The following is a 112410-nucleotide window of genomic DNA, read 5'->3' as shown; positions in this document are numbered from 1 at the left end:
GGCGCGTTCGTGCTGCCCGATCGCGTCATCGGCACCGGCAAAGAGGCGCTGATCTATCAGGCCGATACGCCGATCCAGAGTCAGTTTAAGGAGCGCGGGACGTTGGACGACTGGCAACGCGAGGTCGCAGCCTACTGCGTCGGCAATAGCCGGCTGCTGTTCTGCGTCGCAACCGCCTTCGCTGGTCCGCTGCTGCACTTCTCCGGGCTTCAGTCGGGCGGCTTTCACCTGCTCGGCACGACGTCCAAGGGCAAGTCGACGGGCGGCGTCATCGCCGCGTCCGTGTTCGGCTCGCCGGACTACGTGCGGAGCTGGAAGGCGACCGACAACGCGCTCGAAGCCGTCGCGACGCAGCATAGCGACGCGCTGCTGATCCTCGACGAAATTGGACAGGTCGAGCCGCGCTTGGTCGGCGATGTGATCTATATGCTCGCGAACGAGTCGGGCAAGGCCCGCGCGTCGCGTAGCGGCTCGGCCAAGCCCGTGCTCACGTGGCGGCTGCTGTTCCTGTCGAACGGCGAAAAGAGCGTGTCCGCGTTGATGGCCGAGGGCAACAAGCCCATGAAAGGCGGTATCGAGGTGCGCTTGCCGGCGATCCCGGCCGAGGTCGGCGAAATGGGGGTGGTGGAGAAGCTGCACGGCTTCCCGACGCCGGCCGCGCTGATCGAGCATCTAGAGCGGCACGCCGGCATGCACTACGGCACGGCCGGCCCCGCGTTCATCGAATGGGCGTCGTCGCAGGCCGGAGAGCTGGCCGAGCATCTGCGTGTGCGCGTCGATGAGCTGGTCGGGCAATGGGTGCCGGACGGCTCGCATTCACAGGTCGCGCGCGTCGCCAAGCGGTTCTGTCTCGTTGCGGTGGCCGGCGAGCTGGCGACGGCGCACGGGCTGACTGGCTGGCCGCAGGGCGAAGCGGTCGAGGCAGCACGTCGCTGCTTCGAAGGCTGGCTCGAACTACGCGGCGGCACGGGCAACTCCGACGAAGCGGAAGCCGTGCGGCAGGTACAGCATTTCCTCGCCGCACACGGCGACAACCGTTTCGTGTGGATGAACCGGGCGCAGGACGACCATCGGCCGAACGTGCCGCATCGAGCGGGCTTCAAGCAGCACGTGAAACGCGACGAGCGGCGCACGCCCATCGCATCCGATCGCGAGTATTACGCCGAGTTCGGCGGCAAGATGAGCGCCGACGATGCCGAAAGCGTCGAAACGGAATACCTGATCGAAGCGGCCGTATTCCGCAAGGACGTGTGCGCCGGCTTCGATCACAAGATCGTCGCCAAGGCACTGATGAAGCGAGGCGTGCTGATGCCGCGTAGCGACGGCTATCCGTACCGGCAGGAATACATCCCCGGTCACGGCAAGTTCATGGTCTACCGTGTGCTGCCGTCGATCTTCACGCTTGAGCTGTGAAAAGCACCGCCGCCGTCCGGGAGGGCGGTGGCGGGCGTTCCTTTGCGCGGCATTTTTCACCCGCGTGTCAAAGTTACTTTGAGCGATCCGCTCCAGATGGAACGGGGCGAGCGCTTGCTGCGAATCTTGCCTCAGCCGTAACAATCCAGCCCGGTTTATCTCCAGTATCTCCAGCGTTCTCCAAATCGTTTGGAGACACGCGAAGCCTTACCCCATAAGGCTTTGAGGCCGATTCAGACGTTTATCTCCAAATCTCCAACTCGTTTTGCACTGAGCGGACAGGCGTCGATCGCCGGTATCGACCACAAAGCCAGACGGGGCACGGCTCTCCGGGATTCGACGGGCGTCGAAAGCACATTTTCGAGGGGGGTGTCCGCGACGCGCACCGATCCGGCATTGTTGCGCCCGTGGCAAGTGTCGGGGTGGCCGGAAAGCGGGGGACCCTGCGTCTAGGCCAAAGACGCGGGGGCTCACACCCGCGTGTTTTCTCTAGTCGCGACACCCCAAGGGGGGTCATATTCATAGTCCGGGACAACTGCTTGTCGCAGCGTCATCCCATCACTGTCACGTGGAAATGTAGAAAGCCAGCTTGAACAGGCAAACCAGCATAGCAACTGCTGAAAGTCCGAACGGAACAGCAACGTCTACCCCTGCACGTGAGGCTCCGGCTGCACGAATCAGACTTGAGGCGATTACTCTAACTCGCTGTCTCCAACTGAGCCGATACTCGGGCATGCGGCCGCCGCTTCGCCCGTAGGAGGCTCGCGATATCCATTCAGCGTACAAGTCGACGCTTGCCCTCCCAGACCACCAACTATCAGGTTTTTCCAGAGCAACCTGGACATCCACTTTGCTCGCCCGCCCAAACTGCTTCATGCGGTCTTCGAGCGTGTCATCCATGAAGTCCTCAAGGTCTTTGAAAATCGTAACCGGTCGAAGCCGCTTCAAATGTCCCGTTACTGCAGCGCCGATATATTCCTCAACTACTTGCGCCCGAATCACAACGAACAGCTCCGAAACGGCGGAAATCTCGTCCACCGTCTCTGTAGCATAGCGATAGCGTAGGAACATATAGATGAGAGTCGCTGTAAGAGCGACCCAAATCTTGAAAGGGCTTACATTTCCGACTTCGGCGAATCCTAGTAGCGTGCCGGTGGGCTTGAACGACAGATGGAAAAACGCGATCGCAAGAATCGCCGCAGAGAGCACCACAACATTGCGGCGCAGTTTGTCGGGCATGTCATCCATGTATTCACCGTCTTTTGTCTTGGATTGCCGGCCAGCAGACTAGGCAAAAGCTAAGGCCGTACATCGACCATCAGGATTCCGCAGTCCTCGCACTCGATTCAGTGCGTCAAAAGGACATTGCGCAACTCGACAACTTTTGCCCCGGCCTGCTGTTCCAAATAGTCGGCCCACCACTGCATCATGCGATGTCGCTCAGACAGATACTCGGCATGGTTGTATGCCGCCCGCACACCGTCCTGCTCTGAGTGGGCGAGCTGGCGCTCGATCCAGTCGGAATTGAATCCCTTCTCGTTCAAGATCGTTGACGCGAGACCACGAAACCCATGCCCGGTCATGCGGCTGCGATAGCCCATACGGTACAGAGCGTAGAGAATCGTGTTTTCGCTCATCTGCTGCAACGGTCTGCGGCTGTTCGGGAACAGCCAGCGCCGGTGGCCCGTAAGCGCGCGCAGCTCGGAAAGCAGCGCGATCGTCTGCTCTGCGAGCGGCACGATATGCACACGGCGCATCTTCATCTTCTCGGCCGGAATGCGCCACTCTCGGCGCTCCAAGGCGATCTCCGTCCACTCCGCCTGCCGCAACTCGATAGTGCGAACGAACGTCAATGCCAGGAATCGCAGAGCGAGCCGAGTCTCCGGCTCGCCCTCATAGGCCGCGATCGAGCGAAGCAGCTCCGGTAGCTCGCTTTCGCCGACTCGCGCCATATGCTTGACTGGCACCGCCTTCAATGCGCCTCGCAGGTCCGGCGACGGATCTCGCTCAGCGCGGCTCGTCGCGACGGCATAGCGAAACACTTGGCCGCATGTCTGCAACGTCTTGCGCGCCGTCTCGAACGCCTCTCGACCTTCGATTCGTCGAATGACCGCGAGCAAATCCGGTGCGCCGATCGAAGAAATCGGACGCTGGCCGATCAGGGGAAACACCTCGCGATCGAGCTGTTTCTTGACTCGGTTCGCGTGCGAAGCGCTCCATGTCGCTTGCTGCGCCTCGTACCACTCCAGCGCGACGGCCTCGAAGGTGTTCTGTGCGGCAATGGCGCGAGTCTGCTTCTCGACGTCACGCTCGAACGCAGGGTTCTTCCCTTCCGCTAACAACCGCTTCGCTTCGTCACGCCTCGAACGCGCATCAGCGAGCGACGTCGCGGGATAGTCGCCGAACGTCAGCAGGTTTTCTTTGCCATTGAACCGGTATTTGAGCCGCCACTTCTTCGAACCGCTGGAGCGCAGATCAAGGAACAGGCCGCCACCGTCGAAGAGTTTGTTTCCCCCGGCCTCATCGAATTTCGCGTTGCGGCACTTGGCGTCGGTAAGAGGTTTGCTTTTCATTGTTCGTCGGGGGTACGGCATACCCCCAAATCCCCGAAGTCATACCCCGAATCTTACCCCCAAATTTCGGGGATGCCCCGGTCTCACTCGGGACTTCCGGAAACAAAAAACCCGCGTCAGCGCTAGGCTGGACGCGGGTTTTGGGACTTCCGGGTACTACTTGAAACTAGTGTTTGGTGCCGGCTGCAGGACTCGAACCCGCCACCTGATGATTACAAATCAACTGCTCTACCAGATGAGCTAAGCCGGCGTAGCGCGAGATTCTACCTCATTTCACGATCTTGAGGCGAGGTCTGCTGCTGCCTTTCGAGCCGTCGCCGTCGGTTTTCGGCGGTTCGTCGGCGCCTTCGGACGGTTCCTCGTTCGCGCCGCTGTCGGCGACGGGCGCCAACGGCGATACGGACTCGTCACGCTGCGCGTCATCAGCTTGCACGGCATCATCGTCGAACGCGCCCGAATCCTCGCCCTCGCCTGCGACCGCATCGACCTGGAACGCCATGCCCTGCCCGTTCTCGCGCGCATAGATCGCGAGCACGTTGGCAACCGGAATCTCGATCTTGTGCGCCTTCCCGGAGAACCGGGCCGTGAACTCGATCCACTCGTTACCCATCTGCAACTGGCTCGTCGCCTCGAAGCTGATGTTGAGCACGATCTCGCCGTCACGCACGAACTGACGCGGCACGCGCGTCGAGTTGTCGACCCTCACCGCGATATGCGGCGTGTAACCGTTATCGGTGCACCACTCGTACAACGCGCGCAGCAGATAAGGCTTCGTTGAAATCTCTTGCATCACAATCCTCGAACCCGGAGCGGGTGCGCGGCACGCCGCCACCCGCTCCGTCATGCCTTCATTGCAACATTAACGACGCATGACCTTTTCGGACGGCGTCAGTGCTTCGATGTAGGCCGGACGGCTGAAGATCCGTTCGGCGTACTTCATCAGCGGCGCGGCGTTCTTCGACAGCTCGATGCCGTAGTGATCCAGGCGCCACAGCAGCGGTGCGATCGCGACGTCGAGCATCGAGAACTCTTCGCCGAGCATGTACTTGTTCTTCACGAAGATCGGCGCGAGCTGCGTCAGGCGATCGCGGATCGCGAGGCGGGCCTTCTCGTGATTCTTCTCCGCCGCCTTGCCCTTCTCGTTCTCGAGCGTGCTGACGTGGACGAACAGTTCCTTCTCGAAGTTGAGCAGGAACAGGCGCGCACGGGCGCGCTGCACCGGATCGGCCGGCATCAGTTGCGGATGCGGGAAGCGCTCGTCGATGTACTCGTTGATGATGTTCGATTCGTACAGGATCAGGTCGCGCTCGACCAGGATCGGCACCTGACCGTACGGGTTCATCACCGAAATGTCTTCCGGCTTGTTGAACAGGTCGACGTCGCGGATTTCGAAGTCCATGCCCTTCTCGAACAGCACCAGCCGGCAACGCTGGGAGAACGGGCAAGTTGTGCCGGAATACAGAACCATCATATTTGCGTTTCCTCAAAAAAGCCGAGGGCCGGCACGCGGCGAAACCCCTTTCACGGGTTCCGCCTTGCGCCGGCCCCACGCCGGTCAGGCGTGTTTACTTGATATCTTTCCAGTACGCGGCATTCAGCCGCCAGGCCAGGAAAGTCAGGACACCGAGAAAGATCAGCACCCACACGCCGAGGCGTTTGCGGGTCTGCTGGGCCGGCTCGGACATCCATGTCATATAGGCCACCAGGTCGGCCACCGCAGCATCGTAGTCGGGCGACGACAGCGTGCCCGGCGTGACCTGCTGGAAGCCGACGAGCACGTGAGCCTTCTCGCCCGTCTCCTCGTCCGTCTTGTCTTCGAATTTGGCAACGCGCTGCCCCTGCAGTTGCCACAACACATGGGGCATGCCGACGTTCTCGAACACCGCGTTGTTCCAGCCGGTCGGCCGCGTATCGTCGCGGTAAAAGCTCCGCAGATACGTGTACAGCCAGTCGCGGCCGCGCGCCCGCTCCTCGACCGACAGGTCGGGCGGCGTGGTGCCGAGCCAGTTCTTCGCGTCGTCGGGCCGCATCGCGACGGACATCGTGTTCCCGACCTTGTCGGTCGTGAACAGGAGATTCGTTTCGATCTCCTTCTGGGATATGCCCAGATCCGTCAGACGGTTGTAGCGCATCAGGTTCGCGCTGTGGCAGTTCAGGCAATAGTTTACAAACAATTGCGCGCCGTGCTGAAGCGAAACGAGATTTTCCGTGTTATCGGGCGCCCGGTCGAGCGGAAAATTACCTTCCGCCCGCACGGCCGGCGCCGCCAGCAGCGCACAGGCGGTCGCCCCGATCAGCGCGAGTGTCGAAAGCAGTTTCTTCATGTCGTTCTCTCCTCGCTCACGTTAATGGGGCTTGAAGCGCACCCGTTCCGGCGGCTGCTTGAACGTGCCAAGCGGCGTCCAGACGGGCATGCCGAGGAAGAACGCGAAGTAGATCAACGCGCAGAACTGCGCAATCAGCGTCGCCGCCGGCGAGGGCGGCCGCGTGCCGAGGAACGCAAGGGTCAGGAACGCCGCGACGAAGATCCCGAGGAACACCTTGTGGAACAGCGGCCGGTAGCGGATCGACTTCACCGGGCTGCGGTCGAGCCAGGGCAGAAAGAACAGCGTGATCACCGCCGAGCCCATCACGACGACGCCCCAGAACTTCGACTCCGTCAGATACATGAACACGACGATCGCGGCGGCCAGCACCGGCAGCCCGATCTTCCACTTGCCGCGCGCGCGGATCAGCGCGAGCACGCCGAGCAGCGCGATCACGATCATCAGCACGATCTTGAACGGGTCGGTGGTCGCGCGCAGCATCGCGTAGAACGCGGTGAAGTACCAGACCGGCGCGATCTCGGGCGGCGTCTGCAGCGGGTTCGCCGGGACGAAGTTGTTCGCCTCGAGGAAGTAGCCGCCCATCTCCGGCGAGAAGAACACGATCAGCGCGAACACCATCAGGAACACGCACACGCCGAGGAAATCGTGCACCGAGTAGTACGGGTGGAACGGGATGCCGTCGAGCGGGATGCCGTTCTCGTCCTTCTTCGCCTTGATTTCGATGCCGTCCGGGTTGTTCGACCCGACTTCGTGCAGCGCGACCAGGTGCGCGACGACGAGGCCGACCAGCACGAGCGGGATCGCGATCACGTGGAAGGCGAAGAAGCGGTTCAGCGTGACGTCGGACACGACGTAGTCGCCGCGAATCCACAGCGACAGGTCCGGGCCGACGAACGGGATCGCCGAGAACAGGTTCACGATCACCTGCGCGCCCCAGAACGACATCTGGCCCCATGGCAGCAGATAGCCGAAGAACGCCTCGGCCATCAGGCACAGGAAGATCGCGCAGCCGAAGATCCAGACGAGCTCGCGCGGCTTGCGGTACGACCCGTACAGCAGCCCGCGGAACATATGCAGGTAGACGACCACGAAGAACATCGATGCACCGGTCGAGTGCATGTAGCGGATCAGCCAGCCCCACGGCACCTCGCGCATGATGTACTCGACCGACGCGAACGCGAGCGTCGAGTCGGGCTTGTAGTTCATCGTCAGGAAGATGCCCGTGACGATCTGGTTGACGAGCACCAGCAGCGCGAGGGAGCCGAAGAAGTACCAGAAGTTGAAGTTCTTCGGCGCGTAGTACTCGGATACGTGCTTCTTCCAGGTGGAGGTGAGCGGGAAGCGCTGGTCGATCCAGCCGGTGAAACCTGTCGTGGAGACTTCCTTGTTGTCGGCGGCCATCACGCTTCTCCTTTCTCGTCCTTGCCGATCACGAGGGTCGTCGCCGACGTGAACATGTAGGGCGGGATGTCGAGATTCTGAGGCGCCGGCTTGTTCTTGAACACGCGGCCGGCGAGGTCGTAGGTCGAACCGTGGCATGGGCACAGGAAACCGCCCGGCCAGTCGTCCGGCAGGTTCGGCTGCGGACCCGGCGTGAAGCGTTGGCTGGGCGTGCAGCCGAGATGCGTACACACGGCCATCACGACGAGAATGTTCTTGCGATCGGCCCGCGACCGATATTCGTTCGCGCAATACGCGGGCAACGGCATCGAATACGGGGATTTCGTGGTCGGATCGGCCACTTCCTTGTCGGCCTTGACCACGTCGGACAGCATCGCATCGGTGCGATTCAGGATCCAGACGGGTTTGCCGCGCCACGGCACGGTGACCATTTCGCCGGGCTTCAGGCCGCTGATATCGACCTCGACCGGTGCACCGGCCGCTTTCGCTTTCGCGGACGGCGCAAGCGACGCCGCGAAAGGTATGACGGTGGCGACGCCTCCTACGCCACCTGCTACGGATGTCGCAATCAGCCAGGTACGGCGGCCGCTGTCGACGCGTTTCTCTTCCTTGTCTCGCATCACACGCCCCACTTCTGAGTTGGATTTTCCGTCACGACTTTCCATTCCGCCGCTAGTTTGCGCGAATGGAGTCGCCATTTACAAGGCCCGGAGATGAAAATCCCTTCGAAGTGTTTGATAGTTAAGGGTTATCCCCCACTATCGGAGCGATTAAATCATTTCGCTTTTAAGTGGATGCTACATAGAGAAATTTCGATGCGCCGCCGCAAATCCGTGGCTCAGACCGGATTATGAATATCGATAAAAAGGTGTTCGAGATCGAATTCCTCGGACAAGTGGCGCCCCAGCGCCTGGATTCCGTAGCGCTCGGTCGCATGGTGCCCCGCCGCAACGAAGGCGACACCGCTCTCGGCCGCCGCGTGCGTGGTCGACTCGGACACCTCGCCGGTCAGGAACACGTCGGCGCCGGCATCGATCGCCGCGTCGAAATAGCTCTGCGCGGCACCCGTGCACCACGCGATGCGGCGCAGCTGCGTGTCGGGATCGCCGAGCACGAGCGGCGTGCGGCCCAGCGTGCGCTCGACCTTCGCGACGAAGTGCTCGAGCGTGACGGGCATCGGCAGCGTCGCCATCCAGCCGAGATCGCCTTCGCCGAAACGCTGCTCGCCGATCAGGCCCAGCTTTTCGCCGAGCTGCGCGTTGTTGCCGAACTGGGGATGCGCGTCGAGCGGCAGGTGAAACGCGAACAGGTTCAGGTCGTTCGCGAGCAGCAGCTTCAGCCGCTGATACTTGCGGCCGGTGATCTGCGGCGCCTCGTTGCGCCAGAAATAGCCGTGATGGACGAGCACGGCATCCGCCCCCCATTCGAGCGCGGCTTCGAGGAACGCGACCGACGCCGTCACGCCGGTGGCGATCTTCTCGATCTTGCGGCGCCCTTCGACCTGGAGGCCGTTCGGGCAATAGTCCTTGAAGCGCGCGGTTTCAAGGGTATTGTTCAAGTACAATTCGAGTTCGATCCGATCCATATAAACCTCTAATCCATTCAGATGCTTAGACGCTTCTGGCTGTTCTTCGCGCAGGCGGTGACCGTACTGCTCGCGCTGATGTTCATCGTCGTGACGCTCAAGCCGCAATGGCTGCAACGGCAAGGACAGCTCGGCAAGCAGCTCGCCACGCCGATCGTCGCGCTGCGCGAAGTCGCGCCCGGTATCGGCGGCGCACCGGCGACCACGTCGTATGCCGAAGCCGCGCAGAAGGCGATGCCGGCCGTCGTCAACGTGTTCTCCAGCAAGGACGGCTCGCTGCCGCCCGACCCGCGCGCGAAGGATCCGCTGTTCCGTTACTTCTTCGGCGACCGCAACGCCCGCAAGCAGCAGGACGAGCCGGCCGCCAACCTCGGCTCGGGCGTTATCGTGAGCCCTGAAGGTTACATTCTAACGAACCAGCACGTCGTCGACGGCGCCGACCAGATCGAAGTCGCGCTCGCCGACGGCCGCACGAGCACCGCGAAAGTGATCGGCAGCGATCCCGAAACCGATCTCGCGGTGCTGAAGATCAACATGACGAACCTGCCGACGATCACGCTCGGCCGCTCCGACCAGTCGCGCGTCGGCGACGTCGTGCTCGCGATCGGCAACCCGTTCGGCGTCGGCCAGACGGTCACGATGGGGATCATCAGCGCGCTCGGCCGCAACCACCTCGGCATCAACACGTTCGAGAACTTCATCCAGACCGACGCGCCGATCAACCCCGGCAACTCCGGCGGCGCGCTGGTCGACGTGAACGGCAACCTGCTCGGCATCAACACGGCGATTTACTCGCGCTCGGGCGGCTCGCTCGGCATCGGTTTCGCGATTCCGGTCTCGACCGCGCGCACGGTGCTCGAAAGCATCATCACGTCGGGGTCGGTCACGCGCGGCTGGATCGGCGTCGAGCCGCAGGACGTCACGCCGGAGATCGCCGAGTCGTTCGGGCTCCAGCAGAAATCGGGCGCGATCGTCGCGGGCGTGCTGCAGGGCGGCCCGGCCGACAAGGCCGGCATCAAGCCGGGCGACATCCTGGTGAGCGTCAACGGCGACGAAATCACCGACACGACCAAGCTGCTGAACACCGTCGCGCAGATCAAGCCGGGCACGCCGACCAAGGTGCACGTCGTACGCAAGGGCAAGCAATTCGACTTGAACGTCGTGATCGGCAAGCGCCCGCCGCCGCCGAAACAGACGCTCGACGAGCAGGACGGCGATAGCGAATGAGGTTCAGCGGGCGGCGCACCGCCTGCCGGTCATGACGCGACGCGGAAACGGAAAAGGGCAGCCGGGGCTGCCCTTTTGCTTTGCTTCAAACGACGACCGGTGCCGGAAGGTCGCTTCGCGATGCGCTGGCTGGCGGCCCAGCGCGGTGCCGGGCCCTTCGGCCGGGCCGGAAAGCCGCCCCGGCGCCGCGCCCGCCGTCAACTCGCGGCTTCGCCGTTGCCCGCCTCGCCCTCTTCTACCGGCTTCTTCGGCACGAAGAACCGCGCGGCCAGGAGCCCGATCTCGAACAGCACGATCAGCGGCAGCGCGAGCATCAGTTGCGAGAACACGTCCGGCGGGGTCACGACCGCCGCGACCACGAATGCGCCGACGATCACGTACGGCCGCATCTCCTTCAGCTTCTTCAGGGACAGCACGCCCATCCGGACGAGCAGCACGACGACGATCGGCACCTCGAACGTGACCCCGAACGCGATGAACATCCCCAGCACGAAGCTCAGGTAGTTGTCGATGTCGGTGGTCATCTCGGCACCGAGCGGCGCGTTGTAGTGCGCCATCACGCGGAAGATCGTCGGGAACACGAGGAAGTACGCGAACGCCATCCCGCACAGGAACAGCACGTAGCTGCTGCCGACGAGCGGCGTGACGAGCTTCTTCTCGTGCTGGTACAGCCCCGGCGCGACGAACGCCCAGATCTGGTACAGCACGACCGGCAGCGCGATCACGAGCGCGACGAGCATCGTGACCTTCATCGGCACGAAGAACGACCCGGTGACGTCGGTGACGATCATCTTGCCGTCTTTCGGCAGGTTCTCCATCAACGGCCGCGCGAGCAGCCTGAAGATGTCCGGCGCCCAGTAGACGAGCCCGACGAACACGACGACCACGGCCAGCCCCGCGCGAATGATGCGATCGCGAAGCTCGACGAGATGGGAAATGAAGGTTTCTTCCGGGGCGTCGCCCGGGTTCTGCTGGGGGTCGCTCACACCGGCCCTCGGTAGGATTGACGAGCGAGCATGCGCTCGGCTCAGAAGAAGCGCGTCGGCCGGCGCAGGCTGGCCGGCTGGTGGCGCGCGACACGCGCGGCGCCCGACTGCACGTGCGTGCGGCGGGTGGTCGCGCGCTTGTACCAGACAGGCGTCGCCGCCTGCTTGACGCGCCAGTTGCGACGCTTCGGCGCAAGCGCGGCCGTGCTGCCGCCACGCCACGACGGCGCCGCGGGCGTGTCGCTACCGTACGTGCCGGCATCGACCGAGCCTTCGTCGACACCGACGACCGCGGAATGCCACGTGTCGTTCAGTGCCTTCTCGTGCTCGCGCAGGTTGTCGTGAATCGTCGTCTCGACATTGCGCGCGGCCGATTCGAAATCGGTCTTCATCGTCCGCAGCGCGTCGAGTTCGATTTCGCGCGAGACCTCGGCCTTCACGTCGTTGATGTACCGCTGCGCGCGGCCGAACAGCGCGCCCGCCGTACGCGCGACGCGCGGCAGGCGCTCGGGGCCGAGCACCACGAGCGCGACGACGCCGATCAGCGCCATCTTCGAAAGACCGAGATCCAGCATCGCGAATGCCTGTCAGCGTGCCGGCGTTACGCCTTGTTCGAATCGGAACGCGTCGTTTCCTTCGCGTTGACGTCGACCGCGCCCGAGCGCGGCAGTTGCTGCGCATCGGCCGGCGTCTCGCCTTCCTTCATGCCGTCCTTGAAACCCTTCACGGCGCTGCCGAGGTCGTTGCCGATGTTGCGCAGCTTCTTCGTACCGAAAACCAGCGCGACGATCAGCAGCACGATCAGCCAGTGCCAAATGCTCAATCCACCCATGATGAAACCTCTCCTCAACCACGCCGCGGTGCGGCGTAAATCGCCGGCGACGCGCCGGCTTCGACTATCGATGCGGGGAAACGCCCCGCTGCGTCAACCCATCCGCTGCCACGGGCGCGGGCCGGCCAGGATATGCGCGTGCAGGTGGTAGACCTCCTGCCCGCCGCCCGGGCCCGTGTTGATCACCGTGCGAAAACCGGTTTCGCCGCCCGTATACGCGACGCCGAGCTGGTCGGCCAGACGCGCGACGAGCAACATCAGCCGGCCGAGCATCGGCGCATCGGCGTCGACCGCCGCGGACAGCGTCGGCAGGTGCCGGCGCGGAATCACGAGCACGTGCGTGTCGGCCGCCGGGCGGATGTCGCGGAACGCGACGAATTCGTCGTCCTCGTGCACCTTCGTGCTCGGGATCTCGCCTGCCGCGATCTTGCAGAACAGGCAATTCGGATCGTGACTCATGTTGCTCCTGCAAACGCCCGCGTGCCGCCGGTCAGAACCACGCCTGCGGATCGAGCGTCTTGTTGTCGTTCAGGTACAGCCAACCCTTGATGATACGGTACAGCGTCCAAATCCACGTGACAAACATGATCACGAATCCCACCACCACGAACATCAGCGCGAACCCGATCACGTAAGCGATCAGCGCGCGCCAGAACGTGCGGATCTGCCACTCGAAGTGATCGGCGTACGGCGTGCCGGCCACGTCGCCGCGCTTCACGTAGTTGATGATGATCGCGATGATGCCCGTGACGCCGCCCGTCAGCCAGTGAATCGCATAGAGGCCGTACAGCACGTGGGTCAGCGTGCGCAAACCGTTCAGGCGTTCGGCATCCGCGGCCCCCGCCACCGCCGGCGTCGGAAACTGATTCGACGTATCGTTCATGATGCTACCCCCGTTAGATGACAATTCTTACAGCTTACCGCACTGTTGCCACCGCGGCGGGCCTGTTCGTCATCCGCCGTTTTCCTCGCGCTCGCGGCGCTTGCGCAGCGCTTTTTCCTCGATGCCCGACAAGCCTTCGCGGCGCTCGAGTTCGGCGATCACGTCCGCCGGGCTCAGGTCGAAATGCGACAGCATCACGAGGCAGTGGAACCACAGGTCGGCCACCTCGCCGACGAGCGCGCTCGGCGCGCCGCCCTGGCGCACGTCCTTCGCGGCCAGCACGACTTCCGTCGCCTCTTCGCCGATCTTCTTCAGCACCGCGTCGTCGCCCTTGTGGAACAGGCGCGATACGTACGATTGATCAGGATCGCCGCCCTTGCGGCTGTCGATCACGGCCGCGAGGCGCAGCAGCGTGTCTTCGGTCGATTGCGTCATTTGTAGATGTGTTCGGGGTCTTTCAGCACCGGCTCGACCGCGACCCAGTCGCCGCTGTCCACCGTACCTTCGAATTTCTGGAAGAAGCACGAATGCCGGCCGGTGTGGCACGCGATGCCCGACACCTGCTCGACCTTCAGCAGCACGACGTCCTCGTCGCAGTCGAGCCGCACCTCGTGCACGTGCTGCACGTGGCCCGACTCCTCGCCCTTGAACCATAGGCGCTTGCGCGAACGCGAATAGTAGACCGCGCGCTGCGTCTCGATCGTCTTGGCAAGCGCCTCGCGGTTCATCCACGCGAACATCAGCACGTCGTTCGTCGACGCTTCCTGCGCGATTACCGGCACGAGGCCGTTGTCGTCCCAGCGGACCTTGTCGAGCCACGCGGGCACGGATTTCGTTTCGGTATTCATCACAGCCTCACCGCGATGCCCTGGTCGGCCATGAAGCGCTTCGCCTCGCCGACCGTGTGCTCGCCGTAGTGGAAGATGCTCGCGGCCAGCACCGCGTCGGCGCGGCCGTCCTTGATGCCGTCCGCGAGATCCTGCAAGCAGCCGACGCCGCCCGATGCGATCACCGGCACCGGCACCGCGTCCGACACGCCGCGCGTGAGCGCGAGGTCGAAGCCCGATTTCGTGCCGTCGCGGTCCATGCTCGTGAGCAGGATCTCGCCCGCGCCGAGCTCGGCCATCTTGCGCGCCCATTCGATCGCGTCGAGGCCCGTGTTCTTGCGGCCGCCGTGCGTGAACACTTCCCAGCGCGGCGTCTCGCCGTCGGCCGACACGCGCTTCGCGTCGATCGCGACGACGATGCACTGCGAGCCGTACTTGTCGGCCGCGTCGCGCACGAGCTGCGGGTTCGCGACCGCCGACGAATTCATGCTGACCTTGTCCGCGCCCGCGTTCAGCAGGCGCCGCACGTCCTCGACGGCGCGCACGCCGCCGCCGACGGTCAGCGGAATGAAGACCTGCGACGCGACGGCTTCGATGATCGGCAGGATCAGGTCGCGCTGGTCGGACGTCGCGGTGATGTCGAGGAAGGTCAGTTCGTCGGCACCCTGGTCGTCGTAGCGGCGGGCGATTTCGACCGGGTCGCCGGCGTCGCGCAGCTCGACGAAATTGACGCCCTTGACGACACGCCCGGCGGTCACGTCCAGGCAGGGGATGATGCGTTTAGCTAGAGCCATGATGTTGCGCCAAATGCCGCGCTGGGACGGCCGGTTGCGGAAGCCTCGCGCGAGGCTTCCGGTCGGGGCCGCCCGCGGGCAGCCCCGGCGAACGGGACGATCGCGGTTACGCGTTGTCGAGTTCGCCGTTCAGTTCGTCCGCGCGCTTTTGCGCGGCCGCGAAATCGAGATCGCCGGAATAGATCGCCCGGCCGCAGATCACGCCTTCGACGCCGTGCTCTTCCACTTCGCACAGGCTCTCGATGTCCGTGAGGTTCGACAGGCCGCCCGACGCGATCACCGGGATGCCGACCGCCTGCGCGAGCTTCACGGTCGCGTCGATGTTGATGCCCTGCAGCATCCCGTCGCGGCCGATGTCCGTATAGACGATCGATTCGACGCCGTAGTCCTCGAACTTCTTCGCGAGATCGATCACCTCGTGGCCGGTCAGCTTGCTCCAGCCGTCGGTCGCGACCTTGCCGTCCTTCGCGTCCAGCCCGACGATGATGCTGCCGGAAAACGCGGTGCACGCGTCCTGCAGGAAGCCCGGGTTCTTCACGGCCGCCGTGCCGATGATCACGTAGGACAGGCCAGCGTCGAGATACTTCTCGATCGTCTCGAGGCTGCGGATGCCGCCGCCGAGCTGGACGGGGATTTCGTCGCCGACTTCGTCGAGGATCGCTTCGATCGCCTCGAGGTTCTTCGGCTTGCCGGCGAATGCGCCGTTCAGGTCGACGAGATGGAGCCGCCGGGCCCCGAGATCGACCCATTTGCGGGCCATCGCCGCCGGGTCCTCGGAGAAAATCGTGGCCTGGTCCATATCGCCCTGTTTGAGGCGCACACACTGACCGTCTTTGAGGTCGATGGCCGGAATCAGCAACATAGCAATCGGGTGTCGTCGTGGAAAATGAAAAGAATCAGGCGCGTACCGGCCAAACCGGTGCCGCGCCGTCTCGCTAGTTTAGTACAACTCTTTCGGTGCTTAAGCTTGTGCGCCATGCGTGACAGGCCGTTCGGCCAGGTCGACTGTGGCTGGCGCACCACGTTTTACGGCTTCCAGTGTACGAAGTTGCGATACAGACGCAACCCGACCTCCGCGCTTTTCTCCGGATGGAATTGGGTCGCGAAGATGTTGTCCCGCGCGACCGCGGACGTAAACGGCGCGCCGTAAGCCGTTTCGCCGACCGTGTGCGCCGGGTTGTCCGGGCTCACGTAATAGCTGTGCACGAAGTAGAAATACGCGTCGTCGGGCACGCCGTCCCACAGCGGGTGCGGCCGCGCCTGGCGTACGCGGTTCCAGCCCATCTGCGGCACCTTGAAGCGCGAGCCGTCGTCCTGCACGCGGCCGTCGAGCTCGAAGCGCACGACCTTGCCAGGCAACAGGCCGAGGCCCTTCGTATCGCCTTCCGCGCTCCAGTCGAACAGCATCTGCTCGCCGACGCACACGCCGAGCAGCGGCTTCGTGCGCGACGCCTCGATCACGGCCTCCTGCAGGCCCGATTCGCCGAGGCAGCGCATGCAGTCGGGCATCGCGCCCTGGCCGGGCAGCACGACGCGATCGGCCGCGCGAATCGCGGCCGGCGTGTCGATGATCGCCACGTCGGCGGCCGGTTCGGCCTTCTTGAGCGCCTGCGCGACCGAGCGCAGGTTGCCCATCCCATAATCCACAATCGCAATCGAAGTTTTCATCTCAGTGCAGGCAGTAGCGCCCTCAGTCCATTGACGATGAATTCCACCGCCAGCGCCGACAGCATCAGACCCATCAGCCGCGTGGCGATGTTGATGCCCGTGCGGCCGATCCAGGTCGCGATCGGCTCGGCGAGCCGCATCGCGACGAAACACAGAAAAGCCAGGACCGCGCCGATCGCGACCAGCCCGGCCCATTCATACCAGTGATGCGCGTTCGCCGCATAGATGATCACCGTGCTGATCGAGCCGGGGCCCGTGAGCAGCGGAATCGCCAGCGGCACGACCGCGATGTTGTCCTTCAGCTCGGCTTCGTGGCGCTCCTCCGGCGTCGATCGCGTGTTGCCGATCTGCGCGTTCAGCATGTTGATCGCCATCAGCAGCATGATGATCCCGCCGCCCACTTCGAGCGACCCGACCGAAATGCCGAAGAAGTTGATGATCTGCTGCCCGAGCAGCGCGGTCACCGTCATCACGCAGAACACCGACACCGATGCGATCCGGATCGTGCGCCGCCGCTCGTCGTCCGTCTGCTGCGCCGTCAGGCTCAGGAAGAACGGCACCGCGCCGACCGGATTGATCAGCGCGAGCAGCGAAATGAACGATTTGAGCAGATCCATCGCAAGCCGGCGCCGCGCGCCGAAGCCGTGAGGTTGTCCTTGACGTCGTCCGTTCGGAAGTTAGAGGCTGCCTTTCGTCGACGGAATCTGCCCCGCCGCGCGCTCGTCGAGCTCCACCGCCGCGCGCAGCGCGCGGCCGAAGGCCTTGAACACCGTCTCGAGCTGATGGTGCGCGTTGATCCCGCGCAGGTTGTCGATGTGCAGCGTGACGCCCGCGTGGTTCACGAACCCGCGGAAGAATTCGATCGACAGGTCCACGTCGAACGTGCCGATCCGCGCGCGCGTGAACGGCACGTGGAATTCGAGGCCCGGCCGGCCGGAGAAGTCGATCACGACGCGCGACAGCGCTTCGTCGAGCGGCACGTACGAATGGCCGTAGCGGCGGATGCCCTTGCGGTCGCCGATCGCCTTCGCGACGGCCTGACCGAGCGTGATGCCGACATCCTCGACCGTGTGGTGATCGTCGATATGCGTGTCGCCGTGCGCTTCGACCTCGAGATCGACCAGACCGTGTCGCGCGATCTGGTCGAGCATATGGTCGAGAAACGGCACGCCGGTGGCCAGCTTCTGCTGGCCGGTGCCGTCGAGATCGAGCTTCACACGGATCTGCGTTTCGCTGGTATTGCGAACGACTTCCGCCACACGCATGGCAATTCCTTGATTGAGTCTGATGTAAATGGGGATTGATCGTCGCGCGCCGCCGCGCCCTGGGCTCAACCGGGCAGCGCGAGTTTCAAGGCGGCCAGCAGGCGGGCGTTTTCGTCGGGAGAACCGACGGTCAGCCGCACGCATTCGGCCAGTAACGGATGCATTTTACTCACGTTTTTGACCAGCACCCGCTCGGTGAGCAGCGCATCGAACACGGCGGCGGCGTCCGGCACGCGCACCAGCAGGAAATTGCCGGCGCTCGGGAACACCGTCGCGCCCGGCAGCGCGGCCACCGCCTGCGCGAGGCGCGCGCGTTCCGCACGCAATTCGGCCGCCTGCGCATCGAGCACGTCGAGGTGATCGAGCAGAAAATCGGCGGTCGCCTGGGTCAGCACGTTGATGTTGTACGGCGGGCGCACCTTGTCGAATTCGTTCAGCCACGCGGGCGTGCCGACGAGATAGCCGAGGCGGATGCCCGCGAGGCCGAGCTTCGACACCGTGCGCATCACGACGACGTTGTCGAACTCGCCGGCGCGCGGCAGCCACGAACGCTCGGCGAACGGCTGGTACGCCTCGTCGATCACGATCAGGCTGTGCCGCGCGGCCGCGACGATGCGCTCGACGTCGGCGTCGTCGTACAGCGTGCCGGTCGGGTTGTTCGGATACGCGAGATAGACGATCGCCGGCTGGTGCTCGGCGATCGCCGCGAGCAGTGCGTCGGCGTCGAGCGTCAGGTCCGCCTTGAGCGGCACGCCGACGAACTCGAGCTGCGCGAACTTCGCCGAGAGCTCGTACATCACGAAGCCCGGCACCGGCGCGAGCACTTTCGCGCCCGGCTTCGCGCACGCGACCGAGATCATGCTGATGATTTCGTCGGAACCGTTGCCGAGCAGCACGTCGCAGCCGGCCGGCACGCGCATCGCGTGGCGCAGCTTGTCGAGCAGCGCGGCCGGGCGCGGCGCCGGGTAGCGGTTCAGCGCGACCTGCGCGAGTCGCTCGCCGAGCGCCGCGGCGAGCGGCGCCGGCAGCGAATACGGGTTCTCCATCGCGTCGAGCTTCACGAACCCGCTCGCGTCGGGAACCGGATAGCTCGTCATCGCGAGCACGTCGCGGCGGATGATGTCTTGTGGCGTCGTCATGATCTCAAGCCGGCGTGCGTCGCGCCGGCGTCAAATGGTCGACAAGGCGGCGGCTGCCGCCCTGCGCTCGTCCCCCTGCCCCGATCCGGGGCGGCCGGCGCCGGCGCCTCGGCGCCCGTCCGGCCCGCGCGCCCTGCGCGGTCAGCCCTTCATCCGGAACTCGGCGCTCCTTGCATGCGCCTGCAGCCCTTCGCCGTAGGCGAGCTCGGACGCGATCTCGCCGAGCGTCTGCGCGCCTTCCGCGCTGACCTCGATCAGACTCGAGCGCTTGATGAAGTCGTACACGCCGAGCGGCGACGAGAAGCGCGCGGTGCGCGACGTCGGCAGCACGTGGTTCGGGCCCGCGCAGTAGTCGCCGAGGCTCTCGCTCGTGTAGCGGCCGAGGAAGATCGCGCCCGCGTGGCGGATCTGCTGGCCCCATTGCTGCGGCTCGAGCGCCGAGATTTCGAGGTGTTCCGGCGCGATGTCGTTCGCGATCCGGCACGCCTCGGCCATGTCGCGCACCTTGATCAGCGCGCCGCGGCCTTCGAGCGACGCGCGGATCACGTCCTGGCGCGGCATCGTCGGCAGCAGTTCGCCGATCGCCTTCTCGACGCGATCGAGGAACGCGCCGTCCGGGCACAGCAGGATCGACTGCGCGAGTTCGTCGTGCTCGGCCTGCGAGAACAGGTCCATCGCGACCCAGTTCGGATCGGTCGTGCCGTCGCACAGCACGAGGATTTCCGACGGCCCGGCGATCATGTCGATGCCGACCGTGCCGAACACGCGGCGCTTCGCCGACGCGACGTACGCGTTGCCGGGGCCGCAGATCTTGTCGACGGCCGGCACCGTGGCCGTACCGTACGCGAGCGCGCCGACCGCCTGCGCACCGCCGATCGTGAACACGCGATCGACGCCGCCGAGCAGCGCCGCGGCGAGCACGAGGTCGTTCTTCACACCGTCCGGCGTCGGCACGACCATCACGATCTCGCCGACCCCCGCGACGCGCGCGGGAATCGCGTTCATCAGCACCGACGACGGATACGCGGCCTTGCCGCCCGGCACGTACAGGCCGACGCGATCGAGCGGCGTGACCTTCTGGCCGAGCACCGTGCCGTCGCTTTCCGTGTACTGCCAGCTATGCGTGCCGCACTCGATCTTCTGCTTCTCGTGGTATGCGCGCACGCGCGCCGCGGCCGCTTCCAGCGCCGCGCGCGCCTTCGGCGCGAGGCCGTCGAGCGCGGTCTGCAGCGCGTCCTGCGGCAGTTCGAGCGCGGCGACGCTGTTCGCGCTCAGCCGGTCGAAGCGGTTCGTGTACTCGAGCACCGCGGCGTCGCCGCGCGACTTCACGTCGGCGAGGATCTTCGCGACCGATTGCTCGATCGCTTCGTCTTCGCTCGCCTCGAACGCGAGCACGGCGCGCAGCGCGGCGCCGAAGCCTTCGTTCGTCGAATCGAGCTTGCGGATGGTGATGGCCATGGGAGTTCCGTTACGGTGATGCGCTCAACCGCCATTCTGCGACGCGCGTTCGAACGCGTCGAGGATCGGCTTGAGCGCCGCGCGCTTCAGCTTGAGCGCGGCCTGGTTCACGACGAGGCGCGACGAGATCGCCATGATCTCCTCGACCTCGACCAGATTGTTCGCCTTCAGCGTGCCGCCCGAGCTGACGAGGTCGACGATCGCGTCGGCCAGCCCGACCAGCGGCGCGAGCTCCATCGAGCCGTACAGCTTGATCAGGTCGACGTGCACGCCCTTCGCGGCAAAGTGTTCGCGCGCCGTTTCGACGTATTTCGTCGCGACCCGCAGGCGCGCGCCCTGGCGCACCGCGTTCGCGTAGTCGAAACCGGCGGACACGGCCACCGACATCCGGCAGCGCGCAATGTTCAGATCGATCGGCTGGTACAGGCCCGAGCCGCCGTGCTCGACCAGCACGTCCTTGCCGGCCACGCCGAAATCGGCCGCGCCGTATTCGACGTAGGTCGGCACGTCGCTCGCGCGCACGATGATCACGCGCAGGTTCGGATCGGTCGTCGGCAGGATCAGCTTGCGCGACGTCTCCGGATCCTCGGCCACCTGCACGCCGGCGGCGGCCAGCAGCGGCAGGGTTTCCTCGAAAATCCGGCCCTTCGACAGGGCGAGGGTCAGCGGCGCGGTCATGCTTGGCTCCCGGAGAGGCGGCGCACGTTCGCGCCGACGGCGGTCAGTTTGGTTTCCATGCGGTCGTAACCGCGGTCCAGGTGATAGATGCGATCGACGAGCGTTTCGCCGTCCGCGCGCAGCCCGGCGATCACGAGGCTCGCCGACGCACGCAGGTCGGTCGCCATCACGTTCGCGCCGGACAGCTTGTCGACGCCGGTCACGAGCGCCGTGTTGCCGTCGATCGTGATGTTCGCGCCGAGGCGGTTCAACTCCTGCACATGCATGAAGCGATTCTCGAAAATGGTTTCGACGACCTGCGCCGTGCCCGTCGCGACCGTATTGAGGGCCATGAACTGCGCCTGCATGTCGGTCGGGAACGCCGGGTATTCCGACGTGCGGATCGTCACCGCCGACGGGCGGCGGTCCATCTTCACGCGCAGCCAGCTGTCGCCTTCCTCGATCGACACGCCGGCTTCGCGCAGCTTGTCGATCACCGCGTCGAGGATGTGCGGACGCACGCCCGTCAGCATCACGTCGCCGCCGGCCGCCGCGACCGCGCACAGGAACGTGCCGGCCTCGATACGGTCGGGGATCACCGAATGACGCGCGCCGTGCAGCCGCTCGACGCCCTGGATCACCAGGCGATCGGTGCCGATGCCGTCGATTTTCGCGCCCATCGCGACCAGCAAGTGTGCGAGATCGCTCACTTCCGGCTCGCGCGCGGCGTTTTCGATCACCGTCTCGCCGTCGGCGAGCGTCGCGGCCATCAGCAGGTTTTCGGTGCCCGTCACCGTGATCATGTCGGTCACGATGCGCGCGCCCTTCAGGCGCTTCGCGCGCGCTTCGATGAAGCCGTGCTCGATGCTGATCTCGGCGCCCATCGCCTGCAGGCCCTTGATGTGCTGATCGACCGGCCGCGCGCCGATCGCGCAGCCGCCCGGCAGCGACACCTTCGCCTCGCCGAAGCGCGCGAGCAGCGGCCCGAGCACGAGGATCGACGCGCGCATCGTCTTCACGAGCTCGTACGGCGCGACGAGGTTGTCGACGCGCGACGCGTCGAGCTGCACGCGGCAGCCGTCGGTCTCGCTCTTCACGCCCATCTGGTTCAGCACCTTCAGCGTGGTGCGCACGTCCTTCAGGTTCGGCACGTTGTCGAGCTCGACCGGCTCGGCGCTGAGCAGCCCCGCGCACAGGATCGGCAGCGCGGCGTTCTTCGCGCCCGACACGACGATCTCGCCCGACAGGCGCTTGCCGCCTTCGATCACGAGCTTGTCCATCCCCTGTCCCTGCGATTCCCCGTTGGCGGCCGGGTGTGCCGTGGCGACGCTCTGGACGGCGTCGCGCTCGTTGACGGTGACTTGCACTCAGTGATTTCCGTTTATGCGTTCTGCCATTCGGCGGGCGTCAGCGTCTTCATGCTGAGCGCGTGAATTTCCTGCTTCATGCGATCGCCGAGCGCCGCATAGACGAGCTGGTGCCGCTGGATCGGCCGCTTGCCTTCGAAGGCCGCCGACACGATCGTCGCGAAGAAATGCTGGCCGTCGCCTTCGACTTCCAGATGCGTGCAGGCGAGACCGCCGGCGATGTATTGCTTGACCTGTTCGGGAGTCGGCAACATGGTGTAAGGCTCCTGTCGGCGCGCGCCGCCCGGGGGCGGCCGCGGCCTGTCGATATCAATGACGCAGTTTGTAGCCGGTCGCGAGCAGCCGCATCGCGATCAGCGCGAGCAGCACGAAGAAACCGGTGACGATCGCGAGGCTCGCGAACGGGTTGATGTCGGACGCGCCGAAGAACCCGAAACGGAAGCCGTCGATCATGTAGAAAAACGGGTTGAGACGCGACACTTCGCGCCACACGGGCGGCAGCGAGTGCGTCGAATAGAACACGCCGGACAGGAACGTGAGCGGCATGATCAGGAAGTTCTGGAACGCGGCGAGCTGGTCGAACTTCTCGGCCCAGATCCCGGCGATCAGGCCGAGCGTGCCGAGGATCGCCGAGCCGAGCAGCGCGAACGCCATGATGAACAACGGCGCCGCGAAGTGCATCGGGATAAACCAGATCGTCACGACGAACACGCCGGTGCCGACCGCGAGCCCGCGAACGACGGACGCGAGCACGTACGCGCCGAAGATGTCGCGGTACGACAGCGGCGGCAGCAGCATGAACACGAGGTTGCCGGTGATCTTCGACTGGATCAGCGACGACGAGCTGTTCGCGAACGCGTTCTGCAGCACGCTCATCATCACGAGGCCCGGCACGAGAAAGCTCACGTACTCGACGCCCGGATACACCTCGACGCGGCCCGACAGCGCATGGCCGAAGATCGTCAGATAGAGCAGCGCGGTGACGATCGGCGCGAGCACCGTCTGAAACGACACCTTCCAGAAACGCAGCAGTTCCTTGTAGAACAGCGTTCGAAACCCGCTTCCCGGCACGCGCCGGGCCGCCCCTTCGAGCGACAGCGAACGCAGTTCGCGTGGAGAGTGTTGATTCATGCCAGACCCTCGATCACCTCGGCCCCGTTCATTATCTGGACGAACACATCCTCGAGGTCGGCCTTGCGGACCTCGATCTCGTCGAACGTGCAGCCGGCCGCGCGGCATTGCGCGAGGATGCGTTCGACTTCGTCATAGCTCGCGAGGCGCAGCAGGTGCTCGCCCGGCGCGCGCGCGGCCGGGTCGGTCTCCAGCCCGCGCAGCTCGGCCGGCAGCGCGCCGGTCGCGAACCGCAGGTACAGCTGCAGGCCCGCGAAGCGGCGCAGCAGCGCGTCGGTGCGGTCGAGCGCGACGACTTCGCCGCGGCGCAGCATCGCGATGCGGTCGCACAGCGACTCGGCTTCCTCGAGGTAATGGGTGGTCAGCACGATCGTGTGACCCTCGCGGTTCAGGCGCGAGATGAACTTCCACAGCGTCTGACGCAATTCGACGTCGACGCCGGCGGTCGGCTCGTCGAGCACGATCACCGGCGGCCGGTGCACGAGCGCCTGCGCGACGAGCACGCGGCGCTTCATCCCGCCCGACAGCGCGCGCATGTTCGCGTCGGCTTTCTCGGTCAGATCGAGATTGGCCATCACTTCGTCGATCCAGTCGTCGTTGCGGCGCAGCCCGAAATAGCCGGACTGGATCCGCAGCGTCTCGCGGACGGTGAAGAACGGGTCGAAAACGAGTTCCTGCGGCACGACGCCGAGCGCGCGCCGCGCGTTGCGGAAGTCCTGGACGACGTCGTGACCGCGCACCGAGATACTGCCTTCGTCGGCCCGGGCGAGCCCGGCGAGGATACTGATGAGCGTGGTCTTGCCTGCGCCGTTGGGGCCGAGCAGACCGAAAAACTCGCCTTCCTCGACCGACAGGCTGACGCCCTTGAGCGCCTGAAGCGACTTGTAGCGCTTCTTGACGTGACGGATTTCTATGGCTGACATGACTGTGCGCGACGCCAGGGCCGCGACGCCTATTCTGTGCTTGCTGCGAAAGAAAATGGGGGCCGGACGCCGATTGGCTGCCCCGCAAAACGCTTGATTATAGGGCAAACCGGCAGGGGGAGCCGGCGCCGACGGCGCGCGGCCCGAAGCGTGCGCGCGCCGGCTGGCGCGGCAGACTTCGATCGGACAGGGTCAATGTCGGCCGGTGCCTTCGATGAGCGCGTCGACGCCGTAGGCGCGCGCGAGGCTGGCGAGCTTCGGAGGGAGATTGAGGATGTCGAGGGCCGCGCCGCGCGCTTGGGCGGCGCGTTGCCATGCGAGCAGCACGGCGAGCGCGGACGAGTCGAACTGCGTGAGCGCCGCGCAATCGACGGCGGTCGCACCCGCGCCGATGCGCGCAAGACCGTCAGCGAGCGCCGACTTCGCGCTCGCGACGGTCAGCGAGGAGCCGGCTTCGAAGCCGCTCACGACGCTTGCTTGCCGGAGGCAAGTTGCTGGTTACGCTGCGTCAGGAACTGGATCAGCCCTTCCACGCCGCTTTGCTGGATCTTCTCGTTGAACTGCTGCTGGTACGTCTGGATCAGCCACGCGCCGAGCACGTTCAGGTCATACACCTTCCAGCCGTTCGCCGTCTTGTACAGGCGGTAATCGATCTGGACCGGCTGGCCGTTGTTCATCGCGACAGTCTTGACCACGACGTCGGTGTCGGCCGGATCGGCGCGGAACGGCGGGTACTGGATCTGCTGGTCCGGCTTCAGCTGCGCGAGTGCGCCCGAATACGTGCGGATCAGCAGCAGCTTGAACTGCTCCTGAACCTGCTGTTGCTGCTCGGCCGTCGCCGTGCGCCAGTTGCGGCCCATCGCGAGCTGCGTGGTGCGACGGAAATCGGTGTACGGCAGGATGTCCTTGTTGACGATCGAGATGATGCGGTTGGTGTCGCCCTGCTTGATCGTCTGCTGCTTGACTTCGTCGAGCACCTGCTGCGTCGCCGTCTTGATCAGCGCCTGCGGGTTCGACTGGTCGACTTGCGCGTGAGCCGCGCCGCCGAACGAGAACAGCGCCGCGAAAACGGGGATCAGGAACAGTTTTTTCATCATAGTGGCCTGCATGAATGAGTCGATGCGAAGGTTGGAGCAGGTAGCTTACGCGCAAGTTCGCCTACGCTACCGACTGAATCGTTTCCGGCTGTAACGAATGTAAATCCGTCAGTGCAGCCGGATGCTCGGGAACCGGAGCCCGCCCGGCGACGGCGGCGCCACCTGCATCGCCGGCACGTTCGTCTCGCTGGCCGGATTCGGCGATTCGGCCGCACCCGAGGCCGGTGCAGCAACCGCCGCGCCCGATGCCGGCGCCGGCGCCGCGCCGCCCACCGCTGCCGCCCCCGCCGTACCGGCCGCGCCGGCTGCCGCCGGTGCCGCGCCGTCTTCCGGCAGGTCGTACTTCGGCAGCGCGTCGTTGCTCGACGTCACGGCAGCCTCGCCGCGCGCGTTGCTGATCAGCATCTGGCGACGCTGCAGGTACGCGTTGCGCACGAACGAATACTTGTCGAGCGCCGCGGCATCGAGCACGTCGCCCGCGCCGAGCAGGTTCGCACGCGTGTTGACCAGGTTCACGCCGAACAGGCCCCAGCTCAGGCCGTCCGGCTTCACGTAGGTGAGCGGGTTGCCGACGTAGTCGACGCCGAGGCCGGCCGTGTCGCGCAGCGTGCTCGGGCCAAGCAGCGGCAGCACGAGATACGGGCCCGACGGCATGCCATAGCGGCCCATCGTGATCCCGAAGTCGGCCGTGTGCTTCGGCAGCTTCGCGATCGTCGCGACGTCGAACAGGCCGCCGACGCCGAACACCGTGTTGATCACGACGCGCATGATGTCGCCGACGCCGTCCGCGATCCGCAGCTGCACGATGTTGTTCGCCGCGATGTAGACGTCGCCGATGTTCGAGAAGAAGTTCGTCACGCTGTCGCGCACCGGCTGCGGCACCACGTACTGGTAGCCCTTCGCGACCGGCTTCAGCGCGTACGTGTCGACGGTATCGTTGAACTTGTACATCGTCCGGTTGAAGCCTTCGAGCGGATCGCCCTTGGTCGGCGTCTGCACGGTCGCGCAGCCGCTCAACGCGGCGACCGCCGCCATCGCCAGCGCGGCGTGCCTGATGCGGATCGTGTGCATGGTCATTCCCTCTTATTTTCTCTCGTGTGGTTATTGGCCGGCCGAACCGGACACCGCCGACGCCGGCACCGCCACCGGCGCCGGTGCGGCGGGCGCGGCGGCCGATGCGGCCGCCGGCTTCGCACCGCCCGCATCGGCGGCCTTGCTGTACAGGAACTGGCCGATCAGGTTCTCGAGCACGATCGCCGATTGCGTCATCGTGATCGTATCGCCCGACTTCAGCATTTCGGTGTCGCCGCCCGGCTCGAGGCCGATATATTGCTCGCCGAGCAGGCCCGACGTCAGGATCTTCGCCGACGAATCCTTCGGGAACGGGTATTGGCCGTCGACGTCGATCGTGACGAGCGCCTGGTACGTGTTGGTATCGAAGCCGATCGACTTCACGCGGCCGACCACGACGCCCGCGCTCTTCACGGCCGCGCGCGGCTTCAACCCGCCGATATTGTCGAATTTCATCCTCACCGAGTAGGTCGGCTGAAACGACAGCGAACTCATGTTGCCGACCTTCAGCGCCAGGAACAGCACCGCAAGGAAGCCCACCACCACGAACAGGCCGACCCAGAAGTCGAGAGCAGTCTTTTTCATCGTCATCCCAAAATTTGGCTTGGCTGAGGCTTAGCTGAACATCAGCGCGGTCAGCAGGAAATCGAGGCCGAGTACGGCGAGCGACGCGAACACGACCGTCTTGGTGGTCGCGCGCGACACGCCTTCGGGCGTGGGCTTCGCTTCATACCCTTGAAACAGTGCAATGAAGGTCACGGCGAACCCGAACACGACGCTCTTGATCACGCCGTTGCCGACGTCGGCCCAGACCTGGACCCCGCCCTGCATCTGCGACCAGAACGCGCCCGGATCGACGCCGATCAGCACGACGCCGACGAAGTACCCGCCGAGCACGCCGACCGCGTTGAAGATCGCGGCCAAGAGCGGCATCGCGATGATGCCCGCCCACATGCGCGGCGCGATCACGTTCTTGATCGGGTCGACCGCCATCATCTCGAGCGCGGTGAGCTGCTCGCCGGCCTTCATCAGGCCGATCTCGGCCGTGAGCGACGTGCCCGCCCGGCCCGCGAACAGCAGCGCGGTGACGACCGGCCCGAGCTCGCGCACGAGCGACAGCGCGACCAGCAGGCCGAGCGCCTGCTCGGAACCGTAGCGGTTCAGCGTGTAGTACCCCTGCAGGCCGAGCACGAAGCCGACGAACAGCCCCGACACGGCGATGATCACGAACGAATAGTTGCCGAGGAAGTGGATCTGCTTCGTGACCAGCCGCGGCCGGCGCAGCAGCGGGAAGAATTCCAGCACGAGGCGCACGAACAGGCGCGTGCCGTAGCCCGCCCGTTCGAGGCCGCCGATGACGTAACGTCCGATCGCGCTGATCATGCGCGCCCTCCGCCGAGCCCGAAATCCGCTGCGAGCGGCGGGCTCGTGTAATGAAATTTGAACGGGCCGTCCGGCGCGCCGTCGATGAATTGCCGCACGCTCGGATCGGTCGACGCGCGCAGCTCGTCGGGCGTGCCCTGCGCGAGCACGCCGCCATTGGCCAGAAAATACACGTAGTCGGCGATCGCGAACGATTCCGGCACGTCGTGCGTGACGAGGATCGACGTCGCGCCGAGCGCCTCGTTCAGCGTGCGGATCAGGTTCGCGGTGATGCCGAGCGAGATCGGATCGAGGCCCGCGAACGGCTCGTCGTACATGATGAGCTGCGGATCGAGCGCGATCGCGCGGGCGAGCGCGATGCGGCGCGCCATCCCGCCCGACACCTCGGACGGCATCAGGTCGCGCGCACCGCGCAGCCCGACCGCGTTCAGCTTCATCAGCACCAGGTCGCGGACCAGGTCGTCGGGGAGGTCGGTATGTTCGCGCAGCGCGAATGCGACGTTCTCGAACACCGACATGTCGGTAAACAACGCGCCGAACTGGAACAGCATGCCCATCTTGCGGCGCAGCGCATACAGGCCGTCGCGCGTTTGCGCGCCGACGTCGGCGCCGTCGAACAGCACCTGGCCGCGATTCGCGCGCACGAGGCCGCCGATCAGGCGCAGCACGGTGGTCTTGCCGCAACCCGAGCCGCCCATGACCGCGACGACCTGCCCGCGCCCGAAGCGCAGGTTCAGGTTGGACAGGACGAGGCGGTCGCCGTAGCCAAAGTCGACGTCGCGAAGTTCCAGCAGGGTCTCGGTAGGAGTGGGGCTCACGGAGCTGACAGTCCTTTTACGCAGAACGCGGAATTATAGGGCCTGCATTGGAATGATGTCGTGACGGCGTTGCGGGCCCTGCGGTCAATGATTGTCAAATTGTCCGGCAAAGCACTGCTGCAGCGCAACAAGCGCCGTCCGATAGTCGGTCGCGCCGGTGACCGCGCTGACCACCGCGACGCTGCCGACGCCCGTCGCCAGCACGGCCGGCAGCGTGTCGAGCCCCACCCCGCCGATCGCGACGAGCGGCGCGCTCGCGCCGGCGACGCGCGCGTAGCGGGCCATCCGCGCGAGGCCCTGCGGCGGCGCGGCGACGGCCTTGGTGGCGGTCGCGTACACGGGGCCGAGTGCGAGATAGCTGGGCCGCTCGTGCAGCGCCCGCACCATCTCGTAATAACCGTGGCTCGAAAGTCCGAGCCGCAGGCCCGCGCGCGCGATCGCGGCCAGATCGGCCGTTTCGAGGTCCTCCTGCCCGAGATGCACGCCGTACGCGCCCTCTTCTGCAGCGATCTGCCAGTGATCGTTGATGAACACGCGCGCATCCGGATAGCGGCGCCCGGCGGCCACCGCGCGCGCGATTTCGTGGCGCAGCGCGTCCGGCGCCGCATCCTTCACGCGCAGTTGCACGGTTCGCGCGCCGCCGTCGAGCACGCGCTCGACCCATTCGGCGCTCGGCACGACCGGATAGAGGCCGAGCCGCGCGGGGCACGGCGCGAACGCGGGCTCCGGCGGGGGCGGCAGCCCGGCGACGCGCGGGAACCGCGCGGCATCGACCGGCCATGCGTCGGCGGCGCGCGTCTCGTCGCCGTCGCGCCACGCCAGCGCGAGCACCAGCGCGTCGACCGGCGCGAAGCCGCAATCGAGGAACGCGGCGAGCGCCGCGATCCAGTCGTCCGCGAGCGGATGCGCTGCGTCCAGTGCGTAACGCACGCCGGCCGCATGCAGCACGGCGCCCTGCTCGTCGAATTCGATCGCCACCGCGTCCGGCGACGCAGGCCGCGACACGGCCGACGCGCGCGCCTGCGCGGCACGATCGCCGGCCGATACGATCAGCACGTCGCCGTCGGCGGGCACGTCGGGCACCGCCACGCAGAGCCGCCACGGCGCCGCGCCATCCGGCCAGTCGCCGAGCCGCGCGCGAATCCGCTCGGCCGCTTCGGCCAGCTCGTCGGCCGGCGGCCAGAACGCGTCGGCGAAGCGCGCGCTCATGCGCCGCCCCCGTCCTGGTGCCAGAACGGCATCCCGACGACCGGCGTGCTCGCGTGCGCGGTTTCGCGCGCATCCATCGGGCCGGCGAGATACGCGGCTCGGCCGGCCTCGACGCCCTGCGCGAACGCGCGCGCCATGATTTCCGGGTGCGTGGCCTGCGACACGGCCGTGTTCAGCAACACGCCGTCGAAACCCCATTCCATCACCTGGCACGCGTGCGACGGCACGCCGAGCCCCGCGTCGACGATCAGCGGCACGTCAGGCAGCCGTTCGCGCAGCACGCGCAGCCCGTACGGGTTCACGACGCCCTTGCCGGTGCCGATTGGGGCGCCCCACGGCATCAGCGCCTCGCAGCCGACGTCGAGCAGGCGCCGGCCGATCACGAGATCCTCGGTGCAGTACGGCAGCACCTTGAAGCCATCCTTGACCAGTTGCGCGGCGGCTTCGATCAGCCCGACCGGATCGGGCTGCAGCGTGTAGTCGTCGCCGATCAGTTCGAGCTTGATCCAGTCGGTGTCGAATACTTCGCGCGCCATGTGCGCGGTGGTCACGGCTTCGGCGACGGTCTGGCAGCCCGCGGTGTTCGGCAGCAGCGGCACCGCGTGGCGCTTGAGCAGGTCGAAGAAGCCGGCTTCGGCCGTGCCGCCCGTCATCTGGCGGCGCAGCGCGACCGTCACCATCCCGGGGCGCGACGCCGCGATCGAATCGGACAGCGACTGCAGCGACGGATAGCGCGACGTGCCGAGCAGCACGCGGCTGGCGAAGGTTACGCCGTACAGCGTCAGCGCGTCGGCGGAGGAGTGGGACGTCATGTCGTTTTCCTGGAAGAGCGGGGACGAACCGGCGGCGCTCAGCCGCCCGCGACGGGATGCACGACGTCGAGCTTGTCGCCCGCCGCGAGCGCGCGCGCCGCATGCTGCGTGCGCGCGACGAAGTTGCCGTTCAGCGCCACCGCGTACGGCGGGCGCGCGCCGTACGCGGCCAGCGCATCGGCCACGGTCGCGCCGTCGGGCAACGTCAGGGTCTGTTGATTGATCTGGATATCCATGAGGCTGGGTCGGATTCGGTCGGCGGCGCGCGTCAGGCCGGCTGGCGCGCGTCGTCGCGGTGATGAAGCAGCGTCGGCCAGCGGGCGGCGTCGCGCCACGCGGCGAACGCGTCGGCGTCGCCGAGCTTGCCGCCGAGCGCGGCTTGCGCGAACGCGACGGCCGCGTGCGCGACTTCCGGCGCGATCATGAAGCCGTGCCGGTACAAACCGTTGACGGCGAGCGTCGATGCGCCGTCCCAGATCACCGCCGGGCGATGATCGGGCAGGGTCGGCCGGCACTGCGCGTTGAGTTCGAGGATGCGCGCCTCGCCGAACGCCGGATGCACGGAGAACGCCGCGCTCAGCAGTTCGAGCGCGGAGCGCACGCTGACGGGCGACATGTCCTCGCCCTCCACCTCGGTCGCGCCGATCACGTAGAGATCGTCCTGCTTCGGCGCGACGTACAGCGGGTAGCGCGGATGCAGCAGCCGCACGGGCCGGGTCAGCCCGATGCCGGGCGCGTGCACGCGCGCGACTTCGCCGCGGATGCCGCGCAGCGCGGGCAGCGCGGGTTTCGCGCCGAGCCCGCGGCAATCGATCGTGAAATGCGCGGCGGGCAGGTTCGCGTCGTCGACCGGCGCGTGCCAGTGCAGCGCGACACCGCGTTCGGCGAGGCCCGCCGCGAGCGCGCGCAGCGCCTGGCGATTGTCGAGCTGCCCTTCGCGCGGCAGCATCAGCCCGCGCGCGAAGCGGCCCGCGAGCGCGGGTTCGGCCGCATCGACCTGCGCGCCGGCGAGCGTCACGAAGCCGCCGTCGAACAGCTCGGCCGGCGCATTCGCGCGCACGCGCCGCTCGAACAGCGGCGCCTCCGCGCGGTCCGCGTGATGCCAGACGACGAGCGTGCCGTGCTGCTGGAAAAAAACGGGTTCGGGCAATTCCGCGAGCCACTGCGGCCAGCGCGCGAGCGACGCGACGCCGAGCTCGGTGATCAGCAGTTCCGCGCTCGCCGCTTCCGCGAGCGGCGCGAGCATCGCGGCCGCGATCCACGCGGCCGACTGCTCGCCGTCCGGGCCGCCGCGCTCGTAGAGCGCGACGCGATGCCCGTCGCCGGCGAGGCGCCACGCGATCAGACGGCCGACGAGGCCGCCGCCGAGCACCGCGAAATCGGGTCGTGCATCTCGGACGTTCATCGCGCGCCCTCCGCGCGGTCACGCGCGACGAACGCCGACGCGCACGCGCCGCCGCATGCGAACGCACGCGGCATCGGGGCGGGAGCCCTGCAAAAGACTGAAGATTGTGCGGCCATCATTCCTTCCGTAACGCGCAATGCGCGTACCCAAAAGGACGAAACCGGCAGCAAAGGCCGGCCGGGCGGGACTCGGGCGCTGACCATGTGGGATGGCGGCCAGCGCGGCCCGGCGGGATCAGAAACTTCCCTCGCCGGTATTACCCGGATCGGGTGCGAAGGGTCTTTCTCAGCCTCGCCGCGCTGCCCGGAACATCCGCCGGCCGCGCCACGAAGCACCCCTGTTTCGTCGTCGGCCATTAGACCATAAAAGCGGAAAGCGCCGCAAACTGTCCCCCTTGCGGCAAATTCGCCGGGCTGCCGCACCGCTCTGGCACAATGCCCGCAGGCCGGCCGCGCGAGCGGCCGGTTGCCGCGTCACCGCCGGTTTTTAAGTGCCGTTTAAGACGCACGGGCGACCATCCGGACGCCCGCCGTCAATCGGCGCCGCGCCCCGGCATGCCGTATCGCGGCGCGCGCCCGGTTTCGCCCGGCCCGCGCGCCGGCTCATCATCAGGAAGCACATGACCCAATCGATCGATCCCGTCCGCTCCGCCTCCGACGCGCCGCAGGACGAGCGCCCGGTATCCGCATGGAGCCTCATCAAGCCCTACTGGGTATCGTCCGAATGGAAAATCGCGTGGGGGTTGCTGGTCACGATCATCGCGATCAACCTCTGCGTGGTCTGGATCAACGTCCGGCTCAACAAATGGAACGCGCAGTTCTACAACGCGCTGCAGTCGAAGGACGTCCACGACTTCCCGAACCTGCTGATGCAATTCTCCGCGCTCGCCTTCGCGTTCATCATCCTCGCCGTGTACGGCCGCTACCTGCGGCAGATGCTCGGCTTCCGCTGGCGCCAGTGGCTCACCGACCGCTTCCTCGGCCAGTGGCTCGGCGATCGCGCGTTCTACCGGATCGAACGTGACCGTCTCGCCGACAACCCCGACCAGCGGATCACCGACGACCTCCAGTCGTTCGCGACCACGACGCTCGCGCTGTCGCTCGACCTGCTGTCGACGGTCGTCACGCTCGTGTCGTTCATCACGATCCTGTGGTCGCTCGCCGGCGCGCTGACGTTCACGCTCGGCGCGACGCCGATCGCGATTCCCGGCTACATGGTGTGGGCCGCCGCGCTGTACGCGGTGGTCGGCTCGCTGATCATCCAGAAGGTCGGCCATCCGCTCGTATCGATCAACTACCAGCAGCAGCGCGTCGAGGCCGATTTCCGCTTCGGGCTGATCCGCGTGCGCGAGAACGCCGAGCAGATCGCGTTCTACGACGGCGAGAAAACCGAGGCCGGCAACGCGCAGACTCTCTTCATGCGCATCCGCGACAACTGGTGGCGCGTGATGAAGTACACGAAGCGGCTCACGTTCGTGCTGAGCTTCTACGGGCAGATCGCGATCATCTTCCCGCTCGTCGTGGCCGCGCCGCGCTACTTTGCCGGCGCGTTCTCGTTCGGCGTGCTGATGCAGATCTCGTCCGCGTTCGGCACCGTCAGCGATTCGTTCTCGTGGTTCATCAACAGCTACTCGACCCTCGTCGAATGGCGCGCCACCGTCAACCGTCTGCGCGAATTCAAGCGCGTGATGGGCACGTCGCACCTGAAGGAAAGCCTGTCGCCCGCGACCGAGCACGGCGGCATCAACCTGCACTACGTCGACGCCGCGAAACTGTCCACGTCGTCGCTCAAGCTCGCGCTGCCGAACGGCAACGCGCTCGCGAACATCGGCGACGTCACGATCGAGCCCGGTTCGCGCTGGCTCGTGATCGGCAAGTCGGGTTCCGGCAAGAGCACGTTCATGCGCGCGCTCGCGGGCCTGTGGCCGTTCGGCGACGGCGCGATCGACGCGCCGGTCGGTGCACGCATGATGTTCGTGCCGCAAACCAGCTATTTGCCGATCGGCACGCTGAAGGCCGCGCTCACCTATCCGGCGACGCCCGACGCGTTCAGCGACGAAGCGTGCCGCGACGCGCTGCGCGCGTGCCGCCTCGAGGATTACGTCGGGCGTCTCGACGAGACCGGCCACTGGACCCGCGTGCTGTCGCCGGGCGAGCAGCAGCGTCTGGCCGGCGCGCGCGTGCTGCTGCACAAGCCGGACTTCCTGTTCCTCGACGAAGCGACCAGCGCGCTCGACGCCGACAACGAAGGGCGCCTCTATCACCTGTTCGCCGAACGGCTGCCGAAGGCCGCGATCGTCAGCATCGCGCACCGCGAATCGCTGGCCGCGTTCCACGTCGGCACGATCAACGTCGAACGCGTGAACGACGACGACAAGGTCGCCGCGTGAACCCACGCGCCGCGCACGTCGCGCGGATCGCGCTGATCACCGGCGCCGGTTCGGGGATCGGCGCGGCGCTCGCGCGGCGGCTCGCGGCGCCCGGCGTCGCGCTGGCGCTGCATGCGCGCGGCGCGGACGACGCGGCACGCGCGCGGCTCGCCGACGTCGCACAAGCGTGCACGGCTGCCGACGCGGAATGCCTGACGCTGACCGGCGATCTCGGCGAACCGGGTATTGCCGCCGAGATCGTCGATGCCGCCGCCGCCCGCTTCGGTGGGCTCGACCAGCTCGTCGCGAACGCCGGCTTCGCCGCGCGGCAATCCTTTTCCGACCTCTGCGCGGATGCGCTCGCATCCGCGTTCGCGGCGATGCCCGGTGCGTTCTCCGCACTCGCGGGCCGCGCGCGGCCGCTGCTCGAAGCATCGGCCGCACCGCGGATCGTCGCGGTCAGTTCGTTCGTCGCGCACCGTTATCGCGCCGATGCGCCGTTCGCGGCGACCGCCGCCGCGAAAGCCGCGCTCGAGTCGCTCGTGCGTAGCGCGGCCGCCGAATTCGCCGCGCACGGCATCACCGTCAACGCGGTCGCGCCGGGCTTCACGCGCAAGGACCACGGGCCGAGCGCCGGCAATGCCGCCGCGTGGGCGCAGGCCGAACAGGCGACGCCGCTCGGCCGGATCGCCGAACCCGACGACGTCGCCGCGCTGATCGCGTTCCTGCTGTCGGACGCGGCGCGGCAGATCACCGGCCAGGTCATCCACGTCGACGGCAGCCTGACGCTCTGATGCGTCTTTCCGCCTGCCTGCTTTCCCGCACGACCCTGCCTCCGCCTTTTTGGCGCGCCGGATCGCGCCCGTAAAATAACCGCGACGCGGCAGCGCGGCACGAGACAAGACGAGAGGGGGCGGCAAGCATGCAGGCATTCCAGTGGTTCAACGAATTGTCGACGCGCGAGCGCCGGACGCTGTACGCCGGCTTCGGCGGCTATGCGGTCGATGCGTTCGACTTCATGATCTATTCGTTCCTGATTCCGACGCTGATCGCCACCTGGGGCATGACGAAGAGCGAGGCCGGGATGATCGCGACCAGTTCGCTGATCTCGTCGGCGATCGGCGGCTGGGTCGCCGGCATCCTCGCCGACCGCTACGGCCGCGTGCGCGTGCTGCAGTGGACGATCGCGACGTTCGCGCTGTTCACGTGCCTGTCCGGCTTCACGCATTCGTTCTGGCAACTCCTGGCGACGCGCACGCTGCAGGGTTTCGGCTTCGGCGGCGAATGGTCGGTCGTGACGATCATGATGGCCGAGACGATCCGCTCGCCCGAGCATCGCGCGAAGGCCGTCGGCACCGTGCAGAGCAGTTGGTCGTTCGGCTGGGGCGCCGCCGCGATCCTCTACTGGGCGTTTTTCGCGCTGCTGCCCGAGCAGGCCGCGTGGCGCGCATGCTTCTGGATCGGCATCGTGCCCGCGCTGTGGATCCTCTACATCCGCCGCAACGTCAGCGATCCCGACATCTACACGGCCACGCGCCGCGCACGCGACGAAGGCCGCCTGTCGGGCCACTTCCTCGAAATCTTCTCGCCGCCGCACCTGCGCGCGACGCTGTTCGGCAGCGCGCTGTGCACCGGCATGCTCGGCGGCTACTACGCGATCACGACGTGGCTGCCCACCTATCTCAAAACCGTGCGCCACCTGTCGGTGTTCAACACGAGCGGTTATCTGGTCGTGCTGATCGTCGGTTCGTTCGTCGGCTACGTGGTCGGCGCGATCCTGTCCGACCGGCTCGGCCGCCGCGCATCCTTCATCCTGTTCGCGATCGGCTCGTTCTCGCTCGGCATGGCGTACACGATGCTGCCGATCACCGATACCGCGATGCTGCTGCTCGGCTTTCCGCTCGGCATCGTCGTGCAAGGGATCTTCGCGGGCGTCGGCGCGTATCTGTCGGAGCTGTATCCGGGTGCGATCCGCGGCTCGGGCCAGGGCTTCTGCTACAACCTCGGCCGCGGGCTCGGCTCGTTCTTCCCGATTCTCGTCGGCGCGCTGTCGCAATCGATGTCGCTCGTGAAGGCGATCGGCCTCGTCGCGGGCGGCGGCTACCTGCTCGTGATCGTCGCGGCGCTCGTGCTGCCGGAAACGCGCGGCAAGTCGCTCGCCGACGATCCGGCCGTCGCGTCGTGAGCCACCGCCTCGTTCCGGACTCCGCATGCACGTGATCGTTCTCGGCGCCGGCGTGATCGGCGTCACCACCGCCTGGCACCTGCGCGAAGCAGGCTGCGACGTCACCGTGATCGAACGCGAGGCCGACGTCGCGCAAGCGACGAGCCTCGGCAACGCGGGCGTGATCGCGCCCGGCTACGTGACGCCGTGGGCCGCGCCCGGGATGCCCGGCAAGATCCTCAAGTACCTGTTCAAGCCCGCGTCGCCGCTGATCTTCCGGCCGACGCTCGATGCCGCGCAGTGGCGCTGGATCGCGCGCTGGCTGCGCGAATGCGAATTCGAGCGGTTCCGCGTGAACAAGCAGCGGATGCAGCGCATCGCGTATTACAGCCGCGCGTGCCTGCATGCGTTTCGCGAGCGTTATCCCTTCGACTACGGCGCGAGCCGCGGCTACCTGCAACTGCTGCGCGGCGCGTTCGACGTCGAGATGGCGCAACCCGCGCTGAAGGTGCTGCGCGACGCCGGCATCGCGTTTCGCGAACTGGACGCGGCCAGCTGCACCGCGATCGAGCCGGGCCTGCGCTGGGCCAGGCAGGCCCCCGTCGGCGGCATCTACCTGCCCGACGACGAAGCCGGCGACTGCGCGCGCTTCACGCGTGAGTTGCGAGCGCTGTGCGAAGCGAACGGCGTGACGTTCCGGTTCCGCACCGCGATTCGGGCGCTCGATGTCGCGGGCGGCAAGGTGCGCGGCGTGCGGGTCGACTCGCTCGACGCAGGCGCGGCCGTTCAACGCGATGCGCGGCTCGCCGCCGACGCGATCGTCGTCGCGCTCGGCGTCGACAGCGCCGGCCTGCTCCGACCGCACGGCATCGACGTGCCGCTGTATCCGGTGAAGGGCTACTCGGCCACGCTCGCGGTCGTCGACGACGAAAAGGCGCCGTGCGCCGCGCTGATGGACGAATCGCTGAAGACCGCGATCACGCGCTTCGGCCCGACGCTGCGCGTCGCGGGCACCGCGGAGCTCGGCAACCGCCGCGCGACGCTGCGGCAACAGGCGCTCGACACGCTGATGAAGGTGCTCGACGACTGGTTCCCGCATGCGGCCGACCGCGCGTCCGCGCGCTTCTGGGTCGGGCGCCGGCCGATGACGCCCGACGGGCCGCCGCTGCTCGGCGCGAGCGGGATCGATGGCTTGTGGCTCAACGTCGGCCACGGCTCGACGGGCTGGGCGATGTCGATGGGGTCGGGAAAGGTGGTCGCGGATCTCGTCACCGGGCGCGTGCCGGAGATCGATCTGGCGGGGCTGACGCTCGCGCGCTACGACGGGTAGTGCAGCCGGCGGATCATACCGTCGATGCGATGCGCGGTCGCGACCGGCGACATGGCGCGCGGCCGTCGGCGCATGTCGCTACCGCGACGTTCGCCGGCCTTCGGTCGCGGCGATCGGCGCCGACACGATCGGCCGATGCGACACGCCCGCCTGCGACAGCCGGCTTTCGAACAGCGTCAGCGCTTCGATGCGCAGCTCGACGGGCCGCCCCGGCGCACCGCCGTGCGCCACGGGCGACCCACAACGCGTGCAGCGCGTCGCGCGACGCCGCATCGGGCATCAGCGCGACGAACGCACGGAGCCGGTCGCCGTTCATGACTCGCGCACCGTCACGCGCACTTCGGCCACCGCATCGGCCGACGCCTGACGCTGCGGCAGCGGACCGTGCTCGCCCCACACGTCGGCCGGCAGCACGCGCGCGAGCTCGGGGATCGTGTTGCGCGTGAACACCGGATCGGCGACGCCCGCCGCGCGCTGGCGGCGATAGTCGGCCCACGCGGCGTGCGCGTACTTGCCGAGCGCGAGAATCGCGATCAGGTTGAGGATCGCCATCAGCCCCATGCTCGTATCGGCCATCGCCCACACGAGCGGCAACTGCCCGACGCTGCCGAACATCACCATGCCGAGCACGGCAATACGGAACAGCGGCAGCACGCCGCGCCGCTTCGTGATGAATTCGACGTTGCCTTCCGCATACGCGTAGTTGCCGATCACCGACGAAAACGCGAGGAAGAAGATCGCGACGGCCATGTAGATGCCGCCCCAGCCGCCGACGTGGCTCGAGATCGCGCGTTGCGTGAGGGCCGCGCCTTCCATCCCGGTGCCGAGCGCGTACTCGCCCGACAGCAGGATCACGAACGCGGTCGCGCTGCAGATCACGATCGTATCGACGAACACGCCAAGCATCTGGATCAGCCCCTGCGTGACGGGGTGGCGCGTACTCGCGGTCGCGGCCGCGTTCGGCGCGCTGCCCATCCCCGCCTCGTTCGAGAACAGCCCGCGCTTCACGCCGATCGCGATCGCCTGGCTGACCGCATAGCCGGTCAGGTCGCCGGCCGCCTGCTCAAAACCGAACGCGCTCTTCACGATCAACGCGATCACGCCGGGCACCAGCGCGATGTGCGTCGCGACCGCGTAGACGGCGAGCGCGAGGTAGCCGATCGCCATCAGCGGCACGATCACCTGCGCGACCGTCGCGATGCGACGGATGCCGCCGAAGATGATCGGCGCGGAGAGCAGCACGAGACCGACACCGACCGTCTCGCGGCGCCAGCCGAACGACGTATGGAACGCGTCGGCGATCGCGTTGGCCTGCACCGCGTTGAACACGAAGCCGAACGCCAGGATCAGCGACAGCGAGAACAACACGCCGAAGCCGCGCGAGCGCAGGCCGGTCTGGATGTAGTACGCGGGGCCGCCGCGATAGCTGCCGTCCGCGTGCGACACCTTGAAGATCTGCGCGAGCGTCGCCTCGACGAACGCGGACGACATCCCGACGAGCGCGGTCATCCACATCCAGAAGATCGCGCCGGGGCCGCCGACCGTCAGCGCGACCGCGACACCGGCGATGTTGCCGGTGCCGACGCGGCTCGCGAGCCCGGTCGCGAACGCCTGGAACGACGAGATGCTGCCCGGTTCACCCTTGCTGCCCACCAGCTTCATGCTGAGGAACAGCGCCTTCAGCTGGATCATCCGGAACCGCAACGTGAACAACGCACCCGCGCCAAGCAGCAGCGCGATCAGCACGTAGTTCCACAATACGCCGTTGACGGCGTCGATCAGCCCATGCGCGAATGCTTCCATCCAGAGTCCTTGTCAATAGCGTCAGTCATGTCCGACGACCGCGAACGCGGCCCGAGGGGCGACATGATATGACAGTTTTCAAGGACTATTACAAAATGAAAGGCTGCGGGATCACGAAAAATCAGTGCCCGATGTGATCAGGTTAGGCGACGCTTGGCGGAATTGCAGGCGTCTGCGGCAACAGGCGGACGCGTCGGGCACAAAAAAACCGGGCGCCCTCTCGGACGCCCGGCTTCCATCGAAACCCGCTCGCGATTCAGCTCAGCGCGGCAGTTCCGAATGCCCCATCAAGTACGCATCGACCGAGCGCGCGCACTGGCGGCCTTCGCGGATCGCCCACACCACGAGCGACTGGCCGCGACGCATGTCGCCTGCCGCGAACACCTTGTCGACCGACGTGTAGTACGAACGATCGCCTTCGGTCGCCGCGCGTGCATTGCCGCGCGCATCCTTCGCGACGCCGAACGCGTCGAGCACCGGCGCGGCCGGCTGCGTGAAGCCCATCGCGAGCAGCACGAGATCGACCTTCATCTCGAACTCGGAACCCGGCACTTCCTGCATCTTGCCGTCCTTCCACTCGACGCGCACCGCAATCAGCTTCTCGACCTTGCCGTTCTTGCCTTCGAGACGCTTCGTCGCGACCGCCCAATCACGCTCGCAGCCTTCGTCGTGCGACGACGACGTGCGCAGCTTGATCGGCCAGTACGGCCACACGAGCGGCTTGTTTTCCTCTTCCGGCGGCTGCGGCAGCAGCTCGAACTGCGTAACCTGCTTCGCGCCATGACGGTTCGACGTGCCGACACAGTCCGAACCCGTATCGCCGCCGCCGATCACGATCACGTGCTTGCCCTTCGCGAGCAGCTGGTCGACGAGCTTGTCGCCCGCGTTCACGCGGTTCTGCTGCGGCAGAAAGTCCATCGCGAAATGAACGCCCGCGAGCTCGCGGCCCGGCACCGGCAGGTCGCGCGGCGTTTCCGAACCGCCGGCGATCACGACCGCGTCGAATTCTTCCTTCAGCGTGTCCGGCGAAATGGTTTCCTTCGCGAGGCTGCCGATCGACTCGGGCAGCGGATCCTTGCCGATGAACACGCTGGTGCGGAACGTCACGCCTTCCGCCTCCATCTGCCGCATGCGGCGATCGATCAGCCACTTCTCGAGCTTGAAGTCGGGAATCCCGTAACGCAGCAGGCCGCCGATGCGGTCGTTCTTCTCGAACACCGTCACGTCGTGGCCCGCACGCGCGAGCTGCTGCGCGGCGGCAAGGCCCGCGGGGCCCGAACCGACGACCGCGACCTTCTTGCCGGTCTTGTGCTCGGCCGGCAGCGGCTTCACCCAGCCTTCCGCCCAGGCCTTGTCGATGATCGCGTGCTCGATCGACTTGATGCCGACCGGGTCGTCGTTGATCCCGAGCGTGCACGCTGCCTCGCACGGCGCCGGGCAGATGCGGCCCGTGAACTCGGGGAAGTTGTTGGTCGAATGCAGGACTTCGATCGCCTGCTGCCAGTCCTGGCGGTAAACGAGATCGTTGAAGTCCGGGATGATGTTGTTGACCGGGCAGCCGTTGTTGCAGAACGGGATGCCGCAATCCATGCAGCGCGCGCCCTGGATCTTCGCGTCCGCGTCGGTCAGTGCCGCGACGAATTCCTTGTAGTGCTTCACGCGCGTGAGCGGTGCTTCGTACGCCTCGTGGCGGCGTTCGAACTCCAGAAAACCGGTTGCCTTGCCCATAAGGTGCTCTTCTGTTCGGTGTATCGGGTGGGGGAGCCGCGCGCGGCCGTCAGGCGCGCGCGGCATTCGCTATGTCGTTCGTCGCTCAGGCGGCCAGCACTTCCTTCGCCGCCTTCTTCGCACCGATCTCGCCCAGCGCGCGCTTGTATTCGTGCGGGAACACCTTCACGAACTGGCGGCGCGCCGCGTCCCAGTTTTCCAGCAGCGACTTCGCGCGCGGCGAACCCGTGAACTGGAAATGACGCTCGACGAGCCCCTTGAGCAGCGCTTCGTCCGTCGTGCCTTCGTGCCAGAGCGCGCGGTCGACCGTGCGCTCCTGCTCGGCCTGCTGCAGCACCGGCTCGAGCGCGACCATCGACTTGTTGCACTTCGCCGCGAACGTGCCTTCCGGATCGTAGATGTACGCGAGACCGCCCGACATGCCGGCCGCGAAGTTGCGCCCGGTCTCGCCGAGCACGACGACCGTGCCGCCCGTCATGTATTCGCAGCCGTGGTCGCCCGTGCCTTCGACGACCGCCGTCGCGCCCGAGTTGCGCACGCAGAAGCGCTCGCCGGCCACGCCGCGGAAGAAGGCCTCGCCTTCGATCGCGCCGTACATCACCGTGTTGCCGCAAATGATGTTTTCCTCGGACTTGCCGCGGAAGTCGTTGGTCGGGCGGATGATGATCCGGCCGCCCGACAGCCCCTTGCCGACGTAGTCGTTGCCGTCGCCGACGAGGTCGAGCGTCACGCCCTTCGCGAGGAACGCGCCGAAGCTCTGGCCGGCCGTGCCCTTCAACTGGATGTGCACCGCGTCGTCGGCCAGGCCGTCGTGGCCATGCTTCTTCGCGATCACGCCCGACAGCATCGCGCCGACCGTCCGGTTCACGTTGCGCACCGGCTGGATGAACGACACATGCTCGCCGTTCTCGATCGCGGCCTTCGCCTTCTCGATCAGCACGTGGTCGAGCGCGCGCTCGAGGCCGTGATCCTGCACGTCGACGTGACGCGGCGCGACGTCCTCGCATTCTTCCGGCTGGTAGAACACGCGCGAGAAGTCGAGACCCTTCGCCTTCCAGTGCTCGATGCCCTTGCGCGTGTCGAGCAGGTCGGCGCGGCCGATCAGGTCGTCGAACTTCGCGATGCCGAGCTGCGCCATGATTTCCCGCACTTCCTCGGCGACGAAGAAGAAGTAGTTCACGACGTGCTCGGGCTGGCCCTTGAACTTCGCACGCAGCACCGGATCCTGCGTCGCGACGCCGACCGGGCACGTGTTCAGGTGGCACTTGCGCATCATGATGCAGCCTTCGACGACGAGCGGCGCCGTCGCGAAGCCGAATTCGTCCGCGCCGAGCAGCGCGCCGATCACGACGTCGCGGCCCGTTTTCATCTGGCCGTCGGCCTGCACGCGGATACGGCCGCGCAGGCGGTTCAGCACCAGCGTCTGCTGCGTTTCGGCGAGGCCCAGCTCCCACGGCGTGCCCGCATGCTTGACCGACGACAGCGGCGACGCGCCCGTACCGCCGTCATGGCCGGCGATCACGACGTGATCGGCCTTCGCCTTCGCGACCCCGGCCGCGACCGTGCCCACGCCCACTTCCGACACGAGCTTCACGGAGATGCTCGCGCTCGGGTTCACGTTCTTCAGGTCGTGGATCAGTTGCGCCAGATCCTCGATCGAGTAGATGTCGTGGTGCGGCGGCGGCGAGATCAGGCCGACGCCCGGCACCGAGTAACGCAGCTTGCCGATGTATTCCGACACCTTGTGGCCCGGCAACTGGCCGCCTTCGCCCGGCTTCGCGCCCTGCGCCATCTTGATCTGGATCTGGTCGGCCGATGCCAGGTACTCGGCGGTGACGCCGAAGCGGCCCGACGCGACCTGCTTGATCTTCGAGCGCAGCGAATCGCCGTCCTTCAGCGGAATGTCGCTGACGATCTCGTCGCCGATCACCGACTTCAACGTCTCGCCCGACTTGATCGGAATGCCGCGCAGCTCGTTGCGGTAACGCTTCTGGTCCTCGCCGCCTTCGCCGGTGTTCGACTTGCCGCCGATCCGGTTCATCGCGACCGCGAGCGTCGCGTGCGCTTCGGTGCTGATCGAGCCGAGCGACATCGCGCCCGTCGCGAAGCGCTTGACGATCTCCTTCGCCGGCTCGACGTCGTCGATCGGGATCGCCTTGGTCGGCTCGACCTTGAACTCGAACAGCCCGCGGAACGTCATGTGACGCTTGGTCTGGTCGTTGATCAGGTGCGCGTATTCCTTGTACGTCTGGTACGAGTTGCTGCGCGTCGCGTGCTGCAGCTTCGCGATCGAATCCGGCGTCCACATGTGGTCCTCGCCGCGCACGCGATACGCGTACTCGCCGCCCGCGTCGAGCATGTCGCGCAGGACCGGGCTGTCGCCGAACGCATCGCGGTGCAGGCGAATCGCCTCTTCCGCGACTTCGAACAGGCCGATGCCGCCGACCTTCGACGCCGTGCCCTTGAAGTACTTCTCGACGAGGTCGCTCGACAGGCCGAGCGCTTCGAAGATCTGCGCGCCCGTGTACGACATGTACGTCGAGATGCCCATCTTCGACATCACCTTCTGCAGGCCCTTGCCGACCGCCTTCGTGAAGTTGTAGATGGCCTTCTCCGGCGACAGGTCGCCCGGCAGGCCTTCGGCCATCTTCGCGAGCGTTTCCATCGCGAGGTACGGGTGCACGGCTTCCGCGCCGTAGCCCGCGAGCAGCGCGAAGTGGTGCGTCTCACGCGCGGAGCCCGTCTCGACGACGAGGCCCGTGCTCGTGCGCAGCCCTTGCTGGACGAGGTGCGTGTGGATCGCCGACGTGGCGAGCAGCGCGGGAATCGCGACGTGCTCGGCGTCCGTCTTGCGATCCGACACGATCAGCATGTTGTAGCCCGACTTCACCGCGTCGACGGCTTCCGCGCACAGCGACGCGAGACGCGCCTCGATGCCTTCCTTGCCCCAGGCGACCGGATAGCAGATGTTCAGCTCGTATGCGCTGAACTTGCCGCCCGTGTACTGGTCGATCGCGCGGATCTTCGCGATGTCCTTGAAGTCGAGCACCGGCTGCGACACTTCGAGACGCATCGGCGGGTTGATGTTGTTCGTGTCGAGCAGGTTCGGCTTCGGGCCGATGAACGACACGAGCGACATCACCATGTTCTCGCGGATCGGGTCGATCGGCGGGTTCGTGACCTGCGCGAACAGCTGCTTGAAGTAGTGATAGAGCGTCTTGTTCTTGTTCGACATCACCGCCAGCGGCGAGTCGTTGCCCATCGAGCCGACGGCTTCCTCGCCCTGCTGCGCCATCGGCGCCATCAGGAACTTCAGGTCTTCCTGCGTATAGCCGAACGCCTGCTGGCGGTCGAGCAGCGCGGCGCCCTGCGTGCGGCCGGCCGCGACTTCCTCGGCCTTCGGCTCGATCTCGTCGAGCTTGATGCGCACCGCGTCGATCCAGCTCTTGTACGGCTTCGCGTTCGCGAGGTTGTCCTTCAGTTCCTTGTCGTCGATGATGCGGCCGTGTTCCATGTCGATCAGGAACATCTTGCCCGGCTGCAGGCGCCACTTCTTGACGATCTTCGATTCGGGAATCGGCAGCGTGCCGGCTTCCGACGCCATGATGACGAGGTCGTCGTCGGTCACGATGTAGCGCGCCGGGCGCAGGCCGTTACGGTCGAGCGTCGCGCCGATCTGGCGGCCGTCGGTGAACGCGATCGCGGCCGGGCCGTCCCACGGCTCCATCATCGCGGCGTGATATTCGTAGAACGCGCGGCGGTTCTCGTCCATCAGCGTGTGCTGCTCCCACGCTTCCGGGATCATCATCATCACCGCGTGCACGAGCGGGTAGCCGGCCATCACCAGCAGTTCGAGACAGTTGTCGAACGATGCGGTATCCGACTGGCCCGGATAGATCAGCGGCCACAGCTTCGGCAGATCGTCGGCGAGCACGTGCGACGCGATCGCGCCGGTACGCGCGTTCAGCCAGTTCACGTTGCCCTTCACGGTGTTGATCTCGCCGTTGTGCGCGATCATCCGGTACGGGTGAGCCAGTTCCCACGCCGGGAACGTGTTGGTCGAGAAGCGCTGGTGCACGAGCGCGAGCGCCGACACGACGCGCGGATCCTGCAGGTCGCGGTAGTACACGCCGACCTGGCCCGCGAGCAGCAGCCCCTTGTAGACGATCGTGCGCGCCGACATCGACGGCACGAAGTATTCCTTGCCGTGCTTGAGCTTCAGCGCCTGGATGCGGTGGCTCGCGGTCTTGCGGATCACGTACAGCTTCCGCTCGAGCGCGTCCGTGACCATGATGTCCTTGCCGCGGCCGATGAAGATCTGGCGGATCAGCGGCTCGCTGGCCTTGACCGTCGGCGAGATCGGCATCGCATGGTCGACCGGCACGTCGCGCCAGCCGAGCACGACCTGGCCTTCGGCCTTCACCGTACGCTCGAGCTCCTGCTCGCACGCGAGACGCGATGCGTTCTCCTTCGGCAGGAAGATCATCCCCACCCCGTATTCGCCGGCCGGCGGCAGGTCCACGCCCTGCTTCGCCATTTCCTCGCGATAGAACGCGTCCGGAATCTGGATCAGGATGCCCGCGCCGTCGCCCATCAGCGGATCGGCGCCCACCGCGCCGCGGTGATCGAGATTCTCGAGGATCTTCAGACCCTGCTGGATGATCTCGTGGCTCTTCTTGCCCTTGATGTGAACGACGAAGCCGACGCCGCAGGCGTCGTGTTCGTTTTGCGGGTCGTACAGACCTTGTGCGGCGGGCACCGCGGCGAGCGGCTGCTGGTGGTCGTTCATGGGGACACCGTCGTAAAGGGGGCCTGGAGGCCGTTGAACCGTTTTCTTGTTGCCATCGATCCCGCTCCCGGCGGGAGACGGCGCGGCCGACCGTGGTTGGGCAAGCTTCGCCCGGGCCACCGGAATTCGGAATATACGCGACGAATCAAGGGAATAGCAACAAAAACCGCTTGATCGAACCCCATTTAAGCGAATGCCTTGATGTAGTGCCTTTTTATTGGGGGTGTATCATTTTGGTGCAAAAAGAAACGGCGCCCGGAGCGCCGCTTCTGGCCCGCCTTTCCGGCGTTACTGCTGGATCGGCGGCGTGTTCTCGCGCACCTTTCTGGGGCGTCCGCGCGGCAACGGCGACACGCGCCGGTTCGCGGTGCGCGCCGCCCACTCGCGGTAATTTTCGCCTCCGAGCACCCAGCCCTTCAGCGTCGCCTGCTGCAGCTGGTCGGCCTGCCGCTCGTCGAGCGGCTGCTCGCACAGCTCCTTGTACGCGCGCTGGCGGTCGAACGGCGTGTTGCCGAGCGCCCAGTAGAGCGGATGGTCGGTGATCAGGCTGTCGACGGTGAGCCCGACGTGATGCCGGTAGCTCGACCAGCGATAGGCCTCGGGCGTCGCGACGAGCTGCGAGCGCACCGGGCTCATCTCGACCACGCGGCTCGCGAGCAGGAAATAACGCTCGCCTTCGATCACCGTCGCGCGATAGCGGCCTTCCCACAGCGTGCCGCGCCGCGAATAGCGCCGGTTGAAATGCGCGACGTAGCGACGACCGACGGCCTGCATCGCCTTCGGCAGGCTGGCCTCGTCGCTCGGCGTCACGAGCAGTTGCACCTGGCGCGGCAGCAGCACGTAGGCATGCACCGACAGGTGGTGATCGCGTGCGGCGGCCTTCAGGCAATCGATGAAGAGTTCGTAGTCCTGGTCGTCGACGAACGCGGGTTGCTGATCCAGGCCGCGCAGTATCACGTGCTGCGGCTGGTCGGGAACGTAGAGTCGTGCTAACCGTGCCATGCTGAATGTCCGTTTGAACGCGTTAGGAAATACCCGGAGGTCCGAAATAGCGCACCTGCGTAGAATGCCTGTCCCTGCGGCGCGCGTATGCGTACGGTCGTGCGAATCCTAGGGAGAAAACTCTAACTTACGAGCTTGTTTGGTTTTAAACGCAGTCGTCATAATGAGCACGCCTTTGATCGGAGGAGACACAATGAAACGAAAACTGGCCATTACGGGGGCCGCAGCGCTCGCATTCGCGTTCGCGGGCGGTACGGCACACGCACAATCCGCAGGTGATTTCTACGTCAGCACCGGCTGGTTCCACCTTTCGCCCCAGGACAGCAGCGACCCGCTGTTCGTCTACGGCGTAGGCGGCACGCCCATCAACCAGTCGATTCCCAACACGGGCGCCGGCATCAGCGACGCCGATACGCTGGGGCTCGCGACGGGTTACTTCATCACCGACCATATCTCCACCGAGCTCGTCATGGGGATACCGCCGAAGTTCGACATCACCGGCAAGGGTCAGTTCGAAAGATTCGGCGTACTCGGCCGTGCGTACCAGTGGAGCCCGGCCGTGTTGCTTCGCTACCACTTCAACGACGCCAACGCGAAATTCCGTCCGTATGTCGGCATCGGCGCCACTTATGTCTGGTTCACCGGCGCGAAGATCACGAACGGCAGCTTCGAGAACGGCGTGCTCGGCGGCCCGACCAGCGCGACCACCAGCAACCAGTGGGCGCCCGTCTTCAACGCCGGCTTCACGTACAACTTCACGAAACACTGGTTCGCGGGCCTGTCGCTCTCGTACATCCCGGTCAGCGTGACCGCGACTTTCACGACGGCCCGCCGGACGCCGGTCGGGACGCTGACGGAAACATCGAAGGCCCACATCTCGCTGAACCCGATCGTCACGTACCTGAACGTCGGCTATCGCTTCTAAGCGTAGTCGAATATTTGGGGAATGGTTAATCCCGCTGCAATTTGTAGCGGAATTTTCCTGGCGTAACGTCTCCACGATGCAAAACGCCCCGGCGGGAATCCCGTCGGGGCGTCGTTTTTTCGCGTCAGGCACGTTCGGTGCACGGGTTTTGCCGGACGCCACCGCTACTCAGAGGCCGTGGCCGGGGGCCATCAGACGATGTCGATGTCGTCCAGTGCATCGGGCGCGATCAGGTCGATGCGGTCCGTGCACACGGCATCGACGCCCCAGCGCGCGAGTTCGCGCGCCCGTTCGAGGTCGTTCACCGTGTAAACCAGGATGCGCAGCCCGGCCGCCTTGATCGCACGCACGAGCGGTTCGTCGAGCCGGCTGTGGTCTGCATGCAACGATACGCAGTCCAGCGCGTCGATCACCTGCGCAGGCCAGTCGTCCGGCACGACTTCGTAGAGCATCCCGCGCGGCAGGCCCGGCACGGTCGCGCGTGCCTGCTGCAATGCGTCGAACGAGAACGACGACAGCAGCGGCGCCACGGCGGCATCGCGCCAGTACGCGGCCGCGTCGGCCGCCACGCGCTGCCCCGTTTCGCGCTCGCGCCCCCGGCACGGCTTGATCTCGACGTTCGCCGCCAGCCCGTGCACGAGGCAGCGTGCCGCGGCCGCCTCCAGCGTCGGCATCCGCTCGCCCGCGAAGCGGGCATCGCGCCACGCGCCGGCATCGAGCGCGGCCAGCGCCGCATAACGCATGTCCGCCGCCGCTCCGTGGCCGTTCGACGTCCGGTCGACCGTGTCGTCGTGCAGCAGGAACGTCACGTCGTCGGCCGACAGCTTCGCGTCGAACTCGACCATCCGGTGACCGCGCCGCGCGCCCTCGTCGAGCGCGGCAAGCGTGTTCTCCGGCGCGAGCGTGCCGCCGCCGCGATGGGCGACGACGCGCGGATAGGGCCAGTCGGGGCGGGTGATCATCGTCGGTCTCTCGGCGAATGCAGCGGTTTCAGCCGGCACGCTTGCCGGTTTCGGGATCGAAGAAATGCAGCCGGTGCGCGGGCAGCGCGGCCGCCAGCGCCGTGCCGCGCGCGGGGCGGTCCGCGTGCGGCAGGCGCACCGCGACGTCGTGATCGCCCCAGCGGCCGTGCGCGAGATTGTCCGCGCCGAGCAGCTCGCACGAATCGACCGGCAGCGTCGCGTGCGCGACGCCCGGCTGCGGCGTCATGTGCTCGGGACGCACGCCGAGCACCCAGTCGCGCCCGGCGGCGATCTCGCGGCCGATACCCGGCGCGCCGGCGACCGGCAGCGCGGGGCCGCCGCCCGCGACCGTGAAGGTCGCGCCGTCCTCCGACAGCCGGCCGTGCATCAGGTTCATCGCGGGCGAGCCGATGAAGCCCGCGACGAACACCGTCGCCGGTTTCTCGTACACGTCGACCGGCGCGCCGATCTGCTCCGCGTAGCCGCGGTTCATCACGATCACCCGCTGCGCGAGCGTCATCGCCTCGATCTGATCGTGCGTCACGTACACGCTCGTCGTCGCGAGCCGCGCGTGCAGCCGCTGGATCTCGAGCCGCATCTGCACGCGCAGCTTCGCATCGAGGTTCGACAACGGCTCGTCGAACAGGAACACCGACGGCTCGCGCACGATCGCGCGCCCCATCGCGACGCGCTGCCGCTGGCCGCCCGACAACTCACGCGGCCGCCGCGCGAGCAGCGGCTCGAGCTCGAGGATCTTCGCGGCCGCGGCCACCCTCGAATCGATCGTCGCGCGCTCGATCCCGCGGATCTTCAGCCCGTAGCCCATGTTCTGCGCGACCGTCATGTGCGGGTACAGCGCATAGTTCTGGAACACCATCGCGATGTCGCGATCCTTCGGCTCCAGCGTGTTGACGACCCGGTCGCCGATCGCGATCTCGCCGTCCGTCACGGTCTCGAGCCCCGCGATCATCCGCAGCAACGTCGACTTGCCGCAGCCCGACGGGCCGACCAGCACGATGAATTCGCCGTCGGCGATCTCCACGTCGATGCCATGCAGCACGTGCTGCTTGCCGTCGTAGGATTTCCTGACGCCCTTCAAGCTCAGCGCAGCCATACCTGGTCCTTCTCCCGGTTGCCGTGGGGTTATTTTTCGGAATCGACGAGGCCGCGCACGAACCAGCGCTGCATCGCCAGCACGACGACGAGCGGCGGAATCATCGCCAGCAGCGTCGCCGCCATCACGTATTGCCATTCGGTCGCGGCGTCGCCGCTCGCGATCATCGTCTTGATGCCCACCACCGCCGTCGACAGCGACGCCTCCGTCGTGATCAGGATCGGCCACAGATACTGGTTCCAGCCGTAGATGAACGTGATCACGAACAGCGCCGCGATGCTCGTCTTCGACAGCGGCAGCACGACGTCCCAGAAAAAGCGCAGCGGCCCCGCGCCGTCGATGCGCGCCGCGTCCATCAGTTCGTCGGGCAGCGTCATGAAGAACTGGCGGAACAGGAACGTCGCGGTGGCCGACGCGATCAGCGGCAGCGAGAGCCCCGCGTAGGTGTTCGTAAGATGCAGCGTCGACACGACCTGCACGGTCGGGAAGATCCGCACTTCCACCGGCAGCATCAGCGTGACGAAGATCAGCCAGAACGCCGTATTGCGGAACGGGAAGCGGAAATAGACGATCGCGTACGCGGACAGGATCGACACCGCGATCTTGCCGACCGCGATGCCGAGCGCCATCGCGAAGCTGTTCACGAGCAGGCGCCCGAACGGCGCCGTCGTGCCGCCGCTGCCGTGCCCCCAGATATACGCGACGTTCTCGAACAGGTGCGTGCTCGGCACGAGCGACAGCGGCACCGTGAACACTTCCTGCGCGTTCATCGTCGCCGCGCAGAACGCGACGTACACGGGAAACACGATCAGCACGACGCCCGCGATCAGCACCGCGTGGCAGAACAGGTCGAAGCCCTTGCGATTCTCGATCATGCGTATTGCACCCTGCGTTCGACGAAGCGGAACTGGATCACCGTGAGCCCGACGACGACGATCATCAGCACGACCGACTGCGCGCCCGAACTGCCGATGTCCAGCCCCTGGAAGCCCTCCGCGAAGATCTTGTAGATCAGCGTCTTGGTGCTCTGCGCCGGGCCGCCGCCGGTGGCCGCGTCGATCACCGGGAAGGTGTCGAAGAACGCGTAGACGAGGTTCACGACCAGCAGGAAGAAACTCGTCGGCGACAGCAGCGGCAGCACGATGTTGAAGAAGCGCCGCACCGGCCCGGCGCCGTCGATCGCCGCCGCCTCGATCAGCGAGCGCGGAATCGCCTGCAGCCCCGCGTAGAAGAACAGGAAGTTGTAGCTCACCTGCTTCCACACCGACGCCAGCACGACGAGGAACATCGCCTGCCCGCCGTTGAGCGCATGGTTCCACACGATGCCGCCCTTCGCGAGCGCATACGTGATCAGGCCGATGCTCGGGTTGAACAGGAACGCCCACAGCACGGCCGCGATCGTCGGTGCGACCGCGTACGGCCAGATCAGCAGCGTGCGGTACACGCGCGCGCCGCGGATCACGCGGTCGGCGCACGCGGCGAGCAGCAGCGACACGACGAGCCCGCTCACCGTGACGAGCGAACTGAACACGAGCGTCGTGCGGAACGAATCGAGATACAGCGGATCGGCGAACAGGTGCGTGAAGTTCGCGAAGCCGACGAATTCGCTCGACGTGCCGAACGCGTCCTGCATCTGCGTGGACTGCCACAGCGCGACGCCGGCCGGCCACAGGAAGAACACGGCGGTAATCGCGAGCTGCGGCGCGATCAGCAGGTACGGCACCGGGCTCGTACCGAAACGGGAACGGGATTGCATCGCGGATATCCGGTCAGGCGAAACGGAAAGGAAACCCTGCCGCCGGACGGCCCGCGCTCGCGCGCGGCGCCGCCGGCGGCACGAAGCGATGCGTGCTCAGCCGCCCGACTTCTCGAAGCGGCGCAGCAGTTCGTCGCCGCGCGACGCAGCCGAGTCGAGCGCATCCTTCGGCGACTTCTTCTGCGCCCAGACCTGTTCGAACTCCTCGTCGACGACCGTGCGGATCTGCGGCATGTTACCCAGGCGCAGCCCCTTCGTGTACGGCAGCGGCGGCTTGTTCAGCATCTGCTTGATCGCGGTTTCGGCGCTCGGGTTCTTCGCGTAGAAACCCTGCTGGCGCGTCAGGTCGTACGCGGCGGTCGTGACCGGCAGGTAACCCGTGTCCTGGTGCCACTTCGCGGCGACGGCGGGTGAAGCCAGGTACGCGAGGAATTTCGCGACGCCCTTGTAGGTCGCCGGATCCTTGCCGGCCAGCACCCACAGGCTCGCGCCGCCGATGATCGCGTTCTGCGGCGCGCCCTTCACGTTCGCGTCGTACGGCATCATGCCCGTGCCGTAGCTGAATTTCGCGAACTTCTGCACGTTCGCGAGCGCGCCCGACGATGTCGTCAGGATCCCGCAGTCGCCGCTGTAGAACTTCGCCGACGCTTCATCCTTGCGGCCCGCGTACGTGAACGTGCCGTCCTTCGCCATCTGCTGGAGGAAGGCGATATGTTCGATCTGCTGCGGCTTGTTGAACTCGAGCACGGCGTCGGTGCCGTCGAAGCCGTTGTTGCGGCTCGCGAACGGCAGCCCGTGCCATGCGCTGTAGTTCTCGAGCTGGATCCAGCCCTGCCAGCCGGTCGTGAAGCCGCACGCCATCCCCGACTTGCGCAGCTTCTCGGCATCGGCCTTCACGTCGGCCCACGTCTTCGGCGGCTGGTTCGGATCGAGGCCGGCCTTCTTGAACGCGTCCTTGTTGTAGTACAGCACCGGCGTCGAACTGTTGAACGGCATCGACACGAGGTGGCCCGTCTTCGCGTCGCTGTAGTAGCTCGCGATGGTCGGCACGAACGCCTTTTCGTCGAGCGTCACGCCGGCCTGCTTGAACACGTCGTAGACCGGCACGACCGCCTTCTTCGCCTGCATCATCGTCGCCGTGCCGACTTCATAGACCTGGAGGATCGCCGGCGCATTGCCGCTGCGATACGCCGCGATGCCGGCCGCGAGCGCCTGGTCGTAGGTGCCCTTGAAGACCGGCACGATCTTGTAGTCGCTTTGCGACGCATTGAACTGGTCGGCGATCGCATTGACCCGCTCGCCGAGCGCGGCCTCCATCGCATGCCAGAACTGGATTTCCGTCGCGGCGAGCGCCACGTGCTGCACCCCGAACATCAGCGCGCCACCGAGCGCGATCGAACGAACCAGTGTCCCCGCAGGCTTCTTCTTCATCGACCTCTCCTATGAAAACGTTACCAACAGCGTGTGCAACATTTCCGTCGCCATTGAACCGGCGAAGTCTAGTGATCGTTTATGACAGTCAGTTGTCGTTGACGACGAACAGGCGCTGATATTCCTTCAGCGCGAAGCGGTCGGTCATGCCGGCGATGTAGTGCGCGACGAGACGCGGCTGCTGCGCCGTATCGTCGGACTGGTACGGCGGCGGCAGCAGGCGCGGATCGTCGATGAACGCGTCGAACAGCCCGGTGACGACGCGTTGTGCCTTGCTCGCCATGCGCATCACCTTGTAGTGGCGATACAGGTTCTTGAAGAGGAAGCGCTTGAGGGCCGCTGCCTGCGCGGCGACCTCGGGGCTGTGCGACACGAGCGGCGGCGCGTCGCGCACGTCGTCGAGCGACGCGGGTGCGGCGCGCACGAGATTGCGCGTCGTTTCGTCGATCAGGTCGACGATCAGCGTGTTGATGATGCGGCGCACCGTCTCGTGCACGAGACGACGGCCTTCGAGATGCGGGAATTCGGCGAGCGCCGCTTCGTAGTGACGCTGCCACAGCTCGACTTCCGCGAGCTGCTCGATCGTGATCAGGCCGGAGCGCAGGCCGTCGTCGACGTCGTGGTTGTTGTAGGCGATCTCGTCGGCGATGTTCGCGAGCTGCGCCTCGAGCGACGGCTGCCGGCCCTGCAGGAAGCGCTCGCCGAGCGCGCCGAGCTTGCGCGCATTCTCGCGCGAGCAGTGCTTCAGGATGCCTTCGCGCGTCTCGAAGCACAGGTTCAGCCCGTTGAACGCGCCGTAGTGCTCCTCGAGCTCGTCGACCACCGCGAGGCTCTGCAGGTTGTGCTCGAAACCGCCGTGCTCGCGCATGCACGCATTCAGCGCGTCCTGCCCGGCATGGCCGAACGGCGTGTGGCCGAGATCGTGCGCGAGCGAGATCGCTTCGACGAGATCCTCGTTCAGTCGCAGGTTGCGCGCGACCGAGCGCGCGATCTGCGCGACTTCGAGGCTGTGCGTGAGGCGCGTGCGGAACAGGTCGCCTTCGTGATTGACGAAGACCTGCGTCTTGTATTCGAGCCGGCGAAACGCGGTGGAATGGACGATGCGGTCGCGATCGCGCTGGAATTCGGTGCGCGCCGCCGGCGGGGTTTCCGGATGGCGGCGCCCGCGCGACTGCGACGCGTGCGCGGCATACGGAGCGAGATGGGCTTCCAGCGCCGCCAGCGTCGGCGGCTCGGCCACCGGCGCGGTGGATGCGCGGCTGGCTTCGGGCAGTGTGCTGCTGGATGTCTCGCTCACGTCTCCTCCATGTCAGGGGCGCCGGCGGATCGGGGCCGCCGTTAGCCGGTCGTCCGCGCCAGTGTAGCGAATACCGCTTCGTCCGGCGCCTGCGTGATCAGCGTATCGCCGAATCGCTTCAGCAGGATGAACTTGATTGCGCCGGCCTCGGCCTTCTTGTCGACGCGCATCAGGTCCATGTAGCGCGCATCGCCGAGCGCGGGCCCGCGGGTCGGCAGGTGCGCGGCCGCGATCACCGCATCGAGGCGCTGCCGCGACGCTTCGTCGAAGAGGCCGAGCCGCACCGACAGGTCGCCGGCCATCACCATCCCGCAGCCGACCGCCTCGCCGTGCAGCCATTCGCCGTAGCCGAGCCCGGCCTCGATCGCATGGCCGAACGTGTGGCCGAAGTTCAGGATCGCGCGCAGGCCGCCTTCGCGCTCGTCGGCCGCGACGACGCTCGCCTTGATCTCGCACGAACGCTTCACCGCGTGCGCCAGTGCAGCGGGCTCGCGACGGTTCAGCGCATCGACGTTCGCCTCGATCCAGTCGAAGAACTCGGCGTCGGCGATCGCGCCCGTCTTGATGACTTCGGCGACGCCGGCCGCCAGTTCGCGATCGGGCAGCGTCGTCAGCGCGCCGATGTCCGCGATCACGGCCTGCGGCTGGTAGAACGCACCGATCATGTTCTTGCCGAGCGGGTGGTTGATGCCCGTCTTGCCGCCGACCGACGAATCGACCTGCGACAGCAGCGTCGTCGGCACCTGGATGAACGGCACGCCGCGCATGTAACACGCGGCGGCAAAGCCCGTCATGTCGCCGACCACGCCGCCGCCGAGCGCGACGAGCGTCGTCTTGCGATCGGCGTGATCCGTCAGCAGGCCGTCGAAGATCAGGTTCAGCGTTTCCCAGTTCTTGCACGCCTCGCCGTCCGGCAGCACGACCGTCGACACGCGCTTGCCGAGCGGTGCGAGCGCCGCGCGCAGCGCGTCGCCGTACAGCGGATCGACCGTCGTGTTCGTGACGACCGTGACCGACGAACCCTTGATGTGGGGCGAGAACAGCTCGGTGCGGCCGATCAGGCCGGCGCCAATATGAATCGGATAGGCGCGGTCGCCCAGATCGACGTTGACAGTAATCATGCTTGTAGCGGCTTGGCGATGACGCCGGCCAGTTCGAGTTGCATCAGCACCATGTTGACGAGACCGTTGACCGACGGACGGCCGGTCTCGATGACGAAATCCGCGCATTCGCGGTACAGCGGGTCGCGCACTTCATAGAGGGATTCGAGACGCCCCTTCGGATCTTCCGTCTGCAACAGCGGGCGGTTCTTGTCCTTGCGCGTGCGCAGCCACAGATCGTGCGGGTTGGCGCGCAGATAGACGACGATGCCGTGGCTTTTCAGGCTGTCGCGATTTTCCGCGCGCAGCACCGCGCCACCGCCCGTCGCGAGCACGATGTTCTCGCGCTGCGCGAGCTCGGCGATCACCTGCGTTTCGCGATCGCGAAACCCGGCCTCGCCCTCCAGCTCGAAGATCACCGGAATGCGCGCGCCCGTACGGGCCTCGATTTCGTGGTCGGAGTCGAAGAACGTCCTGTCGAGACGACGCGCGACCGCACGGCCCACGGTGGTCTTACCCGCTCCCATAAGGCCGACGAAAAATACGTTTGCATGTGGGTCCCGCGCTTGCAACGGCTTCCTCTGCTTCAATCTTGCTGGTGTGTGGCGCAGCTTACTGGCAAAGCGGCTGCCTTGTCGAGCCTGCGCCGGCGGCTTCCGGCCCCGTTTCCTCGGCATCCGCGCCGCCCGCGCCGGGTGCGCCGCAACGCGCGTCGACGACGGTCGGCGTGATGAAGACGACCAGTTCGTTGCGCTGGTCGCGCTGCGCGCGGTGCCGGAAAAGCGCGCCCAGAAACGGTATTTTGCCCAAGAGCGGCACCCGCGTCACATCGTTCCGGCTCAGTTGTTCATAGATGCCGCCGATCGCGACCGTCCCGCCATTCTCGACCTCGACGCGCGTCTGTACGTGCTTCGTATGGATCGCGGGGCCCGCGGCGGTCGGCTCGCCGACGCTGTCCTTCGTCACGTCGAGATCGAGCACCACGCGCCCGTCCGGCGTGATCTGCGGCTCGACCTCCAGCTTCAGCGTCGCGCGGCGGAACTGCACGCCGCTCATGCCATTGCCCACCTTCGCCTGGTACGGCAGCTCGGAGCCCTGCTCGACGATGGCCTTGACACGGTCGGCCGTCACCACCCGCGGACGCGAAACGATCTGGCCCCGGCCCTGTGCCTCCAGCGCGCTCAACTCGATGTCGAGTACGCGGCTGAGCGGCGCGGCGAACAGCGTGAAGCCGGCGGTCGCCGCGTCGAAGCCGCCGAGCGGCCGCGCGGCGAGATCCAGCGCGTTGCGCGCATCCGCCGTGAAGGACGCACCCTCGGCCAAAGACGACCGCCCCTGCGCACGCAGCGCGACACGCGCGCCGAGGTTGCGCGAGAAACCCTGCTCGCCTTCGACGATGCGCGCCTCGATCCGGACCTGCCGCGACGGCCGGTCGATCGCGTCGATCAGGCCGGCGATCTGCACGATACGCGGCGCGAGATCGGTCACGAACAGCAGGTTCGTGCGCGGATCGGCCGCCGCGGCTCCGCGCTTCGACAGCAGGCGCTGGCCGGTCGCGCCGGCCAGCAGCCGCTGCACGTCCTGCGCGCGCGGATAGTGCAGCGCGAACGTCCGGCTCGCGAGCGGCTCCAGATCGGCGGCCCGCGCATGCATGTCGAAGCGCTCGCGTTCGCGCGCCGCCAGCTCGGCCGCCGGCGTGACCCAGACCACATTGCCGCGCCGGGACATCGCGAGCCCGTGCGTGTCGAGCAGTGTGTCGAATGCGTCGCGCCAGCGGACATTGTTCAGACGTAACGTGACCGTGCCGCGCACCTGCTCGCCGACGACGATATTGAGCCCCGTGAATCGCGCGATCGCGTCGAACGCAGCCGCGAGCCCGACACCCTGCAGATTCAACGAAATCCGCCGTGCGTCGTCCGCGTCGCCCGGTTGCCGTGCCGCGGCGTCGCTCATCCGGGCCGGCGGCGCCAGCGGGATCGGCGGCCCCTCCAGCGTGGGGACCGGTGCGGCGGTTTCCGTCTGCAGCGCCGTGCGCGCCGCCTGATCGAACGGCGGCGGGCCGGCCTCCTCCGCCACCGCGCTGCCCATGCTGTCGGCCACGCGCAGCGGCTGCGGCAGGCCCGGCACCGACACATCCGTCGCCCCGGCCGGCCAGACCGCCGGCAGCGGCGGCAACGACGCGCTTGCACCGGCTGCCGTCAGGCCGGCCCAGATGGCGAGCACCCAATAGCCGTGCTTCGTCATGGCCGGCCTCCGTCGTCAAGAACAAGCCGCTGCGGTCCGTCCGCCGTCGCAAGCGTCACGGCCGCGCGCTCGACACGCACCACGCGCGCGGCCCCCAGCACCTCGCCAGGTGCGACGGCCGTGAACGCGCCGTCGCCGTCGTCGAACAACGCGAGGCCGGCACGCGCGTCGCGAATCGTGCCGGCCAGGCGGGCTGCGCGCCCCGCCGCTTCGGCCGGGCCTACGTCGCCGAACGGATCGGTGTCGGGCGCCGCGGCGCGAACCGGCACGTTGCCCTCGGCAGCCGTTGTCGCCGGCAGCGCCGGAAATACGTCGACGGATATATCTACTCGCGCCGCCGACATGCCGCGCTCGATACGCAGCGCCGACGGTACCGCCAGCACCGGAAAGCGCGCCAGCCCGTCGACCATATGCAGCAGCGCGCGAAAACCGCCATCCGCGGCGAGGTGCACGGTACGTCGACCGTCCCGCGCCGCGCCCTCGGCACGCTGCGGTTCGACCGACACGCCATGCAGCCCGCTCGACGCGGCGAGATCGGCCAGCGCCAGCATCAGCGCGGCCCATTCCGGCGTAGGCGGCAAGCGACCGTCGCGCGTTGACGCAGGATGCCCGTCGCGTCGTTGTCCGGCGGAAGCCAGCACGCGCTGCGCGTCGGCCGCGCGTGCCTGGGCGGCGGCGAGCAACGCGCGACTATGTGCCAGCCCGCTCCAGTCGGCCGCATTTGCCAGATGAATGCCGCCTGCCAGCACGGCCGCGAACGCCAGCACGCAACCCGCCGCATGCGCAGCCGCCGGCGACACGCGCGGCACGCGGCCCACCCCGGCGCCCGCGTGCAGCGCTGGCCGATGTGCGAGCGTCGTCATGCGCCACCTCCCGACCCGGTCCGCGACGACGTCGTATCGTGCCAGCGCAACTGCACCGAGAACCGGAACGGCATCCCGGCCGTCGAAGCCGCCGCATCCGAAGCGGGCTTCAACGTATCTATATCGATCCGCCAGCCGCGCTGCTCGCGCGCCATCGCGGCGAGCCACCGCGCAGCCGCCCGGTAACTCGCGGCGCGCGCCTCGAGCACGGCGCCGGTCGTCGTCATCCGCAGCGCGTCGAGCCGGATCTGATCGGCCCGCACCCGCTTCAGGGTCGCCAGCAACCCTGCCACGCGCCGGTACGGCGCGGCCAGTGCAGCCGCCTGCGCGTCGCGCCGCGCGACGGCCGCGGCGGCATTGGCCGCGCTCGCCGCAGCAGCGACCTGCGGCTGCACCTGCCGCAGCCGTGCCTCCACGCCGGCGCGCTCGGCATCTACCCGCCACCGCGACAACACGGCAGCCCCCGTCCACACACCGGCGCCGAGCAAGCCGAGCAGGATCGCCCCACCGCACTGCGTAGCCCGCCGACGCCGCAACGCGTGCGCCAGCCGCTCGCGGTACGGCAGCAGGTTGAAGTCGCCGAGTACCGCCTGCACGGCTTGCTGGGCCGCAGCCGCGGCGCCGCCGTTTGCCGCCACGTGACCGGCCGTCATTCCCACACCCCGCGCAACGCCAGCCCGAACGCGACGGCAAACGCCGGGCCGCCCGGCATGGCGGCGCGCGCGCACGGCCGGCCGTCCCAGCCCGTGCAGTCGAACGGGATTACCGCCGTGCCGAGCACATCGCCGATCTCGGCAACCGACGTATCGAAGCGGGCGATACATCGCTCGTCCCCGGCGACGAGCACGCAACCGACTGCCCCCAGCACGCGCCGACGCAACGCATCGGGAAGCGCCTCCGGCAACGTGCCGGACAGGGTGAGCACGGGGATCGCCGATCGTCCCTCGATCCGCCAGCCGCGCACGCCCGCGTCGCAGAACCACAGCACGGCATAGGCGCCCTGCGCATCGAGTTCGAACTGCGCGGCATAGCGCAGCGCGCGCAGCACGGCGGCCGACTCGCCGTCGATCACCGTCAGATCGATGCCGGCCTGCGCGGCCACGTCGATCCGCCGCTCGAGCAGCGCCAGCGGCGCCACCGCCACCGCGATCTCGCCGGACTGCACGCCGCCGTAGTGCCGCCAGTCGAACGCGAGACTGTCCGGCGCGAGCCCCGAGATGCGTTCGGCGGCCTGCCGCGCGGCGTCCGGAATGTCGCCGCGCCCGGCCAGATCGAGCGTCGCGGTGCGCATCTCGTCATCGTGCAGCGCCATCACGCCGCGCGCGTCGCACTGCACGTCGGACGCCGACAGCCGCGCCACGGCCGCCGCCAGCGACCGCGCGACCGCCGCCCAACGCGCGTCTTCCGGCCCGCCCGCCAACCCGACCGGTTCCCGCTCGAGCCCCTCGACGCGCACCGTCGCTTCCCTGCCGCGCCGGCTCAGCACGGCCACCCTCACTTCGTGCGCGCCGACGTCGATTCCCGTCGACCGGTGCCTGCCCTGTGCAAACCGCGCCACCCATCGTCCTGCCATCCCAGCCTCCCGAGATCGTCGCGGCCCACGCCGCGTTTCCGAGCCCTGATTCTGCAAAGCGACGCGCGCGGCCGACAGTCGGCCAAACGGCCAGCATTGGCCCACGGCGGCCGTGCACGGACTATGCTGACGGCACGCCGACCCGCGGCTGTCCGACGGGCGCCTCCCGCGTCAGGACCGGTCTTACCGGGCAGCTATAATCGCGGGACTGTTTTCCGGTATGCCTATGCAATCCACGACTCCTACGTCCCCGCCTCCCGCTCCGGAGCCGAAGAAGCGGCCCTGGTGGCAAAAAGTCCTGCTCGGCTTCGCCGCGATGTGCGTGGCCCTCGTCGTGGCCGGCGGCCTCGTGCTCGGCTACGCGCTCGTGGTGGCCTGGCCGAACATGCCGTCGCTCGACGCGTTGACCGACTATCGGCCGAAGGTGCCGCTGCGCATCTACACGTCCGATCACGTGCTGATCGGCGAATTCGGCGAGGAGCGCCGCGACGTCGTCCATTTCAAGGACGTACCCGACTCGCTGAAGAAGGCGATCCTCGCGATCGAGGATGCGCGCTTCTACGATCACGGCGGCGTCGACCTCACCGGCATCATCCGCGCCGGCTTCGTCGCGCTGACCAACGGACACGCGTCGCAGGGCGCGAGCACGATCACGATGCAGGTCGCGCGCAACTTCTTCCTGTCGAGCGAGAAGACCTACACGCGCAAGATCTACGAGATGCTGCTCGCGTACCGGATCGAGCGTGCGCTGACGAAGGATCAGATTCTCGAGGTCTACATGAATCAGATCTATCTCGGCCAGCGCGCGTACGGCTTCGCGAGCGCCGCGCGGGTCTATTTCGGCAAGGACCTGAAGGACATCACGCTCGCGGAAGCCGCGATGCTCGCGGGGCTGCCGAAGGCGCCGTCCGCGTATAACCCGGTCGTGAACCCGAAGCGCGCGAAGGTGCGTCAGGAATACATCCTGCAGCGGATGCTCGAGCTGAACTTCATCACGCGCGAACAGTACGACGAAGCTTCCGCGCAGCCGCTCGTCGTCAAGGGGCCGGGCCGCGATTTCAGCGTGCACGCGGAGTACGTCGCCGAAATGGTCAGACAGATGATGTACGCGCAGTATCACGAGGAAACCTACACGCGCGGCTTCAACGTCGTCACGACGATCGATTCCGCGGACCAGCAGGTCGCGTACACCGCGCTGCGCAAGGGCATCATGGATTACGAGCGCCGCCACGGCTATCGCGGGCCGGAAGGCTTCATCGAGCTGCCGGCCGGTGCCGACGATCGCGAACAGGCGATCGACGACGCGCTGCTCGAGCACCCCGACAACGGCGAGCTGATCGCCGCGGTCGTGACGGCCGCGAGCCCGCGCCAGATCACGGTGGCGTTCATCGACGGCAGCACCGCGACGATCGAGGGCGACAACCTGCGCTTCGCGTCGAGCGCGCTGTCGGCCAACGCGCAGCCGAATCGCCGCATCCGCCCGGGCGCGATCGTCCGCGTGGTGAGGAACGACGCCGGCAAGTGGTCGATCACGCAGTTGCCGCAGGTGGAAGGCGCGTTCCTGTCGATCGTCCCGCAGGACGGCGCGATCCGCTCGCTCGTCGGCGGCTTCGACTACAACAAGAACAAGTTCAACCACGTCACGCAGGCGTGGCGACAACCGGGTTCGTCGTTCAAGCCGTTCATCTACTCGGCGTCGCTCGACAAGGGCCTCGGGCCGGCCACCGTGATCAACGACGGCCCGCTGTATTTCAGCGCCGCGGAAACGGGCGGCCAGCCGTGGGAGCCGAAGAACTACGGCGGCGGCTTCGAGGGCCCGATGTCGATGCGCACCGCGCTGCAGCGCTCGCGCAACCTCGTGTCGATCCGGATCCTGAACCACATCGGCACGAAATACGCGCAGCAATACATCACGCGCTTCGGTTTCGACGCCGAACGTCACCCGGCCTATCTGCCGATGGCGCTCGGCGCCGGTCAGGTCACGCCGCTGCAGATGGCCGGCGCGTACTCGGTCTTCGCGAACGGCGGCTACCGCGTCAATCCGTATCTGATCGCCGAAGTCACCGATCCGAACGGCGCGATCGTCGCGCGCGCGCAGCCGCTCGTCGCCGAACAGAACGCGCCGCGCGCGATCGACGCACGCAACGCCTACGTGATGAACAGCCTGCTGCAGAGCGTCGCGCAGCGCGGCACGGGCGCGCGGACCAACGTGCTGAAGCGCACCGACCTCGCGGGCAAGACCGGCACGACGAACGACTCGCACGACGCGTGGTTCGCCGGCTACCAGCACACGCTCGCCGCGATCGCGTGGATCGGCTACGACAATCCGCGCAGCCTCGGCGATCGCGAAACCGGCGGCGGCCTGTCGCTGCCGGTGTGGATCGACTACATGGGTGCGGCGCTGAAGGGCGTGCCGGAGTTCAAGCCGACGGTGCCGGACGGCGTCGAATCGCTCGGCGGCGAACTGTATTTCACCGAGTTCACGCCGGGGCACGGCTTCGTGTCGACGGTCGGCGTGCCGCAGGCGCCGGCCGCGCAGAACGTCGACGAGGCCGTGCCGCACGTCGACGAGCAGGAAAAGCAGGACATCATGAACCTGTTCCAGGGCCACTGACCCGCGGCCCGACCATGAAAAAAGCGCCCCGCGGGGCGCTTCTTCTTTGGGCACGACGTTCGGGGCCGATGCCCCGGCGCGTCACGCGCCGAACGTGATCGGCAGGCCGGCCTGCTGGGTCGCGTATTCGGTGAGCGCGGAGAAGAACTCGGTGCCCGTGCGCGTATCGCGCCACGCGCCGTCGACGAACCGGTAGTGGAATCCGCCGGCCTTCGCCGCGATCCATACTTCCTTCATCGGCGGCTGCAGGTTGACGATGATCTTCGAGCCGTTCTCAAACGTCAGCGTCAGCACGCTGCCGTTGCGCTCCAGATCGATGTCGTGATCGCCGTCGTTCGCGACGTCCACGGTACGCTCGACGGCCGCCAGCACGGCCTCGGCACGGGCCAGGTATTCAATATCGGACATGCTAAACTCTATCGGTTAAATTGTTCAGGGACGATCATGCGAGTCGTTTTCCGGATGAGCGCGATTGTAGCGGCTTTGGCGATTCTTGCCGGCTGCGGTCAAAGCGGCGCGCTCTATCTGCCCACCGTGCCTCCGATGCCCAAGCCGATCCAGCAGCAGAACACGCCGCCGTCGGACGTGAAACCGACCGACGAAAACGCGTCGTCCGACGAGTCGCCCGACACGTCCGGCTCGCCGCTCACGCTGTCGCCCGAGCTGTCGAGCAGCGCGTCGACCATGCCCGCCCCCGCATCGGGCCCGGCCGCCACGAAGTAACGGCGCGATGCCGCCCACGCGGCGCTCGCAACGAGGCGATGACTTCCCGGTCATCGCCTTTTGTTTTTCCGGGCCGCCGCGTCACGCACGCGCCGCCATCCCCACGCCACCAGCCGCCAGCCGAGCAGCGCGGCGACGATCGCCGCGTAAAGCTTCGGCTGCGCGAGATCGTGCTTGCCGGCCCGCATCCACCAGAAGTGCAGCACGCCGAACAGCGCGATCGCGTAGATCGCGCGGTGCAGCGTCGCCCAGTGGCGCCCCAGCCGGCGCACCATCGCGCGCGGCGACGTCGCGGCGAGCGGAATCAGCAGCACGAACGCCGCGAAGCCGACCGTGATGAACGGGCGCTTGCCGACGTCCTTCAGGATCGCGACCACGTCGAACCACTTGTCGAACCACAGGTAGGTCGTGAAATGCAGCGTCGCGTAAAAGAACGCGAACAGCCCAATCATCCGGCGAAAGCGCAGCAGCGGCGCGAAGCCCGTCATGCGCCTGAGCGGCGTGACGGCCAGCGTGACGCACAACAGGACGAGCGTCCACAAGCCCGTCGAGCGCGTGATGAACTCGATCGGGTTCGCGCCCAGCCGGTCGGTCAGCCCGAACAGCACGAGGCGCGCCAGCGGATAGAGGCCGGCCGCGAACACCAGTACCTTGGCCGGTGCGAGCCAGCGCGGCGCGGCGGGACGGACGGCACCGCCCCGCGCGGTGCGGGCGGCCGGCTCGGCCCGCGCGGGCGTGAGCGTCGAAGGCGGCATGTCGTTTCTCACCGTCATGCTCAAAAATTCTTCTTCAGGTCCATGCCCTGATACATCGATGCGACCAGATCGCCGTAGCCGTTGAACATCAGCGTCTTGCGCTTCGGCGTGAAGAAGCCGTCCTCGCCGATGCGCCGCTCGGTCGCCTGGCTCCAGCGCGGATGATCGACGTTCGGGTTCACGTTCGAATAAAAGCCGTACTCGTTCGCGGCGTACGTGTTCCAGCTCGTCTTCGGCTGCTTGTCGACGAAGCGGATCTTCACGAGCGACTTCGCGCTCTTGAAGCCGTACTTCCACGGTACGACGATCCGCACCGGCGCGCCGTTCTGGTTCGGCAGCACCTGCCCGTAGACGCCCATCGTCAGCAGCGTCAGCGGGTTCATCGCCTCGTCCATGCGCAACCCTTCCGAATACGGCCAGTCGAGCACGGGCGTCGACAGGCCCGGCATCTGCGACGGATCGGCCAGCGTGATGAACTGCACGTATTTCGCATTGCCGGTCGGCTGCACGCGCTTGATCAGCTCGGACAGCGGCACGCCGATCCACGGGATCACCATCGACCAGCCCTCGACGCAGCGCAGCCGGTACACACGCTCCTCGAGCGGGGCGAGCTTGAGCAGCTCGTCGAGATCGAACACCTTCGGGTGCTGCACCTCGCCCTCGACACTCACCCGCCACGGGCGCGGCCGCAGCGTGCCGGCGTTCTGCGCCGGGTCGCTCTTGTCGGTGCCGAATTCGTAGAAGTTGTTGTAGGACGTGATGTCCTTGAACGGCGTCACCTTGTCGATGGCGACGAACTTCGGGTTCGTTTTTGCCGCGAGCTTCGCCGCCCGCGGGTCGGGCGACGCATACGCGGCGAGCGCCGCGCCGCTGCTGCCGAACAGGCCGCCCGCGGCCGCGAGGCCGGCCGCCTGCAATACGCGCCGCCGGTTCTCGAATACCGCGCGCGGGGTGATCTCGCTCGGCGCGATATCCGCGCCGGTCAGTACGTTACGCAAAGGGCGTTTGATCCACATCGTGCAGTTCCTCCCGCATACGCGGCGCGCATGCTTCATCAGCGTTCGACCCGGCCCGTCACGCGCCGTTCGACGCCCGGTTCGCCCGCCCGTTACAAAAGAAAACCGCCGGGCACGCAGTGCACCGGCGGTTCGATAGTCGGACGAGCGGCGAAAATCTTACAGTTTGCCGTAGCTGTGCAGCCCGGACAGGAACATGTTGACGCCGAGGAACGCGAACGTCGTGACCAGCAGGCCGGTGAGCGCCCACCATGCGGCCACCGCGCCGCGCAGGCCCTTCATCAGCCGCATGTGCAGCCACGCCGCGTAGTTCAGCCACACGATCAGCGCCCAGGTTTCCTTCGGGTCCCAGCTCCAGTAGCCGCCCCACGCTTCGGCCGCCCACAGCGCGCCGAGGATCGTCGCGATCGTGAAGAACGCGAAACCGACCGCGATCGACTTGTACATCACGTCGTCGAGCACTTCGAGCGTCGGCAGGCGATCCGCGAGGATCCCGCGCTCCTTCATCAGGTACGCGATCGACACCATCGCCGACAGCGCGAAGCTGCCGTAGCCGATGAAGTTCGCCGGCACGTGGATCTTCATCCACCAGCTTTGCAGTGCCGGCACGAGCGGCTGGATCTGCTGCGCGTCGCGCGCGACCGAGTACCACATCAGGAAACCCACCGCCGCGCTGATGACCAGCAGCACGAACGCGCCGAGCGAACGCGTGCCGTAGTGGCCTTCGTAATACAGATAAAGCAGCGCGGTGATCAGGCTGAACAGGACGAACACTTCATAGAGGTTCGATACGGGGATATGCCCGACGTCCGCCCCGATCAGGTAGGACTCGTACCAGCGCACCATCAACCCCGTGAAGCCCATCAGCACGGCGACCCACGTGAGCTTCTGGCCGATCGCCGCGCCCGTTTCCGAGCGCGCGAGCAGGCCGATCCAGTAGAAGATCGTCGCGAGCACGAACAGCGCGCTCATCCACAGGATCGCCGACTGGCTCGACAGGAAGTACTTGAGGAAGAACGCCGAATCGGCGCGGGCGAGATCGCCCTGGTAGATCCGGATCGACAGCAGCGACAGCACGGCGATCGACGCCATCATCAGCCGCGCGGGCTTCCAGCGCCAGCCGAGCGCGACGAGCGCCGGCACGGTGCCGATCATCACCGCCTTGTCGTAGTAATCCATGTGCGCGTTGTAGTGCATGAGCGCATAGCCCGCGCCCGCCACCAGCGCCAGGGCGAACAGCCAGTCGAACAGCGACAGGCGTGCGAGGAACGGACGGTCGTCGAACAGCGGCGACGGAGCCGACGCCGGACGGGAAGAGGAAACTTGCGTGAGATCCATGATGTTACCGGGTGGAATTCTCGGAATCGGAACCGCCGCCGGCAGGCGGACGGGCCGTCGAAGCCGCACCGGCAGGCGCGGCGTCGCGAGGTGCGGCGTGCAAGGCGGCGCCGGCCGCGTCGCGCGTCTGCACGAATTCTTTCTCGAAATCGAAGGTCTTGCGGGCCGTGGACATTGCCATCACCACCTCGACGCCCGAACCGGCGTCCTTCAGCCAGAACCAGAGTCGCCGCTCGCGCACGTAGAACATCGAGAAGATGCCGGCGACCAGCAGCAGGCTGCCAAGATACACCAGATTCTTGCCGGGTGCGCGCGTCAGCTGAAATACCGAAGCTTGCACCTGCTTGAAGGAGTCAAGCTGCAAATAGACCGGCGATCCATACAAAAAGCTGTCGGATAGCGCATTGATCGCGTTCTGCACGAAGCGGATCGTGTCGGTGCCCTGCTGCGCGGCCGGCTCGCCCGCACGCTCGCGCGCGATCTGCCAGACCTCCCACATCGAGCCCTCGAGCATCCGCAGCAGCAGGCTCGCGGCCTTCTCCTGCTCGCCCTTCGGCACCGAGCGGTCGATGAACGTCGCGACCGCCTGGAAGCCGCCGACCGGCTGGCCGTCCGCACCGCGGCCGACGCTGTCGTCGCTCGCCGCAAACAGGGTCAGCACCTTCGACGCGCTGTCCTGCAGGCGCCCGCGCAGCGACGCGTCGCCCGGCAGCGAGCGCTGCGCGAAGCGCGCGGCGGCTTCGGTGCGCACGGCCGGATCCTCGAGCGCGGCGCGCAGGCGCATCCATTCGCCGATCGAATCCTGGCTGTCGGCCGGAATCCGCATGTAGCGGAACGGATCGTTCGGGCTCGCGCGCACGCCGGCGAGGAACACGCGCTCGCCGTTCATGTCGACGGGCAGCATGTAGTTGTTGAATTCGCGCGCCTGGCCGTCCTTGCCCCGAATCTTGTACTGCACCGACGGCCCGATGTTGTGGAGCTGCGTCGGCTTCGACGTCTTCGCGCCCGAGCCGAGCCGCTCGTCGAATACTTCCTTCAGCGAGCTGGTGGTCGCGACGCCGCGCACGTCCGGCTTGCCGTTCGCGTCGGCCATGTTCTCGACGTTGATCGCGCGGAAATCGGAGAATTCGATCGTGTCGCCGTCGGCGCCGGGGACCTGCAGCGGCGCCGAGCTGCCGATCGTACCCTTCACCGGGACGGTGGTCGCGTGGCTGCCCGTCATCGGATAGGCCGTCATCTGCATCTGCGAGCCGCCGTCCTGGAAGCTCGACTGGTAGATCGACACGCCCTTGTAGGTGAACGGCTTGTTGACCTCCACCCGCGCCGGGATCTTCCGGCCGGTCTCGCGATCGATCACGACGATGTCGCTCGCGAACAGCTTCGGCATGCCCGTCGTGTAGTAATCGACGATGAACTTGTTCAACTGGATCGAGAACGGCAGATCCTGGATCAGCGAGCCGCTCGGCTGGTTCAGGATCGCGGTCGACACGAACTGCCCCTCCGGCACCCACGCATAGCCGCGGAACGTCGGGTTCGACGCGGACAGGCGATGGTCGGGCGAAATCTCGCTGATCGTCGCGCTCGTGTTGACCGGGCTCTTGCCGAACATCCACATCTGGAATTTGATCGGCAGGTTGCTGTCGAGCAGGCCGCCGATGCAGATCACGACGATCGCGAGGTGCGCGGAGATATAGCCCCACTTGGTCATCGCGCCGCGCTTCGCGGAGATCAGCGTCGCGCCGCCGGTTTCACGCACGACGTGCTTGTAGCCGGCCTTCGTGACGAACGTGGCGAGCGTCGCCGCGACGCTCGCGCGCGTGCCGGACGCCGTGTATTCGGCCTTGTGGTGGAATGCGCGCAGGCTGCCTTCGCGGACCTTGTCCTTCCAGCTCTTCGCATCGGCGATCATCTTCGGCGCGTTGCGGATCACGCACAGCGAGATCGACACGACGAGGAAAATCAGGATCAGCATGAACCACCACGCGCTGTACACGTTGTACAGGCCGAGCGAGCGGAAGATGTCCGCCCAGAACGGCCCGAACTGGTTCACGTAGTTCGGATACGGATCGTCCTGGGTCAGGACCGTGCCGATGATGCTCGCGATCGACAGCACCACCAGCAGCGCGATCGCGAAACGCATCGAGCTCAGCAGCTCGACCGCACGTTTCGACGCACCCTGACCCGACTTCGACTGCAACCCCGACGTGGTAACGCTCATTCAAACTCCGACTAAGGGGAAACAGCCCCCACGCTCACTATGTTCGCTCGGGGAGCGCCGCTCCCCATCGCCTGCAAGCCGCGCCATCGCGGCTCGGCCCGGCGAGTGCCGACAAAAAAGAAGGGCGAGGCAACCGCGACGGCGCGGCGCCCCACCCTTTTCTTGTTCTGACTCCGGCCGCCCTTCGGGCGCCCGGTCATGCCGTTCGCGGCCGACCGCTCAACGCAGGCCCGCGATGTAATCCGCGACGGCCTTGATCTCGGTATCCGACAGCCGCGACGCGATCTGATGCATCGCCTCGTTGTTGTTGCGCGCGCCGGCACCCTGCTGGAACGCGGTCAACTGCGCGACCGTGTAATCGGCCCATTGCCCCGACAGACGCGGGTACTGGACCGGGATCCCCTGGCCCGTCGGCCCGTGGCAGCTCGCGCAGGCGGGTACGCCCTTTTCCGCGATGCCGCCGCGATAGATCTTCTGGCCGACCGGCACGGTCGCCGCATTGCGGGCGGTGCCGAGCTTCGTCGTCTGCGACCCGTAGTACGCGGCGACGTTGCGCATGTCGTCCGCGCTCAACGCGCTTGCGAATCCGACCATCACCGCGTTGTTACGCACCGGCCCCTTCGCGCCCGGCTGCGTCTTGAAGTCGTTCAACTGCTTGACCAGATATTCGGGATGCTGGCCGGCGAGCTTCGGGAAACTGCCCGACGCGCTATTGCCGTCGGCGCCGTGACACGACGCGCACACCTGCCCGGCAATCGCCTTGCCGCGGTCGAGATCCGGCTTGGCCGCATCTACCGCGTTTGCCTCCGCTACGAAACCTACGAACCCTGCTGCAACCTGAAGCACCATCAGAGACTTGCACAGTCGATTCATTCGCACACCCTGTTTCGTCTTGTGGGAATTTGAGGTTCTGCAAAAAACGACGGCGTCCAGTCTACCGCAGAAGCCACATAAAAGCGCGAGGCAGGCGCCCGGTGGCCTTCGGCAAAACCGCCGTATTGTACAATATCGTGTTGAAAGCTCCCGCGCCTATCGGGGCTACCCCGCCTCCACCAAGCGGCTCGCGCCGCCCGTCCTTCCGGTTCCCATGGCCTTTCTGCTCCATCAAGCCCGCTTCTACACGACCGTCAACCATCTGCGCGACCTGCCGCCGACGGTCCAGCCGGAAATCGCGTTCGCGGGCCGCTCGAATGCCGGCAAGTCGACGGCGATCAACGTGCTGTGCAACCAGAAGCGGCTGGCCTTCGCGTCGAAGACGCCCGGCCGCACGCAGCACATCAACTACTTCTCCGTCGGCCCGGCCGCCGAACCGGTCGCGAATCTCGTCGACCTGCCCGGCTACGGTTATGCGGAAGTGCCCGGCGCCGCGAAGGCGCACTGGGAAATGCTGCTGTCGTCCTATCTCGCGACGCGCTCGCAGCTTTGCGGCCTGATCCTGATGATGGATTCGCGGCGTCCGCTGACCGATCTCGATCGCCGCATGATCGAGTGGTTCGCGCCGACCGGCAAGCCGATCCACACGCTGCTGACGAAGTGCGACAAATTGACGCGCCAGGAAAGCATCAACGCGTTGCGCAACACGCAGAAGGGGCTCGACGCGTATCGCGACCAGGGCGTGAAGGGCAAGCTGACGGTCCAGCTGTTCTCGGCGCTGAAGCGCACTGGGCTCGACGACGCTCATGAACTGATCGAGAGCTGGCTGCGGCCGTCCGTCGCCGACGAAAAAAGCGAGCCTGTAGCACAATGAGCGGGCAACGCGCGGCCGGGATCGGCCATGCGCACCTGACGGCGCCTGCGGATTCGGCCGGCTCATAAAAAAACCCGCCGTTGAACGGCGGGTCAAACAGCCTAATCGAAAAACGACAGGCACCCGCTCAGGGAGGAGAAGCGGGGAGCTGCACGCAACGCGCGCCGCTCGATCGCTATCATATACCAACGATCTCGAAAATGACCTAAGGGTTCCGTAAGGTCCTTCTTGCCCTGATTTCTGCCAAATCGCCATGAGCTTCCATCCGCTTCATCGTCCGCGCCGGATGCGCCGCGACGACTTCTCCCGCCGCCTGATGCGCGAAAACCGCCTGACCACCGACGACCTGATCTACCCGGTGTTCGTCGTCGAAGGCACCAACCAACGCCAGCCCATCCCGTCGATGCCCGGCGTCGAGCGCGTGTCGGTCGATCTGCTGATGCACGTCGCCGAGCAGTGCGTCGAACTCGGCGTGCCCGTGCTGTCGCTGTTCCCGGCCATCGAGCCGTCGTTGAAGACGCCTGACGGCCGCGAGGCAGCCAATCCGGAAGGCCTGATCCCGCGCGCGGTGCGCGAGCTGAAGAAGCACTTCCCCGAACTGGGCGTGCTGACCGACGTCGCGCTCGATCCGTACACGAGCCACGGCCAGGACGGCGTGCTCGACGAAAACGCCTACGTGATCAACGACGACACGATCGAGATCCTGGTCGACCAGGCGCGTGCGCAGGCGGAAGCCGGCGTCGACATCGTCGCGCCGTCGGACATGATGGACGGCCGCATCGGCGCGATCCGCGAAATGCTGGAAAGCGACGGCCATATCCATACGCGGATCATGGCCTATTCGGCGAAGTTCGCATCGGCGTTCTACGGCCCGTTCCGCGATGCGGTCGGTTCGGCGTCCAACCTGGGCAAGGGCAACAAAATGACCTACCAGATGGATCCGGCGAACAGCGACGAAGCGCTGCGCGAAGTGCGCCTCGACATCGACGAAGGCGCCGACATGGTGATGGTCAAGCCCGGCATGCCGTATCTCGACATCGTGCGCCGCGTGAAGGACGAGTTCCGCTTCCCGACCTACGTGTACCAGGTGAGCGGCGAATACGCGATGCTGAAGGCGGCCGCGATGAACGGCTGGCTCGACCACGACAAGGTGGTGCTCGAATCGCTGCTCGCGTTCAAGCGCGCGGGTGCCGACGGTGTGCTCACGTACTTCGCGCTCGATGCCGCGCGTCTGCTGAAAGCACAGCGCTGATCGCGCGCCGGCAGGCACCAGCAAAAACGGCGGGACACCTCGGTGTTCCGCCGTTTTTTGTTTACCGTCGAGAGAGACTGTCGGCCGGCCCCGGATCTTCCGTTCGCCGGCGCGCCGCAGCCGGCCATCGTCATACCGTCGGAACGGCCGCCCGATCGAGGCTGCGCAGGAACGTGTCGGCCGCCTGATAGCCGACCACGCGGCCGATCTCGTGGCCGTTGCGATCGAAGAAGATGATGCCCGGCGGCCCGAACAGGTTGAAGCGCTTGAGCAGCGCCTGATCGTCCGGGTTGTTCGCGGTGACGTCCGCGCGCACGAGGTGAAGCTGAGCGAGCCGCGCCTGCACGCGCGCGTCGGTAAACGTCAGATGCTCCATCTCCTTGCAGCTCACGCACCAGTCGGCGTAGAAGTCGAGCATCACGGGCTGACCCGACGTCTTCAGCAGCGCGTCGAGTTCGCCGGTGGAGCGCACCGGCGCGAACGCGGGGCCGTCCTGCGCCGCAGCCGCGCCGGCCGTCGTCGCGCCGCCGGACGCGACGGTACGCGCCGCCAGCACGGCCAGCGGCTTGACGGGATCGGTCGAACCCGCAGCCAGGCCGACGAGCAGCGTCGCGGCCCAGATCGCGAGCGCGGCGCCCACGCCGCGGCCCAGGCGGCGCCAGATCGACGCGGCGCCGGCATTCGGCGTGAACAACCCGAGCGCCGCGGCCGCGATCAAGAGCCACAACGCCGCGAGCACCATCTTCAGCCCGCCGGCCAGCACCGGCCACACGATCCACAGCGCGGCCGCGAGCAGCACGATGCCGAAGAACACCTTCACGCCGTCCATCCATGCGCCCGCACGCGGCAGCACCGTCCCGGCTCCGATGCCCACGACCAGCAGCGGCACGCCGAGCCCCAGCCCCATCGCGAACAATGCCGCGCCGCCGAGCCACGCATTGCCGGTATGCGCGATGAAAGCGAGCACCGCGAACAGCGGCGCCGTCATGCACGCGCCGACGACCAGCGCCGACAACGCGCCCATCGCCGCGACCGCGACGAAGTGGCCGCCCTGGCGCGCGCTCGACGCCTCGGCCGCGCCGTTTTGCCAGCGCGCCGGCAACGCGATGTCCTTGCCCGAAATCAGCGACACCGCGAACGCGCTCAGCAGCACGCCGAACGCGCCGAGCACCCATGGGTTCTGCAGCCAGGCCCCAAGGCTCTGGCCAACCAGCGCGGCGGCGATGCCGAGCACCGTGTAGACCAGCGCCATGCCGACCACGTAGGTCAGCGACAGCGCGAAGCCGCGTGCATGCGTCGCCCGCGTGCCCTGGCCGATGATGATCGCGGACACGATCGGAATCATCGGGTATGAACAGGGCAGCAGGCTCAGCACGACGCCCGCGACGAAATAGAGCGCGACGATCGTGAAGAAGCCGTGCCCTTCGAGCAGCGACTGCGCGAAATCGGCGCTCGTGACCTTGTCGAACCAGCTGCCCGCGGCAGCCGTGTCGCCGGACGGCGAGGCGGCGCCGAGCGCGGCGCCATCGACCTTCATCACGTGCTCGGCCGGCGGATAACAGATCCCTTCGTCCGCGCATCCTTGCGACGTCACCGCGAGCTCGAACGGACCGGCCGCCTGCTTCACCGGCACGTGAACGACGACCTCATCGCGATAGGTCTCCACGTTCTTCTGGAACGTCTGGTCGAACTTCACGTGGCCGGCCGGGAATTGCGGCTCGCCGAGCGTGGCCTGGCCGCTTTTCACCGCGAACGCGAAGCGCTCGCGGTACATGTAGTAGCCGTTCGCGATCTTGAAGCGGACGTCCACCTGTCCCGGTGATTCGCTCGCGCTGAACTTGAACGCAACCGACGGATCGAGGAAATCGTCGGCCGCGCGCGCGCCGGACAGGCCCCCCAGCACGAGCAAGAACGACAACAGGACCGCAAGAAACCGCAGCGCGCGCACGCGCATCGAAAGCGCCATACCGTTAAACATGAAATAGACGTTGAGTTTCGCTGGTCACCCACTGGCCATACGCGGCCGATGCCGTCGTCTGCCACGAGACGATTTCGGGCGTCTCGTAAGGATGATGCGCGAGAATAAATCGCTCCAGTTCGAGTGCCCGAACCGGGCTCGTCTTGAACAGCAACTGGATCTCGTCGGCCGTTTCGACCTTGCCCTGCCAGTGATAGCGCGACTTGATCGCGCCGAGCTCCGACACGCACGCGGCGAGCCGCGCGCCGAGCGCGCCGTCGGCGAGCGCCGCGGCCGTCGCCGCATCGGGGACCGTCGTCAGCATCAGCACCACTATCATCCGTCCTCCTCGCTCGTCTACAGACTCCTGCCAGTGCCGATTACCCGTTCAGGGACCGCATCGGTGCCCGTATCGTAGCGCAGCCCGCGCGACGCTGCCGGCCCCGCCCTGCGACAATCGACCGCAGCCGGCACATCAAAAACAAAAAGGGCCAAGCAATTGCTCGGCCCCTTTCAGATCCTGCTACGTACCGGAAGCTTACTCAGCTTCTTGCACGTTTTCCGTTTCGTCGACTTCCGGACGGTCGAGCAGCTCGACCAGTGCCATCGGTGCGTTGTCGCCCACGCGGAAGCCGAACTTCAGCACGCGCAGGTAGCCGCCCGGACGGTTCGCGAAACGCGGACCGAGCACGTCGAACAGCTTCGCGACCGAGTCACGATCGCGCAGGCGGTTGAACGCCAGGCGACGGTTTGCCAGCGACGGCTTCTTGCCGAGCGTGATCAGCGGCTCGACGACTTTACGGAGTTCCTTCGCCTTCGGCAGCGTCGTCTTGATGACTTCGTGCTCGATCAGCGAGTTGGACATGTTACGGAGCATAGCCAGACGGTGGCTGCTCGTGCGGTTCAGTTTCCGCAGACCATGACGATGGCGCATTTCAGTTTCCTTGATTCAAAGTTTTGGTCCAGCTCTTCTATCGCGCCTAGGAGGGCGCACGGGCCGGTAACGAAAAAAAGCAAGATGCGGATTTTAAAGGAAAATCCGCATCTTTGCCAACGACAGCGATAGCCAGGCTACAACCGGGCTTACTTGTCGAGACCAGCCGGCGGCCAGTTCTCGAGCTTCATGCCCAGCGTGAGACCGCGCGAAGCGAGCACTTCCTTGATCTCGTTGAGCGACTTGCGACCGAGGTTCGGCGTCTTCAGCAGCTCGTTTTCCGTGCGCTGGATCAGATCGCCGATGTAGTAAATGTTCTCGGCCTTCAGGCAGTTCGCCGAACGAACCGTCAGTTCGAGATCGTCCACCGGACGCAGCAGGATCGGATCGATCTGCGGTGCGCGCGACGGTGCCTCGGCTGCCGTTTCCGTGCCTTCCAGCGCCGCGAACACGGACAGCTGGTCGACCAGGATGCGGGCCGACTGGCGGATCGCTTCTTCCGGCGTGATCACGCCGCTCGTCTCGATGTTCATCACGAGCTTGTCGAGGTCGGTACGCTGCTCGACCCGTGCGCTTTCGACCGCATAGCTCACGCGGCGAACCGGCGAGAACGATGCGTCGAGGACGATGCGGCCGATGATCTTGGCCGTGTCTTCGCCGTAGCGACGGACGTTGCCGGGCACGTAGCCGCGACCCTTTTCGATCTTGATCTGAACGTCGAGCTTGCCGCCCTTCGACAGGTGCGCGATCACGTGATTCGGGTTGATGACTTCGCAATCGTGAGCCAGCTCGATATCGCCGGCCGTCACGACGCCTTCGCCTTCCTTGCGCAGCGTAACCGTCACTTCGTCACGGTTATGCAGCTTGAACACCACGCCCTTCAGGTTCAGCAGCAGGTTGACGACGTCTTCCTGCACGCCATCCAGCGTCGAGTACTCGTGCACCACGCCCGCGATCGTGACTTCGGTCGGCGCGTAGCCTACCATCGACGACAGCAGCACGCGGCGAAGCGCATTGCCCAAGGTGTGGCCGTAACCGCGTTCGAACGGTTCCATGACCACCCTCGCGTGGTTCTCGCCCAGCGATTCCACGGCGATGATCTTGGGTTTCAGCAAACTGGTTTGCATGGGCTTTCCTTTTCAATACCCTCGGCTCGTTACACCGATAAGGCTGACCGGTAACAACCAGAAAATAAACAGCCGAGGCCCCTCCTTGCGCGACGCAATCGGGGTACCTCGGCCGTCAATCGGATTAACGCGAATACAATTCGACGATCAGGCTTTCGTTGATGTCGCCTGCGATTTCAGCGCGTTCCGGCATTTGCTTGAACGTGCCTTCGAACTTCTTCGCATCGACTGCAACCCAGCTCGGCATGCCGCCTTGCTCGGCCAGCGACAGCGCTTCGACGATACGCGCCTGCTTCTTCGCCTTTTCGCGGATCGCGACGACGTCGCCCGCCTTCACTTGCTGCGACGGGACGTTTGCGACGACGCCGTTCACGGTGATCGACTTGTGGCTCACCAACTGGCGCGCTTCAGCGCGGGTCGAGCCGAAGCCCATGCGGTACACGACGTTGTCGAGGCGCGACTCGAGCAGTTGCAACAGGTTTTCACCCGTGTTGCCCTTGCGGCGGTCGGCTTCAGCGAAGTAGCGGCGGAACTGACGTTCCAGCACGCCGTAGATGCGCTTGACCTTCTGCTTTTCGCGCAGCTGCGTACCGTAGTCGGACGTACGCGCGCCCGAGGTACGGCCGTGCTGGCCCGGCTTGCTGTCGAGCTTGCACTTGTCGGCGAGCGAGCGGCGCGCGCTCTTCAGGAACAGGTCGGTGCCTTCACGGCGGGACAGCTTGGCTTTGGGGCCGATATAACGTGCCACTTTGCATTCCTTTATCAATCAGTCACGCGGATCGAAATCCGCGCTAGTCCGCTCCCTTTGGGGCGAACGGTGGGCTTAGTCAATCAAAAAAGCAACGCCCGTCGACGCTGAGCGGCGACAGGCAATGTGCTAGCACGAACGTGCCAGCACATCCTCAGATACGACGACGCTTCGGCGGACGGCAGCCGTTGTGCGGAATCGGGGTGACGTCCGAAATCGCGGTGATCTTGATGCCGAGGCCGTGCAGCGCGCGCACTGCCGACTCGCGACCCGGGCCCGGGCCCTTGATCCGCACTTCCAGATTCTTCACGCCGTATTCCATCGCGACGCGGCCAGCCGACTCGGCTGCGACCTGAGCAGCGAACGGCGTCGATTTGCGCGAGCCCTTGAAGCCCTGACCGCCCGACGTCGCCCATGCCAGAGCGTTGCCTTGGCGATCGGTGATCGTGATGATCGTGTTGTTGAACGACGCGTGAACGTGAACCACGCCTTCAGCGACGTTCTTCTTAACCTTCTTGCGAACGCGTTGCGCCGCGGTGTTCGAAGCCTTAGCCATTACGTTTTCCTGTAACTGTCAGTTCCGCTTACTTCTTCAGCGCTTGCGCTGCACGACGCGGACCCTTGCGGGTACGTGCGTTCGTACGCGTACGCTGACCGCGCATCGGCAGGCCCTTGCGATGACGAACACCACGGTAGCAACCGAGGTCCATCAGGCGCTTGATGTTCATCGTCACTTCACGGCGCAGATCGCCTTCGACGACAAACTTGCCCACTTCTTCACGCAGCTTTTCCAGGTCTGCGTCGGTCAGATCCTTGACCTTCTTCGAAAAATCGACGCCAGCTGCCACGCAGATGCTGCGCGAACGGGTGCGGCCGACACCAAAGATAGCCGTCAGGCCGATCTCGGTGTGCTGGTGATTCGGGATGTTAACCCCTGCGATACGAGCCATTGTTTTTCCTCAAACAAAAAGCGCAAACAAACGCGCGGTCAGCCTTGGCGCTGCTTGTGGCGCGGATCCGAGCTGCAGATCACGCGAACGACGCCTTTGCGCTTGATGATCTTGCAATTGCGGCAAATGCGCTTAACCGATGCCATCACTTTCATGATAATACCCTTTTTTCAAATCACTTCGCCCGGAACACGATCCGCGCACGAGACAGATCGTAAGGCGTCAACTCAACCGTCACCTTGTCGCCGGGCAGAATGCGGATGTAGTGCATCCGCATCTTTCCGGAAATATGCCCCAACACGACATGGCCGTTTTCCAGCTTCACACGGAAGGTCGCATTCGGGAGGTTTTCAATCACCTCACCCTGCATCTGGATTACATCGTCTTTGGCCATAGTCCTTTCAACGCGTCGGGATATTGCCGCCCTTGAAGTTTGCCTTCTTGAGCAGCGACTCATACTGTTGCGACATAACGTACGACTGCACCTGCGCCATAAAGTCCATCGTGACGACGACAATGATCAGCAGCGACGTTCCACCAAAATAAAACGGCACGTTCCAGCGCAGCACCAGGAATTCCGGCAGCAGACACACGAAGACGATGTAGATCGCACCGGCCAGCGTCAGACGCGTGAGGATGCGGTCGATATATCGTGCGGTCTGATCGCCCGGACGAATGCCCGGAACAAACGCGCCGCTCTTCTTCAGGTTGTCCGCGGTCTCCCTGCTGTTGAACACCAATGCGGTGTAGAAAAAGCAGAAAAACACGATTGCCAGCGTGTACAGCAGCACATAGACCGGCTGGCCCGGCTTCAGCGCTTCCGCAACGTTATGCAACGTATTGGAAATCCAGCTTCCCGTCGGCTGACCGGTACTGAACCAGCCGAGAATCGTTGCCGGGAACAGAATGATCGACGATGCAAAGATCGGCGGAATCACGCCCGACATGTTCAACTTCAGCGGCAGATGCGACGACTGCCCACCGTAGATCTTGTTGCCGACCTGACGCTTCGCGTAGTTCACGAGGATCTTGCGCTGACCGCGTTCGATGAACACGACCAGGTAAGTCACCGCGGCAATCAGAACGACGATGATGATCGCCGAAATGATGCTCATCGAACCCGTACGCACCAGCTCGAACAACCCACCGACGGCATTCGGGAACCCTGCTGCGATCCCGCCGAAGATGATGATCGAGATACCGTTGCCCAGACCACGCTCGGTAATCTGCTCGCCGAGCCACATCAGGAACATCGTGCCCGTCACCAGCGTCACGACCGTCGTCAGACGGAACAGCGTGCCGGGATCGGTGACGAGGCCTGGCTGGTTTTCCAGCGCAGCCGCGATACCGAATGCCTGGAAGGTCGCGAGCACCACGGTGAAATACCGCGTGTACTGCGTGATCTTCCGTTGCCCTGCCTGCCCTTCCTTCTTGAGCGCCTCGAGCTGCGGCGAAACGATCGCCAGCAACTGCATGATGATCGACGCCGAAATGTACGGCATGATCCCCAGCGCAAAGATCGTGAAGCGGGAAAGTGCGCCACCCGAGAACATGTTGAACATGCCCAGGATGCCGCCCGCCTGGCTCTGGAACAGCTTGGCCAGTTGATCCGGATCGATGCCCGGCACGGGAATGTGCGCGCCGATGCGATAGACGATCAGCGCCAGGAGCAGGAACATCGCTCGCCGGCGCAGATCGCCGAATTTCGCCGTGCTTCGACCGGGTTTTGCAAGACTCGGGCTGTTAGCCAAGTACCTTCTCCGATGAATGCAAGTGACGACGCGCTACGCGTGTCACTCGGCGAACGAACCGCCAGCCGCTTCGATCGCAGCGCGCGCACCCTTGGTGGCACCGAGACCCTTCACGACGATCTTGCGCTTCAGTTCGCCCGTCGCGATGATCTTTGCGCTCTTCGTCAGCTCGCCGACCAGGCCGGCTTGCTTCAGTGCGAGCAGATCGATCTCGTCGACCGGCAGCTTCTCGAGGTCGCCCAGGCGCACTTCACCGACGAATTCCTTCGTCAGCGACGTGAAGCCGCGCTTCGGCAGACGACGTTGCAGCGGCATCTGACCGCCTTCGAAACCGACTTTGTGGAAGCCGCCCGAACGCGATTTCTGACCCTTGTGACCACGGCCAGCCGTCTTGCCGAGGCCCGAACCGATGCCACGACCGACGCGACGCTTGGCGTGCTTGGCGCCAGCTGCCGGCTTCAGGTTATTCAATTCCATATCAACTCCTTGATCCGTAGGGCCGCTTACGCGATGACCTTAACGAGGTACGAGACCTTGTTGATCATGCCGCGGACCGCCGGCGTGTCCTGCAGCTCGCTAACCGAGTTGAGTCGGCGCAGGCCCAGGCCACGCACGGTCGCGCGGTGCGATTCGCGGGTCCCGATCAGGCTCTTCACGAGCTGAACCTTGACAGTTTTTTCAGACATGGTGACCACCCGGGCTTAGCCCAAAATATCTTCGACGGACTTGCCGCGCTTCGCCGCGATGTCTGCCGGGGTCGACTGCTTGCGCAGGCCGTCCAGCGTGGCGCGAACGAGGTTGTACGGGTTCGTCGAACCGTGGCTCTTCGCCACGACGTTCTGAACGCCCATCACGTCGAACACTGCGCGCATCGGGCCGCCGGCGATCACGCCCGTACCTGCCTTCGCCGGAGCGAGGAGGACCGCGGATGCGCCGTGCTTGCCGTGCACTTCGTGCTGCAGCGTGCCGTTCTTGAGCGGCACCTTGAACATGTTGCGGCGAGCTTGTTCCATTGCCTTCTGGACAGCGACCGGCACTTCCTTCGCCTTGCCCTTGCCCATACCGATGCGGCCATCACCGTCGCCAACCACGGTCAGTGCGGCGAAGCCGAGAATACGGCCACCCTTCACGACCTTGGTCACGCGATTGACCGAAATCATCTTTTCGCGAAGGCCGTCGTCGCGCTCGTCAGCCTGAACTTTCGCTTGCATCTTTGCCATGACGAATTCCTTCCTTAGAACTTGAGCCCAGCTTCGCGAGCTGCCTCAGCCAGCGCCTTGACGCGGCCGTGGTAGCGGAAGCCCGAGCGGTCGAAGGCGACGGATTCGATGCCGGCAGCCTTTGCCTTTTCGGCAATACGCTTGCCGATCAGCGTCGCGGCATTGACGTTGCCGCCCTTGCCCGACTTGTCGGCCAGTTCTGCGCGCACTTCCGCTTCGAGCGTCGACGCGCTGGCGAGCACCTTGGTGCCGCAGGGCGAGAACACTTGAGCGTAGATGTGCGTGTTCGTGCGATGCACGGCGAGACGCGCGACCTGCAGCTCAGCGATCTTGATACGCGTCTGGCGAGCGCGGCGCAGGCGAGATTGAGTCTTATCCATGATTGCGCACCCTTACTTCTTCTTCGTTTCTTTGAGGATCACAACCTCGTCGGCATAGCGCACGCCCTTGCCCTTGTAGGGCTCCGGCGGACGGTAACCGCGGACTTCCGCAGCCACTTGACCGACTTGTTGCTTGTTGATCCCCTTGATCACGATTTCGGTTTGCGTCGGGGTTTCAGCCTTGACGCCTTCCGGCATCTGGTGCACCACCGGGTGCGAGAAACCCAGCGACAGGTTCAGCTTGTCGCCTTGCGCTTGCGCACGGTAACCGACGCCAACCAGCGTCAGCTTGCGCTCGAAACCCTTGGTCACGCCGTGCACGGCATTCGCGATGATCGCGCGCATCGTGCCCGACAGTGCATTTGCTTCGCGGCTTTCGTCGACCGGCGACAGATTCAGCGTGCCGTCGTTGTTCGCCACGTTCACGAGCGGATTGATCGCTTGCGTGATGGTGCCCAGCGGGCCCTTGACGATGATTGCACCGTCGGCCAGCTTGACTTCCGCGCCTTGCAGCGCGATCGGGCTTTTACCTACTCGAGACATGTTTCTCTCTCCTCGGCTTTAAGCGACGTAGCAGATGACTTCGCCGCCGACGCCGGTAGCGCGCGCCTTGCGGTCGGTCATCACGCCCTTCGGCGTCGACACGATTGCCACACCGAGGCCATTCATGACCTGCGGAATGTCGTTACGGCCGCGGTACACGCGCAGACCAGGCTTCGACACGCGCTCGAGGCGTTCGATGACCGGGCGACCTGCGTAGTACTTCAGCGCGATATTCAGTTCGGACTTCGCACCTTCCGCCTTCACGGCGAAATCGTCGATATAGCCTTCGTCCTTCAGGACTTGCGCGATTGCAACCTTGACCTTCGACGAGGGCATCGCGACCGATACCTTCTCGACCATCTGCGCGTTGCGGATGCGAGTCAGCATATCGGCGATAGGATCACTCATGCTCATTTACGTTTCTCCTATTACCAGCTCGCCTTGGTCAGGCCAGGAATCTCGCCACGGAATGCGATTTCACGAATCTTGTTACGCGCGAGGCCGAATTTACGGAACGTGCCACGCGGACGGCCCGTGATCGCGCAGCGGTTACGCTGGCGGGTCGGGTTTGCGTTGCGGGGCAGTTGCTGCAGCTCCAGGCGTGCTTCGTAGCGCTCTTCTTCCGACTTGCTTTGGTCTTCGACGATCGCCTTCAGCGCTTCGCGCTTTGCTGCGAACTTCGCGACCAGGCGGGCGCGCTTCTTTTCACGTTCGATCAGTGCCAGTTTAGCCACGGTAACCTCAGTTTCTGAACGGGAACTTGAAGCTGGCGAGCAGAGCCTTTGCTTCGTCGTCGGTCTTCGCAGTCGTCGTGATGCTGATGTTCAGCCCACGCAGTGCGTCGATCTTGTCGTAATCGATTTCGGGGAAAATGATCTGCTCTTTCACACCGATGTTGTAGTTGCCACGGCCATCGAAAGCACGACCCGACACACCGCGGAAGTCACGCACGCGGGGGAGGGCAACCGTCACGAAACGGTCGAGGAATTCGTACATCGCCTGGCCACGCAGCGTCACCATCGCGCCGATCGGGTAACCCTGGCGGATCTTGAAGCCTGCGATTGCCTTGCGAGCCTTCGTGACGACCGGCTTCTGGCCGGCGATCTTCGTGAGGTCGCCAACGGCGTTCTCGATGATCTTCTTGTCAGCGATCGCTTCGCCAAGACCCATGTTCAGCGTGATCTTGGTGATGCGCGGCACTTCCATGACCGACTTGTAACCGAACTTCTCGATCAGGCCGGGCACAACCTTTTCTTTGTAAAACTCTTGAAAACGAGCCATTTTTTACTCCGCTGCGTCAGGCGCTCAGTACGGCACCGGTCGTCTTCAGGAAGCGAACCTTCTTGCCTTCCTCGACCTTGATGCCAACACGCGACGCCTTGCCATTCGCGTCGACCAGTGCGACGTTCGAAATATGCAGGGGCATCGTCTTCGCTTCCACGCCGCCCGTCGTACCCTTCATCGGGTTCGGCTTCACATGCTTCTTGACGAGGTTGATACCTTCAACCGTCACATGTTCAGCACCGACAGCCAGCACGACGCCGCGCTTGCCCTTGTCCTTGCCAGTGACGACGATGACTTCGTCACCTTTGCGAATCTTGTTCATCGCGACTCCTTACAGCACTTCCGGCGCCAGCGAAACGATCTTCATGAATCGTTCGCTACGCAGCTCACGCGTCACCGGCCCGAAGATACGGGTGCCGATCGGCTCGAGCTTGTTATTCAAAAGCACAGCGGCGTTGCCGTCGAACTTGATCAGCGAGCCGTCTTGACGGCGCACGCCCTTAGCGGTGCGAACCACCACGGCGTTGTAAATTTCGCCTTTCTTCACGCGCCCGCGCGGCGTTGCCTCTTTGACGCTCACCTTGATGATGTCGCCAATGCCGGCATAACGACGCTTCGAGCCGCCGAGCACCTTGATGCACAGGACTTCACGTGCACCCGTGTTGTCGGCTACTTCGAGCCGAGATTCGGTCTGGATCATGGTTTGTCTTTCCCAACTTAATCCGGATGCACCACCATGATGCATTCGGTCAGTCTTGGTCCCGTCAGCCAATCGGCTGCTTGGGTTGGAACAGCAGCGACGGCAAACGAAACCCGCCATCGCAATTCGGTGAATCTTTCGGACAGGCAGGCGCCAGTCCGCTTCCCCCACCAACTTCGCCCGCGACGGGGCTCCCATAAAGAGGGAAGACCAGGATTATAACAAATAATCCTGGTCCCGCAAGCAAAAACTTTGCGATTTCAAGCACTTCGTGGAGAAGTGCCTGTTACTGCCTACTGCGCTGTCCGCTTAGATGACGCGAGCAGCTTCGACGAGGCGCGACACCGTCCAGGCCTTCGTCTTGGAAACAGGACGCGTTTCCTGGATTTCGACGAGATCGCCTTCGTTGTAGGTGTTCGCTTCATCGTGCGCGTGGTACTTCTTCGAGCGCACGACATACTTGCCGTAGATCGGATGCTTGACGCGGTGCTCGATCAGCACGGTGACGGTCTTGTCCATCTTGTTGCTGACGACCCGACCGACCAGCGTCCGCTTCAGCGAGGTTTTCACGCTATCGTTCATTTCTGGTTCGCCTTCTGAGTCATGACGGTCCGCACACGTGCGATGTCGCGACGAACCTTCTTCAGCTGGCTCGTGTTCGTGAGCTGCTGGGTCGCGAGTTGCATGCGCAGGCCGAATTGCGCCTTCAGCAGGTCCGCCAGCTCCTTGTTGAGCGCGGCCTGGTCTTTCTGGAGAAGTTCGGAAGCCTTCATGTTTTCTCCTTAGGCGCCGAGCTGGCGCACGATGAATGCCGTCTTCAGCGGCAGCTTGGCTGCGGCCAGACGGAACGCTTCGCGTGCCAGTTCTTCGGTTACGCCGTCCATTTCATAGAGCATCTTGCCCGGCTGAATCTCGGCGACGTAGTACTCCGGGTTACCCTTACCGTTACCCATACGCACTTCGGCCGGCTTCTGCGAAATCGGCTTGTCCGGGAAGATCCGGATCCAGATGCGGCCGCCACGCTTGATGTGACGCGTCATTGCACGACGCGCCGCTTCAATCTGACGTGCGGTCAAACGACCGCGACCGATCGCCTTCAGGCCGAATTCACCGAACGACACTGCGTTGCCGCGCGTCGCCTTGCCGGTGTTACGACCCTTCTGCTCTTTACGATACTTTCTGCGTTTCGGTTGCAGCATCGTTATTCTCCAGTCTTGCCGTCTTCGGGCTTGCCGGCGCCACGGCGCGGTGCGCCACGACGAGCACCCGGAGCGCCGCCTTCGCCGTCACGGCGCGGACGACGGTCGCCCGGACGCGCATTGCGACGCGGACGCTTGTCTTCGGCTACTTCTTCCACCACCGGTGCGTCGTTGCGGCCGAGCGTATCGCCCTTGTAGACCCACACCTTGACGCCGATGATCCCGTAAGTCGTCTTCGCTTCCGAAGTCGCGTAGTCGATATCGGCACGCAGCGTGTGAAGCGGCACGCGACCTTCGCGATACCACTCCGTACGAGCGATTTCGATACCGTTCAGACGGCCTGCGCTCATGATCTTGATGCCTTGGGCACCCAGACGCATCGCGTTCTGCATCGCACGCTTCATCGCGCGACGGAACATGATCCGGCGCTCGAGCTGTTGCGTGATCGAGTCAGCGATCAGCTGAGCATCGGTTTCCGGCTTGCGGATTTCTTCGATGTTGACGTGAACCGGCACGCCCATGCGGCGTTGCAGTTCCGTCTTCAGCTGTTCGATATCCTCGCCCTTCTTGCCGATGACCACGCCCGGACGCGAGCTGTAAATCGTGATGCGCGCGTTCTTCGCCGGACGCTCGATGACCACCCGACCGACCGAAGCGTTCTTCAGCTTCTTCTTCAGGTATTCACGAACACCGATGTCTTCCTGCAGCATCGCCGCGAAATTGTTGTTGTTCGCGTACCAACGCGAAGCCCAATTGCGGCTGACAGCCAGGCGGAAGCCAGTCGGATGAATTTTCTGTCCCATCGTATGGCTCCTTAATTCCCGACCGTCACAGTGATGTGACAGGATTGCTTCTCGATGCGGTTACCGCGGCCCTTTGCGCGCGCGGTGAAACGCTTGAGCGATGCAGCCTTGTCGACGTAGATGCTCTTGATCTTGAGCTCGTCGATATCAGCGCCTTCGTTGTGCTCCGCATTCGCGATTGCCGACAGCACAACCTTCTTCACGATGCCAGCCGCCTTCTTCGGCGAGAACGTCAGAACGTTCAGCGCCTTGTCGACCGGCAAACCGCGGATCTGGTCAGCCACAAGGCGCGTTTTCTGCGCCGAGATGCGGGCACCGCGATGAATTGCTTTCACTTCCATCTTGATTGCCCCTTATTTCTTGGCCTTCTTGTCGGCTGCGTGACCCTTGAACGTACGGGTCAGTGCGAACTCGCCAAGCTTGTGGCCGACCATGTTTTCCGAGATATACACCGGAACGTGTTGACGGCCGTTGTGAACAGCGATCGTCAGGCCGATGAAATCCGGCAGAATCGTCGAGCGACGCGACCAGGTCTTGATCGGCTTTTTGTCGCGCGAAGCTGCAGCCGCCTCAACTTTCTTCAGCAAATGGGCGTCGCAGAACGGACCTTTTTTAACAGAACGTGCCATTGCCTACTCCTTAACGCTTGTGACGGCGCTGGACGATCATCGTCGTCGTGCGCTTGTTGCTGCGGGTGCGGTAACCCTTAGCCGGCGTACCCCACGGGCTCACCGGGTCGCGACCTGCAGCCGTCTTGCCCTCACCACCACCGTGCGGGTGATCGACCGGGTTCATCGCAACGCCACGCACCGTCGGGCGGATACCGCGCCAGCGGTTCGCGCCAGCCTTGCCGATCTGGCGCAGGCTATGCTCTTCGTTGCCGACTTCACCGATCGTTGCACGGCACTCGATGTGCACGCGACGGATTTCGCCCGAACGCAGACGAACCTGCGCGTAGACGCCTTCACGTGCCAGCAGCATGGCCGACGTGCCAGCCGAACGCGCCATTTGCGCGCCCTTGCCCGGCAGCATCTCGATGCAGTGGATCGTCGTACCGACCGGAATGTTGCGGATCGGCAGCGTGTTGCCTGCACGGATCGGCGCTTCCGAACCCGACATCAGCTGTTGGCCGACGGTCAGGCCCTTCGGGGCGATGATGTAGCGACGTTCGCCGTCTGCGTAGAGCACCAGCGCGATGTTCGCGCTGCGGTTCGGGTCGTACTCGAGACGTTCGACCTTTGCCGGGATGCCATCCTTCGTGCGACGGAAATCGACGATACGGTAGTGCTGCTTGTGACCACCACCCTTGTGACGCGTGGTGATACGACCGTTGTTGTTACGGCCGGCGGTCGAGCTCTGCGAGTCGAGCAGTGCCGCGAACGGCTTGCCCTGGTGCAGGTTCTTGTTGACCACCTTGACCATCGCGCGGCGACCCGGCGATGTCGGCTTAACTTTAACGATTGCCATGATTACTTGGCCTCCGCTTCAAAGTTGATTTCCTGGCCGGGCTTCAGGCAAACGTACGCCTTCTTCACGTCCTTGCGGCGGCCCATCGAACGGCCGAAGCGCTTTTGCTTGCCCTTCTGAACCAGCACGTTGACCGAATCAACTTCAACCTTGAACAGCAGCTCGACAGCCGCCTTCACTTCCTGCTTCGTGGCATCCGGTGCGACTTCGAACACGACTTGCTCGTTCTTGTCGGCAACCAGCGTCGCCTTTTCCGAGATCACCGGTGCGAGCAGGACCTGCATCAAACGATGATCGTTCTTGCGAATCTCGCTCATGACAGCAACTCCTCGATCTGGGCGACCGCAGCCTTCGTGACCAGCACTTTCTTGAAGTAGATCAGCGACAGCGGGTCAGCGTAGCGCGGCTCGACAATCGCCACGTGCGGCAGGTTGCGCGAAGCCAGGTACAGGTTCTCGTCGACCGTGTCCGTGATGATCAGAACGGAATCGAGACCCATGGTCTTGAATTTGTCGGCCAGCAGCTTGGTCTTCGGCGCTTCGAGGATGATGTCCTCGACGACCGACAGACGGCCTTCACGGGCCAGCTGCGAGAAGATCGAGCAGAGACCTGCGCGATGCATCTTCTTGTTGACCTTGTGCGAGAAGTTTTCTTCCGGCGAATTCGGGAAGATACGACCACCGCCACGCCACAGCGGGCTCGACGACATACCGGCACGAGCGCGGCCCGTACCCTTCTGGCGCCACGGCTTCTTGGTCGTGTGCTTGACTTGCTCACGGTCCTTCTGTGCGCGGTTACCCTGGCGAGCATTCGCCTGGTATGCGACGACGACCTGGTGGATCAGCGCTTCGTTGTAGTCACGACCGAACACGACGTCCGATGCGTTGACCACTGCACCTTCCTGACCATTTTCGTTCAGGAGCTTGAGTTCCATTATTTCGCCCCCTTGGTCTTGACGGCCGGCGTCACGAAGACCTTGCCGCCCTTCGCGCCCGGAATCGCACCCTTCACGAGCAGCAGCTTGCGCTCTGCGTCGATACGAGCGATTTCGAGGTTCTGCACCGTCACCGTCACGTCACCCATGTGACCCGTCATGCGTTTACCCGGGAAAACACGACCCGGATCCTGCGCCATACCGATCGAGCCCGGCACGTTGTGCGAGCGCGAGTTACCGTGCGTGGCACGGCCGGAGGAGAAGTTGTAACGCTTGATCGTACCGGCGTAGCCCTTACCGATCGACACGCCTTGCACGTCGACCTTCTGGCCCACTTCGAAAAGATCTGCACCGACCACGGCGCCATTCGACAGCTCGGCTGCCTTGGCCGCGTCAATGCGGAATTCCTTGAGGATTTCACCGGCTTCGACACCGGCTTTGGCGAGATGACCTGCCAGCGGCTTCGTCACGCGCGATGCGCGGCGGGAGCCGAATGCAACCTGCACGGCCGTGTAGCCGTCGGTTTCAACAGTCTTGATCTGCGTCACGCGGTTGTCCGACACGTCCAGCACGGTGACGGGAATCGAATCCCCTTCAGCCGTGAAGATACGGGTCATGCCAACCTTGCGACCTACGAGTCCAAGGCTCATCATTTTCTCCATTCCCGACTGCGATTGGTCGGGGCTGATTTACAAAATGCCGGGCACGCAAGGCCCAACTTTTTTACGCGAATACGCGAAAAGCCAAGCAGTATAGCCCGACTTCTCGATTTCCGCAAGCAATACAAAGACTTAGCGCCGCCCGGCATGCCGATCGGCGCTGGAAGCCTTACTGCAGCTTGATTTCCACGTCGACGCCAGCCGGCAGGTCGAGCTTCATCAGCGCGTCGACGGTCTTGTCCGTCGGATCGACGATGTCCATCAGGCGCTGGTGGGTGCGGATTTCAAGCTGATCGCGCGACGTCTTGTTGACGTGCGGCGAACGCAGGATGTCAAAACGCTGAATGCGCGTCGGCAGCGGCACCGGGCCACGGACGATTGCGCCAGTCCGCTTCGCGGTATCGACGATTTCGGCAGCCGATTGATCGATCAGACGATAGTCGAATGCCTTCAGGCGAATGCGGATTTTTTGTTGCTGCATGACAATTCCTTGGAAAGAGCGAGGCGATGTTGCATCGCCGGACACTAAAAGAACGTGAAACATGACACCAGCGGGGAGCGAGCATCAGGTTCCGGACAGTACTTCCACTGCTAAGCCCGCGATTCTACACGAAAATTCGCTGTGGTGGGCGTTTGTCAATAGAGCGATTCGCACACCACAAAGAAAAACCGGGTGCCAGATCGAACTGGACACCCGGTTTCTACGGTACACAACTGCTTACCGCGGAATCGCGGACCCCGAGGGGATCCGCGGATCGCCGATATTACTCGATGATCTTGGCGACGACGCCGGCGCCGACCGTACGGCCGCCTTCGCGGATCGCGAAGCGCAGACCTTCTTCCATCGCGATCGGAGCGATCAGCTTCACCGTGATCGACACGTTGTCGCCCGGCATCACCATTTCCTTGTCCTTCGGCAGCTCGATCGAGCCCGTCACGTCCGTCGTACGGAAGTAGAACTGCGGACGGTAGTTGTTGAAGAACGGCGTGTGACGGCCGCCTTCGTCCTTGCTCAGCACGTACACTTCAGCCGTGAAGTGCGTGTGCGGCGTGATCGAACCCGGCTTCGCCAGAACCTGGCCACGCTCCACGTCTTCACGCTTCGTGCCGCGCAGCAGGATACCCACGTTGTCGCCCGCTTGACCTTGGTCCAGCAGCTTGCGGAACATTTCAACGCCCGTGCAGGTCGTCTTCACCGTCGGCTTGATACCGACGATTTCGATTTCCTCGCCGACCTTCACGATGCCGCGCTCGACACGACCCGTCACCACCGTACCGCGGCCCGAGATCGAGAACACGTCTTCCACCGGCATCAGGAACGCACCGTCAACCGCACGCTCCGGCGTCGGGATGTACGTGTCCAGCGCGTCGGCCAGGCTCATGATCGCCACTTCGCCCAGCTCGCCCGTGTCGCCTTCCAGCGCCAGCTTGGCCGAACCCTTCACGATCGGCGTGTCGTCGCCCGGGAAGTCGTACTTCGACAGCAGTTCGCGAACTTCCATCTCGACCAGCTCGAGCAGTTCAGCGTCGTCCACCATGTCGCACTTGTTCAGGAACACGATGATGTACGGAACGCCAACCTGACGCGCCAGCAGGATGTGCTCACGCGTTTGCGGCATCGGGCCGTCTGCTGCCGAGCAAACCAGGATCGCGCCGTCCATCTGCGCTGCGCCCGTGATCATGTTCTTCACATAGTCAGCGTGGCCCGGGCAGTCGACGTGTGCGTAGTGGCGGTTAGCCGTTTCGTACTCGACGTGCGCCGTGTTGATCGTGATGCCGCGCGCCTTTTCTTCCGGTGCCGCGTCGATCTGGTCGTACGCCTTCGCTTCCCCGCCGAACTTCTTCGTCAGAACCGTCGTGATCGCTGCCGTCAGCGTCGTCTTGCCGTGGTCAACGTGACCAATCGTACCAACGTTCACGTGCGGCTTGGTCCGCTCAAATTTACCTTTTGCCATGATTCTCTTCTTTCAAAAAATAATCGATTGGTAGCTACAGATTTACTTCGACTTCGCGCTGATGATCGCTTCGGCCACGTTGCGCGGAGCTTCAGCGTAGTGCTTGAACTCCATCGTGTACGTTGCACGACCTTGCGTCAGCGAGCGCAGCGACGTCGAGTAGCCGAACATTTCCGACAGCGGTACTTCGGCGCGCACGATCTTGCCGCCGCCAACCATGTCTTCCATGCCCTGGACGATACCGCGACGGCCCGACAGGTCGCCCATCACGTTGCCCATGTAGTCTTCCGGCGTCTCGACTTCGACAGCCATCATCGGCTCGAGGACGACCGGGTTCGCCTTGCGCATCGCTTCCTTGAACGCCATCGAACCGGCCATGCGGAACGCGTTTTCGTTCGAGTCAACGTCGTGGTACGAACCGAACGTCAGGTGAACCTTCACGTCGACGACCGGGAAGCCAGCCAGCACGCCCGACTTCAGCGTGTCCTGGATACCCTTGTCGACCGCCGGGATGTATTCACGCGGAATCACACCACCCTTGATCTCGTCGAAGAACTCGTAGCCCTTGCCTTGTTCGTTCGGCTCAAGCGTGATGACCGCGTGACCGTACTGGCCGCGACCACCCGACTGCTTGACGAACTTGCCGTCGACATCCTTCGCCGTCGAACGGATCGTTTCGCGGTACGCAACCTGCGGCTTGCCGACGGTCGCTTCCACGCCGAATTCACGCTTCATCCGGTCGACCAGAATTTCGAGGTGGAGCTCGCCCATGCCCGAAATGATGGTCTGGCCCGACTCTTCGTCGGTCTGCACGCGGAACGACGGGTCTTCCTGAGCCAGACGGTTCAGTGCGAGGCCCATCTTTTCCTGGTCAGCCTTGGTCTTCGGCTCGACTGCCTGCGAAATCACCGGCTCCGGGAACACCATGCGTTCGAGAACGATCGGGTTCGCCGGGTCGCACAGCGTGTCACCCGTGGTCGCTTCCTTCAGGCCGACCGCTGCGGCGATGTCGCCTGCGCGGACTTCCTTGATTTCTTCACGCTGGTTCGCGTGCATCTGCAGAATCCGGCCGAGGCGTTCCTTCTTGCCCTTGGTCGAGTTCAGCAGCGTGTCGCCCGAGTTGACGACGCCCGAGTACACACGGAAGAAGATCAGCTGGCCGACGAACGGGTCGGTCATGATCTTGAACGCGAGCGACGAGAACTTCTCTTCGTCCGACGCCTTGCGCTCTGCTTCTTCGCCGTTTTCGAGTTCGCCCTTGACCGGCGGGATGTCGACCGGCGACGGCAGGAAGTCGATCACGGCGTCGAGCATACGCTGCACGCCCTTGTTCTTGAACGCGGTACCGCACAGCATCGGCTGGATTTCGCACGCGATCGTACGATCACGCAGCGCCTTGACGATGTCGGCTTCCGGCAGATCGCCTTCTTCCAGGTACTTGTTCATCAGGTCTTCGCTGGCTTCGGCAGCCACTTCGACCATCTTTTCGCGCCATTCCTTGCAGGTCTCCGCGAGCTCGGCCGGGATGTCGACGTAGTCGAACTTCGTGCCTTGCGACGCTTCGTCCCAAATGATCGCCTTCATCTTGATCAGGTCGACCACGCCCTTGAAGTTTTCTTCCGAGCCGATCGGCACCACGACCGGAACCGGGTTCGCCTTCAGGCGCAGACGGAGCTGGTCGTAGACCTTGAAGAAGTTCGCGCCGGTACGGTCCATCTTGTTGACGAACGCGAGACGCGGCACCTTGTACTTGTTCGCCTGGCGCCACACCGTTTCCGACTGCGGCTGCACGCCGCCCACTGCGCAGTACACCATGCACGCGCCGTCGAGCACGCGCATCGAACGCTCCACTTCGATCGTGAAGTCGACGTGGCCCGGGGTGTCGATGATGTTGATGCGGTGTTCCGGATAGTTGCCGCCCATGCCCTTCCAGAAGGCCGTGGTAGCAGCGGACGTGATCGTGATGCCACGTTCCTGTTCCTGCTCCATCCAGTCCATCGTGGCTGCGCCGTCGTGGACTTCACCGATCTTGTGGTTCACACCGGTGTAAAACAGAATGCGCTCGGTCGTCGTCGTCTTGCCGGCGTCGATGTGAGCGCTAATACCGATATTGCGGTAGCGCTCGATAGGAGTCTTGCGAGCCACTTTGATCCTCTACTGGGATGACGTGATGCAGCCCTGCCGCATCACGCCTCAACACAAACGGGCGAGGCGCCTGAAAAGCGCACCCGCCCGGAATTTATTTCCGCAAACAGCCCAGCCAGGCGCTTAGAAACGGAAATGCGAGAACGCGCGGTTGGCTTCTGCCATGCGGTGAACTTCGTCGCGCTTCTTCATCGCGCCGCCACGGCCTTCGGCCGCTTCGGAGAGTTCACCTGCCAGGCGCAGGGCCATCGACTTCTCGCTGCGCTTCTTCGCAGCCTCGCGCAGCCAGCGCATCGCCAATGCCATACGACGCGACGGGCGCACTTCGACCGGAACTTGATAGTTGGCACCACCAACGCGACGGCTCTTCACTTCGACCACCGGCTTCACGTTGTTGAGCGCAACCGTGAACACTTCCAGCGGGTCCTTGCCACCCTTGGTCTGGATTTGTTCGAATGCGCCATAAACGATGCGCTCTGCGACCGACTTCTTGCCGGACAGCATCAGCATGTTCATGAACTTGGCAACATCAACGTTACCGAACTTCGGATCCGGCAACACTTCCCGCTTGGGGACTTCGCGACGACGCGGCATGATTCTTCCTTTACTTGTTCAGTTGGAGCTGAATTCAGCTCCGCGGCCACCAACAAACCCGATCACATCTTCACGACTAACCAGCTTGGCCGGGTGACCACTTACTCGACAGCACCGGCAATCCGGCACTCCCGCCTTGACCGCCCTGCGGCGATCCCTGATCAAAAACTGCTTACTTGGCAGCCTTTGCACGCTTCGCGCCGTACTTCGAACGCGCTTGCTTACGGTCCTTGACGCCCTGGGTATCCAGCGAGCCGCGAACCATGTGGTAACGCACACCCGGCAAGTCCTTCACACGGCCGCCGCGGATCAGCACAACCGAGTGTTCCTGCAGGTTGTGGCCTTCACCGCCGATGTACGAAATCACTTCGAAGCCGTTCGTCAGACGAACCTTGGCGACCTTACGGAGTGCCGAGTTCGGCTTCTTCGGCGTCGTCGTGTACACACGGGTGCACACGCCGCGACGCTGGGGGCAGTCCTGCAGGGCCGGGCTCTTGCTCTTCGTCGTTTCCGACTGACGGCCTTTGCGAACCAGTTGGTTGATGGTTGGCATTGTTTATTCCTGAAATTGAACAAAATCTGCACGCCGATTTCGGGCAAAGCGAGAATCGACGCACAGTTGACTTCCGAACCGGCGAATCGGGTGCGAACTGTCGAACGCGACTCGGCCCACCGAATACCGGAACCCGGCATGATATTCCGGAAATACCAACTAAGTCAACGGCTTGCGTGATTTTCCGGGCGACCGGGTGGTTTACAGCAGGGGTCGGAACGCTGTGTCAGGCCGATTCGACGACGTCGATGATCTCGTCGCCGAAGCGCTCGAGCTTGCGCACGCCCATGCCGGGGATGTGGCGCAGGTCGTCGATCGTCTCCGGCGCGTTGCGCGCGATTTCGGCGAGCGTCGCGTCGTGGAAGATCACGTAGGCCGGCACGCCGTCCGTCTTCGCGGTTTCCGCGCGCCACGCGCGCAGCGCATCCCACCGTGCGCGCTCGCGGGCGCCCATGCCGGCCGTCGGGTCGACACGCGTGCCGCTGCGGCTCGACGACTGGCGCGTGCGCTGCGGCTTCACGTAGCGGCGCAGCGTGACCTTTTCCTCGTTCTTCAGCACCGGCTTCGCGGCCTCGGTGAGCACCAGCGCGCCGAAGCCGCCATGATCGACGGCAAGGTAGCCGTACGCGACCAGCTGCCGGAAAATCGCGCGCCACTCGGGCTCGGACAGCGCCGCGCCGATACCGAACGTGCTCAACTGGTCGTGGCCGCGCTGCAGCACCTTCTCGGTGCGGCCGCCGCGCAGGATCTCGATCAGATGGCTCGCGCCGAAGTTGAAGCCGCTCGCGCGCTGCGCGCGGAACACGCACGACAGCGCCATCTGCGCCTCGCGCGTCGCGTCCCATGAATCGGGCGGCTCGAGGCACGTGTCGCAGTTGCCGCACGGCTGGCTCGCCTCGCCGAAGTAGTTCAGCAGCCGTACGCGGCGGCACGAGATCGTCTCGCACAGCCCGAGCAGCGCGTCGAGCTTCGACGTCTGCACGCGTTTGTGCGCGTCGTCCGCGTCCGACTCGTCGATCATCTTGCGCTGCTGGACGACGTCGCCGAGGCCATACGCCATCCACGCGTTCGCCGGCATCCCGTCGCGGCCCGCCCGGCCGGTTTCCTGGTAGTAGCCTTCGACGCTCTTCGGCAAATCGAGGTGCGCGACGAAGCGCACGTCGGGCTTGTCGATGCCCATGCCGAATGCGATCGTCGCGCACATCACGATGCCTTCCTCGCGCTGGAACATTTCCTGGTGCTTCTGCCGCACCTCGAACTCCATGCCCGCGTGATACGGCAACGCGCGCACGCCCTGCGCCTTCAGCCATTCGGCCGTTTCCTCGACCTTGCGGCGCGACAGGCAATAGACGACGCCGGCATCCGTCGTGCCGTCTGCATTCGTGTGCTCGGCGCGGATGAAGTCGAGCAGTTGCGCGCGCGCATTGTCCTTTTCGACGATCCGGTAGCGGATGTTCGGGCGGTCGAAGCTCGACACGAACACGCGCGCGTCGTCGAGCGCGAGACGATGGATGATCTCGTCGCGCGTGATCGCATCGGCGGTGGCGGTCAGCGCGATGCGCGGCACCGACGGGAAGCGCTCGTGCAGCACCGACAGCTGGATGTATTCCGGGCGGAAATCGTGCCCCCATTGCGACACGCAGTGCGCTTCGTCGATCGCGAACAGGCCGATCTTCGCGCGCTCGAGCAGGTCGAGGAAGCGCCCCGTCATCAAGCGCTCCGGCGCGACGTACAGCAGATCGATTTCGCCCTCGCGCAGCGCGCGCTCGGTGGCCGCCGCCTCGGCGCCCGACAGCGTCGAATTCAGGTAGGCCGCGCGCACGCCGACTTCGCTCAACGCGGCGACCTGGTCCTGCATCAGCGCGATCAGCGGCGACACCACGATGCCGGCGCCCTGGCCAGCCTCGCGGCGCAGCAGCGCGGGAATCTGGTAGCACAGCGACTTGCCGCCGCCGGTCGGCATCAGCACGAGGCAATCGCCGCCGCCGGCGACGTGCTCGACGATCTCGCCCTGCTGGCCGCGAAAGGCGGAGTAACCAAAGACTTCGTCGAGTATTTCGAGGGCGCGGGACATGAATGAGACCAGGGACGGCTAAACGATGACCGCAATTTTAACAACCCGCTCGCGCGACGCGTGGCGAATCGCACGATGCTGGCCATTCGGTCAGGGTTCGTTCGCGTGCATCACGGGCCTGTCGCGGTCATGCCGAAGGCGATCGCGGCGCATGCGCCGGCGCGGCACAGGCACGTCATGCGCGTGAACGAAGGATGAAAAAAAACCGCCCGGCAGAACCGGGCGGTTTCGGTGGCAGCGATGATAGCAAGGCAACGCGGCTTGCGCCGCGCCGCGCTTACTCGGCTGCCGGGTGTTGCGGCTCTTCCGCCGGCGCGCTCGGCGTGCCGAAGTCGAATGCCTCTTCCGCTGCGATCTGGTCGAAGCGCTCGCGATCCGACGATTCCTTCGCCTTGCGTGCCTTGTGGAACGCGAGACCCGTACCGGCCGGAATCAGACGGCCGACGATCACGTTTTCCTTCAGGCCGCGCAGATCGTCGCGCTTGCCCATGATCGCCGCTTCGGTCAGCACGCGGGTCGTTTCCTGGAACGATGCCGCGGAGATGAACGAGTCGGTCGACAGCGACGCCTTCGTGATACCGAGCAGCACGTTGTCGTACGAAGCAGGACGCTTGCCCTCGGCGATCATGCGATCGTTCTCGTCCAGCATGTCGGAACGCTCGACCTGTTCGCCCGGGATGAAGCGCGTATCGCCGTTGTCGGTGATCTGCACACGACGCAGCATCTGGCGAACGATCACCTCGATGTGCTTGTCGTTGATCTTCACGCCCTGCAGACGGTACACGTCCTGCACTTCGTCGACGATGTAGCGCGACAGCGCCTCGATACCCTGCAGACGCAGGATGTCGTGCGGATCGGCCGGACCGTCCACGATCATTTCGCCCTTGTTGACGACCTGGGCATCGTGAACCAGAACCTGCTTTTCCTTCGCGATCAGGAACTCGTGCTGGTTGCCCTCGAGGTCCGTGATGACGAGACGCTGCTTGCCCTTCGTGTCCTTGCCGAACGACGTCGTACCGGTGACTTCCGCGAGAATGCCGGCATCCTTCGGCGAACGCGCTTCGAACAGTTCCGCCACCCGCGGCAGACCGCCGGTAATGTCACGCGTCTTCTGCGCTTCCGTCGGGATACGTGCGAGCACTTCACCGACCTGCACCTGCTGGCCATCCTTCACGGTGATCAGCGCGCCGACCTGGAAGCCGATCTGCACCGCGTGTTCCGTGCCCGGAATCTTCACTTCCTCGCCGTTCGCGTCGAGCAGCTTCACCTGCGGACGCACGCTCTTCGAAGCCTGCGAACCGCGGCGCTTCACGTCGATCACGACCAGCGTCGACAGGCCGGTCACGTCGTCGATCTGCTTCGCGACGGTCACGCCTTCCTCGACGTTCTCGAACTTCACCGTACCACCGTACTCGGTGATGATCGGGCGCGTCAGCGGATCCCACGTGGCGAGCTGCGTGCCGGCCTTGATCGTCGCGCCGTCGAGCTGCAGCAGCGTCGCGCCGTACGGCACTTTGTGACGCTCGCGCTCGCGACCGAAGTCGTCGGTGATCATCGCTTCGCCCGAACGCGAAATGACGATCTGCTCGCCCTTCGCGTTCGTGACGTAGCGCATCGTCGCCGTGAAGCGGACGATACCGTTGCTCTTCGCCTCGACCGACGAGGCCACTGCCGCACGCGATGCCGCACCACCGATGTGGAACGTACGCATCGTCAGCTGCGTGCCCGGTTCGCCGATCGACTGCGCCGCGATCACGCCGACGGCTTCGCCGACGTTCACGAGCGAGCCGCGGCCGAGGTCGCGGCCGTAGCAGGCCGCGCACAGGCCGTAACGCGTTTCGCAGGTCAGCGGCGTGCGCACGCGCACTTCGTCGATGCCGAGGCGTTCGATTTCCTCGACCGCCGTTTCGTCGAGCAGCGTGCCCGATTCGTACAGCGTTTCCTGCGTTTCCGGGTTCACGACGTCCGCGACCGCGACGCGGCCGAGGATACGGTCGCGCAGCGCTTCGACGACTTCACCGCCTTCGACCAGCGCCTTCATCGCCACGCCGTTCGACGTGCCGCAATCGTCTTCCACCACGACCAGATCCTGCGTGACGTCGACCAGACGACGCGTCAGGTAACCCGAGTTCGCGGTCTTCAGTGCCGTATCAGCCAGACCCTTACGTGCACCGTGGGTCGAGATGAAGTACTGCAACACGTTCAGACCTTCGCGGAAGTTCGCGGTAATCGGCGTCTCGATAATCGAGCCGTCCGGCTTCGCCATCAGGCCGCGCATACCGGCCAGCTGACGAATCTGCACCGCCGAACCCCGGGCGCCCGAGTCGGCCATCATGTAGATCGAGTTGAACGACTCCTGGCGCGTCTCGTTGCCGTCGCGGTCCGTCACCGGCTCCGTCGACAGCTGCTCCATCATCGCCTTGCCGACCGCTTCCGACGTTGCCGACCAGATGTCGACCACGTTGTTGTAGCGTTCCTGCGCGGTGACGAGACCCGACATGTACTGGCGGTCGTACTCCTTCACCTTCTTCGCGGCGTCGCCGACGATCGTTTCCTTCTGCGGCGGCACGAGCATGTCGTCCACGCAGATCGAAATGCCGGCACGCGTCGCGAGACGGAAACCCGACTGCATCAGCTGGTCGGCAAACACGACCGTCGCGCGCAGACCGCACTTGCGGAACGCCGTGTTGATCAGGCGCGAGATTTCCTTCTTCTTCAGCGGCTTGTTCAGCACCGAGAACGGCAGGCCGTGCGGCAGGATCTCCGACAGGATCGCGCGACCGACGGTCGTCGCGTACAGCGAGATCTTCGGCACGAACGGCGGCGCGCCTTCCGACTTGTCTTCGTTGTGGACCATTTCGGTGATCCGCACGTTGACGCGCGAGGCCAGCTCGACTTCCTTGTTCTCGTACGCGCGGATGACTTCCGACACGCCCGTGAACGACAGGCCTTCGCCCTTGCCGTTGACCGCTTCGCGGGTCGCGTAGTACAGACCCAGCACGATATCCTGCGACGGCACGATCGACGGATCGCCGTTGGCCGGGAACAGCACGTTGTTCGACGCGAGCATCAGCGTGCGCGCTTCCATCTGCGCTTCGAGCGACAGCGGCACGTGAACGGCCATCTGGTCACCGTCGAAGTCGGCGTTGAACGCCGCGCAGACGAGCGGGTGCAGCTGGATCGCCTTGCCTTCGATCAGCACCGGCTCGAACGCCTGGATACCGAGACGGTGCAGCGTCGGCGCACGGTTCAGCATCACCGGGTGCTCGCGGATCACCTCTTCGAGGATGTCCCACACCACCGGCGTCTGGTTCTCGACTTCCTTCTTCGCAGCCTTGATGGTCGTAGCGACGCCCATCACTTCCAGCTTGTTGAAGATGAACGGCTTGAACAGCTCGAGCGCCATCAGCTTCGGCAGGCCGCACTGGTGCAGCTTCAGCGTCGGGCCGACCACGATGACCGAACGGCCCGAGTAGTCGACGCGCTTGCCCAGCAGGTTCTGACGGAAACGACCGCCCTTGCCCTTGATCATGTCGGCGAGCGACTTCAGCGGACGCTTGTTCGCGCCCGTCATCGCCTTGCCGCGACGACCGTTGTCGAGCAGCGAGTCGACGGCTTCCTGCAGCATCCGCTTTTCGTTGCGGACGATGATTTCAGGGGCCTTCAGCTCGAGCAGGCGCTTCAACCGGTTGTTACGGTTGATCACGCGGCGATACAGGTCGTTCAGGTCCGACGTCGCGAAACGGCCGCCATCCAGCGGCACGAGCGGACGCAGTTCCGGCGGCAGCACCGGCAGCACTTCGAGGATCATCCACTCGGGCTTGATGCCCGAGCGCTGGAATGCCTCGAGGACCTTCAGGCGCTTCGCGTACTTCTTGATCTTCGCTTCCGAGCCGGTGTTCTTCAGCTCGGTGCGCAGCGTCTCGACCTGCTCGTCGATGTTGATCGCGCGCAGCAGTTCACGCACGCCTTCCGCGCCCATCTCGGCACGGAATTCGTCGCCGTATTCCTCGACCTTGTTGTAGTAATCCTCTTCGGTCATGATCTGCCGCGCCTTCAGCGGCGTCATGCCCGGTTCGATCACCACGTACGCTTCGAAGTACAGCACGCGTTCGATGTCGCGCAGCGTCATGTCGAGCACCATGCCCAGACGCGACGGCAGCGACTTCAGGAACCAGATGTGCGCGACCGGCGAGGCCAGCTCGATGTGGCCCATCCGTTCGCGACGCACCTTCGCCAGCGTCACTTCGACGCCGCACTTCTCGCAGATCACGCCGCGGTGCTTCAGGCGCTTGTACTTGCCGCACAGGCACTCGTAGTCCTTGATCGGCCCGAAGATCTTCGCGCAGAACAGACCATCGCGTTCCGGCTTGAACGTACGGTAGTTGATGGTCTCCGGCTTCTTCACTTCGCCGAACGACCACGAACGGATCTTGTCGGGCGAGGCCAGACCGATCTTGATCGCGTCGAAAACTTCTTCCTGTTGGACTTGCTTGAATAGATCGAGCAGAGCTTTCATTGCTTTCTCTCCGTAGTCCGATTAATTGCGGTCGAGATCGATATCGATACCGAGCGAGCGGATTTCCTTCACGAGCACGTTGAAGGATTCCGGCATGCCTGCATCGATCACGTGATCGCCCTTGACGAGGTTTTCGTACACCTTCGTCCGGCCGGTCACGTCGTCCGACTTCACCGTCAGCATTTCCTGCAGCACGTAGGACGCGCCGTACGCTTCGAGCGCCCACACTTCCATTTCACCGAAACGCTGGCCACCGAACTGCGCCTTACCACCCAGCGGCTGCTGCGTGACGAGCGAGTACGGGCCGGTCGAACGTGCGTGCATCTTGTCGTCGACCAAGTGGTGCAGCTTCAGGTAGTGCATGTAGCCGAGCGTCACGCGACGTTCGAACATTTCACCCGTGCGGCCGTCGTACAGGCGAACCTGGTTCTTCGACGGGTTCATGCCGAGCTGTTCGGCGATGTCGTCCGGGAACGCGAGGTTGAGCATCTTGCCCATTTCTTCCTCGGTCGCACCGTCGAACACCGGCGTCGCGAACGGCACGCCTTCGCGCAGGTTCTTCGCGAGTTCGAGGATCTCGTCGTCGGTGAAGCTTTCCAGATCTTCCTGGCGGCCCGACTCGTTGTAGATCTTCGTCAGGAACGTGCGCAGTTCCTCGATCTTCGCCTGACGCTGCAGCATTTCGCCGATACGCCAGCCGAGGCCCTTCGCGGCCCAGCCGAGGTGCACTTCCAGAACCTGACCCACGTTCATCCGCGACGGCACGCCGAGCGGGTTCAGCACGACGTCTGCCGGACGGCCGTCGGCCATGTACGGCATGTCTTCGATCGGGACGATCTTCGACACGACGCCCTTGTTACCGTGACGACCTGCCATCTTGTCGCCCGGCTGCAGACGGCGCTTCACCGCGAGGTACACCTTGACCATCTTCAGCACGCCCGGCGGCAGTTCGTCGCCTTGCGTGAGCTTCTTGCGCTTCTCTTCGAACGCGAGGTCGAACTGGTGACGCTTCTCTTCGATCGAGTTCTTGATCGCTTCGAGCGACGCCGCTGCCTCGTCGTCCGCCAGGCGGATGTCGAACCAGTGGTAGTGGTCGAGGTCTTCCAGGTAAGCCTGGTCGATCTTCGTGCCCTTCGCGAGCTTCTTCGGACCGCCGTTCGCGACCTTGCCCACGAGCATGCGCGCGAGACGCTGGAACGCGTCGCCTTCCACGATGCGCAGCTGGTCGTTCAGGTCGAGACGGTAGCGCTTCAGCTCGTCGTCGATGATCTGTTGCGCACGCTTGTCGCGCTGGATGCCTTCACGCGTGAACACCTGGACGTCGATCACGGTGCCGCTCATGCCCGACGGCACGCGCAGCGACGTGTCCTTCACGTCCGAAGCCTTCTCGCCGAAGATCGCGCGCAGCAGCTTCTCTTCCGGCGTCAGCTGGGTCTCGCCCTTCGGCGTGACCTTGCCGACCAGCACGTCGCCTGCTTCGACTTCAGCACCGATGTACACGATGCCCGATTCGTCGAGACGGCCGAGCTGGACTTCCGCCAGGTTCGAGATGTCGCGCGTGATTTCTTCCGGCCCGAGCTTCGTGTCGCGTGCGACGACGTTCAGCTCTTCGATGTGAATCGACGTGTAGCGATCGTCCGCGACCACCTTCTCCGAGATCAGGATCGAATCCTCGAAGTTGTAGCCGTTCCACGGCATGAACGCGATCAGCATGTTCTGGCCGAGCGCGAGCTCGCCCAGGTCCGTCGAGGCGCCGTCGGCCAGCACGTCGCCGCGCGAGACCTTGTCGCCCATCTTCACGATCGGACGCTGGTTGATGTTCGTGTTCTGGTTCGAACGCGTGTACTTGATCAGGTTGTAGATGTCGACACCGACTTCACCCGCGACCGCTTCGTCGTCGTTCACGCGAATCACGATACGGCCTGCGTCGACGTAGTCGACCACACCGCCGCGGAACGCCTGGACCGTCGTACCCGAGTCGACCGCGCAGGTGCGCTCGATGCCCGTACCGACGACCGGCTTTTCCGGACGCAGACACGGCACGGCCTGACGCTGCATGTTCGAACCCATCAGTGCACGGTTCGCGTCATCGTGCTCGAGGAACGGAATCAGCGAGGCTGCCACCGACACGATCTGCGACGGCGCGACGTCCATGTACTGGATACGATCCGGCGTGACCATCATCGTTTCGCCGGCTTCGCGCGACGACACGAGTTCGTCGATCAGCTGGCCGTTCTCGTCGATCGCGGCGTTCGCCTGCGCGATCATGTAGCGGCCTTCCTCGATCGCCGACAGGTAGTCGATCTGGTCGGTCACCTTGCTGTCCACGACCTTGCGGTACGGCGTCTCGAGGAAGCCGTACTCGTTCAGGTGCGCGTACAGCGCGAGCGAGTTGATCAGGCCGATGTTCGGACCTTCCGGCGTTTCGATCGGGCACACGCGACCGTAGTGGGTCGGGTGCACGTCACGAACTTCGAAGCCTGCGCGCTCGCGCGTCAGACCGCCCGGGCCCAGTGCGGAAACACGGCGCTTGTGCGTGATTTCCGACAGCGGGTTGGTCTGGTCCATGAACTGCGACAGCTGCGACGAACCGAAGAACTCGCGGATCGCCGACGAAATCGGCTTCGAGTTGATCAGGTCGTGCGGCATCAGGTTTTCGCTTTCGGCCTGGCCGAGGCGTTCCTTGACCGCGCGCTCGACACGCACGAGACCCGCGCGGAACTGGTTTTCCGCCAGTTCGCCGACGCAACGCACGCGACGGTTGCCGAGGTGGTCGATGTCGTCCACTTCGCCCTTGCCGTTGCGCAGCTCGACGAGGATCTTGATCGTCGCGAGGATGTCGTCGTCCTGCAGCGTCATCGGGCCGACGATCTCGTCGCGGCCGACGCGGCGGTTGAACTTCATGCGGCCGACCTTCGACAGGTCGTACGCTTCTTCGCTGTAGAACAGACGGTTGAACAGCGCCTCGACCGCTTCTTCGGTCGGCGGCTCGCCCGGACGCATCATGCGGTAGATCGCGATGCGCGCGGCCGTCTTGTCGGTCGTTTCGTCGACACGCAGCGTCGACGAGATGTACGGGCCCTGGTCCAGATCGTTCGTGTAGAGCGTCTGGATGTCCTTGATGCCCGCTTCGCGCAGCTTCTCGAGCACGCTTTCCGTGACTTCGTCGTTCGCGCTCGCGATCACTTCGCCGGTGTCGCCGTCGACGACGTTCTTCGCCAGCACGCGGCCGAGCAGGTAGTCTTCCGGCACCGAGATGAACTTGGTCTTCGCGGCTTCGAGGTCGCGAATGTGCTTCGCGTTGATCCGCTTGTCCTTCTGGACGATGACCTTGCCATCACGATCCGTGATGTCGAAGCGCGCGACTTCGCCACGCAGACGCTCGGGCACGAACTCGAGTTGCGCGCCTTCGTCCATCAGCGTGAAGTTGTCGAACACGAAGAAGTTCGCGAGGATCTGTTCCGGCGTCAGGCCGATGGCCTTCAGCAGGATCGTGACCGGCATCTTGCGGCGACGGTCGACGCGGAAGTACAGAATGTCCTTCGGATCGAATTCGAAGTCGAGCCACGAGCCGCGGTACGGAATGATCCGTGCCGAGAACAGCAACTTGCCCGAGCTGTGCGTCTTGCCCTTGTCGTGTTCGAAGAACACGCCCGGCGAACGGTGCAGCTGCGAGACGATGACACGCTCGGTGCCGTTGATGACGAACGAGCCCGTCGGCGTCATGAGCGGAATTTCGCCCATGTACACTTCCTGCTCCTTCACTTCCTTGACGACCGGCTTGTTCGGCGATTCCTTGTCGAGGATGACGAGGCGGACCTTCGCGCGCAGCGCGGAGCAGTACGTCAGGCCCCGCTGCTGGCATTCCTTGATGTTGAATGCCGGCGAGGACAGCGCATAGCTCACGAACTCGAGGCGCGCGAAACCGTTGTGCGAAACAATGGGAAATACCGATGTGAACGCGGCCTGCAAACCCTCAGGCTTACGTTGCGTCGCGGGCACATCGGCTTGCAGAAACGTGCTGAATGATTCAAGCTGGGTAGCCAGCAAGAACGGAACTTGGTGAACGATGGGGCGCTTCGCGAAACTCTTGCGAATGCGCTTCTTCTCGGTGAAGGAATATTGCATACGATCTCCGAATCACGGCGGGTGCTATCGAGGCGGAATACCTGGACGTTTCAAACCCGAGTGTTCACCGACTGAGACCCGATGGCCGTTCGACGGCTTGAACGAGCCGAGAAGCTTGGTGGTTGGCCGCTACCAACCGCTGGCTGACGGCAGCGGATGCCTGTGTTGCCCGCTACCCGACCAAACTTGCCTTCTGCAGTCGCTTCAGAAGACAAAGAGAACCGCCAATCGTGAGTGACTCACCACAACGACCAGGCGGTTTTCTTTGGCTTCTGGGGCCGATTATTCGGGCTCCCGAATGAGTGCCAGAATAACGTCCCCACAAAGCACAAAAAGGCCGGCGGTGAAAATACCGCCAGCCTTCGCACAGCGCGCCGAAACTTACTTGACTTCGACCTTCGCGCCAGCTTCTTCCAGCTTCTTCTTGGCTTCTTCAGCAGCAGCCTTGTCGACGCCTTCCTTGACGGGCTTCGGTGCACCGTCAACCAGGTCCTTCGCTTCCTTCAGGCCCAGGCCCGTCAGTTCGCGAACGGCCTTGATGACCGACACCTTGTTGGCGCCGGCTTCAGCCAGGACGACCGTGAATTCGGTCTTCTCTTCTGCTGCAGCAGCTGCGCCGCCGCCTGCCGGGCCAGCGACTGCCACTGCAGCTGCCGACACGCCAAACTTCTCTTCGAACGCCTTGACCAGTTCGTTCAGTTCCAGAACGGTCATCCCTTCGACTGCTGCCAGGATGTCTTCTTTTGCGATTGCCATTTGAAATACTCCTAAATTGAATTCGGATACAGCCAGCGATCAGTAACGCTGATGCACGTTCGCTTACGCAGCTTCCGCTTGCTTCTTCTCGGCCAGCGCGGCGAGAGCACGCGCGAAGCCCGAAACAGGCGATTGCATAACGAACAGCAGCTTCGAGAGCAGTTCTTCGCGGCTCGGGATGCTTGCCAGCGCTTGCACGCCAGCCTTGTCCATCACCTTGCCATCGAACGAACCAGCCTTGATGACCAACTTTTCATTGCTCTTGCTGAAGTCGTTGACGACCTTGGCAGCAGCAATGGCATCTTCCGAGATGCCGTAGATCAGGGGACCAGTCATCTGCTCTGCCAGCGGAGCAAAAGGCGTACCTTCGACGGCGCGACGCGCCAGCGTGTTCTTCAACACGCGCAGGTAAACCTGTTGCTCACGCGCTTTCGCGCGCAGCTTGGTCAGATCGCCAACCGCAATTCCACGATACTCAGCCAGCACAACGGTCTGGGCCTTCGCGACTTGCGCGGAAACCTCAGCGACGACGGCTTGCTTGTCTTCTCTATTAAGCGGCACGGTTAGCCTCCAGAAACGATACGTTCGACGCGGCCGGTATGGCCGAAACCTCACGTACCTCGTTCAACAACGGCGTCCGACCTCGTTAGGAGTATTTCCACCTCATGCCGCGAATCGCTTCGCGGCATGCGGCTTCACCACTGCAAAACTTTTTCGGGTTCGCCATCTGCGTTGGCTTGAATTAAGGGATCGCCTGCCTGCTGCGCCCCACCAACGGTCTTTGATAACCGGTTGTTCGCCCTACTGCACGAACAACCGCCCAAAGCCCATGTAGGCCGCCTCGCGAACGAAGCGGCCCGAATACTTGCTTACTGCGCTGCCAGCGTAGCCTGGTCGACACGCACGCCGACGCCCATCGTGCTCGACAGTGCGATCTTGCGCAGGTACACGCCCTTGCTCGTTGCCGGCTTCGCCTTCTGCAGCGCTTCGATCAGCGCCGACAGGTTCGAACGCAGCGCGGTCGGCTCGAACGATGCACGGCCGATGGTCGCGTGGATGATACCGGCCTTGTCGACACGGAATTGCACCTGACCGGCCTTCGCGTTCTTGACGGCGGTTGCGACGTCCGGCGTGACCGTACCGACCTTCGGGTTCGGCATCAGGCCGCGCGGGCCGAGGATCTGGCCGAGCGTACCGACGATACGCATCGTGTCCGGCGAAGCGATCACGATGTCGAAGTCCATCTGGCCGGCCTTGATCTGCTCAGCCAGGTCTTCCATACCGACGATTTCCGCGCCTGCCGCACGTGCCTGCTCGGCCTTTTCGCCTTGCGCGAACACGGCAACGCGAACCGACTTGCCCGTACCTGCCGGCAGAACGACCGAACCACGAACGACCTGGTCCGACTTCTTCGCATCGATGCCGAGCTGGACTGCGACGTCGATCGACTCGTCGAACTTCGCGCTCGCGCATTCCTTCACGAGGCTCAGTGCGTCTTCGATCGCGTACAGCTTCTGACGGTCGACCTTGGCGGCAAATGCCTGACGGCGCTTGGAGATCTTAGCCATTTACACGCCCTCCACAGTGATACCCATCGAGCGTGCGCTACCAGCGATGGTGCGAACGGCTGCGTCCAGATCAGCTGCCGTAAGGTCCGGCATCTTGGTCTTCGCGATTTCTTCGGCTTGAGCGCGCGTGATCGAACCGACCTTGTCGGTGTGCGGCTTGCTCGAGCCCTTGTCCACCTTCGCCGCCTTCTTGATCAGGACGGTTGCCGGCGGCGTCTTCATCACGAACGTGAAGCTCTTGTCAGCGAATGCCGTGATGACCACCGGCACCGGCAGACCCGGCTCCATGCCTTGAGTCTGCGCGTTGAACGCCTTGCAGAACTCCATGATGTTCAGGCCGCGCTGGCCCAGTGCCGGACCGACCGGCGGCGACGGGTTGGCTTTACCTGCAGGGATCTGCAGCTTGATAAAGCCGATAATCTTCTTTGCCATTTGAAACCTCATTGGAACGCCGGAGAAGGCGTTCGGTGAGTGATAACGCGCTTTCGCCGCTGGCTACTGACGCTCCTCAACGGCCATGACGCGGGCCGTAAGCGCGAAGGTGGGCAGCCGAGGCTGCCCACCGAATCGGGATCAAACTTTTTCGACCTGGCCGAACTCGAGTTCGACCGGGGTAGAGCGGCCAAAAATGGTGACCGACACACGCACGCGCGATTTTTCGTAGTTGACTTCTTCGACGGTGCCGTTGAAGTCCGTGAACGGGCCTTCCTTGACACGCACCATCTCGCCGACTTCGAACAGGGTCTTCGGGCGCGGTTTTTCGACGCCTTCCTGCATCTGCGACATGATCTTCTCGACTTCCTTCGGGGAAATCGGGGTCGGGCGGTTACGCGCACCGCCGACGAAACCGGTGACCTTCGCGGTGTTCTTCACGAGGTGCCACGTTTCGTCCGTCATTTCCATTTCCACCAGCACGTAGCCGGGGAAGAAACGACGCTCGGTCACAGCCTTGTGACCACCTTTGACTTCGACCACTTCTTCGGTCGGAACTAGAATCTGACCGAATTTGTCTTGCATGCCAGCACGTTCGATGCGCTCTTGAAGCGCGCGTTGCACGCTCTTCTCCATACCGGAGTAGGCGTGCACGACGTACCAACGCTTTCCGCTCGGGGATGCCGGAGTATCGCTCATATCATTTCCAACCCAGAATCGCCGAGAAAATCACCCATTCGATCGATTTGTCACTCAACCAGAGGAAAATCGCCATCACGAGCACGAAACCGAACACGACGAGTGTGGTTTGCGTTGCTTCCTTGCGGGTGGGCCATACGACCTTCCGGACTTCCTTGTACGAATCCTTGGCAAACGCGATGAGGCTCTTGCCAGGGGCGGACATCAGCCCGACGGCCACGCCGGCGATGATACCTACCGCCAATGCGGCACCGCGGACATACCACTGCTGATTGGCCAGCCAGAAGAAGCCCACGAATCCGGCCAACACCAGCAATACGCCCAGGGCCAGCATCAGCTTATCGCCGGAGGTATTTACAGTTTCGACGGATGGATTCGCCATAACACCTTAAAACAAATGCCACGTGGGACACGTGGCGATTTTTGGCAGGGGCAGAGGGAATCGAACCCCCAACCTTCGGTTTTGGAGACCGACGCTCTGCCAGTTGAGCTATACCCCTAAACCATGCTGGGGCCGGCTGATGCCAGCCCCAAAACTGTCGATCAACGAATAACTGGCTTACTCGATGATCTTGGCGACGACGCCGGCGCCGACCGTACGGCCGCCTTCGCGGATCGCGAAGCGCAGACCTTCTTCCATCGCGATCGGAGCGATCAGCTTCACCGTGATCGACACGTTGTCGCCCGGCATCACCATTTCCTTGTCCTTCGGCAGCTCGATCGAGCCCGTCACGTCCGTCGTACGGAAGTAGAACTGCGGACGGTAGTTGTTGAAGAACGGCGTGTGACGGCCGCCTTCGTCCTTGCTCAGCACGTACACTTCAGCCGTGAAGTGCGTGTGCGGCGTGATCGAACCCGGCTTCGCCAGAACCTGGCCACGCTCCACGTCTTCACGCTTCGTGCCGCGCAGCAGGATACCCACGTTGTCGCCCGCTTGACCTTGGTCCAGCAGCTTGCGGAACATTTCAACGCCCGTGCAGGTCGTCTTCACCGTCGGCTTGATACCGACGATTTCGATTTCCTCGCCGACCTTCACGATGCCGCGCTCGACACGACCCGTCACCACCGTACCGCGGCCCGAGATCGAGAACACGTCTTCCACCGGCATCAGGAACGCACCGTCAACCGCAAGCTCCGGCGTCGGGATGTACGTGTCCAGCGCGTCGGCCAGGCTCATGATCGCCACTTCGCCCAGCTCGCCCGTGTCGCCTTCCAGCGCCAGCTTGGCCGAACCCTTCACGATCGGCGTGTCGTCGCCCGGGAAGTCGTACTTCGACAGCAGTTCGCGAACTTCCATCTCGACCAGCTCGAGCAGTTCAGCGTCGTCCACCATGTCGCACTTGTTCAGGAACACGATGATGTACGGAACGCCAACCTGACGCGCCAGCAGGATGTGCTCACGCGTTTGCGGCATCGGGCCGTCTGCTGCCGAGCAAACCAGGATCGCGCCGTCCATCTGCGCTGCGCCCGTGATCATGTTCTTCACATAGTCAGCGTGGCCCGGGCAGTCGACGTGTGCGTAGTGGCGGTTAGCCGTTTCGTACTCGACGTGCGCCGTGTTGATCGTGATGCCGCGCGCCTTTTCTTCCGGTGCCGCGTCGATCTGGTCGTACGCCTTCGCTTCCCCGCCGAACTTCTTCGTCAGAACCGTCGTGATCGCTGCCGTCAGCGTCGTCTTGCCGTGGTCAACGTGACCAATCGTACCAACGTTCACGTGCGGCTTGGTCCGCTCAAACTTTTCCTTGGCCATTTTCAACTCCCAAAAGGAATTTCACAGGTTGCGCCGCGCGCAAACAAGACACTGACTTTTTACTGCTGGTGCCCATGGGCAGGATCGAACTGCCGACCTCTCCCTTACCAAGGGAGTGCTCTACCACTGAGCCACATGGGCGCTACGCTTCAACTTAGCGGTCTGGAGCGGGTGAAGGGAATCGAACCCTCGTCGTAAGCTTGGAAGGCTTCTGCTCTACCATTGAGCTACACCCGCACGGGCCACTAACGATTCCTTGCCGCTCACTGCGCTGATATCTTGGTGGAGGAGGTTGGATTCGAACCAACGTAGGCGTAAGCCAACAGATTTACAGTCTGCCCCCTTTAGCCACTCGGGCACCCCTCCGTAGAGAACTGACGATTATGGGGGTGCATCACGCTCCTGTCAAGCACATCCGGAAGATTATTTTCACTTTCTTCCCGACTTCTGCTTCCCGCCGATCCCGCCCTCGCCCGGCTAAGGCAAGCGCGAGATGTTGCCGACCGGCGCCACATCTTCGTCAGACTCCGCCTTCAACGCCGATCTGCATCCGCGCTAAAAACGAAAGACCGCCATCATACGGCCTCTTTCGCACAATGCCAAGCGGGTAGACACAAAATTTCGGCAAATTTCGTGCCGGGCGGCTTTGATGAGCCGGCTGGCGGTTGTTTGCGGGAGGGTCGGGACGCTTCCGGCTCCGAATAAAGCGCCCTGCAGCGGAGCCGCGGATCGCCTGGCGTCGATTGCTGCGGGTCCCGCGTATGGGCAAGACCTTCACCGTTCCGGCGATTGCAGCGGGCCGGCTCCGTCATCGAATTCGGTCGCTGCTGCGTTCCTTCGCGGCTTCATCGGAACGCACGATACCGTCCGGAATTACTCTCCTACGCTAGTGCAAATCGCCGAGCGCCCGCTTGCTCTGAAACGACATTCTTCGCGGTCGCAACCGGACGCAGCAGAGCGCCGGCAAGCACCCCGGTGCCGCACGAGGCCGACCGGGACGATCCGACTTCAGGCCCTGGCTAACGGCTTCGCCACGAGGACCAAGAGGTATGCCCGGCGCCTGGGGTTCATCAACAGTTGAAGGCCGCACTCGATGCCGGGTACACGGGTTGGCGGTCGTCGTGCAGCGCGCACAACCGGTGAATCAGCACGCGCTGGTCCGGCGACGTCCCGCAGGATACATCCGGCAATTCTGCGGGCTTTGCGATGCTTGCAGCCGCTACTCGGCAACGACGTGCGCGAGGTCCGGCAGTCCCCATAACGTCGCTACCGCCGCGCCAAATGATCCTTCCGCTCGACGCCTTACGCCCCTTCGTTGAGGCCACCTAACGCCGCTCGCCGGCTTATCGCGGCAAATCCTCGGCGTACAGCCGACATCGCAACTGGTCGTGCGCCTCGCCCGCCTTGCCCAGCTGAACGCGACTATCCGCACCGGATTCGACGCAGGCACCTCTCGCCGCACCTCATGCGCCCGAAGTCGTTACAAAACCGATATGTGGCGTCAAAGCGTCGACATCCAACGTGCGCTGTCCGTGTCCGGCAATGCTCGAGCTGATGCGGGATCAAGGTCCAAACACGGCGCACCCGCGTTCACCTGTCGGAGCCCCCCCCATTCGGCGACCCGAGTACGATACGCGCCGAACGCCTCCAGGCGTCGGCGCAGACAGCACATAGTTCAAGCCGATGGGTGAATGGCAAAACCGCGTGGGCGGTGCAGCCTGTTCGCTCATCGAGGAAATTTACGCGTTAAAGGGCAGTGGACGAGCGGATGTCGAAAGGATCCGCGCCGATTTTGGTCTTGTCCGAGCCGCTATACACACGGCGCTGCCGGCCCCTTGGTCGGGTCGCTTTGATCAAAGTCAAGAGGACGAGATGGCGGACTGCAGGAAGCGGAAGGTGGGTCGCACGATCGCGCTTGACGATACGCAGCGAGGAGCCAAGAGCGGTCTTGACCGAGGATACGAGCAGTAATCGTCGGAATCGCCGGAGATGGAAGCGAGGGAGGGAGTTTGATGTTGCGATGGCTTGCGTCAGGGGCAGGCCGACGGACGTAGCCTCGGTAACGCTTCGCTGCGCGCTTTTTAGGACGCTGAAATGCAAAAACCCCCGCCTGGTCGGGCGGGGGTTCTTGGCTTAGGGAGCCTGACGATTACCTACTTTCACACGGGAATCCGCACTATCATCGGCGTAGAGTCGTTTCACGGTCCTGTTCGGGATG

General features: G+C 64.8%; 115 protein-coding genes, 5 tRNA genes, 1 pseudogene and 1 riboswitch (1 of these 122 only partly in view). Of the genes and pseudogenes, 11 read left to right on the top strand and 110 right to left on the bottom strand.

What is annotated here, in order from left to right:
* Positions 1-1413: the end of a DUF927 domain-containing protein gene (locus CFB89_RS01845; protein WP_089466511.1), read on the top strand. Its footprint begins 1464 nt before the window's first position; the window shows 1413 of its 2877 coding nt (coding positions 1465-2877); its start codon lies beyond the left edge, outside the window; its stop codon occupies positions 1411-1413.
* 564 nt (positions 1414-1977) lie between these two features.
* Here CFB89_RS01845 and CFB89_RS01835 read toward each other — a convergent pair.
* The 9 genes from CFB89_RS01835 to CFB89_RS01790 all read right to left on the bottom strand — a co-directional run bounded on the left by CFB89_RS01835 (position 1978) and on the right by CFB89_RS01790 (position 9299).
* Entirely contained in the window at positions 1978-2661 is a 684-nt protein-coding gene (locus CFB89_RS01835) for a hypothetical protein (RefSeq protein ID WP_089466510.1), read from the bottom strand.
* Positions 2662-2759: 98 nt separating this feature from the next.
* Positions 2760-3986, bottom strand: coding sequence for an integrase arm-type DNA-binding domain-containing protein (locus tag CFB89_RS01830; protein ID WP_089466509.1), 1227 nt, complete (start codon positions 3984-3986; stop codon positions 2760-2762).
* A 174-nt stretch (positions 3987-4160) separates the two neighbouring features.
* A tRNA-Thr gene (locus tag CFB89_RS01820) sits at positions 4161-4236 on the bottom strand.
* A gap of 18 nt (positions 4237-4254) precedes the next feature.
* The gene (locus CFB89_RS01815; RefSeq protein ID WP_089466508.1) at positions 4255-4776 is read right to left on the bottom strand and encodes a ClpXP protease specificity-enhancing factor; all 522 of its coding nucleotides are present in this window, start codon (positions 4774-4776) and stop codon (positions 4255-4257) included.
* Positions 4777-4845: 69 nt separating this feature from the next.
* Positions 4846-5457: a glutathione S-transferase N-terminal domain-containing protein gene (locus tag CFB89_RS01810; RefSeq protein WP_006400565.1), complete on the bottom strand. Its 612-nt coding sequence runs from the start codon at positions 5455-5457 to the stop codon at positions 4846-4848.
* 94 nt (positions 5458-5551) lie between these two features.
* Positions 5552-6310 carry a cytochrome c1 gene (locus CFB89_RS01805; RefSeq protein WP_006477108.1) on the bottom strand — a complete coding sequence of 253 codons (759 nt, stop codon included), beginning with the start codon at positions 6308-6310 and terminating at the stop codon, positions 5552-5554.
* Positions 6311-6331: 21 nt separating this feature from the next.
* Positions 6332-7714, bottom strand: a complete 1383-nt coding sequence (locus tag CFB89_RS01800) for a cytochrome bc complex cytochrome b subunit (RefSeq protein WP_089466507.1) — start codon at positions 7712-7714, stop codon at positions 6332-6334.
* Complete coding sequence (gene petA / locus CFB89_RS01795; protein WP_089466506.1) at positions 7714-8334, bottom strand: ubiquinol-cytochrome c reductase iron-sulfur subunit; 621 nt, start codon at positions 8332-8334, stop codon at positions 7714-7716. Before petA ends, CFB89_RS01800 begins: the two co-directional genes overlap by 1 nt.
* 218 nt (positions 8335-8552) lie before the next feature.
* A complete protein-coding gene (locus tag CFB89_RS01790; protein ID WP_089466505.1) occupies positions 8553-9299 on the bottom strand; it encodes a Nif3-like dinuclear metal center hexameric protein in 747 nt (248 codons plus the stop codon).
* 21 nt (positions 9300-9320) lie between these two features.
* Here CFB89_RS01790 and CFB89_RS01785 point away from each other — a divergent pair, with 21 nt between their 5' ends.
* Entirely contained in the window at positions 9321-10526 is a 1206-nt protein-coding gene (locus CFB89_RS01785) for a Do family serine endopeptidase (RefSeq protein ID WP_089466504.1), read from the top strand.
* 197 nt (positions 10527-10723) lie between these two features.
* On the opposite strand, the gene tatC is transcribed toward CFB89_RS01785, so the two are convergent.
* The 29 genes from tatC to CFB89_RS01640 form a co-directional block, all read right to left on the bottom strand.
* Positions 10724-11512, bottom strand: coding sequence for a twin-arginine translocase subunit TatC (tatC, locus tag CFB89_RS01780; protein ID WP_089466503.1), 789 nt, complete (start codon positions 11510-11512; stop codon positions 10724-10726).
* 41 nt (positions 11513-11553) lie between these two features.
* The gene (gene tatB, locus CFB89_RS01775; protein WP_089466502.1) at positions 11554-12087 is read right to left on the bottom strand and encodes a Sec-independent protein translocase protein TatB; all 534 of its coding nucleotides are present in this window, start codon (positions 12085-12087) and stop codon (positions 11554-11556) included.
* A 26-nt stretch (positions 12088-12113) separates the two neighbouring features.
* A complete protein-coding gene (gene tatA, locus CFB89_RS01770; RefSeq protein ID WP_006477115.1) occupies positions 12114-12344 on the bottom strand; it encodes a Sec-independent protein translocase subunit TatA in 231 nt (76 codons plus the stop codon).
* Positions 12345-12437: 93 nt separating this feature from the next.
* Positions 12438-12803 (bottom strand): histidine triad nucleotide-binding protein, encoded by a 366-nt coding sequence (locus CFB89_RS01765; protein WP_050013121.1) that lies wholly within the window; start codon positions 12801-12803, stop codon positions 12438-12440.
* 31 nt (positions 12804-12834) lie between these two features.
* Complete coding sequence (locus CFB89_RS01760; RefSeq protein WP_089466501.1) at positions 12835-13227, bottom strand: hypothetical protein; 393 nt, start codon at positions 13225-13227, stop codon at positions 12835-12837.
* A gap of 69 nt (positions 13228-13296) precedes the next feature.
* On the bottom strand, positions 13297-13662 hold the full coding sequence (locus CFB89_RS01755) for a phosphoribosyl-ATP diphosphatase (RefSeq protein ID WP_011546603.1): 366 nt from the start codon (positions 13660-13662) through the stop codon (positions 13297-13299).
* Positions 13659-14075: a phosphoribosyl-AMP cyclohydrolase gene (gene hisI / locus CFB89_RS01750; RefSeq protein WP_069619436.1), complete on the bottom strand. Its 417-nt coding sequence runs from the start codon at positions 14073-14075 to the stop codon at positions 13659-13661. The genes CFB89_RS01755 and hisI overlap by 4 nt, the downstream gene beginning before the upstream one ends.
* Entirely contained in the window at positions 14075-14848 is a 774-nt protein-coding gene (gene hisF / locus CFB89_RS01745; RefSeq protein WP_089466500.1) for an imidazole glycerol phosphate synthase subunit HisF, read from the bottom strand. Before hisF ends, hisI begins: the two co-directional genes overlap by 1 nt.
* Before the next feature lie 106 nt (positions 14849-14954).
* Entirely contained in the window at positions 14955-15710 is a 756-nt protein-coding gene (gene hisA / locus CFB89_RS01740; protein WP_006477123.1) for a 1-(5-phosphoribosyl)-5-[(5-phosphoribosylamino)methylideneamino]imidazole-4-carboxamide isomerase, read from the bottom strand.
* 164 nt (positions 15711-15874) lie between these two features.
* On the bottom strand, positions 15875-16516 hold the full coding sequence (hisH, locus tag CFB89_RS01735) for an imidazole glycerol phosphate synthase subunit HisH (protein WP_089466499.1): 642 nt from the start codon (positions 16514-16516) through the stop codon (positions 15875-15877).
* Entirely contained in the window at positions 16513-17133 is a 621-nt protein-coding gene (locus CFB89_RS01730; protein ID WP_089466498.1) for a YchE family NAAT transporter, read from the bottom strand. Before CFB89_RS01730 ends, hisH begins: the two co-directional genes overlap by 4 nt.
* 60 nt (positions 17134-17193) lie before the next feature.
* Entirely contained in the window at positions 17194-17781 is a 588-nt protein-coding gene (gene hisB, locus CFB89_RS01725; RefSeq protein ID WP_006477126.1) for an imidazoleglycerol-phosphate dehydratase HisB, read from the bottom strand.
* Positions 17782-17846: 65 nt separating this feature from the next.
* Complete coding sequence (gene hisC / locus CFB89_RS01720) at positions 17847-18920, bottom strand: histidinol-phosphate transaminase (protein ID WP_089466497.1); 1074 nt, start codon at positions 18918-18920, stop codon at positions 17847-17849.
* Between the two features lie 141 nt (positions 18921-19061).
* Positions 19062-20378, bottom strand: a complete 1317-nt coding sequence (gene hisD / locus CFB89_RS01715; RefSeq protein WP_089466496.1) for a histidinol dehydrogenase — start codon at positions 20376-20378, stop codon at positions 19062-19064.
* A 24-nt stretch (positions 20379-20402) separates the two neighbouring features.
* Positions 20403-21056, bottom strand: coding sequence for an ATP phosphoribosyltransferase (gene hisG / locus CFB89_RS01710; protein ID WP_050013128.1), 654 nt, complete (start codon positions 21054-21056; stop codon positions 20403-20405).
* Positions 21053-22402, bottom strand: a complete 1350-nt coding sequence (gene murA, locus CFB89_RS01705) for a UDP-N-acetylglucosamine 1-carboxyvinyltransferase (protein WP_089466495.1) — start codon at positions 22400-22402, stop codon at positions 21053-21055. Before murA ends, hisG begins: the two co-directional genes overlap by 4 nt.
* Before the next feature lie 14 nt (positions 22403-22416).
* Positions 22417-22656, bottom strand: a complete 240-nt coding sequence (locus tag CFB89_RS01700) for a BolA family protein (RefSeq protein ID WP_006477131.1) — start codon at positions 22654-22656, stop codon at positions 22417-22419.
* A 55-nt stretch (positions 22657-22711) separates the two neighbouring features.
* On the bottom strand, positions 22712-23533 hold the full coding sequence (locus CFB89_RS01695) for an ABC transporter permease (RefSeq protein WP_256979550.1): 822 nt from the start codon (positions 23531-23533) through the stop codon (positions 22712-22714).
* Entirely contained in the window at positions 23530-24456 is a 927-nt protein-coding gene (locus CFB89_RS01690) for an ABC transporter ATP-binding protein (RefSeq protein ID WP_089466494.1), read from the bottom strand. Before CFB89_RS01690 ends, CFB89_RS01695 begins: the two co-directional genes overlap by 4 nt.
* A 192-nt stretch (positions 24457-24648) precedes the next feature.
* The gene (locus CFB89_RS01685; protein ID WP_011546610.1) at positions 24649-24924 is read right to left on the bottom strand and encodes a lipid asymmetry maintenance protein MlaB; all 276 of its coding nucleotides are present in this window, start codon (positions 24922-24924) and stop codon (positions 24649-24651) included.
* Complete coding sequence (locus CFB89_RS01680; RefSeq protein ID WP_089466584.1) at positions 24921-25550, bottom strand: phospholipid-binding protein MlaC; 630 nt, start codon at positions 25548-25550, stop codon at positions 24921-24923. The genes CFB89_RS01685 and CFB89_RS01680 overlap by 4 nt, the downstream gene beginning before the upstream one ends.
* Before the next feature lie 111 nt (positions 25551-25661).
* Positions 25662-26624 (bottom strand): VacJ family lipoprotein, encoded by a 963-nt coding sequence (locus tag CFB89_RS01675; RefSeq protein WP_089466583.1) that lies wholly within the window; start codon positions 26622-26624, stop codon positions 25662-25664.
* Between the two features lie 30 nt (positions 26625-26654).
* Positions 26655-27215 carry an outer membrane lipid asymmetry maintenance protein MlaD gene (mlaD, locus tag CFB89_RS01670; RefSeq protein ID WP_089466493.1) on the bottom strand — a complete coding sequence of 187 codons (561 nt, stop codon included), beginning with the start codon at positions 27213-27215 and terminating at the stop codon, positions 26655-26657.
* 24 nt (positions 27216-27239) lie between these two features.
* Positions 27240-28007, bottom strand: a complete 768-nt coding sequence (gene mlaE, locus CFB89_RS01665) for a lipid asymmetry maintenance ABC transporter permease subunit MlaE (protein WP_089466492.1) — start codon at positions 28005-28007, stop codon at positions 27240-27242.
* Positions 28004-28825, bottom strand: coding sequence for an ABC transporter ATP-binding protein (locus CFB89_RS01660; protein WP_089466491.1), 822 nt, complete (start codon positions 28823-28825; stop codon positions 28004-28006). The genes mlaE and CFB89_RS01660 overlap by 4 nt, the downstream gene beginning before the upstream one ends.
* Before the next feature lie 84 nt (positions 28826-28909).
* Positions 28910-30034 (bottom strand): thiamine phosphate synthase, encoded by a 1125-nt coding sequence (gene thiE, locus CFB89_RS01655; protein WP_089466490.1) that lies wholly within the window; start codon positions 30032-30034, stop codon positions 28910-28912.
* A complete protein-coding gene (locus CFB89_RS01650; RefSeq protein WP_089466489.1) occupies positions 30031-30846 on the bottom strand; it encodes a thiazole synthase in 816 nt (271 codons plus the stop codon). Before CFB89_RS01650 ends, thiE begins: the two co-directional genes overlap by 4 nt.
* Positions 30847-30884: 38 nt before the next feature.
* Positions 30885-31082 carry a sulfur carrier protein ThiS gene (gene thiS, locus CFB89_RS01645; RefSeq protein WP_027783340.1) on the bottom strand — a complete coding sequence of 66 codons (198 nt, stop codon included), beginning with the start codon at positions 31080-31082 and terminating at the stop codon, positions 30885-30887.
* Between the two features lie 32 nt (positions 31083-31114).
* Positions 31115-32251, bottom strand: coding sequence for an FAD-dependent oxidoreductase (locus tag CFB89_RS01640; RefSeq protein ID WP_089466488.1), 1137 nt, complete (start codon positions 32249-32251; stop codon positions 31115-31117).
* A 225-nt stretch (positions 32252-32476) separates the two neighbouring features.
* A riboswitch (TPP riboswitch) is annotated at positions 32477-32600 on the bottom strand.
* Between the two features lie 270 nt (positions 32601-32870).
* Here CFB89_RS01640 and CFB89_RS01630 point away from each other — a divergent pair.
* The 4 genes from CFB89_RS01630 to CFB89_RS01615 all read left to right on the top strand — a co-directional run bounded on the left by CFB89_RS01630 (position 32871) and on the right by CFB89_RS01615 (position 38113).
* A complete protein-coding gene (locus tag CFB89_RS01630; protein ID WP_089466487.1) occupies positions 32871-34640 on the top strand; it encodes an ABC transporter ATP-binding protein/permease in 1770 nt (589 codons plus the stop codon).
* On the top strand, positions 34637-35413 hold the full coding sequence (locus CFB89_RS01625) for an SDR family oxidoreductase (protein WP_089466486.1): 777 nt from the start codon (positions 34637-34639) through the stop codon (positions 35411-35413). Before CFB89_RS01630 ends, CFB89_RS01625 begins: the two co-directional genes overlap by 4 nt.
* 128 nt (positions 35414-35541) lie before the next feature.
* Positions 35542-36804, top strand: a complete 1263-nt coding sequence (locus CFB89_RS01620; RefSeq protein ID WP_089466485.1) for an MFS transporter — start codon at positions 35542-35544, stop codon at positions 36802-36804.
* Between the two features lie 25 nt (positions 36805-36829).
* Positions 36830-38113, top strand: a complete 1284-nt coding sequence (locus CFB89_RS01615) for a D-amino acid dehydrogenase (RefSeq protein WP_089466484.1) — start codon at positions 36830-36832, stop codon at positions 38111-38113.
* Between the two features lie 78 nt (positions 38114-38191).
* Here the strand turns inward: CFB89_RS01615 and CFB89_RS35625 are convergent.
* From CFB89_RS35625 to CFB89_RS01585, 5 genes and pseudogenes are all read right to left on the bottom strand, one after another.
* Positions 38192-38353 (bottom strand): annotated as a pseudogene (locus tag CFB89_RS35625) (RNA 2',3'-cyclic phosphodiesterase); the annotation flags it as partial.
* A gap of 72 nt (positions 38354-38425) precedes the next feature.
* The gene (locus CFB89_RS01605; protein WP_089466483.1) at positions 38426-39916 is read right to left on the bottom strand and encodes a sodium:alanine symporter family protein; all 1491 of its coding nucleotides are present in this window, start codon (positions 39914-39916) and stop codon (positions 38426-38428) included.
* A gap of 261 nt (positions 39917-40177) precedes the next feature.
* Positions 40178-41644, bottom strand: coding sequence for a glutamate synthase subunit beta (locus tag CFB89_RS01600; RefSeq protein WP_089466482.1), 1467 nt, complete (start codon positions 41642-41644; stop codon positions 40178-40180).
* A gap of 85 nt (positions 41645-41729) precedes the next feature.
* Positions 41730-46433: a glutamate synthase-related protein gene (locus tag CFB89_RS01595; RefSeq protein ID WP_089466481.1), complete on the bottom strand. Its 4704-nt coding sequence runs from the start codon at positions 46431-46433 to the stop codon at positions 41730-41732.
* A 288-nt stretch (positions 46434-46721) separates the two neighbouring features.
* Positions 46722-47435 carry a transposase gene (locus CFB89_RS01585; protein WP_027783329.1) on the bottom strand — a complete coding sequence of 238 codons (714 nt, stop codon included), beginning with the start codon at positions 47433-47435 and terminating at the stop codon, positions 46722-46724.
* 193 nt (positions 47436-47628) lie between these two features.
* On the opposite strand from CFB89_RS01585, the gene CFB89_RS01580 reads away from it, so the two are divergent.
* Positions 47629-48360 (top strand): OmpW family protein, encoded by a 732-nt coding sequence (locus tag CFB89_RS01580; protein WP_034209756.1) that lies wholly within the window; start codon positions 47629-47631, stop codon positions 48358-48360.
* Between the two features lie 191 nt (positions 48361-48551).
* Here the strand turns inward: CFB89_RS01580 and ugpQ are convergent, their stop codons facing one another.
* From ugpQ to CFB89_RS01520, 12 genes are all read right to left on the bottom strand, one after another.
* Positions 48552-49322 (bottom strand): glycerophosphodiester phosphodiesterase, encoded by a 771-nt coding sequence (gene ugpQ, locus CFB89_RS01575; protein ID WP_089466480.1) that lies wholly within the window; start codon positions 49320-49322, stop codon positions 48552-48554.
* 28 nt (positions 49323-49350) lie between these two features.
* The gene (locus tag CFB89_RS01570; protein WP_089466479.1) at positions 49351-50436 is read right to left on the bottom strand and encodes a sn-glycerol-3-phosphate import ATP-binding protein UgpC; all 1086 of its coding nucleotides are present in this window, start codon (positions 50434-50436) and stop codon (positions 49351-49353) included.
* A gap of 29 nt (positions 50437-50465) precedes the next feature.
* Positions 50466-51311, bottom strand: a complete 846-nt coding sequence (gene ugpE, locus CFB89_RS01565) for a sn-glycerol-3-phosphate ABC transporter permease UgpE (RefSeq protein ID WP_050013146.1) — start codon at positions 51309-51311, stop codon at positions 50466-50468.
* Positions 51308-52192, bottom strand: coding sequence for a sn-glycerol-3-phosphate ABC transporter permease UgpA (gene ugpA, locus CFB89_RS01560; protein WP_089466478.1), 885 nt, complete (start codon positions 52190-52192; stop codon positions 51308-51310). The genes ugpE and ugpA overlap by 4 nt, the downstream gene beginning before the upstream one ends.
* 96 nt (positions 52193-52288) lie before the next feature.
* Complete coding sequence (gene ugpB / locus CFB89_RS01555; RefSeq protein ID WP_089466477.1) at positions 52289-53623, bottom strand: sn-glycerol-3-phosphate ABC transporter substrate-binding protein UgpB; 1335 nt, start codon at positions 53621-53623, stop codon at positions 52289-52291.
* A gap of 88 nt (positions 53624-53711) precedes the next feature.
* Positions 53712-54920, bottom strand: coding sequence for a deoxyguanosinetriphosphate triphosphohydrolase (locus CFB89_RS01550; RefSeq protein ID WP_089466476.1), 1209 nt, complete (start codon positions 54918-54920; stop codon positions 53712-53714).
* A gap of 41 nt (positions 54921-54961) precedes the next feature.
* Positions 54962-56041, bottom strand: a complete 1080-nt coding sequence (aroB, locus tag CFB89_RS01545; RefSeq protein ID WP_089466475.1) for a 3-dehydroquinate synthase — start codon at positions 56039-56041, stop codon at positions 54962-54964.
* On the bottom strand, positions 56038-56592 hold the full coding sequence (locus CFB89_RS01540; RefSeq protein WP_089466474.1) for a shikimate kinase: 555 nt from the start codon (positions 56590-56592) through the stop codon (positions 56038-56040). Before CFB89_RS01540 ends, aroB begins: the two co-directional genes overlap by 4 nt.
* A 40-nt stretch (positions 56593-56632) precedes the next feature.
* Positions 56633-58264: a type IV pilus secretin PilQ gene (gene pilQ, locus CFB89_RS01535; protein WP_089466473.1), complete on the bottom strand. Its 1632-nt coding sequence runs from the start codon at positions 58262-58264 to the stop codon at positions 56633-56635.
* A complete protein-coding gene (locus CFB89_RS01530; protein ID WP_089466472.1) occupies positions 58261-59127 on the bottom strand; it encodes a pilus assembly protein in 867 nt (288 codons plus the stop codon). The genes pilQ and CFB89_RS01530 overlap by 4 nt, the downstream gene beginning before the upstream one ends.
* Positions 59124-59780 (bottom strand): fimbrial protein, encoded by a 657-nt coding sequence (locus tag CFB89_RS01525; protein ID WP_089466471.1) that lies wholly within the window; start codon positions 59778-59780, stop codon positions 59124-59126. The genes CFB89_RS01530 and CFB89_RS01525 overlap by 4 nt, the downstream gene beginning before the upstream one ends.
* Positions 59777-60700: a competence protein ComA gene (locus CFB89_RS01520; RefSeq protein WP_089466470.1), complete on the bottom strand. Its 924-nt coding sequence runs from the start codon at positions 60698-60700 to the stop codon at positions 59777-59779. The genes CFB89_RS01525 and CFB89_RS01520 overlap by 4 nt, the downstream gene beginning before the upstream one ends.
* Positions 60701-60920: 220 nt before the next feature.
* Here CFB89_RS01520 and CFB89_RS01515 point away from each other — a divergent pair, with 220 nt between their 5' ends.
* On the top strand, positions 60921-63314 hold the full coding sequence (locus tag CFB89_RS01515; protein ID WP_179233359.1) for a penicillin-binding protein 1A: 2394 nt from the start codon (positions 60921-60923) through the stop codon (positions 63312-63314).
* A gap of 81 nt (positions 63315-63395) precedes the next feature.
* Here CFB89_RS01515 and cyaY read toward each other — a convergent pair whose 3' ends face one another.
* A complete protein-coding gene (gene cyaY, locus CFB89_RS01510) occupies positions 63396-63722 on the bottom strand; it encodes an iron donor protein CyaY (RefSeq protein ID WP_089466468.1) in 327 nt (108 codons plus the stop codon).
* Positions 63723-63758: 36 nt separating this feature from the next.
* On the opposite strand from cyaY, the gene CFB89_RS01505 reads away from it, so the two are divergent.
* The gene (locus tag CFB89_RS01505; protein WP_089466467.1) at positions 63759-64037 is read left to right on the top strand and encodes a lipoprotein; all 279 of its coding nucleotides are present in this window, start codon (positions 63759-63761) and stop codon (positions 64035-64037) included.
* Between the two features lie 50 nt (positions 64038-64087).
* Here the strand turns inward: CFB89_RS01505 and msrQ are convergent, their stop codons facing one another.
* The 5 genes from msrQ to CFB89_RS01475 all read right to left on the bottom strand — a co-directional run bounded on the left by msrQ (position 64088) and on the right by CFB89_RS01475 (position 70237).
* Positions 64088-64792: a protein-methionine-sulfoxide reductase heme-binding subunit MsrQ gene (gene msrQ, locus CFB89_RS01500; protein WP_089466582.1), complete on the bottom strand. Its 705-nt coding sequence runs from the start codon at positions 64790-64792 to the stop codon at positions 64088-64090.
* Between the two features lie 20 nt (positions 64793-64812).
* On the bottom strand, positions 64813-65808 hold the full coding sequence (gene msrP, locus CFB89_RS01495) for a protein-methionine-sulfoxide reductase catalytic subunit MsrP (RefSeq protein WP_089466581.1): 996 nt from the start codon (positions 65806-65808) through the stop codon (positions 64813-64815).
* Between the two features lie 159 nt (positions 65809-65967).
* Positions 65968-67146 carry a c-type cytochrome biogenesis protein CcsB gene (gene ccsB / locus CFB89_RS01490; RefSeq protein ID WP_089466466.1) on the bottom strand — a complete coding sequence of 393 codons (1179 nt, stop codon included), beginning with the start codon at positions 67144-67146 and terminating at the stop codon, positions 65968-65970.
* 4 nt (positions 67147-67150) lie between these two features.
* Positions 67151-69364, bottom strand: a complete 2214-nt coding sequence (locus tag CFB89_RS01485; protein ID WP_089466465.1) for a cytochrome c biogenesis protein ResB — start codon at positions 69362-69364, stop codon at positions 67151-67153.
* Between the two features lie 219 nt (positions 69365-69583).
* Positions 69584-70237, bottom strand: a complete 654-nt coding sequence (locus CFB89_RS01475) for a cytochrome c (RefSeq protein ID WP_089466464.1) — start codon at positions 70235-70237, stop codon at positions 69584-69586.
* Between the two features lie 214 nt (positions 70238-70451).
* On the opposite strand from CFB89_RS01475, the gene yihA reads away from it, so the two are divergent.
* Both yihA and hemB read left to right on the top strand, forming a co-directional pair.
* Positions 70452-71111, top strand: coding sequence for a ribosome biogenesis GTP-binding protein YihA/YsxC (gene yihA, locus CFB89_RS01470; protein WP_089466463.1), 660 nt, complete (start codon positions 70452-70454; stop codon positions 71109-71111).
* A gap of 253 nt (positions 71112-71364) precedes the next feature.
* Positions 71365-72363, top strand: coding sequence for a porphobilinogen synthase (hemB, locus tag CFB89_RS01465; protein WP_089466462.1), 999 nt, complete (start codon positions 71365-71367; stop codon positions 72361-72363).
* Between the two features lie 130 nt (positions 72364-72493).
* Here hemB and dsbD read toward each other — a convergent pair whose 3' ends face one another.
* The 49 genes from dsbD to CFB89_RS01215 all read right to left on the bottom strand — a co-directional run bounded on the left by dsbD (position 72494) and on the right by CFB89_RS01215 (position 110558).
* Positions 72494-74341, bottom strand: coding sequence for a protein-disulfide reductase DsbD (gene dsbD / locus CFB89_RS01460; RefSeq protein WP_089466461.1), 1848 nt, complete (start codon positions 74339-74341; stop codon positions 72494-72496).
* The gene (gene cutA, locus CFB89_RS01455; protein WP_089466460.1) at positions 74334-74660 is read right to left on the bottom strand and encodes a divalent-cation tolerance protein CutA; all 327 of its coding nucleotides are present in this window, start codon (positions 74658-74660) and stop codon (positions 74334-74336) included. The genes dsbD and cutA overlap by 8 nt, the downstream gene beginning before the upstream one ends.
* A 198-nt stretch (positions 74661-74858) precedes the next feature.
* A complete protein-coding gene (rplQ, locus tag CFB89_RS01450) occupies positions 74859-75254 on the bottom strand; it encodes a 50S ribosomal protein L17 (RefSeq protein ID WP_006477175.1) in 396 nt (131 codons plus the stop codon).
* Between the two features lie 149 nt (positions 75255-75403).
* Positions 75404-76381, bottom strand: coding sequence for a DNA-directed RNA polymerase subunit alpha (locus CFB89_RS01445; RefSeq protein ID WP_006477176.1), 978 nt, complete (start codon positions 76379-76381; stop codon positions 75404-75406).
* A gap of 124 nt (positions 76382-76505) precedes the next feature.
* Complete coding sequence (gene rpsD / locus CFB89_RS01440) at positions 76506-77129, bottom strand: 30S ribosomal protein S4 (RefSeq protein ID WP_006477177.1); 624 nt, start codon at positions 77127-77129, stop codon at positions 76506-76508.
* A gap of 154 nt (positions 77130-77283) precedes the next feature.
* Positions 77284-77685: a 30S ribosomal protein S11 gene (rpsK, locus tag CFB89_RS01435; protein WP_004197937.1), complete on the bottom strand. Its 402-nt coding sequence runs from the start codon at positions 77683-77685 to the stop codon at positions 77284-77286.
* A 28-nt stretch (positions 77686-77713) separates the two neighbouring features.
* On the bottom strand, positions 77714-78079 hold the full coding sequence (rpsM, locus tag CFB89_RS01430; RefSeq protein WP_006477178.1) for a 30S ribosomal protein S13: 366 nt from the start codon (positions 78077-78079) through the stop codon (positions 77714-77716).
* A 38-nt stretch (positions 78080-78117) separates the two neighbouring features.
* Positions 78118-78234, bottom strand: coding sequence for a 50S ribosomal protein L36 (rpmJ, locus tag CFB89_RS01425; protein ID WP_004199844.1), 117 nt, complete (start codon positions 78232-78234; stop codon positions 78118-78120).
* A gap of 20 nt (positions 78235-78254) precedes the next feature.
* Positions 78255-78473 (bottom strand): translation initiation factor IF-1, encoded by a 219-nt coding sequence (infA, locus tag CFB89_RS01420; protein WP_004521905.1) that lies wholly within the window; start codon positions 78471-78473, stop codon positions 78255-78257.
* Positions 78474-78480: 7 nt separating this feature from the next.
* Complete coding sequence (gene secY / locus CFB89_RS01415) at positions 78481-79830, bottom strand: preprotein translocase subunit SecY (protein ID WP_089466459.1); 1350 nt, start codon at positions 79828-79830, stop codon at positions 78481-78483.
* 42 nt (positions 79831-79872) lie between these two features.
* On the bottom strand, positions 79873-80307 hold the full coding sequence (rplO, locus tag CFB89_RS01410) for a 50S ribosomal protein L15 (RefSeq protein ID WP_006482880.1): 435 nt from the start codon (positions 80305-80307) through the stop codon (positions 79873-79875).
* A gap of 26 nt (positions 80308-80333) precedes the next feature.
* Entirely contained in the window at positions 80334-80516 is a 183-nt protein-coding gene (rpmD, locus tag CFB89_RS01405; protein WP_006400644.1) for a 50S ribosomal protein L30, read from the bottom strand.
* A 15-nt stretch (positions 80517-80531) separates the two neighbouring features.
* Entirely contained in the window at positions 80532-81050 is a 519-nt protein-coding gene (gene rpsE / locus CFB89_RS01400; RefSeq protein ID WP_006752931.1) for a 30S ribosomal protein S5, read from the bottom strand.
* A 14-nt stretch (positions 81051-81064) separates the two neighbouring features.
* Positions 81065-81430, bottom strand: coding sequence for a 50S ribosomal protein L18 (gene rplR, locus CFB89_RS01395; protein ID WP_006477183.1), 366 nt, complete (start codon positions 81428-81430; stop codon positions 81065-81067).
* A gap of 12 nt (positions 81431-81442) precedes the next feature.
* Positions 81443-81973 carry a 50S ribosomal protein L6 gene (gene rplF, locus CFB89_RS01390; protein ID WP_089466458.1) on the bottom strand — a complete coding sequence of 177 codons (531 nt, stop codon included), beginning with the start codon at positions 81971-81973 and terminating at the stop codon, positions 81443-81445.
* Between the two features lie 18 nt (positions 81974-81991).
* Positions 81992-82387, bottom strand: coding sequence for a 30S ribosomal protein S8 (gene rpsH, locus CFB89_RS01385; protein ID WP_006477185.1), 396 nt, complete (start codon positions 82385-82387; stop codon positions 81992-81994).
* A 14-nt stretch (positions 82388-82401) separates the two neighbouring features.
* On the bottom strand, positions 82402-82707 hold the full coding sequence (rpsN, locus tag CFB89_RS01380; RefSeq protein ID WP_006482884.1) for a 30S ribosomal protein S14: 306 nt from the start codon (positions 82705-82707) through the stop codon (positions 82402-82404).
* Between the two features lie 7 nt (positions 82708-82714).
* Positions 82715-83254: a 50S ribosomal protein L5 gene (gene rplE, locus CFB89_RS01375; protein WP_006477186.1), complete on the bottom strand. Its 540-nt coding sequence runs from the start codon at positions 83252-83254 to the stop codon at positions 82715-82717.
* A gap of 16 nt (positions 83255-83270) precedes the next feature.
* Positions 83271-83579: a 50S ribosomal protein L24 gene (gene rplX, locus CFB89_RS01370; RefSeq protein WP_006477187.1), complete on the bottom strand. Its 309-nt coding sequence runs from the start codon at positions 83577-83579 to the stop codon at positions 83271-83273.
* A 9-nt stretch (positions 83580-83588) separates the two neighbouring features.
* The gene (gene rplN, locus CFB89_RS01365; protein WP_006482918.1) at positions 83589-83957 is read right to left on the bottom strand and encodes a 50S ribosomal protein L14; all 369 of its coding nucleotides are present in this window, start codon (positions 83955-83957) and stop codon (positions 83589-83591) included.
* Positions 83958-84266: 309 nt separating this feature from the next.
* A complete protein-coding gene (gene rpsQ, locus CFB89_RS01360) occupies positions 84267-84539 on the bottom strand; it encodes a 30S ribosomal protein S17 (protein ID WP_006477189.1) in 273 nt (90 codons plus the stop codon).
* Positions 84536-84730: a 50S ribosomal protein L29 gene (gene rpmC / locus CFB89_RS01355; RefSeq protein ID WP_006400652.1), complete on the bottom strand. Its 195-nt coding sequence runs from the start codon at positions 84728-84730 to the stop codon at positions 84536-84538. Before rpmC ends, rpsQ begins: the two co-directional genes overlap by 4 nt.
* A 9-nt stretch (positions 84731-84739) precedes the next feature.
* Positions 84740-85156: a 50S ribosomal protein L16 gene (gene rplP, locus CFB89_RS01350; protein ID WP_006482873.1), complete on the bottom strand. Its 417-nt coding sequence runs from the start codon at positions 85154-85156 to the stop codon at positions 84740-84742.
* 2 nt (positions 85157-85158) lie between these two features.
* Positions 85159-85959: a 30S ribosomal protein S3 gene (gene rpsC / locus CFB89_RS01345; protein WP_006482899.1), complete on the bottom strand. Its 801-nt coding sequence runs from the start codon at positions 85957-85959 to the stop codon at positions 85159-85161.
* 11 nt (positions 85960-85970) lie between these two features.
* Entirely contained in the window at positions 85971-86300 is a 330-nt protein-coding gene (gene rplV, locus CFB89_RS01340) for a 50S ribosomal protein L22 (protein WP_004199272.1), read from the bottom strand.
* Between the two features lie 12 nt (positions 86301-86312).
* Positions 86313-86588 carry a 30S ribosomal protein S19 gene (gene rpsS, locus CFB89_RS01335; RefSeq protein ID WP_004199273.1) on the bottom strand — a complete coding sequence of 92 codons (276 nt, stop codon included), beginning with the start codon at positions 86586-86588 and terminating at the stop codon, positions 86313-86315.
* A gap of 10 nt (positions 86589-86598) precedes the next feature.
* A complete protein-coding gene (gene rplB / locus CFB89_RS01330; RefSeq protein WP_006482900.1) occupies positions 86599-87426 on the bottom strand; it encodes a 50S ribosomal protein L2 in 828 nt (275 codons plus the stop codon).
* Positions 87427-87428: 2 nt separating this feature from the next.
* A complete protein-coding gene (gene rplW / locus CFB89_RS01325; RefSeq protein ID WP_004199275.1) occupies positions 87429-87743 on the bottom strand; it encodes a 50S ribosomal protein L23 in 315 nt (104 codons plus the stop codon).
* Positions 87740-88360, bottom strand: a complete 621-nt coding sequence (gene rplD, locus CFB89_RS01320) for a 50S ribosomal protein L4 (protein ID WP_006477192.1) — start codon at positions 88358-88360, stop codon at positions 87740-87742. Before rplD ends, rplW begins: the two co-directional genes overlap by 4 nt.
* Positions 88360-89010, bottom strand: coding sequence for a 50S ribosomal protein L3 (rplC, locus tag CFB89_RS01315; RefSeq protein ID WP_006482922.1), 651 nt, complete (start codon positions 89008-89010; stop codon positions 88360-88362). Before rplC ends, rplD begins: the two co-directional genes overlap by 1 nt.
* A 178-nt stretch (positions 89011-89188) precedes the next feature.
* Complete coding sequence (gene rpsJ, locus CFB89_RS01310; RefSeq protein WP_004199280.1) at positions 89189-89500, bottom strand: 30S ribosomal protein S10; 312 nt, start codon at positions 89498-89500, stop codon at positions 89189-89191.
* A 283-nt stretch (positions 89501-89783) separates the two neighbouring features.
* Positions 89784-90974, bottom strand: a complete 1191-nt coding sequence (gene tuf, locus CFB89_RS01305; protein WP_011350666.1) for an elongation factor Tu — start codon at positions 90972-90974, stop codon at positions 89784-89786.
* A 42-nt stretch (positions 90975-91016) separates the two neighbouring features.
* Entirely contained in the window at positions 91017-93119 is a 2103-nt protein-coding gene (gene fusA, locus CFB89_RS01300) for an elongation factor G (protein ID WP_044849034.1), read from the bottom strand.
* Between the two features lie 123 nt (positions 93120-93242).
* Positions 93243-93713 (bottom strand): 30S ribosomal protein S7, encoded by a 471-nt coding sequence (gene rpsG, locus CFB89_RS01295; RefSeq protein ID WP_006477195.1) that lies wholly within the window; start codon positions 93711-93713, stop codon positions 93243-93245.
* 172 nt (positions 93714-93885) lie between these two features.
* Positions 93886-94266, bottom strand: a complete 381-nt coding sequence (gene rpsL / locus CFB89_RS01290) for a 30S ribosomal protein S12 (RefSeq protein ID WP_006400662.1) — start codon at positions 94264-94266, stop codon at positions 93886-93888.
* 226 nt (positions 94267-94492) lie between these two features.
* Positions 94493-96340, bottom strand: coding sequence for a DNA helicase RecQ (recQ, locus tag CFB89_RS01280; RefSeq protein ID WP_089466457.1), 1848 nt, complete (start codon positions 96338-96340; stop codon positions 94493-94495).
* Between the two features lie 277 nt (positions 96341-96617).
* Entirely contained in the window at positions 96618-100859 is a 4242-nt protein-coding gene (gene rpoC / locus CFB89_RS01275) for a DNA-directed RNA polymerase subunit beta' (protein ID WP_089466456.1), read from the bottom strand.
* 21 nt (positions 100860-100880) lie between these two features.
* Positions 100881-104987, bottom strand: coding sequence for a DNA-directed RNA polymerase subunit beta (rpoB, locus tag CFB89_RS01270; protein WP_089466455.1), 4107 nt, complete (start codon positions 104985-104987; stop codon positions 100881-100883).
* 381 nt (positions 104988-105368) lie between these two features.
* Entirely contained in the window at positions 105369-105743 is a 375-nt protein-coding gene (gene rplL, locus CFB89_RS01265) for a 50S ribosomal protein L7/L12 (RefSeq protein WP_006477198.1), read from the bottom strand.
* Between the two features lie 63 nt (positions 105744-105806).
* Positions 105807-106304, bottom strand: coding sequence for a 50S ribosomal protein L10 (gene rplJ, locus CFB89_RS01260; protein WP_011546647.1), 498 nt, complete (start codon positions 106302-106304; stop codon positions 105807-105809).
* A gap of 308 nt (positions 106305-106612) precedes the next feature.
* Positions 106613-107311, bottom strand: a complete 699-nt coding sequence (gene rplA / locus CFB89_RS01255; RefSeq protein WP_006482906.1) for a 50S ribosomal protein L1 — start codon at positions 107309-107311, stop codon at positions 106613-106615.
* Positions 107312-107743, bottom strand: a complete 432-nt coding sequence (gene rplK, locus CFB89_RS01250) for a 50S ribosomal protein L11 (protein ID WP_006477201.1) — start codon at positions 107741-107743, stop codon at positions 107312-107314.
* Between the two features lie 141 nt (positions 107744-107884).
* Positions 107885-108442, bottom strand: a complete 558-nt coding sequence (nusG, locus tag CFB89_RS01245; RefSeq protein ID WP_006400672.1) for a transcription termination/antitermination protein NusG — start codon at positions 108440-108442, stop codon at positions 107885-107887.
* A gap of 1 nt (position 108443) precedes the next feature.
* Positions 108444-108824 (bottom strand): preprotein translocase subunit SecE, encoded by a 381-nt coding sequence (secE, locus tag CFB89_RS01240; protein ID WP_006482892.1) that lies wholly within the window; start codon positions 108822-108824, stop codon positions 108444-108446.
* A 42-nt stretch (positions 108825-108866) separates the two neighbouring features.
* A tRNA-Trp gene (locus CFB89_RS01235) sits at positions 108867-108942 on the bottom strand.
* Between the two features lie 59 nt (positions 108943-109001).
* A complete protein-coding gene (tuf, locus tag CFB89_RS01230; protein ID WP_089466454.1) occupies positions 109002-110192 on the bottom strand; it encodes an elongation factor Tu in 1191 nt (396 codons plus the stop codon).
* Between the two features lie 66 nt (positions 110193-110258).
* Positions 110259-110333 (bottom strand) — tRNA-Thr (locus tag CFB89_RS01225).
* 22 nt (positions 110334-110355) lie between these two features.
* A tRNA-Gly gene (locus CFB89_RS01220) sits at positions 110356-110429 on the bottom strand.
* 43 nt (positions 110430-110472) lie between these two features.
* Positions 110473-110558, bottom strand: a tRNA-Tyr gene (locus CFB89_RS01215).
* Positions 110559-112410: the final 1852 nt, after the last annotated feature.

Source organism: Burkholderia sp. AU16741 (assembly GCF_002223345.1).
In the GTDB taxonomy this organism is placed as follows: Bacteria; Pseudomonadota; Gammaproteobacteria; order Burkholderiales; family Burkholderiaceae; genus Burkholderia; species Burkholderia sola.
The sequence above is the reverse complement of the archived record's forward strand: the minus strand, read 5'-3'. Positions and strand labels throughout refer to the sequence as shown.

What these genes read in the sequence shown, in the direction of transcription:
- CFB89_RS01835 (WP_089466510.1), bottom strand. Translation starts at nt 2,661, where the DNA reads ATGGATGACATGCCCGACAAACTGCGCCGCAATGTTGTGGTGCTCTCT.
- CFB89_RS01830 (WP_089466509.1), bottom strand. Translation starts at nt 3,986, where the DNA reads ATGAAAAGCAAACCTCTTACCGACGCCAAGTGCCGCAACGCGAAATTC.
- CFB89_RS01815 (WP_089466508.1), bottom strand. Translation starts at nt 4,776, where the DNA reads ATGCAAGAGATTTCAACGAAGCCTTATCTGCTGCGCGCGTTGTACGAG.
- CFB89_RS01810 (WP_006400565.1), bottom strand. Translation starts at nt 5,457, where the DNA reads ATGATGGTTCTGTATTCCGGCACAACTTGCCCGTTCTCCCAGCGTTGC.
- CFB89_RS01805 (WP_006477108.1), bottom strand. Translation starts at nt 6,310, where the DNA reads ATGAAGAAACTGCTTTCGACACTCGCGCTGATCGGGGCGACCGCCTGT.
- CFB89_RS01800 (WP_089466507.1), bottom strand. Translation starts at nt 7,714, where the DNA reads ATGGCCGCCGACAACAAGGAAGTCTCCACGACAGGTTTCACCGGCTGG.
- petA (WP_089466506.1), bottom strand. Translation starts at nt 8,334, where the DNA reads ATGCGAGACAAGGAAGAGAAACGCGTCGACAGCGGCCGCCGTACCTGG.
- CFB89_RS01790 (WP_089466505.1), bottom strand. Translation starts at nt 9,299, where the DNA reads ATGGATCGGATCGAACTCGAATTGTACTTGAACAATACCCTTGAAACC.
- CFB89_RS01785 (WP_089466504.1), top strand. Translation starts at nt 9,321, where the DNA reads ATGCTTAGACGCTTCTGGCTGTTCTTCGCGCAGGCGGTGACCGTACTG.
- tatB (WP_089466502.1), bottom strand. Translation starts at nt 12,087, where the DNA reads ATGCTGGATCTCGGTCTTTCGAAGATGGCGCTGATCGGCGTCGTCGCG.
- tatA (WP_006477115.1), bottom strand. Translation starts at nt 12,344, where the DNA reads ATGGGTGGATTGAGCATTTGGCACTGGCTGATCGTGCTGCTGATCGTC.
- CFB89_RS01765 (WP_050013121.1), bottom strand. Translation starts at nt 12,803, where the DNA reads ATGAGTCACGATCCGAATTGCCTGTTCTGCAAGATCGCGGCAGGCGAG.
- CFB89_RS01760 (WP_089466501.1), bottom strand. Translation starts at nt 13,227, where the DNA reads ATGAACGATACGTCGAATCAGTTTCCGACGCCGGCGGTGGCGGGGGCC.
- CFB89_RS01755 (WP_011546603.1), bottom strand. Translation starts at nt 13,662, where the DNA reads ATGACGCAATCGACCGAAGACACGCTGCTGCGCCTCGCGGCCGTGATC.
- hisI (WP_069619436.1), bottom strand. Translation starts at nt 14,075, where the DNA reads ATGAATACCGAAACGAAATCCGTGCCCGCGTGGCTCGACAAGGTCCGC.
- hisF (WP_089466500.1), bottom strand. Translation starts at nt 14,848, where the DNA reads ATGGCTCTAGCTAAACGCATCATCCCCTGCCTGGACGTGACCGCCGGG.
- hisA (WP_006477123.1), bottom strand. Translation starts at nt 15,710, where the DNA reads ATGTTGCTGATTCCGGCCATCGACCTCAAAGACGGTCAGTGTGTGCGC.
- hisH (WP_089466499.1), bottom strand. Translation starts at nt 16,516, where the DNA reads ATGAAAACTTCGATTGCGATTGTGGATTATGGGATGGGCAACCTGCGC.
- CFB89_RS01730 (WP_089466498.1), bottom strand. Translation starts at nt 17,133, where the DNA reads ATGGATCTGCTCAAATCGTTCATTTCGCTGCTCGCGCTGATCAATCCG.
- hisB (WP_006477126.1), bottom strand. Translation starts at nt 17,781, where the DNA reads ATGCGTGTGGCGGAAGTCGTTCGCAATACCAGCGAAACGCAGATCCGT.
- hisC (WP_089466497.1), bottom strand. Translation starts at nt 18,920, where the DNA reads ATGACGACGCCACAAGACATCATCCGCCGCGACGTGCTCGCGATGACG.
- hisD (WP_089466496.1), bottom strand. Translation starts at nt 20,378, where the DNA reads ATGGCCATCACCATCCGCAAGCTCGATTCGACGAACGAAGGCTTCGGC.
- hisG (WP_050013128.1), bottom strand. Translation starts at nt 21,056, where the DNA reads ATGACCGCGCCGCTGACCCTCGCCCTGTCGAAGGGCCGGATTTTCGAG.
- CFB89_RS01700 (WP_006477131.1), bottom strand. Translation starts at nt 22,656, where the DNA reads ATGTTGCCGACTCCCGAACAGGTCAAGCAATACATCGCCGGCGGTCTC.
- CFB89_RS01695 (WP_256979550.1), bottom strand. Translation starts at nt 23,533, where the DNA reads ATGAATCAACACTCTCCACGCGAACTGCGTTCGCTGTCGCTCGAAGGG.
- CFB89_RS01690 (WP_089466494.1), bottom strand. Translation starts at nt 24,456, where the DNA reads ATGTCAGCCATAGAAATCCGTCACGTCAAGAAGCGCTACAAGTCGCTT.
- CFB89_RS01680 (WP_089466584.1), bottom strand. Translation starts at nt 25,550, where the DNA reads ATGAAAAAACTGTTCCTGATCCCCGTTTTCGCGGCGCTGTTCTCGTTC.
- CFB89_RS01675 (WP_089466583.1), bottom strand. Translation starts at nt 26,624, where the DNA reads ATGCACACGATCCGCATCAGGCACGCCGCGCTGGCGATGGCGGCGGTC.
- mlaD (WP_089466493.1), bottom strand. Translation starts at nt 27,215, where the DNA reads ATGACGATGAAAAAGACTGCTCTCGACTTCTGGGTCGGCCTGTTCGTG.
- mlaE (WP_089466492.1), bottom strand. Translation starts at nt 28,007, where the DNA reads ATGATCAGCGCGATCGGACGTTACGTCATCGGCGGCCTCGAACGGGCG.
- thiE (WP_089466490.1), bottom strand. Translation starts at nt 30,034, where the DNA reads ATGAGCGCGCGCTTCGCCGACGCGTTCTGGCCGCCGGCCGACGAGCTG.
- CFB89_RS01650 (WP_089466489.1), bottom strand. Translation starts at nt 30,846, where the DNA reads ATGACGTCCCACTCCTCCGCCGACGCGCTGACGCTGTACGGCGTAACC.
- thiS (WP_027783340.1), bottom strand. Translation starts at nt 31,082, where the DNA reads ATGGATATCCAGATCAATCAACAGACCCTGACGTTGCCCGACGGCGCG.
- CFB89_RS01640 (WP_089466488.1), bottom strand. Translation starts at nt 32,251, where the DNA reads ATGAACGTCCGAGATGCACGACCCGATTTCGCGGTGCTCGGCGGCGGC.
- CFB89_RS01630 (WP_089466487.1), top strand. Translation starts at nt 32,871, where the DNA reads ATGACCCAATCGATCGATCCCGTCCGCTCCGCCTCCGACGCGCCGCAG.
- CFB89_RS01620 (WP_089466485.1), top strand. Translation starts at nt 35,542, where the DNA reads ATGCAGGCATTCCAGTGGTTCAACGAATTGTCGACGCGCGAGCGCCGG.
- CFB89_RS01615 (WP_089466484.1), top strand. Translation starts at nt 36,830, where the DNA reads ATGCACGTGATCGTTCTCGGCGCCGGCGTGATCGGCGTCACCACCGCC.
- CFB89_RS01605 (WP_089466483.1), bottom strand. Translation starts at nt 39,916, where the DNA reads ATGGAAGCATTCGCGCATGGGCTGATCGACGCCGTCAACGGCGTATTG.
- CFB89_RS01600 (WP_089466482.1), bottom strand. Translation starts at nt 41,644, where the DNA reads ATGGGCAAGGCAACCGGTTTTCTGGAGTTCGAACGCCGCCACGAGGCG.
- CFB89_RS01595 (WP_089466481.1), bottom strand. Translation starts at nt 46,433, where the DNA reads ATGAACGACCACCAGCAGCCGCTCGCCGCGGTGCCCGCCGCACAAGGT.
- CFB89_RS01585 (WP_027783329.1), bottom strand. Translation starts at nt 47,435, where the DNA reads ATGGCACGGTTAGCACGACTCTACGTTCCCGACCAGCCGCAGCACGTG.
- CFB89_RS01580 (WP_034209756.1), top strand. Translation starts at nt 47,629, where the DNA reads ATGAAACGAAAACTGGCCATTACGGGGGCCGCAGCGCTCGCATTCGCG.
- ugpQ (WP_089466480.1), bottom strand. Translation starts at nt 49,322, where the DNA reads ATGATCACCCGCCCCGACTGGCCCTATCCGCGCGTCGTCGCCCATCGC.
- CFB89_RS01570 (WP_089466479.1), bottom strand. Translation starts at nt 50,436, where the DNA reads ATGGCTGCGCTGAGCTTGAAGGGCGTCAGGAAATCCTACGACGGCAAG.
- ugpE (WP_050013146.1), bottom strand. Translation starts at nt 51,311, where the DNA reads ATGATCGAGAATCGCAAGGGCTTCGACCTGTTCTGCCACGCGGTGCTG.
- ugpA (WP_089466478.1), bottom strand. Translation starts at nt 52,192, where the DNA reads ATGCAATCCCGTTCCCGTTTCGGTACGAGCCCGGTGCCGTACCTGCTG.
- ugpB (WP_089466477.1), bottom strand. Translation starts at nt 53,623, where the DNA reads ATGAAGAAGAAGCCTGCGGGGACACTGGTTCGTTCGATCGCGCTCGGT.
- aroB (WP_089466475.1), bottom strand. Translation starts at nt 56,041, where the DNA reads ATGATTACTGTCAACGTCGATCTGGGCGACCGCGCCTATCCGATTCAT.
- pilQ (WP_089466473.1), bottom strand. Translation starts at nt 58,264, where the DNA reads ATGACGAAGCACGGCTATTGGGTGCTCGCCATCTGGGCCGGCCTGACG.
- CFB89_RS01530 (WP_089466472.1), bottom strand. Translation starts at nt 59,127, where the DNA reads ATGACGACGCTCGCACATCGGCCAGCGCTGCACGCGGGCGCCGGGGTG.
- CFB89_RS01525 (WP_089466471.1), bottom strand. Translation starts at nt 59,780, where the DNA reads ATGACGGCCGGTCACGTGGCGGCAAACGGCGGCGCCGCGGCTGCGGCC.
- CFB89_RS01520 (WP_089466470.1), bottom strand. Translation starts at nt 60,700, where the DNA reads ATGGCAGGACGATGGGTGGCGCGGTTTGCACAGGGCAGGCACCGGTCG.
- CFB89_RS01515 (WP_179233359.1), top strand. Translation starts at nt 60,921, where the DNA reads ATGCCTATGCAATCCACGACTCCTACGTCCCCGCCTCCCGCTCCGGAG.
- cyaY (WP_089466468.1), bottom strand. Translation starts at nt 63,722, where the DNA reads ATGTCCGATATTGAATACCTGGCCCGTGCCGAGGCCGTGCTGGCGGCC.
- CFB89_RS01505 (WP_089466467.1), top strand. Translation starts at nt 63,759, where the DNA reads ATGCGAGTCGTTTTCCGGATGAGCGCGATTGTAGCGGCTTTGGCGATT.
- msrQ (WP_089466582.1), bottom strand. Translation starts at nt 64,792, where the DNA reads ATGCCGCCTTCGACGCTCACGCCCGCGCGGGCCGAGCCGGCCGCCCGC.
- msrP (WP_089466581.1), bottom strand. Translation starts at nt 65,808, where the DNA reads ATGTGGATCAAACGCCCTTTGCGTAACGTACTGACCGGCGCGGATATC.
- ccsB (WP_089466466.1), bottom strand. Translation starts at nt 67,146, where the DNA reads ATGGATCTCACGCAAGTTTCCTCTTCCCGTCCGGCGTCGGCTCCGTCG.
- CFB89_RS01485 (WP_089466465.1), bottom strand. Translation starts at nt 69,364, where the DNA reads ATGAGCGTTACCACGTCGGGGTTGCAGTCGAAGTCGGGTCAGGGTGCG.
- CFB89_RS01475 (WP_089466464.1), bottom strand. Translation starts at nt 70,237, where the DNA reads ATGAATCGACTGTGCAAGTCTCTGATGGTGCTTCAGGTTGCAGCAGGG.
- yihA (WP_089466463.1), top strand. Translation starts at nt 70,452, where the DNA reads ATGGCCTTTCTGCTCCATCAAGCCCGCTTCTACACGACCGTCAACCAT.
- hemB (WP_089466462.1), top strand. Translation starts at nt 71,365, where the DNA reads ATGAGCTTCCATCCGCTTCATCGTCCGCGCCGGATGCGCCGCGACGAC.
- dsbD (WP_089466461.1), bottom strand. Translation starts at nt 74,341, where the DNA reads ATGTTTAACGGTATGGCGCTTTCGATGCGCGTGCGCGCGCTGCGGTTT.
- cutA (WP_089466460.1), bottom strand. Translation starts at nt 74,660, where the DNA reads ATGATAGTGGTGCTGATGCTGACGACGGTCCCCGATGCGGCGACGGCC.
- rplQ (WP_006477175.1), bottom strand. Translation starts at nt 75,254, where the DNA reads ATGCGCCATCGTCATGGTCTGCGGAAACTGAACCGCACGAGCAGCCAC.
- CFB89_RS01445 (WP_006477176.1), bottom strand. Translation starts at nt 76,381, where the DNA reads ATGCAAACCAGTTTGCTGAAACCCAAGATCATCGCCGTGGAATCGCTG.
- rpsK (WP_004197937.1), bottom strand. Translation starts at nt 77,685, where the DNA reads ATGGCTAAGGCTTCGAACACCGCGGCGCAACGCGTTCGCAAGAAGGTT.
- rpsM (WP_006477178.1), bottom strand. Translation starts at nt 78,079, where the DNA reads ATGGCTCGTATCGCAGGGGTTAACATCCCGAATCACCAGCACACCGAG.
- rpmJ (WP_004199844.1), bottom strand. Translation starts at nt 78,234, where the DNA reads ATGAAAGTGATGGCATCGGTTAAGCGCATTTGCCGCAATTGCAAGATC.
- infA (WP_004521905.1), bottom strand. Translation starts at nt 78,473, where the DNA reads ATGGCCAAAGACGATGTAATCCAGATGCAGGGTGAGGTGATTGAAAAC.
- rplO (WP_006482880.1), bottom strand. Translation starts at nt 80,307, where the DNA reads ATGGAATTGAATAACCTGAAGCCGGCAGCTGGCGCCAAGCACGCCAAG.
- rpmD (WP_006400644.1), bottom strand. Translation starts at nt 80,516, where the DNA reads ATGTCTGAAAAAACTGTCAAGGTTCAGCTCGTGAAGAGCCTGATCGGG.
- rpsE (WP_006752931.1), bottom strand. Translation starts at nt 81,050, where the DNA reads ATGGCAAAGATGCAAGCGAAAGTTCAGGCTGACGAGCGCGACGACGGC.
- rplR (WP_006477183.1), bottom strand. Translation starts at nt 81,430, where the DNA reads ATGGATAAGACTCAATCTCGCCTGCGCCGCGCTCGCCAGACGCGTATC.
- rplF (WP_089466458.1), bottom strand. Translation starts at nt 81,973, where the DNA reads ATGTCTCGAGTAGGTAAAAGCCCGATCGCGCTGCAAGGCGCGGAAGTC.
- rpsH (WP_006477185.1), bottom strand. Translation starts at nt 82,387, where the DNA reads ATGAGCATGAGTGATCCTATCGCCGATATGCTGACTCGCATCCGCAAC.
- rplE (WP_006477186.1), bottom strand. Translation starts at nt 83,254, where the DNA reads ATGGCTCGTTTTCAAGAGTTTTACAAAGAAAAGGTTGTGCCCGGCCTG.
- rplX (WP_006477187.1), bottom strand. Translation starts at nt 83,579, where the DNA reads ATGAACAAGATTCGCAAAGGTGACGAAGTCATCGTCGTCACTGGCAAG.
- rplN (WP_006482918.1), bottom strand. Translation starts at nt 83,957, where the DNA reads ATGATCCAGACCGAATCTCGGCTCGAAGTAGCCGACAACACGGGTGCA.
- rpsQ (WP_006477189.1), bottom strand. Translation starts at nt 84,539, where the DNA reads ATGAACGATAGCGTGAAAACCTCGCTGAAGCGGACGCTGGTCGGTCGG.
- rpmC (WP_006400652.1), bottom strand. Translation starts at nt 84,730, where the DNA reads ATGAAGGCTTCCGAACTTCTCCAGAAAGACCAGGCCGCGCTCAACAAG.
- rplP (WP_006482873.1), bottom strand. Translation starts at nt 85,156, where the DNA reads ATGCTGCAACCGAAACGCAGAAAGTATCGTAAAGAGCAGAAGGGTCGT.
- rpsC (WP_006482899.1), bottom strand. Translation starts at nt 85,959, where the DNA reads ATGGGACAGAAAATTCATCCGACTGGCTTCCGCCTGGCTGTCAGCCGC.
- rplV (WP_004199272.1), bottom strand. Translation starts at nt 86,300, where the DNA reads ATGGAAGTGAAAGCAATTCATCGCGGTGCCCGCATCTCGGCGCAGAAA.
- rpsS (WP_004199273.1), bottom strand. Translation starts at nt 86,588, where the DNA reads ATGGCACGTTCTGTTAAAAAAGGTCCGTTCTGCGACGCCCATTTGCTG.
- rplB (WP_006482900.1), bottom strand. Translation starts at nt 87,426, where the DNA reads ATGGCAATCGTTAAAGTTAAGCCGACATCGCCGGGTCGCCGCGCGATG.
- rplW (WP_004199275.1), bottom strand. Translation starts at nt 87,743, where the DNA reads ATGAGCGAGATTCGCAAGAACGATCATCGTTTGATGCAGGTCCTGCTC.
- rplD (WP_006477192.1), bottom strand. Translation starts at nt 88,360, where the DNA reads ATGGAACTCAAGCTCCTGAACGAAAATGGTCAGGAAGGTGCAGTGGTC.
- rplC (WP_006482922.1), bottom strand. Translation starts at nt 89,010, where the DNA reads ATGAGCCTTGGACTCGTAGGTCGCAAGGTTGGCATGACCCGTATCTTC.
- rpsJ (WP_004199280.1), bottom strand. Translation starts at nt 89,500, where the DNA reads ATGCAGCAACAAAAAATCCGCATTCGCCTGAAGGCATTCGACTATCGT.
- tuf (WP_011350666.1), bottom strand. Translation starts at nt 90,974, where the DNA reads ATGGCAAAAGGTAAATTTGAGCGGACCAAGCCGCACGTGAACGTTGGT.
- rpsG (WP_006477195.1), bottom strand. Translation starts at nt 93,713, where the DNA reads ATGCCGCGTCGTCGCGAAGTCCCCAAGCGGGAAGTGTTGCCGGATCCG.
- rpsL (WP_006400662.1), bottom strand. Translation starts at nt 94,266, where the DNA reads ATGCCAACCATCAACCAACTGGTTCGCAAAGGCCGTCAGTCGGAAACG.
- recQ (WP_089466457.1), bottom strand. Translation starts at nt 96,340, where the DNA reads ATGTCCCGCGCCCTCGAAATACTCGACGAAGTCTTTGGTTACTCCGCC.
- rpoC (WP_089466456.1), bottom strand. Translation starts at nt 100,859, where the DNA reads ATGAAAGCTCTGCTCGATCTATTCAAGCAAGTCCAACAGGAAGAAGTT.
- rpoB (WP_089466455.1), bottom strand. Translation starts at nt 104,987, where the DNA reads ATGCAATATTCCTTCACCGAGAAGAAGCGCATTCGCAAGAGTTTCGCG.
- rplL (WP_006477198.1), bottom strand. Translation starts at nt 105,743, where the DNA reads ATGGCAATCGCAAAAGAAGACATCCTGGCAGCAGTCGAAGGGATGACC.
- rplA (WP_006482906.1), bottom strand. Translation starts at nt 107,311, where the DNA reads ATGGCTAAGATCTCCAAGCGCCGTCAGGCATTTGCCGCCAAGGTCGAC.
- rplK (WP_006477201.1), bottom strand. Translation starts at nt 107,743, where the DNA reads ATGGCAAAGAAGATTATCGGCTTTATCAAGCTGCAGATCCCTGCAGGT.
- nusG (WP_006400672.1), bottom strand. Translation starts at nt 108,442, where the DNA reads ATGAGCGATACTCCGGCATCCCCGAGCGGAAAGCGTTGGTACGTCGTG.
- secE (WP_006482892.1), bottom strand. Translation starts at nt 108,824, where the DNA reads ATGGCGAATCCATCCGTCGAAACTGTAAATACCTCCGGCGATAAGCTG.
- tuf (WP_089466454.1), bottom strand. Translation starts at nt 110,192, where the DNA reads ATGGCCAAGGAAAAGTTTGAGCGGACCAAGCCGCACGTGAACGTTGGT.